At 69.9% G+C, this 115,343-nt stretch carries 92 protein-coding genes (1 of these 92 running past the window's edge); 54 read left to right on the top strand and 38 right to left on the bottom strand.

From position 1 onward, the window contains the following. Both VF584_06920 and VF584_06915 read left to right on the top strand, forming a co-directional pair. Positions 1–1,613: the 3' portion of a hypothetical protein gene (locus tag VF584_06920; protein HEX8209904.1), read on the top strand. The gene continues 151 nt to the left of window position 1, outside the view; the window shows 1,613 of its 1,764 coding nt (coding positions 152–1,764); its start codon lies beyond the left edge, outside the window; it ends in the stop codon at positions 1,611–1,613. A 444-nt stretch (positions 1,614–2,057) separates the two neighbouring features. Then, positions 2,058–3,644, top strand: a complete 1,587-nt coding sequence (locus tag VF584_06915; GenBank protein ID HEX8209903.1) for a peptide chain release factor 3 — start codon at positions 2,058–2,060, stop codon at positions 3,642–3,644. A gap of 441 nt (positions 3,645–4,085) precedes the next feature. Here the strand turns inward: VF584_06915 and VF584_06910 are convergent, their stop codons facing one another. The 7 genes from VF584_06910 to VF584_06880 all read right to left on the bottom strand — a co-directional run bounded on the left by VF584_06910 (position 4,086) and on the right by VF584_06880 (position 12,444). Beyond that, positions 4,086–5,111, bottom strand: coding sequence for a hypothetical protein (locus tag VF584_06910; protein ID HEX8209902.1), 1,026 nt, complete (start codon positions 5,109–5,111; stop codon positions 4,086–4,088). 83 nt (positions 5,112–5,194) lie between these two features. Then, positions 5,195–6,883 (bottom strand): family 10 glycosylhydrolase, encoded by a 1,689-nt coding sequence (locus VF584_06905; protein ID HEX8209901.1) that lies wholly within the window; start codon positions 6,881–6,883, stop codon positions 5,195–5,197. 75 nt (positions 6,884–6,958) lie between these two features. Further along, positions 6,959–8,248, bottom strand: a complete 1,290-nt coding sequence (locus VF584_06900) for a M12 family metallopeptidase (GenBank protein HEX8209900.1) — start codon at positions 8,246–8,248, stop codon at positions 6,959–6,961. A gap of 87 nt (positions 8,249–8,335) precedes the next feature. Then, positions 8,336–9,907, bottom strand: a complete 1,572-nt coding sequence (locus VF584_06895) for an N-acetylmuramoyl-L-alanine amidase (protein ID HEX8209899.1) — start codon at positions 9,905–9,907, stop codon at positions 8,336–8,338. A gap of 448 nt (positions 9,908–10,355) precedes the next feature. Then, complete coding sequence (locus tag VF584_06890; GenBank protein ID HEX8209898.1) at positions 10,356–10,955, bottom strand: outer membrane beta-barrel protein; 600 nt, start codon at positions 10,953–10,955, stop codon at positions 10,356–10,358. 50 nt (positions 10,956–11,005) lie between these two features. Next, positions 11,006–11,608 carry an outer membrane beta-barrel protein gene (locus VF584_06885; protein ID HEX8209897.1) on the bottom strand — a complete coding sequence of 201 codons (603 nt, stop codon included), beginning with the start codon at positions 11,606–11,608 and terminating at the stop codon, positions 11,006–11,008. Between the two features lie 203 nt (positions 11,609–11,811). Then, on the bottom strand, positions 11,812–12,444 hold the full coding sequence (locus tag VF584_06880) for a hypothetical protein (protein ID HEX8209896.1): 633 nt from the start codon (positions 12,442–12,444) through the stop codon (positions 11,812–11,814). Positions 12,445–12,649: 205 nt separating this feature from the next. Between VF584_06880 and VF584_06875 the strand changes: the two genes are divergently transcribed. Further along, positions 12,650–14,476, top strand: a complete 1,827-nt coding sequence (locus VF584_06875; protein ID HEX8209895.1) for a DegV family protein — start codon at positions 12,650–12,652, stop codon at positions 14,474–14,476. A 370-nt stretch (positions 14,477–14,846) separates the two neighbouring features. Here the strand turns inward: VF584_06875 and VF584_06870 are convergent, their stop codons facing one another. Beyond that, positions 14,847–16,502: a M56 family metallopeptidase gene (locus VF584_06870; protein ID HEX8209894.1), complete on the bottom strand. Its 1,656-nt coding sequence runs from the start codon at positions 16,500–16,502 to the stop codon at positions 14,847–14,849. A gap of 3 nt (positions 16,503–16,505) precedes the next feature. Beyond that, positions 16,506–16,898 (bottom strand): BlaI/MecI/CopY family transcriptional regulator, encoded by a 393-nt coding sequence (locus tag VF584_06865; protein HEX8209893.1) that lies wholly within the window; start codon positions 16,896–16,898, stop codon positions 16,506–16,508. Between the two features lie 671 nt (positions 16,899–17,569). Here VF584_06865 and VF584_06860 point away from each other — a divergent pair. The 16 genes from VF584_06860 (at position 17,570) to VF584_06785 (ending at position 39,297) form a co-directional block, all read left to right on the top strand. Further along, positions 17,570–20,491 (top strand): PAS domain S-box protein, encoded by a 2,922-nt coding sequence (locus tag VF584_06860; protein ID HEX8209892.1) that lies wholly within the window; start codon positions 17,570–17,572, stop codon positions 20,489–20,491. Positions 20,492–20,809: 318 nt separating this feature from the next. Next, positions 20,810–21,820, top strand: a complete 1,011-nt coding sequence (locus VF584_06855) for a LacI family DNA-binding transcriptional regulator (protein ID HEX8209891.1) — start codon at positions 20,810–20,812, stop codon at positions 21,818–21,820. Positions 21,821–22,066: 246 nt separating this feature from the next. Further along, positions 22,067–23,083, top strand: coding sequence for a ketoacyl-ACP synthase III (locus VF584_06850; GenBank protein HEX8209890.1), 1,017 nt, complete (start codon positions 22,067–22,069; stop codon positions 23,081–23,083). After that, positions 23,076–24,866 carry an AMP-binding protein gene (locus tag VF584_06845; GenBank protein ID HEX8209889.1) on the top strand — a complete coding sequence of 597 codons (1,791 nt, stop codon included), beginning with the start codon at positions 23,076–23,078 and terminating at the stop codon, positions 24,864–24,866. The genes VF584_06850 and VF584_06845 overlap by 8 nt, the downstream gene beginning before the upstream one ends. Positions 24,867–24,895: 29 nt before the next feature. Then, positions 24,896–25,357: a hypothetical protein gene (locus tag VF584_06840; protein ID HEX8209888.1), complete on the top strand. Its 462-nt coding sequence runs from the start codon at positions 24,896–24,898 to the stop codon at positions 25,355–25,357. Then, positions 25,354–26,859 (top strand): sodium/proline symporter, encoded by a 1,506-nt coding sequence (locus tag VF584_06835; GenBank protein ID HEX8209887.1) that lies wholly within the window; start codon positions 25,354–25,356, stop codon positions 26,857–26,859. Before VF584_06840 ends, VF584_06835 begins: the two co-directional genes overlap by 4 nt. Positions 26,860–27,190: 331 nt before the next feature. Beyond that, positions 27,191–27,610, top strand: a complete 420-nt coding sequence (locus VF584_06830) for a MaoC family dehydratase (GenBank protein HEX8209886.1) — start codon at positions 27,191–27,193, stop codon at positions 27,608–27,610. 64 nt (positions 27,611–27,674) lie between these two features. Continuing rightward, entirely contained in the window at positions 27,675–30,134 is a 2,460-nt protein-coding gene (locus tag VF584_06825; GenBank protein ID HEX8209885.1) for a TonB-dependent receptor, read from the top strand. Positions 30,135–30,538: 404 nt separating this feature from the next. Then, positions 30,539–31,876, top strand: a complete 1,338-nt coding sequence (locus tag VF584_06820) for a hypothetical protein (GenBank protein ID HEX8209884.1) — start codon at positions 30,539–30,541, stop codon at positions 31,874–31,876. Positions 31,877–32,010: 134 nt separating this feature from the next. Then, positions 32,011–32,904: a PHB depolymerase family esterase gene (locus VF584_06815; GenBank protein HEX8209883.1), complete on the top strand. Its 894-nt coding sequence runs from the start codon at positions 32,011–32,013 to the stop codon at positions 32,902–32,904. After that, complete coding sequence (locus VF584_06810; GenBank protein ID HEX8209882.1) at positions 32,901–34,409, top strand: AMP-binding protein; 1,509 nt, start codon at positions 32,901–32,903, stop codon at positions 34,407–34,409. Before VF584_06815 ends, VF584_06810 begins: the two co-directional genes overlap by 4 nt. Continuing rightward, positions 34,406–34,969: a hypothetical protein gene (locus VF584_06805; protein ID HEX8209881.1), complete on the top strand. Its 564-nt coding sequence runs from the start codon at positions 34,406–34,408 to the stop codon at positions 34,967–34,969. The genes VF584_06810 and VF584_06805 overlap by 4 nt, the downstream gene beginning before the upstream one ends. Before the next feature lie 103 nt (positions 34,970–35,072). Beyond that, positions 35,073–35,270 (top strand): hypothetical protein, encoded by a 198-nt coding sequence (locus tag VF584_06800; GenBank protein HEX8209880.1) that lies wholly within the window; start codon positions 35,073–35,075, stop codon positions 35,268–35,270. Then, the gene (locus VF584_06795; GenBank protein ID HEX8209879.1) at positions 35,267–35,932 is read left to right on the top strand and encodes a hypothetical protein; all 666 of its coding nucleotides are present in this window, start codon (positions 35,267–35,269) and stop codon (positions 35,930–35,932) included. Before VF584_06800 ends, VF584_06795 begins: the two co-directional genes overlap by 4 nt. A 124-nt stretch (positions 35,933–36,056) precedes the next feature. Continuing rightward, positions 36,057–37,628, top strand: a complete 1,572-nt coding sequence (locus VF584_06790) for a Ppx/GppA phosphatase family protein (GenBank protein HEX8209878.1) — start codon at positions 36,057–36,059, stop codon at positions 37,626–37,628. A 58-nt stretch (positions 37,629–37,686) separates the two neighbouring features. Beyond that, on the top strand, positions 37,687–39,297 hold the full coding sequence (locus VF584_06785; GenBank protein HEX8209877.1) for an FAD-dependent monooxygenase: 1,611 nt from the start codon (positions 37,687–37,689) through the stop codon (positions 39,295–39,297). A 73-nt stretch (positions 39,298–39,370) separates the two neighbouring features. Here VF584_06785 and VF584_06780 read toward each other — a convergent pair whose 3' ends face one another. The 6 genes from VF584_06780 to mnmG all read right to left on the bottom strand — a co-directional run bounded on the left by VF584_06780 (position 39,371) and on the right by mnmG (position 45,438). After that, positions 39,371–40,123 carry a Nif3-like dinuclear metal center hexameric protein gene (locus VF584_06780; GenBank protein ID HEX8209876.1) on the bottom strand — a complete coding sequence of 251 codons (753 nt, stop codon included), beginning with the start codon at positions 40,121–40,123 and terminating at the stop codon, positions 39,371–39,373. A 121-nt stretch (positions 40,124–40,244) separates the two neighbouring features. Further along, positions 40,245–40,634, bottom strand: a complete 390-nt coding sequence (locus VF584_06775) for a polymer-forming cytoskeletal protein (GenBank protein HEX8209875.1) — start codon at positions 40,632–40,634, stop codon at positions 40,245–40,247. 75 nt (positions 40,635–40,709) lie between these two features. Next, complete coding sequence (locus VF584_06770) at positions 40,710–41,471, bottom strand: peptidoglycan DD-metalloendopeptidase family protein (protein HEX8209874.1); 762 nt, start codon at positions 41,469–41,471, stop codon at positions 40,710–40,712. A gap of 115 nt (positions 41,472–41,586) precedes the next feature. Beyond that, on the bottom strand, positions 41,587–42,498 hold the full coding sequence (locus tag VF584_06765) for a ParB/RepB/Spo0J family partition protein (protein ID HEX8209873.1): 912 nt from the start codon (positions 42,496–42,498) through the stop codon (positions 41,587–41,589). Positions 42,499–42,507: 9 nt separating this feature from the next. Next, positions 42,508–43,323: an AAA family ATPase gene (locus VF584_06760; protein HEX8209872.1), complete on the bottom strand. Its 816-nt coding sequence runs from the start codon at positions 43,321–43,323 to the stop codon at positions 42,508–42,510. Between the two features lie 231 nt (positions 43,324–43,554). Then, positions 43,555–45,438 (bottom strand): tRNA uridine-5-carboxymethylaminomethyl(34) synthesis enzyme MnmG, encoded by a 1,884-nt coding sequence (gene mnmG / locus VF584_06755; GenBank protein HEX8209871.1) that lies wholly within the window; start codon positions 45,436–45,438, stop codon positions 43,555–43,557. Positions 45,439–45,687: 249 nt separating this feature from the next. Between mnmG and VF584_06750 the strand changes: the two genes are divergently transcribed. The 4 genes from VF584_06750 to VF584_06735 are packed head-to-tail and all read left to right on the top strand — an operon-like array spanning position 45,688 to position 47,837. Next, positions 45,688–46,371, top strand: coding sequence for a hypothetical protein (locus VF584_06750; GenBank protein HEX8209870.1), 684 nt, complete (start codon positions 45,688–45,690; stop codon positions 46,369–46,371). Between the two features lie 10 nt (positions 46,372–46,381). After that, on the top strand, positions 46,382–46,852 hold the full coding sequence (locus tag VF584_06745; protein HEX8209869.1) for a phage holin family protein: 471 nt from the start codon (positions 46,382–46,384) through the stop codon (positions 46,850–46,852). After that, positions 46,849–47,562 (top strand): hypothetical protein, encoded by a 714-nt coding sequence (locus VF584_06740; protein HEX8209868.1) that lies wholly within the window; start codon positions 46,849–46,851, stop codon positions 47,560–47,562. Before VF584_06745 ends, VF584_06740 begins: the two co-directional genes overlap by 4 nt. A gap of 2 nt (positions 47,563–47,564) precedes the next feature. Then, the gene (locus tag VF584_06735; protein ID HEX8209867.1) at positions 47,565–47,837 is read left to right on the top strand and encodes an acylphosphatase; all 273 of its coding nucleotides are present in this window, start codon (positions 47,565–47,567) and stop codon (positions 47,835–47,837) included. Positions 47,838–48,341: 504 nt separating this feature from the next. Here the strand turns inward: VF584_06735 and mnmE are convergent. After that, positions 48,342–49,718 (bottom strand): tRNA uridine-5-carboxymethylaminomethyl(34) synthesis GTPase MnmE, encoded by a 1,377-nt coding sequence (mnmE, locus tag VF584_06730; protein HEX8209866.1) that lies wholly within the window; start codon positions 49,716–49,718, stop codon positions 48,342–48,344. A 105-nt stretch (positions 49,719–49,823) separates the two neighbouring features. On the opposite strand from mnmE, the gene VF584_06725 reads away from it, so the two are divergent. From VF584_06725 to VF584_06715, 3 genes are all read left to right on the top strand, one after another. Then, a complete protein-coding gene (locus VF584_06725) occupies positions 49,824–50,798 on the top strand; it encodes a hypothetical protein (GenBank protein HEX8209865.1) in 975 nt (324 codons plus the stop codon). Next, positions 50,799–51,002 carry a hypothetical protein gene (locus tag VF584_06720; GenBank protein ID HEX8209864.1) on the top strand — a complete coding sequence of 68 codons (204 nt, stop codon included), beginning with the start codon at positions 50,799–50,801 and terminating at the stop codon, positions 51,000–51,002. It begins immediately after the preceding gene. A gap of 67 nt (positions 51,003–51,069) precedes the next feature. Beyond that, complete coding sequence (locus VF584_06715) at positions 51,070–51,849, top strand: hypothetical protein (GenBank protein HEX8209863.1); 780 nt, start codon at positions 51,070–51,072, stop codon at positions 51,847–51,849. A 78-nt stretch (positions 51,850–51,927) separates the two neighbouring features. On the opposite strand, the gene yidC is transcribed toward VF584_06715, so the two are convergent. The 4 genes from yidC to rpmH are packed head-to-tail and all read right to left on the bottom strand — an operon-like array spanning position 51,928 to position 54,477. Then, positions 51,928–53,676 carry a membrane protein insertase YidC gene (gene yidC, locus VF584_06710; GenBank protein ID HEX8209862.1) on the bottom strand — a complete coding sequence of 583 codons (1,749 nt, stop codon included), beginning with the start codon at positions 53,674–53,676 and terminating at the stop codon, positions 51,928–51,930. A 24-nt stretch (positions 53,677–53,700) separates the two neighbouring features. Then, entirely contained in the window at positions 53,701–53,898 is a 198-nt protein-coding gene (yidD, locus tag VF584_06705) for a membrane protein insertion efficiency factor YidD (protein HEX8209861.1), read from the bottom strand. Beyond that, entirely contained in the window at positions 53,895–54,281 is a 387-nt protein-coding gene (rnpA, locus tag VF584_06700) for a ribonuclease P protein component (protein HEX8209860.1), read from the bottom strand. Before rnpA ends, yidD begins: the two co-directional genes overlap by 4 nt. A gap of 43 nt (positions 54,282–54,324) precedes the next feature. Beyond that, positions 54,325–54,477, bottom strand: coding sequence for a 50S ribosomal protein L34 (gene rpmH, locus VF584_06695; protein HEX8209859.1), 153 nt, complete (start codon positions 54,475–54,477; stop codon positions 54,325–54,327). 312 nt (positions 54,478–54,789) lie between these two features. Here rpmH and dnaA point away from each other — a divergent pair, with 312 nt between their 5' ends. Both dnaA and dnaN read left to right on the top strand, forming a co-directional pair. Continuing rightward, positions 54,790–56,184 (top strand): chromosomal replication initiator protein DnaA, encoded by a 1,395-nt coding sequence (dnaA, locus tag VF584_06690; GenBank protein HEX8209858.1) that lies wholly within the window; start codon positions 54,790–54,792, stop codon positions 56,182–56,184. A gap of 352 nt (positions 56,185–56,536) precedes the next feature. Further along, positions 56,537–57,646 (top strand): DNA polymerase III subunit beta, encoded by a 1,110-nt coding sequence (gene dnaN / locus VF584_06685; protein ID HEX8209857.1) that lies wholly within the window; start codon positions 56,537–56,539, stop codon positions 57,644–57,646. 561 nt (positions 57,647–58,207) lie between these two features. Here dnaN and VF584_06680 read toward each other — a convergent pair. Further along, the gene (locus VF584_06680; GenBank protein ID HEX8209856.1) at positions 58,208–58,381 is read right to left on the bottom strand and encodes a hypothetical protein; all 174 of its coding nucleotides are present in this window, start codon (positions 58,379–58,381) and stop codon (positions 58,208–58,210) included. On the opposite strand from VF584_06680, the gene VF584_06675 reads away from it, so the two are divergent. Next, positions 58,373–60,130 (top strand): hypothetical protein, encoded by a 1,758-nt coding sequence (locus tag VF584_06675; protein ID HEX8209855.1) that lies wholly within the window; start codon positions 58,373–58,375, stop codon positions 60,128–60,130. The two genes, VF584_06680 and VF584_06675, sit on opposite strands and share 9 nt — an antisense overlap. Before the next feature lie 186 nt (positions 60,131–60,316). Here the strand turns inward: VF584_06675 and VF584_06670 are convergent, their stop codons facing one another. Next, positions 60,317–61,126 carry a LytTR family DNA-binding domain-containing protein gene (locus tag VF584_06670; GenBank protein ID HEX8209854.1) on the bottom strand — a complete coding sequence of 270 codons (810 nt, stop codon included), beginning with the start codon at positions 61,124–61,126 and terminating at the stop codon, positions 60,317–60,319. Then, entirely contained in the window at positions 61,123–62,286 is a 1,164-nt protein-coding gene (locus VF584_06665) for a histidine kinase (GenBank protein HEX8209853.1), read from the bottom strand. The genes VF584_06670 and VF584_06665 overlap by 4 nt, the downstream gene beginning before the upstream one ends. 731 nt (positions 62,287–63,017) lie before the next feature. Between VF584_06665 and VF584_06660 the strand changes: the two genes are divergently transcribed. The 3 genes from VF584_06660 (at position 63,018) to VF584_06650 (ending at position 68,047) form a co-directional block, all read left to right on the top strand. Then, complete coding sequence (locus VF584_06660) at positions 63,018–65,237, top strand: histidine kinase (GenBank protein HEX8209852.1); 2,220 nt, start codon at positions 63,018–63,020, stop codon at positions 65,235–65,237. After that, entirely contained in the window at positions 65,230–65,997 is a 768-nt protein-coding gene (locus VF584_06655) for a LytTR family DNA-binding domain-containing protein (protein HEX8209851.1), read from the top strand. The genes VF584_06660 and VF584_06655 overlap by 8 nt, the downstream gene beginning before the upstream one ends. Positions 65,998–66,268: 271 nt before the next feature. Next, positions 66,269–68,047 carry a hypothetical protein gene (locus tag VF584_06650; protein ID HEX8209850.1) on the top strand — a complete coding sequence of 593 codons (1,779 nt, stop codon included), beginning with the start codon at positions 66,269–66,271 and terminating at the stop codon, positions 68,045–68,047. A 133-nt stretch (positions 68,048–68,180) separates the two neighbouring features. On the opposite strand, the gene VF584_06645 is transcribed toward VF584_06650, so the two are convergent. Continuing rightward, a complete protein-coding gene (locus VF584_06645) occupies positions 68,181–70,892 on the bottom strand; it encodes a DUF5916 domain-containing protein (GenBank protein ID HEX8209849.1) in 2,712 nt (903 codons plus the stop codon). A 321-nt stretch (positions 70,893–71,213) separates the two neighbouring features. Between VF584_06645 and VF584_06640 the strand changes: the two genes are divergently transcribed. Beyond that, entirely contained in the window at positions 71,214–72,641 is a 1,428-nt protein-coding gene (locus VF584_06640; GenBank protein HEX8209848.1) for a carboxypeptidase regulatory-like domain-containing protein, read from the top strand. Positions 72,642–72,653: 12 nt separating this feature from the next. Here the strand turns inward: VF584_06640 and VF584_06635 are convergent, their stop codons facing one another. After that, a complete protein-coding gene (locus VF584_06635; GenBank protein HEX8209847.1) occupies positions 72,654–73,046 on the bottom strand; it encodes a nuclear transport factor 2 family protein in 393 nt (130 codons plus the stop codon). 207 nt (positions 73,047–73,253) lie between these two features. On the opposite strand from VF584_06635, the gene VF584_06630 reads away from it, so the two are divergent. The 12 genes from VF584_06630 (at position 73,254) to pdeM (ending at position 87,153) form a co-directional block, all read left to right on the top strand. Beyond that, entirely contained in the window at positions 73,254–74,300 is a 1,047-nt protein-coding gene (locus VF584_06630; protein HEX8209846.1) for a ligase-associated DNA damage response exonuclease, read from the top strand. A 168-nt stretch (positions 74,301–74,468) separates the two neighbouring features. Next, on the top strand, positions 74,469–75,530 hold the full coding sequence (locus tag VF584_06625; protein HEX8209845.1) for a sialidase family protein: 1,062 nt from the start codon (positions 74,469–74,471) through the stop codon (positions 75,528–75,530). Between the two features lie 155 nt (positions 75,531–75,685). Continuing rightward, the gene (locus VF584_06620; protein ID HEX8209844.1) at positions 75,686–77,284 is read left to right on the top strand and encodes an ATP-dependent DNA ligase; all 1,599 of its coding nucleotides are present in this window, start codon (positions 75,686–75,688) and stop codon (positions 77,282–77,284) included. Between the two features lie 198 nt (positions 77,285–77,482). Then, complete coding sequence (locus VF584_06615; protein ID HEX8209843.1) at positions 77,483–78,097, top strand: hypothetical protein; 615 nt, start codon at positions 77,483–77,485, stop codon at positions 78,095–78,097. A 31-nt stretch (positions 78,098–78,128) separates the two neighbouring features. Next, positions 78,129–78,989 carry a class I SAM-dependent methyltransferase gene (locus tag VF584_06610; GenBank protein ID HEX8209842.1) on the top strand — a complete coding sequence of 287 codons (861 nt, stop codon included), beginning with the start codon at positions 78,129–78,131 and terminating at the stop codon, positions 78,987–78,989. A gap of 41 nt (positions 78,990–79,030) precedes the next feature. Continuing rightward, entirely contained in the window at positions 79,031–79,450 is a 420-nt protein-coding gene (locus VF584_06605; protein HEX8209841.1) for a hypothetical protein, read from the top strand. A gap of 194 nt (positions 79,451–79,644) precedes the next feature. Further along, on the top strand, positions 79,645–82,098 hold the full coding sequence (locus VF584_06600) for a ligase-associated DNA damage response DEXH box helicase (protein HEX8209840.1): 2,454 nt from the start codon (positions 79,645–79,647) through the stop codon (positions 82,096–82,098). Positions 82,099–82,209: 111 nt separating this feature from the next. Continuing rightward, positions 82,210–83,157 carry a polysaccharide deacetylase family protein gene (locus tag VF584_06595; protein ID HEX8209839.1) on the top strand — a complete coding sequence of 316 codons (948 nt, stop codon included), beginning with the start codon at positions 82,210–82,212 and terminating at the stop codon, positions 83,155–83,157. Positions 83,158–83,181: 24 nt separating this feature from the next. Next, entirely contained in the window at positions 83,182–83,853 is a 672-nt protein-coding gene (locus VF584_06590) for a VWA domain-containing protein (GenBank protein HEX8209838.1), read from the top strand. Further along, complete coding sequence (locus VF584_06585) at positions 83,850–84,587, top strand: PP2C family serine/threonine-protein phosphatase (GenBank protein ID HEX8209837.1); 738 nt, start codon at positions 83,850–83,852, stop codon at positions 84,585–84,587. Before VF584_06590 ends, VF584_06585 begins: the two co-directional genes overlap by 4 nt. A 92-nt stretch (positions 84,588–84,679) precedes the next feature. Then, a complete protein-coding gene (locus VF584_06580) occupies positions 84,680–86,503 on the top strand; it encodes a TonB family protein (protein HEX8209836.1) in 1,824 nt (607 codons plus the stop codon). A 2-nt stretch (positions 86,504–86,505) separates the two neighbouring features. Next, positions 86,506–87,153, top strand: a complete 648-nt coding sequence (pdeM, locus tag VF584_06575) for a ligase-associated DNA damage response endonuclease PdeM (GenBank protein HEX8209835.1) — start codon at positions 86,506–86,508, stop codon at positions 87,151–87,153. 293 nt (positions 87,154–87,446) lie between these two features. Here the strand turns inward: pdeM and VF584_06570 are convergent, their stop codons facing one another. The 3 genes from VF584_06570 to VF584_06560 all read right to left on the bottom strand — a co-directional run bounded on the left by VF584_06570 (position 87,447) and on the right by VF584_06560 (position 92,948). Next, entirely contained in the window at positions 87,447–88,589 is a 1,143-nt protein-coding gene (locus VF584_06570; protein HEX8209834.1) for a right-handed parallel beta-helix repeat-containing protein, read from the bottom strand. A gap of 103 nt (positions 88,590–88,692) precedes the next feature. After that, positions 88,693–90,390 (bottom strand): vanadium-dependent haloperoxidase, encoded by a 1,698-nt coding sequence (locus VF584_06565; protein HEX8209833.1) that lies wholly within the window; start codon positions 90,388–90,390, stop codon positions 88,693–88,695. Positions 90,391–90,665: 275 nt separating this feature from the next. Next, complete coding sequence (locus tag VF584_06560; protein ID HEX8209832.1) at positions 90,666–92,948, bottom strand: vanadium-dependent haloperoxidase; 2,283 nt, start codon at positions 92,946–92,948, stop codon at positions 90,666–90,668. Between the two features lie 410 nt (positions 92,949–93,358). Between VF584_06560 and VF584_06555 the strand changes: the two genes are divergently transcribed. Further along, positions 93,359–93,925 (top strand): hypothetical protein, encoded by a 567-nt coding sequence (locus VF584_06555; GenBank protein HEX8209831.1) that lies wholly within the window; start codon positions 93,359–93,361, stop codon positions 93,923–93,925. A gap of 343 nt (positions 93,926–94,268) precedes the next feature. On the opposite strand, the gene VF584_06550 is transcribed toward VF584_06555, so the two are convergent. The 9 genes from VF584_06550 to VF584_06510 form a co-directional block, all read right to left on the bottom strand. Continuing rightward, entirely contained in the window at positions 94,269–95,615 is a 1,347-nt protein-coding gene (locus VF584_06550) for a RagB/SusD family nutrient uptake outer membrane protein (protein HEX8209830.1), read from the bottom strand. A gap of 7 nt (positions 95,616–95,622) precedes the next feature. After that, on the bottom strand, positions 95,623–98,697 hold the full coding sequence (locus tag VF584_06545; GenBank protein HEX8209829.1) for a SusC/RagA family TonB-linked outer membrane protein: 3,075 nt from the start codon (positions 98,695–98,697) through the stop codon (positions 95,623–95,625). A 138-nt stretch (positions 98,698–98,835) separates the two neighbouring features. Next, entirely contained in the window at positions 98,836–99,741 is a 906-nt protein-coding gene (locus VF584_06540; protein HEX8209828.1) for an N-acetylmuramoyl-L-alanine amidase-like domain-containing protein, read from the bottom strand. Positions 99,742–99,872: 131 nt separating this feature from the next. Further along, entirely contained in the window at positions 99,873–100,472 is a 600-nt protein-coding gene (locus VF584_06535; protein ID HEX8209827.1) for an LON peptidase substrate-binding domain-containing protein, read from the bottom strand. A gap of 58 nt (positions 100,473–100,530) precedes the next feature. Next, positions 100,531–101,187 (bottom strand): DUF1176 domain-containing protein, encoded by a 657-nt coding sequence (locus VF584_06530; GenBank protein HEX8209826.1) that lies wholly within the window; start codon positions 101,185–101,187, stop codon positions 100,531–100,533. Positions 101,188–101,249: 62 nt separating this feature from the next. Continuing rightward, on the bottom strand, positions 101,250–101,804 hold the full coding sequence (locus tag VF584_06525) for a Uma2 family endonuclease (GenBank protein ID HEX8209825.1): 555 nt from the start codon (positions 101,802–101,804) through the stop codon (positions 101,250–101,252). A 9-nt stretch (positions 101,805–101,813) separates the two neighbouring features. Next, on the bottom strand, positions 101,814–104,342 hold the full coding sequence (locus VF584_06520) for a xanthine dehydrogenase family protein molybdopterin-binding subunit (GenBank protein HEX8209824.1): 2,529 nt from the start codon (positions 104,340–104,342) through the stop codon (positions 101,814–101,816). Then, the gene (locus VF584_06515) at positions 104,339–104,830 is read right to left on the bottom strand and encodes a (2Fe-2S)-binding protein (protein HEX8209823.1); all 492 of its coding nucleotides are present in this window, start codon (positions 104,828–104,830) and stop codon (positions 104,339–104,341) included. Before VF584_06515 ends, VF584_06520 begins: the two co-directional genes overlap by 4 nt. 219 nt (positions 104,831–105,049) lie before the next feature. After that, positions 105,050–105,415 carry a response regulator gene (locus tag VF584_06510; protein ID HEX8209822.1) on the bottom strand — a complete coding sequence of 122 codons (366 nt, stop codon included), beginning with the start codon at positions 105,413–105,415 and terminating at the stop codon, positions 105,050–105,052. A gap of 107 nt (positions 105,416–105,522) precedes the next feature. Here VF584_06510 and VF584_06505 point away from each other — a divergent pair, with 107 nt between their 5' ends. Then, positions 105,523–105,894: an Hpt domain-containing protein gene (locus VF584_06505; protein ID HEX8209821.1), complete on the top strand. Its 372-nt coding sequence runs from the start codon at positions 105,523–105,525 to the stop codon at positions 105,892–105,894. Between the two features lie 90 nt (positions 105,895–105,984). On the opposite strand, the gene VF584_06500 is transcribed toward VF584_06505, so the two are convergent. Continuing rightward, on the bottom strand, positions 105,985–107,088 hold the full coding sequence (locus VF584_06500; protein HEX8209820.1) for a helix-turn-helix domain-containing protein: 1,104 nt from the start codon (positions 107,086–107,088) through the stop codon (positions 105,985–105,987). A 441-nt stretch (positions 107,089–107,529) separates the two neighbouring features. Here VF584_06500 and VF584_06495 point away from each other — a divergent pair, with 441 nt between their 5' ends. From VF584_06495 to VF584_06465, 7 genes are all read left to right on the top strand, one after another. Beyond that, a complete protein-coding gene (locus VF584_06495; GenBank protein ID HEX8209819.1) occupies positions 107,530–107,892 on the top strand; it encodes a response regulator in 363 nt (120 codons plus the stop codon). Beyond that, positions 107,882–111,589: a PAS domain S-box protein gene (locus tag VF584_06490; GenBank protein HEX8209818.1), complete on the top strand. Its 3,708-nt coding sequence runs from the start codon at positions 107,882–107,884 to the stop codon at positions 111,587–111,589. Before VF584_06495 ends, VF584_06490 begins: the two co-directional genes overlap by 11 nt. A 124-nt stretch (positions 111,590–111,713) precedes the next feature. Beyond that, positions 111,714–112,292 carry a nucleotidyltransferase family protein gene (locus tag VF584_06485; protein HEX8209817.1) on the top strand — a complete coding sequence of 193 codons (579 nt, stop codon included), beginning with the start codon at positions 111,714–111,716 and terminating at the stop codon, positions 112,290–112,292. Further along, the gene (locus VF584_06480) at positions 112,289–113,128 is read left to right on the top strand and encodes an XdhC family protein (protein HEX8209816.1); all 840 of its coding nucleotides are present in this window, start codon (positions 112,289–112,291) and stop codon (positions 113,126–113,128) included. Before VF584_06485 ends, VF584_06480 begins: the two co-directional genes overlap by 4 nt. Positions 113,129–113,260: 132 nt before the next feature. Further along, positions 113,261–114,277, top strand: coding sequence for a hypothetical protein (locus tag VF584_06475; GenBank protein ID HEX8209815.1), 1,017 nt, complete (start codon positions 113,261–113,263; stop codon positions 114,275–114,277). Continuing rightward, entirely contained in the window at positions 114,274–114,630 is a 357-nt protein-coding gene (locus VF584_06470) for an XdhC family protein (GenBank protein ID HEX8209814.1), read from the top strand. The genes VF584_06475 and VF584_06470 overlap by 4 nt, the downstream gene beginning before the upstream one ends. Positions 114,631–114,695: 65 nt before the next feature. Continuing rightward, positions 114,696–115,058, top strand: a complete 363-nt coding sequence (locus tag VF584_06465) for a TraR/DksA C4-type zinc finger protein (GenBank protein ID HEX8209813.1) — start codon at positions 114,696–114,698, stop codon at positions 115,056–115,058. Positions 115,059–115,343: the final 285 nt, after the last annotated feature.

The raw sequence follows: 115,343 nt of genomic DNA, 5'->3' as shown, positions 1-115,343 counted from the left end.
GCGCGCAGGCCGAGTTCGAGCGCATGCGCGCCCGGCACCTTCCCTGGACCAACCAGCGCTCGTCCGGCGCCGGGCGGTGCGACGAGGTGATCGGGCGCTTCTGCCTCTGGTACGACGAACCGGAGACGGAGTGGACGCCGCCTCCCGAGCCGGAAGGGCTGCTCCGCGCGCGCACCCGGGCCCTGGCGCGCCTGGCCGAAGCCGCCCGCCGCGCCCCCGGCGACGAGTGGATCGCGGGCCAGCGGGTGCGCTACCTGGTGGAGGCTGGGAAGAAGCAGGAAGCGCGCGACGCCGCCCGCGCCTGCCGCGCGGCCGGGTGGTGGTGCAGCGCGCTGCAGGGGTACGCCGCGCACGCCGCCGACGCCTACGCATCCTCCGACAGCGCGTTCGGCGCGGCACTGGCCGCGATGCCGCAGCGCGAGCGGCGCGAGTGGCTGGACCTGGAGCCGATCCTGGAGGCGGACGACACCCGCGCGCTCCGGCGCATGGACCCCGCCGCCCGCGACGCAGCCACCCGGCGCCTCTGGTGGCTTGCCGACCCGCTCTGGATGGAGCCGGGGAACGACCGCAAGACGGAGCACTTCGCCCGCCTGGTGCACGACCGCCTGCAGGACCGCGCCCGCACCACGGAGGGCCTCGCCTGGGGCGACGACCTGCGCGAGATCGTGCTGCGCTTCGGGCTGCCCATCGGCTACGAGAAGATACGCCCCGAGATGTGGCAGTCCACCACCCACGCGGGGATGGTGGTGCACTACGCCTCGCACGGGCGCGAGTTCCTCCCCCGTCTGGACGAGAAGCACCCCTTCGGCGCCACCCCGCCCGACGGCGAGCGGCTGCTGAGCAACCGGGCGCGATCCAGCTACGCCCCGCGCGGCATCTCGCGGCTCGACACGCTGGCGCACCAGGTGGCCGTCTTCCGCCGCGGCGACTCGGCGGTCGTGATCGCCGGGCTCGCGCTCGCCAAGGACAGCCTGCCGCCGTCGCCGCGCACCGAAGCGGGCATCGTCCTGGCCGAGAGCGACAGCGCGCCCGTGTGGATGAGCACGGCGCAGGTGGCCGGCTCCACCGCCTTCCTTCGAGTGACGGCCCCGCCGCGCACGGCGATGTTCAGCCTGGAGGCGCGCGAGCTGGCCAGCCGCCGCGCCGGCCGCGCCCGCTACTCGCTCCCCCTGGACCGGCCGCGGGCGGGCGGCGTGTCGCTCTCCGACGTCCTCCTGCTGGCCGACCCCATGGCGCACCCCGCCACGCTGGATGAGGCCGCGCCGCTGGTGCGCCCCGGCACGCGCTTCCGCGCGGGGGACCGGGTGGGGCTCTTCTGGGAGGTGTACCGCGATGCGCCCACGGCGGACACGCTGCGCGTTTCGCTGGCGCTGGCTCGCCGCGCGCCGGGCGGTGTGCGCCGCATCGCGGAGCGGATCGGCCTGGCCGCCACCGCCGCCCCCGTCCGCATGCGCTGGACGGAGGAGTCGGGCGGCGCCGCGCTCCTCCCCCGCTCCACCACCGTCGCCCTCCCCCAGCGGCTCCCCCCGGGCGAGTACCTGCTGGAGGTCACCGTGCACCCCGCCGCCGGCCCACCAGTCACCGCGACGCGGGTGTTGACGATCGAGCGGTGAGCATCCCGGGCCCTCGCCCCGCTCGTTCCTCGCTGCCCCTCTCCCAAACTGCTCAGAGAGGGGCGCACGCATAGGTTGTTGCGTGGCGCAGGGTTCGCCGCGGGGGCAGCCACGCGGGGCGGCCCCCCGGGTATTGTGCGGTTGGCGCGGATCGAGGTGGAGGCAAGGGTGGGCAGACACGCAGGTCTGCCCCTACCGGTTTTGGTGCGCCGGGCGGAGGTCGAGGTGGGGCCGAGGGTGGGCGCGATCAATCGCGCCCCTACGGATCGACGCGTTTCCAGATGCGGATACCCCGCGCGGATGGCCGCGATCTCCCCCCTCTCCCAGCACTTTGGGAGAGGGGGGCCGGGGGGGTGCGGGGTCCGTTCCCGTTTCCCATTCCCTCTCGTTCGCTTATATTCAGCCACTGAAAGCACATGCACCGCCCGTGACCGCGCAGCCAAAATGACCGCGATTGCAGACGAGGTCCGCCGCCGGCGGACCTTCGCCATTATCAGCCACCCGGACGCCGGGAAGACCACGCTCACGGAGAAGCTCCTCCTGTACGGCGGGGCCATTCACCTTGCCGGGAGCGTAAAGGCGCGCCGCGCGGCGCGGCACGCCACCTCGGACTGGATGAAGATGGAGCAGGAGCGCGGCATCTCCGTGACCTCCTCCGTCCTCCAGTTCGAGTACCTGGGGCGCGCGGTCAACCTGCTGGACACGCCGGGGCACGCGGACTTCTCCGAAGACACCTACCGCACGCTGATCGCGGCCGACAGCGCGGTGATGCTGCTGGACAACCGCAAGGGCGTGGAGGAGCGTACGCGGCAGCTATTCGAAGTCTGCCACCGCCGGCGCACCCCCATCTTCACCTTTGTCAACAAGTGCGACCGCCCCGGCGCCGACCCGCTCCAGCTTCTGGACGACGTGGAGCGCGACCTGGGGCTCAAGTGCTATCCGGTCACCTGGCCCATCACCTCGGGCGACCGCTTCGTGGGGGTGTACAACCGCGACACGCGCCGCATCCACCTCTTCGAAAAGGGGGAGGACCACGGATCCAGCCGCGTGGAGACGGACGTGGTGACGCTGGACGATCCGGACGTGCACGAGCGCATCGGCGACTCCGCGTACGAGCAGCTGATGAACGACGTGGAGCTGCTGGACATGGCGGGGGAGGAGTTCGACCCCGACGCCTTCATCCGCGGCGAGGTGTCGCCCACCTTCTTCGGGAGCGCGCTCACCAACTTCGGCGTGGAGCCGTTCCTGGCGAAGTTCCTGGAGCTCGCCCCCCCGCCCACCGCGCGCGAGGCCAGCACGGGGACGGTGGAGCCGGAGGACCCGCACTTCACCGGCTTCGTCTTCAAGATCCAGGCGAACATGGACCCGAAGCACCGCGACCGCATCGCCTTCGTGCGGGTGTGCAGCGGGCACTTCGAGGCGGGGATGCAGGTGAAGCACGTGCGCACCGGCAAGCCGATGCGGCTGTCCGCGCCCACGCAGTTCCTGGCGCGCGAGCGCACGCACATCGAGGAAGCGTGGCCCGGCGACGTGATCGGCATCCACGACCGCGGCAACCTGCGCATCGGCGACACGCTCTCGGCCAACGGCGACCTGGAGTTCGCGGGAATTCCGCGCTTCTCGCCGCAGCACTTCTCGCGCATCCTCATCGGCGATCCGATGAAGCGGAAGCAGCTGGACACGGGCCTCCAGCAGCTCTCCGAGGAGGGCGCCGCGCAGGTGTTCTACAGCGAGACGTACGCGGGCACCACGCCCATCGTGGGCGCCGTGGGGCAGCTGCAGTTCGACGTGCTGCTGCACCGGCTGGAGCACGAGTACGGCGTGCGGGCGCGCCTGGAGCCGATGTCGTACCGCTTCGCCCGCTGGGTGCAGGGCCCCGCCGACGCCATCCACGCGCTCTCGGGCGGCCACGGGCGCACCCTGGTGTACGATGCCAAGGAGGCCCCCCTCGTCCTCTTCGACAGCGAATGGACGCTGCGCACCACCGTGGAGCGCGAGAAGTCGCTGACCTTCCACGACGTGGCGCCCTAACCACGCTCGTTTGCAAACAACAGGCGAACGGGGCGGTCCGGCAGATGGCCGGGCCGCCCCGCATGCATTGCGTGCCCTCTCTCCGCTCCTTCCTCGCTGCCCTCCCCCAACACCACCCGGGGAGGGGCGACACGCAGTCATCGGTGCGTTGCGGCAGGCGCCGTCGCGAGGGATGGCACGGGCAGCCACGCGGGGCGGCCCCTACGGGTTTGGTTCCTTGGGGCGGGGGTCGAGGTGCAGGCAAGGGCGGGCAGACACCCAGGTCTGCCCCTACCGGTTTGGGTGCGTCGCGCGGAAATCGCGATGGGGGCAAGGGCGGGCGCGATGAATCGCGCCCCTACCGGACCGCCGCGTTCCCCGATGCGGAAACACCGCACAAATCGCCGCGATCTCCCCCCTCTCCCAGCAGTTTGGGAGAGGGGGGGCCGGGGGGGTGAGGGCCTACCGCACCCACCTCGGCAGCCAGTCCGCGCCGCGGGCGGTGGTCAGGCGCGTCACCTTCTTCCCGTCCGCGCGCATGCGGTACAGGTCCGTGTCGCCGCCGCGCTCGGAGGCGAAGGCGATCTGGCGGCCGTCAGGGGACCAGGCGGGCATCCAGTCCTTGCCCTTGGCGTCGGATATGCTGCGCCACTTTCCGGTGGCGGCGTCCGCGATGCGGATGGCGGAGCGGCCGTCGCGCGTGCGAAAGGTGTAGGCGATCTCGCGCCCGTCCGGCGACCAGGCGGGGTCCATCTCCTGCTCGTCCGGGCTGAGCTGGGCGTCCGTACGGTCGGCGAGGCGCCGGATGGCGGAGCCGTCCGCATCGATCACAAAGATGCGGTCGCTCCCGCCGCGGTTGCTCAGGAAGGCGATGCGGCTTCCGTCCGGCGACCAGCGGGGGCTCCAGTCGTCGCGGTGAAAGGCGGTCAGGCGCCGCGCAGGCCCGCCGCGCGCGGGGATCACGTACAGCTCCGCGTCGCCGTCGCGGCTGCTGACGAAGGCGATCCACTTGCCATCCGGGGAGACCTCGGGCTCGAAGTTCCCCTCGCGGTTGTCGGTCAGGCGGCGCACGTGCTTCCCGTCCGCCGTCATGCGGTAGATGTCGCGGAAGCTCTGCGTGCTGCTCTCGAACGCGATCCACTTCCCGTCCGGCGACCACGACGCGTTGCGCGCCCTCGCGGCCAGCGGGCCGATGGGGCGCGGCTGCCCGCCGGGCACCGGCACGATCATCAGCTGCTCCTCGGGCCCGGTCGGTGTGTCGACGACGCGGACGGCGAGGAGCGAGGGGTCTTGGGGCGCGAAGGCGATGGGGAACAGCCCCGCGCCCGCACCCGCCGAGGCGAGCGGCCGGTCGTCGCCGGAGCGGGTGAGGAGGCGGATCTCGTGCGTGCCGCCGCGCTCGGAGACGAACGCCATCTGGGGCTCGTCGCCGCGGCACCCGGCGGCGGCGGTGAGGATCAGCAGGCTCGTGAGGCGGGTGCGTCGCATCAGGATTCTGGAGAGTTGGGCCAACGGGTAAATCGCGCGGCGGATGCGGAGTACGGTACCGCACCCGCCACGCATCGGCCAGCTTACTGCACGCGGACGGCGTCGCCCACCACCATGTAGCCGGCCGTGGTCCAGCGCGAGAGCTGGATCTTGTTCCATCCCGCCGTGAACGTCCACGTCCCCAGCACGTTCCAGCGGCCGCCGTTCGCCTGCTGGTTCACGGACACCGTGGCCAGCTTGGTGCCGTTCGCGTCGAACGCGATGTACGGCGCCGTGGCGGAGCGGTTGCTCCCCGAGGTCCACCAGGCCGATATGGTGCGGCTGCCGCCGGTGGGGAGGTAGAACCAGAAGGTGGCCGCGTCGGCGATCGACTGCGTGCCCGCGTAGCGGTAGTCCACGCCGTAGTAGCCCGCCGTCGTGCTCGTGGTGGTCCAGTTGGACGATGCCTCCGCGTACGCCACCGCCGTGTTGTTGCGGGTGTTGTTGTTGTCCACGATGATGTCCGTGCAGCACGCCGTCTTCCAGTGCTGGGGCGGGATCGATGCCTTCTGCGCAAAGACGCCGGCCTTGAGCACGGGCCAGATGCCGCCGCTCTCCATCGTCCCGTACGAGTAGATCGACACGCCCTTGGCGCCCTGCTGCCGCGCCAGCTTGATCTGCCGCTCCACCTCCGCCGCCCCGTGCTTGGCGCCAATGCCGATGTAGGCGTGGCGGCCGCCGCTGGTCTGCAGCCGCTGCAGGTGGTCGTCCAGCAGGCAGGCCCAGTCGGTGAAGGCGCAGTAAGTGGAGGTGATCTGGTAGTACGTCATGGGCACGCCCACGTCGAAGTAGCCGCCCCTCGCCCAGGCGTACGGGTCCTGGTAGTACTGCGAGTACCCCTGCGACGAGTTCCACCCCCACTTGTCCTGGTAGATCTGCCAGATGGCTCCCGATATCGGGAGCTTCGGCTTGACCCTGCCCACGCTGTCGTGGACCTCCTTCACCGCCAGGTTGATGAGCGAGCGGCGGAAGTTGGCCCAGTCGGTCGGGTAGCTCGCGGGGCTCTTGCCGAAGGCGGCCAGGCTGGCCTTGTCGTGCGACCACTTCGTCCCCGGCAGGCGGATGCGGTCCAGGTGCACGCCGTCCACGTCGTAGCGGCGCGCCACGTCGGCGGCCACGAGCGCCAGGTGCGTGCGCGCCCCCGCCGAGCCGGGCGAAACGTAGACGTACTCCTCCGTGTTGGGGCACGGGTGCGTGACCCCCGCGTCGCTCACCACCTTCCAGTCCGGGTGCGCCAGCAGCATGTGGCGCGGGTTGCCGGCGTCCGACTCCTTGAGCAGTGCGCAGGTGGTGGAGCTCCCCGATCCCCATCCCGCGAAGGCGTTCAGCCAGGCGTGCAGCTGAAGCCCGCGCGAGTGCGCCTCCTGGATCGCCACCGCCAGCGGGTCCCAGCTCGGCGTGCCGCCCAGGTGGCCGCAGAGGCCCACCGAGCACGGCTCCAGCGACGACCGGTAGTAGGCGTCGCCCGAGCCGCGCACCTGGAAGTACACGATGTTGAAGTTGGCGTCCGCCGCCTTCTGCATGATGGTGGCGATCTTGGTGGGCGAGTCGTACTCGAAGCGCGACACCCACAGGGCGCGCGCCTCCGCCCACGCCGGGGTGGCGGCCAGGCGCGGCCCCTCGGCGGGAGGGGCGGGGCGCTGCACCACGGGGGAAATGGCGTCGTCCTGGCAGGCGGCCAGGGCCAGCAGGAGCGCCGGAAGCGCCGCGCGGCGTGCGAAAGAGCGAAGCATGCGCGTTAAAACCCTTGAGAGTAGAACGGGCCCCGGCGCGGAGTGCGCTGGAGCCCGATGCGTCACGCCAGGCGGCTACCGCACCCGGATGGCGTCCGCGATCACCACGTACCCCGCCGTCGTCCAGCGCGAGAGCTGCACCTTGTTCCATCCGGCGGTGAAGCTGTACGTCCCCAGCGCGACCCACTTGCCGCCGTTGAGCTGCTGGTTCGCGGAGGCGCGCCCAACCTCCGTCCCCGCCGCGTTGAAGGCGATGAAGGGCGCCGTCGAGGAGCGGTTGGTCCCCGCCACCCACCAGCCGTCGATCGTCTTGGTGGCCGCGGCGGGCAGGTAGAACCAGAAGGTCGCCGGGTCCGAGATCGCCTGCGTGGCGGCGAAGTTGTAGCCCGTGCCGTAGTAGCCCGCGCTGCTCCCCACCGACCAGTTGGCGGACACCTCGTACCGTGCCAGCGCCGAGTTGTTGTTGGCGTTGTTGCTGTCCACGATGATGGACGACGGCGCCGGGTACAGCTTGCGCCACTGCGTCACGTCGCCGGGCGACAGGTCGGTGCGGCACCAGTAGCCGCACACCTCCGCGCCGTTCCAGTCGGTGAAGTGCAGCCGCCCGAACTCGCGCGAGTTGTAGTGCATGATGGAGGTCAGATCGTACGCGCCCATCTGCACCCAGTCGCACGCGGTGGCGAACTGGTCCGGCACCGGGTTCGGGTCGATCATCTTGATGTAGCTGTTGCGGTCGCACCGCTTCTGCTCGTGCTGGTAGCCCAGCCCGTGCCCGAACTCGTGCATGATCAGCTGCTTGGATGCGCCCGCGCTGCCGATGTAGATCTCGCACGCGCCGTTGTAGCAGCCGTTGTAGTAGTTGGAGCCGTTGCCGTAGTAGACCACGATGTGGTGGTACTGCCCGTTGTACGGCACGAAGTCGATGCCGGGCACCTGCTTCTCGATCTGCGTGAGCGCGGCCCACAGGTTCGTGGGCGAGTACACCTCGCGCACCGCGATCACGCCCTTTGTATCGGCCCAGATGGAGGCGCCGCTGTAGTGCAGGGAGCGGGTGGGCCGCGTGTTGCCCGGACGCATGCCGCGCACGGCCTCCGCCGCCGTGGCCGCGATGCGGTCCGCGGGGCCCAGGCCCACGTCGCCGTCATGAATGGCGTGGCCGTTGGCCACCTGGTACTCGATCTTCACCGGCGTCTTTCCATCCTGGCCGATCACGAAGCCGGTGCGCACCGGCCCCTTGGCCGGGTCCACGATCCCCCGGTCCACCGCGGCGTCCCCCGCCGCGCTCGGGGCGACGACGCCGTCGCCGGTGCAGGCGGCGAGCATCGCCAGAACGGCGAGCGCCGTGGCGGAACGAAGGATACGCATAGTGGCCTCGGGGGGTAGCGGGGTGCGTAGAAAGCTCACGGCGCGCGGAACCCCTCCGCGCGCCGTGAAGCGTTGCCGTTCAGCCGCTCAGCGAATGCGGACGGCGTCCGCGATCACCACGTAGCCGGCCGTCGTCCAGCGGCTGAGCTGGACCTTGTTCCACCCCGCCGAGAAGTTCCACGTCCCCAGCGCGACCCACTGCCCGCCGTTCGCCTGCTGGTTCGCCGACGCGCGCCCGACTTCGGCGCCGCTGGCGTTGTACGCGATGAACGGCGCCGTCGTGGAGCGGTTGGTCCCCGCCACCCACCAGCCGTCGATCGTCTTGGTGGCCGCCGCCGGCAGGTAGAACCAGAAGGTCGCCGGGTCCGAGATGGCGTCCGTGCTGGCGAAGTTGTAGCCCGTGCCGTAGTAGCCGGCCGTGCTGCCGGTGGACCAGGTGGCCGACACCTCGTACTTGGCGACCGACGCGTTGTTGTTGGTGTTGTTGCTGTCCACGATGATGGACGTCGTGGTGGTGCCGCAGTGCGAGTTGATGCGGTTCATGTAGTCCGTCCAGGGCCAGTTGGCGCCCGGATCGGTGCGGTTGTACGGCTGAAGCTGGCCGTGGCCCACGAAGTGGTAGCGGTCGCGCGGGATCCCCTGGCTCTTGGAGATGTCGCACGAGAGCTTGGCCGACGCGTCGATCTGCCCCACCGGCCACGAGGTGGACGAAGCGTAGCCGCCGTGCTCGATGCCGATGGTGAGATTGTTTGCCTGGATGCCGTTGTTCTGGCAGTCGTGGCCGCCGTTGTTGGCGCAGTCGTAGTTGGCGCCGATGTGCCACGCCTTGCTCGCCTCGCGCACCAGCTGCGAGATCTCGGACCCGCTCTCGTTCACCACGTAGTGCGCCGACACCTGCGACGAGCTGTTGGTCAGCCAGCTCCAGCACCCGCTGTAGCCGCTCTCGCAGGTGTGGATGATGACGTAGTGGATCCCCGTGCTGCGCGTGCTGTAGTTGCGCGACGCGCGCCAGATGGTGCCCGAGACGCAGTAGTCCGGGGCGCACGCCATGGCCGAGGCGCTGGCGGACGGCTTGGTGAAGGCGGGCACCACGTTGCGCGCCGCCACCGACACCATGAGGTTGCCCGCCGGCGAGCGCGCCTCGATGCCGCTGCGCAGCGCCGAGTACACGTCGCTGTGCACGTACATCGCCTGGCCTTCCTGGCTCTGGATGCCGCTGAACGCAGCCACGGCCGGGGCCCAGGCGGCCAGGTCGGCGCGGTTCACCTTGAGCTCGCCGGCCAGCGCGCTGAGGAGCGCCGCGCCCGAGCGGATGTTGGCGGTCGCGTCGCTCTGCGCCGCTTCGATGGAGACGCGGGCCAGCGATGCGCCGCGGGTGAGGCGGTCGCCGCGCAGCGCCATGATGCCGAAGGCGGGGGCCATCCCCTCGAACTCCACCTCGCCGCGCACCATCTGGAAGCGGGTCTCCACATAGCCGATCGACTTCAGCAGCTCGGCGGGGACGTCGAACTCCTGGCCGGCGGAGGCGAAGATGGCGTTGAGCTGCCTCTCGGTCGGTGCCGAGGCGGGCTCGTCCACCCGGGGCGAGGTGGGCTCGCTGCCGCAGGCGGTGAGCAGTAATGCGGCGCCTGCAGCGAGCGCCAGTGAACGAAGACGCATGGGCGATCCTCCTCCTGCCAGATGGTGAGGGCCGGCACGAAAGGAGGGGTTCGTCCGCGCGGGCAACCTTCCCGCGCCACCATCCCACCCCGAGTGCCCGGGGGTGCGTCGATGCACCTCCCGCCCCGCAAGAGGGCACTTGTGAGACCACATCTCACCTGCCCGAATCCGCCTCCCCGGCGGCGAATCGCCGCCCTTTGCTGCCAACGAGTTAGGTCCCGAATAGAGCTAGGAACATCTGTGCACCCCCACCACCTCCCACCGCTCCAGAGTGGTGCACCACGCGCAAAAGGGTGCAACTTCGTACTCCGAACAAAAGAAACGGGGACGCTCCTCAGAGCGCCCCCGAACAGCCTCACACAGAGAACACGGAGGGAAACTACAAGCCGCGGAGGACCCCTTCTCCTTTCTTGCGGTACCCCTCCGTGTCTCTGTGTGAAGCGCCGTTCTACAGCCGCAGACGCAGCCCCACGTCCACCCGGATGTGGCTCACCGTGAAGTCGTCTTCATTCTCGCCATCGTACTTCGGCGCGTAGCTCGAGTACGTCACCTGCGGCGTGAACGACAGCTTCGGCCCCAGCCCGATGCCGACCCCGGCGCCGATCTCGAAGCCCAGCGAACGGTCGCTGTCGACGAAATCCTCGTCGTCCCCGTCAAAGGTGAAGCTGAGCTGGTTGTAGACCAGCCCGGCCTTCACGTACGGGTCGATGGGGATGAGCGGCGTGGGCACCGCGATGCGCACGCCGGCGTTGAAGCCCTGGTCCGTCAGCTCGAGCTCCTCCAGCCCTTCCACGCCGAACCGGTTGTGCGTGTAGCCGGCGTAGATCCCCAGCATCGGCATGAAGTGGAAGGTCACGTTGGCGCCGAAGGTGACCCCCGACTCCACCGACCCCACGTCGTCCTCGGTATCCTTGAGGTCGCCGGTGGGGAAGGCGAGGCCGCCGCGCACCTCGAAGGCGAACGGCGTCACGTTGGGAATCTGTGCCTGCACCGGAGCCGCGAACGCGGCCGCGGCTACCAGCGAAAGGAGCCCGAGCGTCTTCTTCATGGAGCCTCAGTCAAAGAAGTGTGGTAGTGCCCGCCCGCCGCGGAGGCGGCTCAGAAGCGGATGTTCAGTCCCACGTCGACGCGGAAGCTGGTGACGTTGTCCTCGTCCTCCTCCTCCTCCCCCTGGTAGTTCGGCTTGAAGGAGGTGTAGCTCACCGCGGGCGTAAAAGAGAGCCGCGGCCCCAGCGGAACCATCACCCCGCCACCCACCTCGAAGCCCAGCCCGAAGTCGGTGTCGTCGTCGTCGCCCAGGTCCAGCCCCTCGACGTCCAGCTCCAGCTTGTGGTACACCAGGCCGCCCTTTACGAAGGGGGTCACCGGCAGGGTGGGGCTGGCGAACATGGCCTTGACGCCGGCATCGAGCCCGTACGTGTTGATGCTGCCGTCCACGCCGAGCTCTTCGGCCTCATCCCCCAGCCCGAACGAGTTGTAGGTGAAGCCGGCGTACAGGCCGAGCATCGGGGTGAACATGTAGGTGCCGTTGGCGCCCACCGTGATCCCGCTCTCCGCCACGTCTTCCAGGTCACCGGTGGGGAATGCGAGCCCGCCGCGCACTTCCACGGAAAACGGGGAGACCGGGAGGGCCTGCGCCTGCGCGCTTCCGGCAAGGGTCACGGCGGCAAGCGCCAGCAGCCCCGTCGCAATCTTCTTCATCGTCCGTCCTTTTGGAAAGAGTATCGTTTTCCCGCGCCGCGCGGGAAGATGTGGTGCCGCCGGGAGCGCACGCCCGGTGCCGTGGCGCAAAGCCCCGTGCCGCAACGACATGGTGCCGGGGCCGCCCCTACGTTGTCCCCTGGCGTGGACGCCCGCCGTCGCCGGCGCGACACGGGCGCCAAACGAGGGAGCCGCCGCTGCGCCTAGAAGCGCACCCCGCCGCGGAGGCCGAACTGCATGTCCGATCCGGTGATGCTGAGGTCGCCGCCCGTGTAGTTGAGCTCGCCGCCCACGAAGAACTGCCCAAAGGTGAGCAGCGCCCCGCCCCGCACCCCGAACTCCGTCTCCGACTCTTCCAGGTCGTCCAGGCCCACGCGGGTGAACACGATCTGCGGGATCACGTAGGGCGAGATGGTGGGGCCCGAGGGCGAGGTGGCGACGGTGGCGCCCAGCCCGAGCCCGACCGGCACGCGCAGAAAGGTGAGCCCGTCGAAGTCGCCGTACTCCACGCGCACCTGCGGGCAGGCGGAGGCGCCCGGCCCCAGCATCGCGCCGATCTGCGGCGTCTCGAACGCGAGCCCGGCGAAGAACAGGTCCTCGCTCTCGGCGTCGTCGCCCTCGCCGGAGAGCACGTTCAGCCCGCCGAACACGGCGAGCGGGCCGCGCGCGTTGTACGATGCCTCCACGCCGAACGAGTCCAGGTCGTCCGGAAAGTCGATGCGGCCGCCCAGCGAGATCCCCCCGTCCACCGTGGGATAGCTCGCGCACACCTGGGCCTGCGCGCTCCCCGCCAGCGTGGCGGCGAGCGCCGCGATCGCCAGAGTCGTCTTCTTCATCCCCTCATCCCCCTTCGTTCGTGGATTGCCTTGCGCCGCCAAAGCTCGTGGCGCGTCGGAGGGGGGCGGCGAGAATCGTACCCGCGCGGCGGCAAGGGCGCCCTTGCGCAAGGTGGCGGCGCGCCTCAGTCTACACCTTCCGCTTCCACACGCGCAGCGAGCCCGCCCGGCGTTCCGCGGCTCTCCAGCCGGATATCTCCCCACGATGAGCGTAAGCCACCTCGACGGCGCCGGACTGCGCGGCGCACTGATCCAGGCGAACGAGTACGTCCAGCGCCACCGGGCGGACCTGAACCGCATCAACGTCTTTCCCGTGCCGGACGGCGACACGGGCACCAACCTGGCGCTCACCGTCGCCGCCGTGGCGGACCGGCTGCGCGCCAGCCGCGAGGGGTCGGTGGGCCTCGTGGCGCGCCAGGCCGCCGAGGCCGGCATACTGGGCGCGCGCGGCAACTGCGGGATGATCCTGTCGCACTTCCTGCTGGGGTTCAGCGAGTCCGTGGGCAACCGGGCATCGCTCTCGGTGACGGAGTTCGGCGAGTCGCTGCGCAGCGCCACCGAGCACGTCTACCGCGCGCTGGAGAAGCCGGTGGAGGGCACCATCATCACCATCATGAGCGCCATCGCGGACGAGTCTCGCCGCTGGGGCCACACCGATTTCGTGGTGCTCTTCGAGCGGCTGCTGGTGCGCGCCCGCGAGGCGCTCGCCAGCACCCCGGACCTGCTTCCCGTGCTCAAGAAGGCGGGGGTGGTGGACGCGGGCGCCAAGGGCTTCGTGCACCTGCTGGAGGGGATCTCGTCGTTCCTGGCCGGCGACCCGCTCGCCCCCCTGGAAGAGATCCCGGAGTACGACGCGGAGCCCACCTTTGCCGCGGGCGCCGCGGAGTACCCCACCGAGAGCGAGCGCTTCCGCTTCTGCACCGAGGCGCTGGTGCGCGGCCCCTCCATCCCCACGCAGGAAGAGGTAAAGGCGGTGCTGCGCGACCGCGGCGACTCGCTGGTCGTCATCCGCTCCGAGAACCTCCTCAAGATCCACGTCCACACGGACGAGCCTGAGGAGGTCTTCGCCTACCTGCGCACGCTGGGCGAGCTGGCCACGCACAAGGCGGAGGACATGCAGGCGCAGCACGCGGTGGCCGAGCGCGCCGCCGCGGGCGGCCACATGACGCTCGCCCGTCGCCCCATCTCCATCGTGGCCGACACCGCGTGCGACCTGCCTGACGAGGTGGTGAGGGCACACGGCATCCACCTGGTGCCGCTGAACCTGATCTTCGACACCAAGGCGTACCGCGACCGCTTCGACATCTCGCCCGAGGAGTTCGCCGTCCGCCTCAAGGACGGGGCGCACCCCAGCACCTCGCAGCCGGCGCCCGCCGCCTTCATGGAGGGCTTCCGCCGCGCCGGCGAAGAGGGCGAGGAGGTCGTCGCCATCCTCCTCTCCTCCGCCCTCTCCGGCACCTACGCCTCCGCCCAGGCCGCCGTAAAGCAGCGCGCCGACGGCGACACCCCGGTGCACCTGGTGGACTCGCTGGGCGGCTCGCTCCTGCAGGGCCTCCTCGCGCTCAAGGCGAGCGAGCTGGGGGAGCAGGGGTGGAGCGCGGAGCGCATCGTGGCCGAGCTGGCGCGCATCCGCTCCCGGAGCGGCTTCTTCATCGTCCTGGACACTTTCGAGCGCGCGCTGGCCTCGGGCCGGGTGGGCCGCGGGCGCGCCTGGCTCGGCAGCCTGCTTGACATCAAGCCCGTGCTGGACATCGACGCCACGGGGAAGCTGGTGCCGATCGAGCGTGTGCGCGGCCGCAACGCCATGCTTCCCAAGATGATGGAGGTCCTGGAGAGAAAGGTGCCGGTGGGCACCGGGCAGGTGCGCTTCGGCGTGATGCACGTCGCCTGTCCCGAGATCCTGGGCGAAGTGGTCCCCGAGATCCGCAAGCGCTACGGCAACGTGGAGGTCCTGACCGCTCCCGGCACCCCTATCCTCGCTACCCACGCCGGCGAAGGCGCCTGGGGGATCGCGTACCTGGTGGAGGAGTAGGCCCCCTCCCCCGCTCGTGAACTCGCGGCCCCTCCCCCAATAACTACCTGGGGGAGGGGCGTACGCATGAATCCTCGCGGGGTGCGCAATTGCTGTAGGGGCGCGATTTATCGCGCCCGTGCCCCGCGCCCGGTTGGCGCACTCAATAGGGTAGGGCGGATCTGCGTTTCCGCCTGCCCCTCGCCCCCTCCTCGACCACCGCCCCGCACCGCAACCGGTAGGGGCGGCCCCACGTGGCCGCCCGTGCCCTCCCCGGCGCCGCCACCCGTCTGATCCGCCGGCCCCTGCGCCCCAAAACGCAATCGGGCGGCTCCCCACCCGGAGAGCCGCCCGCCCTGCTGCATCTGCTGAACCCCCCGGCCCTACCGGCTCAAAACTCCGGCCCCTCAAAAGTAGTCTCCACGCCGGTGGTGCTGCCGGCTTGGCCGCCCAAAATCACGACGCCGCGCTGGTCTGCGCCGCCGATTGCGCCCAGGGCCCAGAGGGCGGTGTCGCGGACGCGCGGGTCCTCGTCGGCGAGGGAGACGCGCAGGGCTTCGGCGGCGCGGTCGGCGGCGGCGTCGCCCAGGCGCGATGCGCGGCGAGGCGCCTCTGCCAGGGTGGCCACCGGCTCCGCGTCGGGCGCGGGATGGCCGCCGGCCAGCTCGCCCAGCATGCGCGCCGCCAGCGAGCGCACCTCCGAGTCGCGGTCGCGGAGGGAGCGCACCAGCGGCGTCACCACCGCGTCGTCCTGAAGCTTGCCCAGGGCGCGGATGGCGGTGCGGCGGACGTCCGCCTCCGGATCGGTGGTGGCGCGGATCAGCGCGGCCAGCGCCCGGGCCGGTGCGTTGCGGTGCGCCGGCTGCCGCGCCGGCACCGCCTCGGCGGCAGGCTCAGACGCCGGTGCCGGCGCGATGGCGAGCGGCGCCGGCGCGCGCTTGGGTGCCGGAGCCGGGCTCACCCGCACCTCCATGTGCATCCCGTCCAGCTCCACGTGCTTCACTGGACCGGCCAGCGCAGGCGCCGAGGTCAACGTGAAGGCCGGGGCGCGCTCCCGCTCGGACGGCCCGACCACCGCGAGCGGCAGGAGCGCCGCCAGCACCGCGGCCGAGACCGCCATCCCCGCGCCGTGCGGCACGGCGCGCCGGTCGCGGCCGGCATCGAGCACGGCCAGGACGCGCGCCTGCAGTTGGCCTCCGCGCGCCATCGCCATCGCGGGCGCGGCGGGGCGGGGGACGCGAAAAGTGCGCGCCACCTCTACCAGGTGCCCGGCGTAGTCCGAAGCGCGGGCGCCGGCGGCCAGCACCCGGTCGTCGCACGCTTCCTCGCGCTCCACGCGCATGCGGCGGGCGGCCCACCACGCGCCGGGGTGGAACCAGTACGCGGCGCAGCACAGCGTCGCCAGCATCTGAGTGAGGCAGTCGCGGCGCGCCACGTGCGCCAGCTCGTGCAGCAGCACCACGCGCCGCCGTTCCGGCGCCCACTCGTCCGCCGCGGCGGGAAGGAGGATGGTGGGGCGGAAGACCCCCCAGGTGACCGGCATCGCGGCGCCCTCACCGCGCACCAGCCGCACGCTCCCGCGCACTCCCACCGACTCGCCCAGCATCCGCACCGTGTCCGTCCAGCGCAGGTCGTCCATGGGCACGGCGCCGCGCGCCATCCGCCGCACCGCGCGCCACCCGAACGCCATCCGCGCCAGCACCGCCGCCGCGCCCATCGCCCAAACCAGCGCCAGCAGGGCGCCCGCCGTGAGGAGCTCCGCCGGCGTGGCCGGACCCGCGACCTCGCCCATCTCCCGCACGGCGGGGTGGGTGACGATGCGCAGGAAGGGGAGCTTCCACGCGGGGAGCGCCAGCGCCAGGAGCGGGAGCACCAGGAGCGCGCCGAGCGCCAGCGTCCACGCCAGGTGGCGGCGAGCGGCGGAGCCGTGGCGCAGCGCCCGCGCGGCGAGGGCGGCGGCGCACAGCACCAGGGTAGACTTCACCAGGAGGAGGGCGAGGGCCCAGGCCCAGGTGTCGGTGAGGCCGGAGGGAAGGGGGGCGGACATGGGTTATTGCTCCTGTCCCCGGGCCTGCTCGATCAGCCGCGAAAGGCGGTCGAGCTCCGGCTCGGAAAGGGTTCCGTCGTCCAGGTCCAGCAGCGCGGCTACGGCGGCACCGGTGGAGCCCTGGAAGAAGGTCCTCACCAGGTGCGTGAGCGCCGAGCGCTGCGCCGTATCCGCGGGCACCGTGGGGAGGTACACGTAACGAGGGCCGTCCTGCTCGTGCGTCAGGTGGCCCTTCTCCTCCAGGATGCGCATCAGCGCGCGCACGGCCGAGTAGCTGGGCGGATCGGGGATGCGCTCCAGCACGTCGCCCACCGCGGCGCGGCCCAGGCGGTACACCACGTCCATGATCTGCCGCTCGCGGCGGCTCAGGTTCGCTAGCGGGGGAGACTTCGCCATGATCTGCATAGGAGGGGAAAGCGGTATGTGGGCTCTGCTAAAGAAATAGCACGTGTTCATGGTACCCGTGCGCGGGGTGGGGTGTCAAGGATCATCTTCCCGCTCTTCTTTGTCCAGTGTGCAACAAGGATCCTAATCTCACACAGAGCCACAGAGGAAAACGAGAGAACAGCAAAAGAGTTTCTTGGTTTCTTGCCGGTTCCTCTGTGCCTCTGTGTGAGGCTTTTCATGTTCTTTTCCAGGGGGTAGACAGATACCGTGGAAGGCGTTATCATAGGCGCGGTTACGGACCGCGCGCGTCGCGGTCGATCCGGGCCTGGAGAAGGCCCGGCGGGTTCGCGCCCGATGTCCAACGTGAACAAAGGAGGTGATCTTTTGTCCGAGAATTACGCTGCTTTCGATCTGGCACGGGCAAACGACCGCCGCGTGGGCGCTTAACCCCACGGCGAGCAGTACCCCGCCAAGGCGGGTGCCGCACGCGGCATCGGCCGGGTCGAGGCAGACCCAACGCGCCGCCGGACCTTCGGGTTCGGCGGCGCGTCCTTTCCTGGGCGTTCCGCACCGGGGCCCGCGCGTTGCAGCGCAGGCTGGGAAGGTCATTTTAAGCGTGGCGCGGGACCGCTCCATCCCGCGCGCGCGACGCACACCACCAGCGCACACCCGGAGCTTCCTTGCATCCATTGCTCGAGCGCATCGTTGGGCAGCTCTTCGGCGGCGCGGCGCGCCACCCGGAGAGCGAGGCGCTGCTGCGCGCACTGGACGCCGGGCTTTCCGCGCACGACGCCGACGCGCAAGCACTGCGCGCCGGCGACGAGCACTTCCGGGTGCTGGCCGAGACCATCCCGGCGGCGATCTTCATCTATCAGGGCGAGCGATTCCGCTACGTCAACGCCGCCGCCAGCGAGCTGACCGGCTACACGCGCGAGGAGCTCCTCTCGGTCCAGTTCTGGGACGTGGTGCACCCCGAGCACCGCGAGCTGGTGCGCGCTCGCGGGATGGCGCGCCAGCGCGGCGAATCCCTTCCGCAGCGCTACGCAGTGAAGCTGCTGCGCAAGGACGGCACGGAGCGCTGGGTGGTCCTGACGGCGGGGCGCATCGAGTTCCAGGGGGAGCAGGCGGGGCTGGGTACCGCTTTCGACATCACCGATCGCAAGCACGCCGAGGAGGCGCTCGCGCGGCAGGGGCTCGCCTTCGAGAACCTGTACGACGCCGTCCTCATCGCCGATCCCGAGGGGCGCATCACCGACTGGAACCGCGCCGCGGAGCGGATCTACGGGTGGGCCCGCGACGAGGTGCTGGGGTCCACGGTGGAGCTGTGGCTCCCCCCCGGCGAGGCGGCGGAGCTGAACCGGCGCATCCTGTACGCGCTGGACGCCGAGGGCCGCTGGTCCGGCAAGATCCGCTTCGTGCGCAAGGACGGGGGGCTGGGGCTCTCGGAGACGGTGTTCGTTCCGCTGCGGGATGCAGGGGGGCAGCGGGTGGGGGCGCTGGGGGTGAGCCGCGACGTCACCCAGAGCGAGCACGCCGCCGAAGCGCTGCGCGCCAGCGAAGAGCGCTACCGGCTGATGGTGGCCGGCAGCGAGCAGGTCTTCTTCTACCAGCACGACCTGAACGGGGTCTACGAGTCGGTCTCCCCCTCGGTGCACGAGGTGCTGGGGTACCGCATGGAGGAGCTGGTGGGGCGGCGCTACGGGTCGCTGCAGCCGGCAGGGTGGGACACCGCCGAGGTGGACGCGCAGACGGCCGTCACCCTTGGCTCCGCCGGGGCGCCGCACTCGTACCGCGTCATCGTCCGCCACCGCGACGGCCATCCCGTCACCCTGGAGCTGGTGGAGACGGCGGTGCGGCGCGGGGACGAGGTGGTGGGGGTGCAGGGCTTCGCGCGCGACATCACCGCGCGCACGCGTGCCGAGGAGGCGCTGCGCGAGAGCGAGGAGCGCTACCGCACCCTCTTTGAGGAGAGCCGCGACGCGGTGTACATCACGACGCTGGATGGGCGCTTCGTGGCGGTGAACCAGGCGCTGGTGGACCAATTCGGCTACTCGCGCCAGGAGCTGCTCTCCGGCCACGTGTCGCACCTGTACGCAGATCCGCAGGACCGCACCCGCTTCCGGGACGAGATCTTTCGCGCGGGGTACGTGCGCGAGTTCGAGGTGAGGTTCACCCGGCGTGACGGGGAGACGCTCCACTGCCTGGTGAGTGCCACCCTGCGCCGCGCCCCCGACGGAACCGTGCTCGGCTACCAGGGGATCATCCACGACATCACCGAGCGCAAACGGGCCGAGGAGCGCCTGGCGTACGGCGCCCTGCACGACGCCCTCACCGGGCTCCCCAACCGCGCCCTCTTCATGGACCGGCTGGAGCGGGCGGCCAGCGGGCGGCGCGAGGGAGCGGCGCTGGCGGTCTTCTTCATGGACCTGGACCGCTTCAAGGTCATCAACGACTCTCTGGGCCACGGCGTGGGCGACCGCATGCTGGTGGAGATCGCCCGCCGCCTGGCCGCCGCCATCCCCCCGGACGCCACGGTCGCGCGCTTCGGCGGCGACGAGTTCACCCTCCTGCTGCCTTCCACCAGCACGCGCCAGGCGACGCACATGGCCGAGCGCCTGCTGGAAGCGCTGGCCGTGCCCTTTGCTCTGGCGCCGGGCCACGACGTCTTCGCGTCGGCCAGCATGGGGATTGCCCTGGCCAGCGGCACGGCCGAACGGCCAGAGGAGCTGCTGCGCAACGCGGACGCGGCGCTCAGCCGGGCCAAGGCGCGCGGCAAGAACCGCTACGAGGTGTTCGACCGCGCCATGCACGCCGAGGCCGTCGAGCGGCTGCGGCTGGAGAGCGACCTGCGGCGCGCCCTGGAGCGCGGCGAGCTGCGCCTCCTCTTCCAGCCCATCATGTCGCTGGAGGACGGGCGGGTGGCGGGCTTCGAGGGGCTGCTGCGCTGGGAGCACCCGGAACGCGGCACCATCGCCCCCAACCTCTTCATCCCCCTGGCCGAGGAGACGGGGCTGATCTCGGCGGTGGGGCGATGGGTGCTGGAGGAGGGGTGCAGCCAGCTCGCCGAGTGGACGCGCCGCTACCCGGAGCGGCGGCTGATCGTGTCGCTCAACCTTTCCGCCCGCCAGTTCGGCGACGCGGACCTGGCGGACCACGTGGCGCGCGGCCTGGTGGCGTGCGGGGTGGATCCCTCGCGCCTCTGGCTGGAGATCACGGAGACGGTGATCCTGGAGAACGCCGAGCCCGCGCGCTCCACCCTGCGGACGCTGAAGGAGCTGGGGGTGCAGCTCTGCATGGACGACTTCGGCACCGGCTACTCGTCACTCGGCTACCTGCACCGCATGGAGCTGGACGAGCTGAAGATCGACCGCTCCTTCGTGAGCCGGATGGACCACGACCGGCGCAGCACGCAGCTGGTGCACGCCATCATCGCGCTGGCGCACAACCTGGGGGTGCGCGTGGTGGCCGAGGGGGTGGAGACGCCCGCCCAGCTCGCCTCCCTGCGCGCCCAGCGCTGCGACTACGCGCAGGGCTTCCTCTTCGCCCGCCCCCTCACCCCCGCCGCCGCCGCGGAGCTGCTGGACCGCGACGAGCGGTGGTAGGGGCAGGCCCCCACCCCCGCTCGTCACCTCGCGGCCCCTCCCCCAAAAACTACCTGGGGGAGGGGCGTACGCACCTATCTGCCCGTCGCGTCGGGTGCGGCTCCAATGCCGCGGCTCGCGAGCCGGCTTCAGCCGCCTTCCCGTAGTTCCAGCCGGGGGCTTTAGCCCCCGGCGACTGCCCCGGCGACTGCCCCCGGGCTTCCGGCCCGGCATCCGGCCCCCGGCCTCCGACGCCCCACCCGCCTATCCAACAAAACCCTTGACATCCACCCTGCTGATACGTATTAGCTAATACGTATCAGCAAAAGGACGAAGCGAGTGCCCTCACCCAACCGCTCCATCACAACCCACGACGTTGCGCGCCACGCGGGCGTATCCCAGGCCACGGTGTCGCTGGTGCTGGGGGGGAATCCGCGGGCGCGGGTGGCGGCGGCGACGCGGGAGCGGGTCCTTCGCTCGGCCGAGGCGCTGGGGTACCGGCCCAACATCCTGGCGCGCGGGCTGGTTCGCGGAAGGTCGTACGCGCTGGGTGTGCTGGTGCCCGACCTCTCCAACCCGTTCTACCTGGACGTGGTGACCGGCGTGCAGCGGGTGGCGGCCGAGGCCGGATACGTCGTCCTTCCCGGCGACACGCGGGAGGTGCCGGCGGCGCGGCACCTGGAGGCGCTGCGGGCGCGGCAGGTGGACGGGCTGATCCTGGACGGAGTCGGCGCCGCATCGCTCCCGGCCGATGCGCTCTCGGGCACCGAGGTGGTGCTGGTGGACGAGCCGCCCGAGCGGTGGCCAGGGGTCGCGAGCGGCGCGCTGGAGGCGGGGCGCCTGGCGGCGGAGCACCTCCTGGGGCTGGGGCACCGCCGGCTCGCCTTCATCGGCCCGGCTTCGGACGTACACGGCTTCCGCATGCGGGAGCGGGGGTTCTTCCGAGCGCTGCGCGATGCGGGGGTGGAGCCGCGGTCGGAGTGGGTGCGGCGCACTCCGCCTACCATCGCCGGGGGACAGCGGGCGATGCGCTCGCTGCTCGCCTCCCACGACCGCCCGACCGGGATCTTTTGCGCAAACGACCTGCTGGCGGCGGGCGCGCTGAAGACGGCGCTCACCGCCGGGCTCGCGGTTCCGGGCGAGCTGTCGCTGGTGGGGTGCGACGACGTGGAGCTGGCCCGCGTCCTCACCCCGGAGCTGACGACCGTCGCCATTCCGGCCCGCGAGCTGGGTGCCCGCGCCGCACGCCTCCTCCTTCGCCGCCTGGACGACCCGACGTACGCGCCGCGTTCCGACCGGCCGCTGCCGGTGAAGCTGGTGGTGCGGGGAACGACGGGCGTGGCGGGGTGAGGGGGGAAACGGAAGGGCCGGAACTGAGGTGTAGCGGGCGGCGGTGCAGGGACGGGCACGGGCAGCCACGCGGGGCGGCCCCTACGAGATGATGTGCGGGGAGCAGGGGACAGGCCGGTGCGACAACAGGTTATACGCCCCCTCTCTCGATAACAGAGGGCGCAGCCCTCTCCTGTTATCGGGAGAGGGGGCAGCGAGGAACGAGCGGGGGTGAGGGCCCCCCGCGCACCACCCAAACACCACACCATGCGCCACGCCACGATCGTCTCCACCGGGTCCGCGGTTCCCGAGCGCATCCTCACCAACGCCGACCTTTCGGTGATGGTGGGGGAGGACGTGGACGCGTTCGTGTCCGGGACGCTGGGGATACGGGAGCGGAGATGGTGCGGGCCGGACGAGTCGACGGCCGATCTTGCGGAGGCGGCGGCCCGCGCGGCGCTGGCGGATGCGCGGCTCGCCCCCGAGGACATCGACCTCCTCATCGTCTCCACCGACACGCCGGAGTACGTCTCGCCCGCCACGTCGTCCGTGCTGCACGGGAGGCTCGGGTTGCCGGGAGCGGCGGGGACGTTCGACATCAACTCCGCGTGCGCCGGGTTCGCCACCGCCCTCGATGCCGCGTGGAAGTACATCCGCGCGGACGAGCGGTACGAGCGCGTGCTGGTGGTAGCGGCCTACGCCATGTCCAAGTTCCTCGATACGGCTGACAAGAAAACGGCCACCATCTTCGCGGACGGCGCGGGGGCGGTGGTGGTGGCGCGCTCGGACGAGCCCGGCATCCTCGCCTCCGAGCTCTTTGCGGACGGGTCTCTGTCGGCGGGAATGGGCGTGTTCGCGGGCGGCGCGGCGGAGCCGATCACGGCCGAGGTGCTGCGCAGCGGATACCGCAACCGGCTCCGCTTCGTCACCAAGTATCCCAGAGAGGTCAACGAGGAGGGGTGGCCGCGCATCGTCCGCTCGGTGCTGGGGAGGACCGGGCACGGGGTGGAGGACGTGGACCTGTGGCTCTGGACGCAGGTCAACCGCTCCACCATCGAGGCGGTGATGGAGACGCTCGCCCAGCCGATGGAGCGCGCGCACACCGTGATGGAGAAGTGGGGATACACCGGCAACGCCTGCCTGGCGATGGCGCTCGACGATGCCGCCCGCGCCGGCCGCCTGCAGCCCGGTGACCTGGTGGTGATGACCGGCTCCGGCGCGGGGCTCTCAATGGGGTGCGTCGCGCTACGCTGGAACCCCCACACTGGCGCCGCCGATGAGTGAGACAGCGGTCTCCCGCTTCCTGGGTCGCACGGCGCTCCACCCGGACCGGCCGGCGCTGCGCACGCTTGCGTCCGGCGGTGCCCCGCACGACCGCGTCCTCACCTGGGGCGAGTGGGGCGATGCGGCGCGGCACTTCGCGGCGGCGCTGGTGGATGCCGGCGTCAGCCCGGGCGAGTCCGTGGCGGTGCTGGCGGGGAACGTCGAGGCGTGGCCCGTCGCGGACCTGGGGACGATGCTCGCGGGCGGCGTGTCGGTGGGCGTGTACCCGACCAGCGCGCCGGGTCAGGTGCGCCAGGTGCTCGCCGATTGCGGCGCGGCAGTGGTCATAGTGGACACTGCCGCGCAGCTCGCCAAGGTCGCCGCGGTGCGCGCGGAGCTCCCGGCGCTGCGCACGGTGATCGCCGTCGGAGGCGCGGGGGACGTCTCGTGGAGCGCGTGGATGGCGCGCGGGTCGGATGCGCTCGCTCGCGGCGCGGGTGCGGAGGTGGATGTCCGCAGCGCAGCCGCGCGGCCGGACGACGTCGCGCTCCTCATCTACACCTCCGGATCCACCGGCGAGCCCAAGGGCGCCGCCATCCCGCACCGCTATCTCACCGCCTCCGCTGACTCCATCCAGGACACGCTTGGGCTGTGCGCGGACGACACCTCTCTCTCCTTTCTCCCCTTCTGCCACGCCGCCGAGCGCGTCTTTGGACTGCACACGCGGATCGCCTGCGGGATGGAAGCGGCACTGGTTGGCGACGCCAACCATATGTGGGATGCGGCGCGCGAGTACGGTCCCACGGTGTTCGGCGGGCTGCCCAGGTTCTACGAGAAGGCGTACGAGGCGATGCGCTCGGAAGAGGGGCGCGCGACGGGTGGGGAGGCGGAGCGCTGGCGGCGTGCGCTGGAGCTGGGGCGCGCCCGCGCCGCCCTTCGCCGTGAGGGTGAGCCGGTGCCGGCCTGGCTGCAGGCGGAGTGGAGCCAGGTGGCGGCGCCGTACGCGGCCCAACTGCGCGGCCTCTTCGGCGGGCGGGTGCGGCTCGCGACCTCCGGCGGCGCGACGCTGCCGGGCGAGGTGGCGGAGTACCTGGACGCGCTGGGGCTCAGCATCCTGGGCGGCTACGGTCTCACCGAGCACCTGTGCGTCGCCTTCCACCGGCCGGAGGGCTACGGCTTCCAGACCGCCGGCCCGCCGATGTCCGGCACCGAGCTGCGCACCGCCGACGACGGCGAGATCCTGGTGCGCCGCGGCGCGATGACGTTCGCCGGCTACCACGGGCGGCCAGAGGAGACGCGCGCCACCTTCAGCGACGACGGCGCCTGGCTGCATACCGGCGACCTGGGCGAGGTCACCGCGCGCGGCGAGCTGCGCGTGACGGGGCGCAAGAAGGAGCTGATCGCCCTCTCCAACGGAAAGAAGGTGGCGCCGCTCCCCATCGAGGCGCGGCTGGCGCAGGAGCCGTGGATCGGGCAGGCGGTGCTATTCGGCGAGGGCGAGCGCTTCGTGTCCGCCCTCATCGCGCTGCGCCCTTCCGCGGTGGAGACCTGGGCCCGCGCGCGCGCCCTCCCGGCCGGCAACGCGGAAGTGCTCGCGCACCCCGAGCTGCTGGACGAGGTGCAGGCCGCGGTGGACCGCGTGAACGCGGGGCTCTCGCGCCCCGAGCAGGTCCGCCGCTTCGCGCTCCTGGAGCGTCCGCTCACCGCCGAGGCGGAAGAGCTGACCCCCACCCTCAAGCTGCGGCGCGCCGCCATCGCCGAGAAGTACGGCGAACGGCTGCGCGCCCTCTACCAGACCGCGTAATGGCCAAACGGAGCTCTATCGGAGCACTGGTGCTCTCCACACTCGCCATCGCGGCGGCGTACGGATCGGCCTTCCTTCCCGGCGATCCGCCGGCCTGGGGCGCGTGGCTGATGGCGCTGGGGATCGCGACGATGATGGTGGCGTGCATGGCGCTCGGCGCCAGCCGCACGAAGGGAGTGGGCAGTCTCAAGATCCCCTTTGCGCTCACCTTCCTGATCCTGGCCGGCGGCTTCTGCGCCGTGATGCTCCTTCCCGAAGAGGGTCCGGGTGCGCCGCTCTACTTCGGCCTGCCGCTGCGCGCCGCGGTGGTGCTGCTGGGCGTGGGGCTCCTTCCGCTGCTCGTGCTGCCGCTGGCGTACGCGCTGACCTTCGACGAGATGACGCTGAGCGACGAGGACCTGGAGCGGGTTCGCGCCGCCGCCCGCCAGCTCCGCGCCGCCCCGGCCTCCGTGCCCACCCTTCCCGCCGCCGCCGAGGTGGAGACCGTATGATGATCGTGCTGCAGACCGCCGGCCTGCCGAAGCTGGCGCAGCCCACCATCGTGGCCGTGGCGGTCGTGTACTTCGTCATCGTGGCGGCGATCGGGGTGTGGGCCACGCGCCGCACCCGCACCGCGAGCGACTTCTTCGTGGCGGGGGAGGGTATCGGCCTCATCGCGCTCACCCTCGCCGCGATGTCGGCGACGCTCTCGGGGTTCGCCTTCATCGGCGGGCCGGGGCTGGTGTACGCCACCGGGCTGGGCGCCATGTTCCTGATGCTCCCCGCCACCGTCACCGCGTCGATGACTTCGTGGGCGCTCGCCAAGCGGATGCGCCTGCTGGCCGAGGTGCGCGGCGTCATCACCGTGCCGGACGCGGTGGGCGCGCGCTACCGCTCGCCGGCGGCGCAGGGGCTCTCCGCGGTGGCGCTGCTGATCGCGGTCGTCGGCTACATGGCCACCAACCTCCTGGCGCTGGGGCTCGTCATCGATTCCATCTTCGGCACCGGGCTGGCTGCGGGGGTGTGGATCGGGATGGCGATCGTGCTGGCGTACTCGGTGGCGGGCGGCATCCTGGCCGGCGTCTACACGGACGTCTTCCAGGGGACGCTGATGGCGGTGGCGTCGGTTCTCGTCTTCCTCTTCACGCTCAAGGTGGGCGGGGGGATGTCTGGGATCTCGACCACCATCCTCGCCGCGGATCCGGCGTTCCTGGGGCCCTTCGGCAAGATGGGTCCGCTCGCCGCCCTCTCGCTCTTCTTCGTCTTTGGCGTGGGCTCGATGGGGCAGCCCCACGTGATCCACAAGTTCTACATGCTGCGCGACCCGCGCCGCCTCAAGTGGTATCCGCTGCTCGTGACGCTCGCGCTCGTGCTGAGCATGCTCCTCTACTTCGGCGTTGGCGTGGCGGTGAAGGCGCTGGTGGCGAGCGGGCAGCTCGCCCCCCTCACGCGTCCAGACGATGCGACGCCCTTCTTCCTGCTGCGCTACGTGCCGGTGTGGCTGGCGGCGCTGGTCTTCTCGGGCGTGGCGGCGGCCATCATGAGCACGGTCAACTCGTTCATGAGCGTGGGCGCCGCGGCCATCACGCACGACCTGCCGGTGTCGCTGGGCCGCAAGGTGAAGAACGAGCTCCTCTGGGGCCGTCTCTCCACCGTGGCGATCTCGCTGGCGGCGGCGGCGCTGGCGCTGCTGCCGGGTGCGGTGGTGGCGTTCCTGGGGATCTTTGGATGGGGCCTCTTCGCCTCCACCTTCGTCCCCGCGCTCGCCATCGGCCTCAACTGGGAGGGCGCCACCCGCGAGGGCGCGATCGCCTCCATCCTCACGGGGCTGGGGATCACGCTGACCTTTGAGACGCTCTCGTACTTCAAGGCGTACTCCTTCCCCACGGGCGTCTCCGTCTCGGGCCTCTCGCTGGTCCTCTCGATCCTGGTCTTCTTCGGCGTCTCGTGGCTCACCCGGGCGCGCGCGGTGGAGCAGATCGACGCCGACGTGCGGCTGGTGATGGCGGTGTGACGGCCGTGGCGAGTGAACTCGCTGCAACAACAGCACAAAGTCCGCCTTCGCGGACTGGGGCACGTGGATTTGTGCGGTGCGGCGGGAATGGGGATGGGCAGAAGGGTGGGCAGCCACGCAGGTCTGCCCCTGCGGGATGCGGCAGCGGGGCGGGGTTCGTGGTGGGGGATGGGGCGGGCGCGACGAATCGCGCCCCTACGATGATGATGGCGCTGGACGAAGTGCACCCTTTCCCCCGCTTGCGGGGGAGAGGGCCGGGGAGAGGGGGAATCCGCGTGCCTCGAAAACAGTCACAGCAAGCGCACTCACGCACTCACGCACTTTTCTTCCCGTGAAATTCGACCAGATCGCCGTCGCCATGACGGCGGAGTTCAGCAAGACGGTGACGGAGGCGGACGTCGTCATGTTCGCGGGGGTGACGGGAGACTTCAACCCGGCGCACCTCGACGCGGTGGCGGCGGAGAAGGGGCCGTTCGGAGGCCGGATCGCGCACGGGATGCTGTCGGCAGCGTTCATCTCCACCGTGCTCGCCATGCGCCTCCCGGGCCCGGGGACGATCTACCTGTCGCAGAGCCTCCGGTTCCTGCGCCCGGTGCGGATCGGCGACACGGTGACGGCGAGGGTGGAGGTGCTGGAGACGATGGCGGCAAAGCGGCGCGTGAGGCTCGCCACCTGGGTGCAGAACCAGGCGGGCGAAAAGGTGGTGGACGGAGAAGCTGTGGTGATGGTGCCGGAGCAGGACGGGCAGTGATGGACCAACCGCGCGGAAGCGGCCGCGGCCGCGCACACGTTCCCACAACAGGCGAGATCTTCTCATGAACGGCAGCACCCGGCGCCACCCCTGGCGCGCACTCCTGGCGGCGGCCTGCATGGCCGCCATGCCGGCCCTCGCCGCCGCCCAGAGCGGCACCGTGCGGGGGACCGTCGCCGGCCCCGACGGCGACGCCATCCGCGCCGCGCAGGTCACGGTGGTCGGCACCCGCTACGGGTCCACCACCAACGCCCTGGGGCAGTTCACCCTCACCGGCGTCCCTGCGGGGCCGCGCCAGCTGCGCGTGTCGCGCGCCGGCTTCCTGGCGAAGACCCACGACGTCACCGTCGCCGCGGGCGAGGAGGCGCTGGTCGCCGTCCGGCTGGAGAGCTCGCCCGTTGAGCTGGACGGGCTCGTCGTCTCCGCGTCGCGCCGCGCCGAGCGCCGGTCGGAGGCGCCGGTGACCGTGACGCGCGTGGGGCCCGAGGTGCTGGACAACCTGGCCGGGGGCTCGTTCGTGGGCGCGCTCAAGCAGGCCAACGGGCTGGACTTCGTGCAGGTGGGGGTGACCAGCGTGGGGATCAACGCGCGCGGCTTCAACTCCTCCTTCAACAACCGCATGCTGATGCTGGAGGACGGCCGCATCGCCGTGCTTCCCGAGAACGGGCTGCCGGTGGGCGCTTTCACCCCCATCCCCAAGATCGACCTGGCGGGGATCGAGGTGGTGGTGGGCCCCGGCTCCGCCCTGTACGGCGCCGACGCCTCCAACGGCGTGCTGACGCTGCAGTCCAAGGACCCGCGCGAGTACCCGGGCACGCAGGTGGAGGTGGCGGGCGGGAGCCGCCAGTACACCGACGTGCAGATGCGCCACGCCGCCGTGCGCGGCAGCTTCGGCTACAAGCTGGCGGGCGAGTACAACCAGTTCAACGACTGGTCCAACCGCATCCGCGCCACGGCCGCCGCCACCTCGCCCATGGAGACCTCGGTGGGCGACAGCACGGGGCTCAACTGGGACAGCGACGTGGCGCGCGCGTACGGCGCCGCCGTCTACTACCGCGGCGACGCGCAGTTCGAGCTGAACGGCGGGTGGAGCCGCACCAACGGCGTGGGGCAGACCAACGTCGGCCGCAACCAGCTGGTGGACTGGACGTACCAGACGCAGCAGTTCAAGGCCACCTTTCCGCGCTTCTACTTCACCGCGTACCACACCGAGTCGGACGCGGGGAAGAGCTACGCTGCCAACCGCTACACCACCTTCCGCGCCGCTCCGGCGCTCGCCTCGCAGACGGACGAGCAGATCCGCCAGATGTCGGACTGGCCGAGCAACGGGCAGATCTTCGCGGCGGAGTTCCAGAACAACTTCCGCGTCCGCCCGCTCCTCAACACCAGCGTGGTGTGGGGCGCGCAGGTGAGGCACGACGTGGTGAGCAGCGAGCGCCAGTGGCTCACCGACCGCCTGACCGGCGACGACCTGACCATCGACCAGCGCGGCGTGTACGCGCAGACGGAGACGCCGCTCCTTCCGCAGCTCAAGCTGCTGCTGGCGGGGCGCTACGACGACCACGAGAACTACGACGCGCAGTTCTCGCCCAAGGCCGGCCTCGTCTTCACCCCGGTGGAGGGGCACTCGGTGCGCGCCTTCTACAACCGCGCCTTCAAGAGCCCGTCCACGCTGCAGACCAACTTCTACATCCCCAACTTCGCGCCCACCTTCGGCGTGTTCGGCAACCCCTCCGGCTTCACCGTGCGCAACGCCGCGGGTGACTCCATCCATGGCTACCGCCCGATGGAGCCGGAGGAGAACCGCACTTGGGAGGTGGGCTACAAAGCGTTGATCAACGGGCGGCTGTTCGTGGACGTGGCCGCCTATTACAGCCGTTACAAGAACTTCATGAGCCCGCTGACGCTGATCGCCAACCCATTCGCTGCGGGCGGTGCGGCCACCACCGCGTTCGGCGCTGACGGGAAGCCGCTGGTGGACGAGCAGGGGAACCCGCAGCGCGTGCTCACCTACTTCAACCTTGGTGAGGCGACGATCCGGGGCACCGACGTCTCGGCGAACTACGTGCTGAGCCGAAACGTGGACTTTACCGGCACTGTGTCGCTGGTGGAGCTGGACGGCATCTCGGGGATCGACACCAAGGTCCCGGGCGAGGTTGAGGCGACCGCGCTCAACTCCCCGGGCACCAAGTGGACGCTGGGTACCCGCCTGCGGGATCTGGGCAACTGGCAGGGTGGCCTGACGGCGCGTTACGTGAACGGCTACCAGTTCAACTCGGGGATCAACAAGGGCCGCATCCCAACCTTCTCCACGCTGGACCTAAACGTCGGATATCGGGTGCCACGCTTCCGCTCGGCGATCAACCTGGGAGTCAACAACCTGTTCGGCTGCGCCAGCGACAATCCGGGGACGGCGGACACGGACGAGAGCGGGTGCGGCTTCGACCAGCGCCACATCGAGATGATCAACATGCCGGAGATCGGCACGATGGTCTTCCTCGGCCTGCGCTTTGACACGAAGTAGCTTGCTGAACGGGGCGCCGGCACTCGCCGACGCCCCTCGGGTCGTAACAGCAGGTGAGGTGTTCCGCAGGTCCCGTGCACGCGGCACCCCGACACGGCGCCTGTTGTGAGACACCCGCCGCACCGGTAACACGTGCGTCCGCTTTCCGCGGCGCGTGTCCTGTGGGGTTCCAACGGCCCCACAACAACTCCAAACGCAGGAGCTATCATGCCCCGCCTTACACGGAGTTGGACCCTCATCACCGGCCTTCTGCTCTCGTTGCAGGGGTGCTCGGACCAGCTGCCGACCCATCGCGCTGCAGCGCCGCTTTCGGCTACGGCCGCCCGCGGTGCAGATTCCGCCAGAGTGGACCAGCTGGCAAGGGGAATCGCCGTCGCTCTCGGGGATCCCGGTCGCGGCAGAAGGTGCTGGCGGATCTGCGTGACAGCCCCTTTCCGAAGCACAAGCTCCACCTGAACAGCTACCTGCGCGGACCCCACGGCCGCGATATCGCGGATGCGGCCGCGGTGGCTGTCGGGGTAAGGGTGACGGAGCTGTTGGCCGGTCTCGATGGCCCCTCTCCACTGGAGCTGTGGCTCCCGATCGCGCTGGACAGGGCGCGCTGGGGCGGGTCCGACTCCATGGTGGTAATCGGGAGCGCGCGGCCTCGCTCACAAGTACTCCGCACCTCGCTCGCACTGCGGGGTTACCGGACGAGCGGCGAAGTGGTATCGGTTCCCGTCCAGGAGCGCAACCCTTTCGCAATTCTCGCCATCTACCCCGCGGAACAGTCATTCGGCGCGGATCCAGAGGCGGCCCTGCGCGCAGCCGGGCGGAAGATGGGGAGGACCGTGAGCACCCGTGAAGCCGAGTTCGGGGTGCAGTACGTGGACCCCTGCGCGACCGACCCATACCTGTGCGATCCAAGTTGCACCCCGGAATGGACGGCCCAATGCCCCTATGGGCCGCCCCCGGCTCCGGCTGAGGGCGTGGCGGTGCCCAGCGGATACGACAGGCACTCCTGCTTCGTGAGCTCCGACCCCTCGCAGGACGCGGACAACGATGGGATAAATGATCAGTGCGAATACGAAGTCGCCAATACGTTTAGGCCGTTCCTAGCAGTCAGCCCGAACGACGACAACCTTGAGCGGGAGCCGTACTGGGCGGTGGCCAAGGTGCGCAACCCTCAGTCGGGGTACGAAAAGCACCTGCGGATCTTCTATGCCCTTTCGTATCATGAGGATGGGGGATCACCGTCGGGCGGCTTCAAGGCCCACCACGGCGACTCGGAGTTCATTATCATCCAGGTGGTGCCACCATCCGAACCGGGTGGCCGGTGGCTCCTCTTCCGCGCAACGCTCTCCGCGCACTGGGGTGCTTTGACCGACGCCACACAAACCGTGGAGGACTGGTGGCTGACTTATCCAGAGGGGACGCCTCGAGCCCGGCCGCTGGTATGGGTGGCCGAGGACAAGCACGCCAACTACGACAGCTGGATCTCGTGTGACGAGGGAGCATACTACTGGGATAACTGCGACGGGAATTACTACAACACGTACAACTCCTACTTCACGGTGGAAGTGCTTCCCAATGCCAACCTCGGCGACGGCTACTCGGGGTACCTGACTTACTGCGCATATAGCCGGAAAGGGAGACCCGGACGCGAGTGCTTCTGGGATTGGTCGAACTTCTACGGCTGGACGGAACGCAGCGGAGACTGGGCGGGACCGTACGCCGAGGCACTCTGGGCATTCGGATTCTGACGCGCCGGAGGTAATCCGTCGAAAGAGGCCTCCGGTGGACTCACGCGAGGCGTAGATGAGGAGCCTGATCCTCATCTGCGCCTCCATAGGAAGCCTGCCGTTCTGCACCTTTCGCAATCGAATTTACGCAACAGATGACCACCGCACCACTTCTTGCCATGACCGCCGCATCGATGCTGGCCGCAGCGCCCGCGGACACCTCCGGAAGCTGGGAGTGGCACACCCACACCAGCGATGCGGGAACGCGCCGCTACCGCCTATTCGTCCCCGCCGGCGTGGATGCATCGCGCCCGGCGCCGCTGGTGGTGATGCTGCACGGCTGCACGCAGGACCCCGACGACTTCGCGCGGGGCACCCGCTTCAACGAGGCCGCGGCGGAGGAGCGGGTCATCGTCGCGTATCCCGAGCAGACCGGCGCGCTGCACCCGCAGAAATGCTGGACGTGGTACGATCCCGCCCACCAGGCGCGCGGCGGCGAGCCCGCGCTGGTCGCCGGCATCGCGCGCGAGGTGATGGCGGCGCGTCCCGTAGATGCGAAGCGCGTGTACGTGGCCGGCATCTCGGCCGGCGCGGCGATGGCCATCAACACGGCGGCTGCGTACCCCGAGCTCTTTGCGGCCGCGGGCGCGCACTCTGGCATCGCGTACCGCGCCGCCACCGCGGTCCCGCAGGCGCTCGCGGTAATGCGGAACGGCTCGGCTGCACCCGACTCGCTACGTGTGGAACGGGCGGTGCCGCTGATCGTATTCCACGGCGCGTCGGACCCGGTGGTCGCGCCGATTAACGGGCGCCAGCTCGCGGCGCTGTGGGCACGCGCGGGCGGCCTCAAGGACTTCCAGCGTTCGGAGATGGAGACCGGCGGGTTGCGTGCGACCCGTGACGTGTACGGCCCATTCCTGGAGCTGTGGATGGTGGAAGGGCTCGGCCACGCCTGGTCCGGCGGCTCCGCTGAAGGCACCTACACGGACGTGCGCGGTCCGGATGCGACGCGCGAGATGCTCCGCTTCTTCCTGGCCCACACGCGATGAGCCGCACCGCCTTTCCCGTGCACCCCGATCCGCTGCGCTTCTGGCGGAGGCAGGCGCCCGCGCGGGTCGCGCTGGTCGACCGCACCCGCGGCGAGCGCCTCACCTACGCGGAGCTCGACGCGGCGGCGGACCGCTGGGCCGCCCTCCTGCGCGCCCGCGGCATCGGGCGCGGCGACCTGGTGGGGGTGCTCTCCGGGAACCGGCACGAAGTCCCGGCGCTCTTCTTCGCCTGCGGACGCGTGGGAGCGGCGCTGGTGCCGCTCAACTGGCGCCTCGCCGCGGCTGAGCTCGCGCCCATCCTGGCCGATGCGCGCCCCTCGATCCTCTTCGGCGAAGACCGCTTCCGCGCGCTCGCCGACGACGCGGAGTGGATCGACCTGGACCATGACGCACCGGCGCTCCTGGAGCGCGGCGGCCCCGCGGCGCCCGACGTCGAGATCGACGCGGAAGACGCGGCGCTCGTCCTCTACACCTCCGGGAGCACGGGGAAGCCCAAGGGCGCCGTCCTCCCCCACCGCCAGATCCTGTGGAACGCCGTCGCAACCGCCACCGCGTGGGAGCTTGACGCGGACGATGTCGTGCCGGTGTCGACGCCGCTCTTCCACACGGGCGGCTGGAACGTCTTCGCCACCCCCGCGTGGCATCGCGGCGCGACCGTTGTGCTCTTCGACGGCTTCGACGCCGACGGCTTCCTGCAGGCCGTCGAGGAAGAGGGAATCACCACCGCGCTCACCGTCCCCACGCAGCTGCTGATGCTCACCGAGAGCCCGCGCTGGGGGCGCCCGCTGCCGCGGCTCCGCTCCTTCGTCTCGGGCGGCGCGGCGTGCCCGCCCTCGCTGGCTGCGCGCGTGCGGGAGGCGGGCTACCGCTTCCGCGAAGGATACGGACTTACCGAGTGCGGCCCCAACTGCTTCTCCATCTCGGACGACGAGGCGCGCGCCCGGCCGGGGAGCGTCGGCTGGCCCGTCCCCTTCCTGGAGATGCGCCTGGAGACCGCCGATGGCCGCGAAGCCGAGCCCGGCGAGCCTGGCGAGCTCCTGCTGCGCGGCCCGCAGCTCTTCGCCGGCTACCTGCGCGCACCCGAGCGCACCGCCGAAGCGCTCGATGCGGACGGGTGGCTGCACACCGGCGACCTCGCCCGCCGCGACGCCGACGGCGCCTACACCATCTGCGGGCGCCGCAAGGAGATGTACATCTCGGGCGGCGAGAACGTCTTCCCCGCCGAGGTGGAGGCGGCGCTCGCAGACTGCCCCGGCATCGCCGAAGCCGTCGTCGTCGGCGTGCACGACGAACGCTGGGGTGAGGTGGGACGCGCCTTCGTCGTACTGCGCCCCGGCGAGTACGCGACGGGCGAGGCGCAGGTGGTGGCCTATGCGCGCACGCGGCTGGCCGGGTACAAGGTGCCGCGCACCGTCTTTATCCTCCCCGAGATCCCGCGCCTAGGCTCCGGCAAGCCCGATCGCGCCGCCCTCGCCCGCTGGACGCCCCAGGAGGTGGCCCGGTGACCGAAGGCGCCCGAGCCAAGGGATCCGCGCTCCGCTCCACCCTTGCCTTCGTCGCCGAGCGCGCCGGCGACGGAGGCGTCGACGACGTCCTCGGCCGCCTACGCCCTGAGGAGCGCCGCGCCATCGCCTCCGTCGCCCCCACCGACGAGGTGCCGATGGAGCTGATGAGGTCGCTCTGGCGCGCCACCGACGCCGTGCTCGGCCCAGCCGACCCGGGATGGCCGGAACGCTCGGGAGCGTACTCCATCGAGGGCGCCGGGGTGCAGCTCTACGGCGGTATCCTCCTCAAGCAATCGCCCCTTGAGTTCCTCACGCAGCGCGTTTCCCTCTTTCGGCTCTTCTACCAGCCGGGCAACATGGAAGTGGTCGAGATCGAGCCCGGCCGCGCCGTCCTGCGCCTGGTCGGCTTCGACCCTGGCGACACCACCTTCTGCCGCCGCCAGACCGGAGGTCTCCTCCGTTCCGTGGAGCTGGCGGGCGGCGCCACCCCCTCCGTCCGCCACGTCCGCTGCTCCGTCGAGGGCGACGCCTTCTGCGAATGGGAGCTCCGCTGGGACTGAAATCGCCACCATTCAGCCACCGCCCGGACCGGTTTGCGCTCGAAGTTTGCAGCCCCAAAAAAGCACGTATAGCTTCGAAACGAACGACAACGAGGAGGCTGATATGAAGGACGCCAAGATGCGCGAGCTCGTCCCACCAATGTGGCCGCCGGACAGCTTCACGATGGAGGAGGCCGAGGCTGCGGTGTTGAAGGTGAAAGCCGCAAGGGAGGCTCGGGAGAACGCGAAACGCAAGCGCTCCCGTGGCGCAAAGAAGTCCCGTAGGGGCGGCGGCGAAGTCAACGGCGGCGAGGATCCATGATCGCTCGAAGCTACGACCGGAACGTGTTCATCAACTGCCCTTTCGATCCAGCGTACCGCCCACTGTTCGAGGCGATCGCTTTCGCCACTTCCGACTGCGGGTACCATCCTCGCTGTTCTCTCGAGGTGGACGACAGCAGCCAGGTGCGTATCGAGAAGATCACCACGATCATCCGCGAGTCACGCCTGGCGGTGCACGACATCTCCCGAACGCAGCTCGACCGCGGCACGCGGCTACCACGCTTCAACATGCCGCTGGAGTTGGGTATCTTCCTGGGCGCGAAGTCGTTCGGCTCCGGAGAACACAAGGAGAAGGTGGCGATCATCCTGGACACCGACCGTTACCGCTACCAGAAGTTCATCTCCGATATTGCGGGTCAGGACATCCGCGCGCACGGCGGCAGAACGGACGAAGTGATCCGCGAGGTGCGCGATTTTCTCTCGACCCATCGCGAGCCGGGGGTAATCCTTCCGGGCGGAGAAAAGATCGTCGAACGCTACCGCCGGTTTCACGGCGATCTACCCGCTCTGTGCCGCGAGGTGCACCTGGAGTATGCGAGGCTGAACTTCCGCGACCTCTCGTTCCTGATCTTCTCCTGGCTTAAGAAGCACCCGGTGCAGCCGCGGCGGCCCGCGCTTGAAGAGATCGATCGAGGCGCTTAGATCAAGCTCTACAGGTAGACGACTCACCGCGTGAGATCGGCGTTCCGGCCCGATCCCTGCGCACAGATGCGGGCCGCCGGAGCCCGCTCGGGGCCGGCACGGTCCGTCTCTCGCGCGCCCGGTAATGCCGCAGCTTTCCGCACCCAAGAAGAACCCGAAGACGCTCCCGGCCTTTCCGCTGCGGGTGGCGGCGGTGGACGTGGGCTCCAACGCCATGCGCTTCATCGCCGCGGAGTTCCGCGGCGCCACGGAGTACGAGACGCTGGCCGAGCAGCGCATGCCCGTGCGGCTGGGGCACGACGTCTTCCTGACCGGCAAGCTGCCGCGCGAAGCGATGGACGCGGCCGTGGAGGCGATGAAGGGCTTCCGGCGGCAGATGGAGGCGCTGGGAATCGAGCACTACCGCGCCGTGGCCACCAGCGCCATGCGCGAGTCGCGCAACGGCGGCGAGCTGGTGCAGCGCATCCGCGACGAGGCGGGGCTGGAGTTGGAGGTCATCACCGGGTCCGAGGAGGCGCGGCTGGTCTACGAGGCGATCCGCGCCAGCGTTCCCCTCGAGAACCACAAGTGGATCCTGGTGGACCTGGGCGGCGGGAGCGTGGAGGTGTCGCTGGTGGACGCCAGCGGCATCCTTTGGAGCGAGAGCCACGTGATGGGCTCCGTGCGCCTCCTGGAAGAGCTCTCCGTCTCTGGCGAGGAGCCCGGGCGCTTCCAGCGGCTGCTGCGCGAGTACGCGGCCACGCTCCAAATTCCCGTCATCGCGCAGCAGTGGAACCCGCGCGGGGTGATCGCCACCGGCGGCAACATCGAGGCGCTGGCGAGGCTGGCGGGCGGCAAGGCGGCGCGGGGGAAGGTGACGCGCCTGTCGCTCACCGAGCTGCGCGGGCTCATCGAGATGCTCTCGCGTCTCTCGTACCGGCAGCGGGTGGACGAGCTGGGGCTGCGCGAGGACCGCGCGGACGTGATCCTCCCCGCCTCCATGGTCTACGAGCGCGTCATCTCCGTGTCCGGCGCGGAGGAGGTGTTCGTGCCGGCGGTCGGGCTCAAGGACGGCGTGCTGGTGGACCTGGTGGACGACCTGGTGACGCATCAGGAGCACGAGAACCGCAAGGACAGGCACGCGGTGGCCGGGGCGGTGTCGCTGGGGCGGCGCTACATGTTCGACGAGACGCACGCGCAGCACGTGGCGCGGCTCGCCGGCTCCCTCTTCGACCAGCTCCGCAAGGTGCACAAGCTGGAGCCCACCGACCGGCGCATCCTGCTGGCCGCGGGGGTGCTGCACGACATCGGCGTGTACGTGGGCTACAAGAAGCACCACAAGCACTCATTCTACCTGGTCTCCCAGAGCGAGATTCCGGAGTTCACGCAACGCGAGATCGACATCATCGCCAACCTTGCGCGATACCACCGCAAGGGAGTCCCGGCCGAGCACCACGACCACTTCACCCGGCTTCCGGAAGAGGACCGGGCGCGGGTGATCAAGCTCGCCTCGCTGCTGCGCGTAGCCGATGCGCTGGACCGCGAGCACATCCAGGCCGTCTCCAGCGTGCGCGCGCGCGTGGCGAAGGATCGCTGCACGCTGGAACTGGAGTGCACGGGCGACCTCCTCCTGGAACGCTGGGCACTGCGCCGCAAAGGCGGGCTCTTTGAGGACACCTTTGGCCTCAAAGTGGAGATCGCAGGCTCCGCGGAGTGAACCCGCGGCTGTTGGATGGTGAAGCCCACCCGATCCCGCCTTCGCTGATCAGGCTCACATGAACACGTCAGCGCACGACACGGAGGTGCTGGTGGCCGGCGGCGGCCCCACGGGGCTGATGCTGGCGCTGGGGCTGGCTTCGCGCGGGATCGCATGCCGCGTGGTCGACCGGACGCCCGTGCGCTCCGACCGCTCGCGCGCGCTGGTGGTGCACGCCCGCTCGCTCGAGCTGCTGCAGAAGCTGGGGATCGCGGACGAGCTGGTCGCGGCGGGGCGGAAAACGATGGCCGCGAAGGTCTTCATCAACGGCCGCCCCGCGGTGGACTTCGCGTTCGGCAAGGTCGCCAAGGTCACCGATACGCCCTTCCCATTCACCCTCCTGGTGTCGCAGGTGGAGACGGAGCGCGTGCTGGAAAGGCGGCTGGCCGCCCTGGGAATGAACGTGGAGCGGCCGCTGGAGCTGCTCGGCTTTGAGCAGGACGCGGACGCGGTGCGCGCGCGCCTGCGGCACGAGGATGGGCGTGAGGAAGAGGTCCGCGCCCGCTACATCGTGGGATGCGACGGCGCGCACAGCGTGGTGCGCAAGGGGGCGGGGCTGAGCTTCGATGGCGGGGCGTATCCGCAGGACTTCGTGCTCGCGGACGTCACCGTAGAGTGGGAAAACGATGATGATTCGCTGTACATCTTCGTCTCGCGCGCGGGGCTCCTGGCCGTCTTTCCGTTCGCCGAGCCGGGGTCCTACCGGCTGATCGCGACGCGCCCCGAGTCTGCGCCCGATGACGCGGGCGACCCATCGCTCGACGAGATGCGGGAGATCGTCCGCCAGACCTCACCGATTCCCATGGAGCTCCGGGATCCGCGCTGGCTCGCGCGCTTCCGCCTCCATCATCGCGCCGCGAACCACTACCGCGCGGGCCGGGCGTTCGTGGCGGGCGATGCGGCGCACATCCACAGCCCGGCGGGAGGGCAGGGGATGAACACGGGGCTCCAGGACGCGGCCAACCTGGCGTGGAAGCTGGCGCTCGTGCTTCGCGGGCATGCGCCGGAAGGGTTCCTGGACAGCTACGAGGCCGAGCGGCTCCCCGTGGGACGGCGCCTGCTGCGCACCACGGACCGGCTCTTCGCGGGCACCGCGTCGCGCGGCCCGGTCAGTTTGGCGCTCGCCGGCTTCGTCCTGCCGCGCATCGGCAGGATCGCGCTCGGCCGGCCGGGGCTCGCGGTACGTGGCTTCCGCTTCATCTCGCAACTGGAGATCGCGTATCCTTCCAGCCCAGTCGTCGACGAGGCGCGGCCACGCTTCCGCGGCGGCCCTCGGGCGGGGCACCGCGCGCCGGACGCCAAGGTGCGCCGCGACGGTAGCGAAACCACGCTGTTCTCGCTCTGCGCCGGCGCCGCGCACCACCTCCTCGTCTTCGGCGGCGATACGGTGGATGCGCTCCGCACCCTGGCCACCGAGCACCTGGGCGACGTACGGGCGCACCACATCGCCCGCAGCCCCGGCGTGGCGGGCGCGTGGTTCGACGAGTCAGGCGAGGCGCACCAGCGCTATGGGATCACGGAATCTGGCTATTACCTGATCCGTCCTGACGGCTACATCGCGTTCAGAGCGGCTGGACTGAACACGGAACCGCTTGCCCCGTACTTCCTCCGTATCTTCCCGGCTCAATAGTTGGTCTCGCCAACCATCGTTCAGGACTGTTCTCTCCCGCGCCTCTGCGCCTCCGCGTGAGACCAGCTGTTTGCTACAACCCGGTCGGATGGTCGATGAAGAACCATTTGATGCCGAACTTCCGCTCCAGGTGCTCAGCGAGGGCACGAACACCCCAGACCTCAGTGGCGTAGTGGCCGCCAAGGTAGAGGTTGATCCCGCCCTCCTCGGCGTCAAAGAAGTTGTGGTGCGCTCCCTCGCCGGTGACAAAGGCGTCGAGCCCCGCCGCCACCGCATCTGCCACCCTCCCGCCAGCGCCACCCGTAACGACGCCAACCCGCCGCACGTGCTCCGGCCCGCCCGGGATCATCTTCACGCGCGTGCCAAGAACCTCGTCGAGCCGCGCGCAGAGCGCCTCACGGCGCAGATCCACCTCACCCCACACGCCGAGCGGCAGCCCCTTGAAATCTCCAAAGGTTCCCTGCGGCTCCGCGCCGAGCGCCCGCAGCAGGACAGCGTTGTTGCCGACCTCCGGATGTGCATCGAGCGGCAGGTGCGCGGAGTAGACGGCGACACCCGCGTCCAGCAGCGGCTTGATGCGACGATAGCGCCGGCCGGTCAGGGGACGGTTTCCATCCCAGAAAAGCCCGTGGTGCACCAGGAGGAGATCCGCATCCCCTGCGATCGCCTGGTCCACCGTCGCCTGCGCCCCGTCCACCGCCACGGCGATGCGGCGGATGGGACGCGTGCCCTCCACCTGCAGCCCGTTTACCGCGTCCGGATAGTCGGGCGTAGTGCCGATATGGAGGTAGTTGTCCAGATAGCGGACCAGCTCGTCGAGCTTCACGAGAATGCCGGTGGGAAGAGACGCGCGTTTTCCCCGATCTGTGGATAACGGGAGTGGAGAACCAGGGGCAGCCGGTGTGGAAAACGTGCAAACCGTTATTGCATATGGATTTGCGCGCTGTTCACGCCGTTGTGGAAAACATCCCGGCGTGCGTGGAGTTTTCCCCCGACCCTGCGGGGAGGGCGCGGACAGCCTCGGCATCCAGCATCTGAACCTGGCCGTTGAAGCGCGCGCCTTCCTCCAGGTGAAGGTGCTGGGCCCGGGCATGGACGACGCCCTCGATGTCGCAGGTGGCCTGGAGCTCCAGCCGGCTCTCGGCCACGACGCTGCCACGGATCCGGCCGCCGATCACCGCGTCCTGGGTGAAGATGTCGCCCTCCACCAGGCCCTCGCGGCCGACCACCACCGCCTTCGTGGCGCGGATCGTCCCGCGGATCTCGCCCTCGATGCGCACCGTGCCGTCGGTGACCAGGTCGCCCACGATCCGCATCCCGGGGCCGATGATCGACATCGACGCCTCGCCTGCGTTTCCGCGCGAAGGTGCGGACGTATCACCGATGTTCTTTGCTTTTCCGAACGCCATCCTCTACTCCGGTAAGTGAACGAGTGACACCGGATCGACCGGCGTCCCGTTCCTGCGAATCTCGAAATGAAGGTGCGGAGCCGTGGAGACTCCCGTGCTTCCGCTCAGCGCGATGGTCTGGCGGGAGCGCACCCGCTGCCGTGCCTTCACCAACACGCGGGAGGCGTGCCCGTACAGCGACTCGTACCCGCCCCCGTGCGCGATGCGCACGAAGAGGCCGTACACGCTGTCGCGCCCCGCCTCCGTCACCGTGCCATCCCCGGCGGCTACGATGGGCGTGCCGAGCGCCACCGCGATGTCCATCCCCGGGTGGCGCTCGCCATCGCCGCGGCCGCGCTGCCCGCGCGTGACGAACCCGCGCGCCGCCAGCGGCCACGCGCGCGGAAGAAGTGCCTGGTCCGCCGAGTCCGCCTCCGCGGTGTCACGCGCCACCGGCGGCGGGGCCGCGGCCTTGGCGGGCTCGCGCCGGCGAACGCCGCCCAGCAGTCGGGTGATCTGCGCGTACCGCGCCTCCATCTCCACGAGCCTGCGGCGGAGCTGGTCCACCTCTGCCACCTCTCCCTCCAGCCGCCGCACGTCGCGCTGCAGCACCTGCGCCCGGGTGGCCTGCGCCGCCAGGTAGAACCACGACCCGATCATCAGCACCAGCGCCACACCCAGCCCGATCGCCGCGAATTTGAGAAGCCGCAGCCTGCGGTACGAAAGCTCGTAGGTGCGCGTGGTGAGATCCGTGCCGCCGCCATGCGGCACGACGATGAAGGTCATCCGGCGATCTTCGGCGGCGCGCAAGCGGGGGCCTCGGTGCTGGGACATAACGAGAGTGCGTTAGTGCGTGAGTGCGTAAGCGCGTTTTGTGCAGCGCACTTACGCACCGGCGCACTCACGCACTTTCCTCCCCGAGAAGCAGCTCCAGCACCCGGTCGAAATCGTCCGCGTTGTAGAACGGGATCTCGATGCGGCCGCTCTTTCCGCTCGCGCCCACGCGGATGCGCACGGCGGTGCCCATGGCGCGCTGGAGCTCCGTTTCCAGGTGGCGGACGTGCGGGTCGGCCGGGGGAGCGGCGGGGGCGGGCGAGGGCGGGGCAGGGGAGCGCTCGCCGCCCTCGCGCCGTTGCCGCACGCGCTCTTCAACCGTGCGCACGGAGAGGGAGCCCTCCGCGGCCTCGCGCGCCATCTCCGCCATGGCGCGCTCGTCGTCCAATCCCAGGATCGCGCGGGCGTGGCCCATGGAGAGGGTGCCCTCGTTGACCATCCGCTGCACGGAGGCGGGAAGCTGCAGCAGGCGGAGGAGGTTGGCGACGGTGGAGCGCTCGCGGCCCACGCTCTCGGCCACTTCGGCCTGCGTGAAGCCGAACTCGTCGATCAGCTGCTGGTACCCGGCCGCCTCTTCCAGCGGGGAGAGCTCGGCGCGCTGCACGTTCTCCACGATGGCCAGCACGAGCATGGCGCGGTCGTCCGGCTCCTTTACGATGGCGGGCACCTCGGCCCACCCCAGCCGCCGCACCGCACGCCAGCGCCGCTCGCCCGCCACCAGCTCCCACTCCGCACCCTCGGGGGCGCCGGCGGGCGCGGGGCGCACCACCAGCGCCTGTAACAGGCCATTCTGGCGGATGGAGGCTTCCAGTTCGGCGAGCTGCGCCTCGGCGAACTCGCGGCGGGGCTGGAATGGGTTCGGCGCAATGCGCGCCACGGGGACCATCCGAATCCCATCCGCGGGCGCGGTTTCGCCCTGGGGCTGCGAGTACTCGCCGAGGAGGGCGCTGAGGCCTTTGCCCAGGCGGGCCTTCTTCACGGCGGACACTTAGCGCGCCCCCGCGCCGACGGGCTCGGCCAGCGCCTCGGAAGCACGGCTCCCGTTGCGGGCGATCACCTCGTTGGCCAGCGAGAGGTAGCTCTTCGCGCCCACCGACAGGACGTCGTAGAGTACGATCGGCTTCCCAAAGGAGGGTGCCTCGGCGATGCGGACGTTCCGCGGGATGGTGGTGCGGTACACCTTGGGGCCGAAGTACTCCTTGGCCTCGTCCGCCACCTGGCGCGACAGGTTCAGGCGCCCATCGTACATCGTCATAAGCACCCCCTCTATCTGCAAGCGCGGGTTGAGGTTACCCTGCACGAGGGTGATCGTGTTCAGGAGCTGCGACAGCCCCTCAAGTGCGTAGAACTCGCACTGGATTGGGATCAGCACCGAGTCGGCCGCCGCCATCGTGTTCAGGGTCAGGAGACCGAGCGAGGGCGGGCAGTCGATCACGATGTACTCGTAGCTGTCGCGGATGGAGGCGAGCGCGTTACGCAGCACCCCTTCGCGCCCGCGCCGGCTCACCAGTTCCACCTCCACCCCCACCAGGTCGCGCGTCGCGGGGACCACGTCCAGGAAGGGAAAGTGGACGTTCTTCACCACCGCCTCAGCGATCGGGAGGTCGTCGGAGAGGATGTCGTAGATGGAGCGCTCGAGCGAGTCCTTGTTGATCCCGAGCCCGCTGGTGGCATTCCCCTGCGGATCTGTGTCGATGACGAGCGTTTTCTTTTCCGCGACCGCCAGGCAGGCAGCCAGGTTGATCGCGGTGGTCGTCTTTCCGACGCCGCCCTTCTGGTTCGCGATGGCGATGATGCGAGACAAGCGTCCTTCTCAGTGCTGCGCGGGAGGGGTGGGGTGAGCCGTGGCCGAAATATACGACCCCCGCGGGGGTGAGTCTAGCGACCGCCAGTGTTCCGCCAACTGAGGCACCGGGTGCGATGCGGGTGGGGCCCTCGGATGCGGGAGCAGTGTTCCACGTGGAACAAGTGACGGCGACTGAGAATAATGGCAGGAGCAAGGGTAACTACGGCCTCTGCCCGTAGCCGTATGGCCCTACTCCCGCGCTGCCATCTGCTCCCCGCGCTTGCGAAGCTCCATCACAAGGTTCTGAAGGTCGCTCGGGGAGACGCCAGGAATGCGCGATGCCTGCGCCAGCGTGGCGGGGCGGATGCGGTCAAGCTTCTGGCGCGCCTCAAAGGAGAGCGAGTGGAGCTCAATCCAGGGGAGGTCGGCGGGGAGCGCGATGTCCGCGTGCCGCTGGAGCGCGGCGGATCGTGCGCGCTCCTTGATCAGGTAGCCGTCGTACTTCATCTCCATCTCGACCGCCGCAAGCGTCTCCAGCAGGACCGCACGTTCCGCGTTCGGCGCGCCGCCGACTGCATCCAGCAGCGCCTCACCCCCAACTTTCGGACGGCGGATCAAGACGGAGAGGCGCGTCGGCTCGCGCAGTGGAGAGGACTCGACCGCTTCCAGGAGCGGGTTCACGGCGCCGGGCGGGGCGTTCGTATCGCGCAGCCATGCGCTCACTTGATCGGCGAGTTCCTGGCGGTCCTCCATTACCTCGCGCTGCGCGTCACTCAGCATCCCGCGTGCGGCGGCGATGGGGCCCAGCCTCTGGAGCGCGTTGTCCTGGCGAAGGGTGAGCCGGAACTCCGCGCGCGAGGTGAAGAGGCGGTACGGCTCGTCCGTGCCCTTGGTCACCAGGTCGTCCACCAGCACGCCGATGAAGGCCTGGTCGCGCTCGAGGATGAGCGGCTCGCGGCCAAGCGCCGCGAACGCCGCGTTCGCGCCGGCGACAATGCCCTGGCCCGCGGCCTCCTCGTAGCCGGTGGTCCCGTTCACCTGGCCTGCGAGGAAGAGCCCCGCCAGCGCCTTCGACTCCAGCGTGGGATGGAGCTGGTGTGGAGGGTAGTAGTCGTACTCGATCGCGTACCCCACCTTCGTCATCCGCACCTGTTCCAGCCCCGGGATGCTGCGCAGCATCCGCTCCTGCACACCGGCGGGCAGGGAGGTGGAGAGACCGTTGACGTACATCTCGCACGTATCCAGCCCCTCCGGCTCCAGGAAGATCTGGTGGCGCGGCGCGTCGGGGAACTTGACGATCTTGTCTTCGATGGATGGACAGTAGCGTGGCCCCCGCCCCGAGATCTCGCCGCCGTACAGTGCGGACTCGCCGAGGTGCCCGTGAACGAGGTCGGCGAGCTCGGCGCCCGTCCATGTGATCCAACACGGGAGTTGGGGAAGGAGCGGGGCGCGCTCCCAGACGGAGAGGCGATAGTCGGGACTCTCTCCCGGCTGCTCCTCTACACGCGAGTAGTCGACGCTGCGCCCGTCGATGCGGGGCGGCGTTCCAGTCTTGAAGCGCGCCACCTCCAGCCCAAGCGCCTCCATCTGCTCGGCGAGGCGGATGGAGGGCGGGTCACCGGCGCGGCCGGCCGGCACACCCTCGGCGCGTCCCACGTGGATTCGTCCACGCAGAAAGGTCCCCGCGGTTAGGACGACGGAGCGCGCCCGGAACTCGAAGCCGTTCTCCGTCTTCACCCCCGCGACGCGCCCCCTGTCTAGGAGGAGCGAGCCGACCATCCCCTGAAAGAACTCCAGACCCTCGTGGCGCTCCAGGAGCGCCCGCGCAGCACGCGGGTAAAGGCCGCGATCGCACTGCATGCGCGGCGCCCACACGGCCGGGCCCTTGGAGCGGTTCAGCATCCGGAACTGGATGCGGGCGCGGTCCGTCGCCATCCCCATCACCCCACCGAGCGCATCCACCTCGCGCACGACGGTTCCCTTTGCAACGCCGCCGATCGCCGGGTTGCAGCTCATCTGGCCGATGGCTTCCAGGTTGGCGGTGACCATCAGCGTGCGTGCGCCCGCCCGCGCCGCGGCCGAGGCCGCTTCGACCCCGGCGTGCCCTCCGCCGACCACGATGACGTCGTGCATCTGGAATGGGAACAGTGAAGAGGAACGTAGGTGAGCACACGGCGGGTTCACCGCCGAGGAACTCTGTACCTTGCAGGTGCAGTGCTGTTCCACGTGGAACACTGCTGAAGCAGCCCCACGGAGCGACAGCAGAGGGCATCCGCGAAACCGTTACCGAATCACGATTCACCGCCACCCCGGTACATGGCACATGTGTTGCACCCCCGCCCCGGCCCACGGCAGGGAATACCAGATTCAGCGGAGGCTTGCATGGCGGACCAGAACAACTACGGCGCTGGCGGGACCGGCGGCTCGGGCGGCGCGGGTGGTCTGGGGAGCACCGGGTCGGCGGGGAGCGGATCGACGGGCGGCTCCTCCGGCGCGGGGAGCTCCTCGGGCAGCACGGGTGGCTCCGGAGGTGGACCCGGTTCCACGGGCGGGACCGGTAGCGGCACCGGATACGGCTCCACCGGCTCGGGCAGCACCGGCGGGTCCACGGGCGGCACGACTGGCTCGGGCAGCACCGGCGGGTCGTCCGGAGGCGGCGCGACGGGCTCGAGCAGCGGTGGATCGACGGGCGGTGAGTCCGGCGGCGGCGTGACGGGCGGCTCCACCGGCGGCGAGGGTGAGGGCGGCGGCGGGCTCAAGGACACCCTGAGCCAGGTGCAGAACCGCGCGGACGAGATGCTCGACCAAGCGGCCGAGCGGCTGGAGCAGGTGGCGGAGCAGATCGACAGCATGGCCGATCGCGTTCCCAATCGCGGCGTGGGCGCGCGCGCGGGGACGCTGGGGCACAGCGCGGCGGATACTATCGAGGCGCTCGCCCGCTTCTTCCGCGACAACGACGTCGAAACCCTCGAGCGCGACCTGGGCCGCATCGTCGCGGCGCGGCCGGTCTCGACGCTGGTGGCGGCATGCGTCGCCGGGTTCGTGGTCGGAAAGGTCCTTCGCTGAGGAGGCGGACATGGCGGACGAAATCAACGTGACGCGCACCACCACCACCGGGGCTGACGGCGCTCCCGGACGAGCGGACGACGAGCCGGGGTTGGGGGAGTTGTTCCGGCAGCTCGCCCAGGACAGCGCCACGCTGGTCCGCCAGGAGATGGCGCTGGCGAAGGCGGAGATGACCCAGAACCTCAAGGCCGCCGCGCGCGACGCCACCATGGTGGCCGTCGGAGGCGGGGTGGCGCTGCTCGGGATGCTGGTGCTGATCCTCTTCCTGGTGCTCGTTATCGGCGACGCGCTGAACGAATACTGGGCTGGCGCGCTTATCGTAGGGCTGCTCTTCCTGATCATTGGCGGGGTGCTGGCCATGGGAGCCCTCAAGCGGCTCAAGCATGACAGCCTGACCCCAGCGCGGACCATCGACACTCTCAAGGAGGACAAGCAATGGGCGCAGAGCGAGATCAAGCAGGTTCGCAGGGACCTGGCATGAGCGGCGCCGGCTATGGGAGCACGGGCGGCTCCAACGCGGGATCCACCGGCTCGAACGCGATGGGCGACCGCTCTGGCACCGGGGAGGTGCACAGCGGCCTCCACAGCGGCGGCCAGCGCGACGACTACTCCGGGATCGGCTTCGCCGGCTCGGGCGGCGCGCAGGGCGGTGTGCGCGACAAGGTGAGCGGTGCGGCACGCGGCGCGGCCGACACGGTGCGCGATCAGGCCGGCGGCGCTGCCTCGGCGGCGCGCGGGCGGCTGGGCGCGCTCAGCGAGCGGGCCAACAGCGCGCTCGAAGGGCGCGGCGTCATCGCTCGGCTCCAGGAGAACCCGCTTCCGGCGCTCGGCGTCGCATTCGCGGTCGGCTTCCTGGTGGCGGGCGGCACGAACGTCAGCACGCGGCCCAACTCGCCGGCGGCGCGCGCCCGGCAGGAGCTGCGCGGGGCGCTGATGGCCGGCCTCAGCTCCGGTGTGTCGCAGGGCGCCCGCGGCTTCCTGGACACGGCGGGGCGGCCGGAAGGCTTCGCCAACTCCTTCCTGCGGAACGTGCTGAGCAGCGTGCTCAGCGGCGCCGGGGGCGGGGGGCAGGGGGGTGGCGGCCAGCAGGGCGGTGGCCAGCAGCGGTCGCAGGGCGGGGGCCAGGGTGGCCAGCGCTCCTCCGGCGGCGGCTCGGGCGGCGGTCGCCCGGGCGGGCAGTCGCAGTACTGAGGATGCCGGAGGCCGCGTTCCGGGTAAGCGGGCGGGTGCAGGGGGTCGGGTTCCGCTGGTGGACCCGGCTCCAGGCCCGGCAGCTCGACCTGCAGGGTACGGTGAGGAACGCGGCCGACGGTTCTGTGGAGGTCCACGCACGCGGAGAGGCGGCGGCGCTCGATGAGCTTCGCCGCCGCCTCTCGTCCGGCCCCCCTGGCGCACACGTCGACGCAGTGGAGTCCATACAGGTCGATCTCGCCTCCGCGGGCGAAGGGTTCCAGATCCTCCGCTGACTTCCCGAACAGTTCCCGAATAAACTCACCTCCAGAATTGCGCTCTGCCGCACGATCTGCCCTGGATCGCCCCACCGGGACGTTTGCGGCTGCTCACGCGCGGCAGAACGCGATTCTACGCGTTTCACGTTTGCATATGCGCCGAAACGATCCCGAAGGGCAGGGCTCGGTGGTTGAAATCGCTGCAACAACCGCGGGAAGCCTGCCTTCGCAGGCTGGCGGTGGCGGATCAGCTCGCGAGGCGGGCACCGGGGCGCATCTGGACGCGGCGCTGCGGCGGGAAGCGGGCACCCGGATGGCCGCATCACCCGATGGGATTGGACCCGGGCATCGGTGCCGCGTCACCAGGGAATAAATAAATCCCCCGGCTGGAACGACGGGAAGGCGGCTGAAGCCGGCTCGAGAAACGCGGCATTGGACCCGGAGTCCGCGCAGGCGGACTTTGTGCTGTTGTTGCCGCGAGTTCACTCGCCACATGCCCAGCCAACCCCCAGGCTTCGGCACCTACTTCCCCACGCAGAAGTCGCCGAACACACGCCCGAGCACGTCGTCGATGGTGACGGCGCCGACGAGGTCCTCCAGGGCGGCCGCGGCGGCCTGGAGGTGCGTGGCGGCGTACTCCATAGGGACGCCGTTCGCCTGCGCGTCGAGGAAACCCCGTACCTCGTCGCGGGCGGCGCGGAGGGCGCGGGCGTGGCGCTCGCGCGTGACCAGCGGCGCCTCGCCGGGCTCGCCCAGGATGCCGCCGAACGCGCGGTGTAGAAGCACCTGCCGAAGCTCCTCCAACCCCGTGCCCTCTGCCGCGGAGACAAGCACCCCTTCCGCAGTCTCGCTTCCCAGTCCCCGCCCGCCATCCCCCACACGATCCGCCTTGGTCCGCACCAGCACCGTCCGCTCGGGATCCACGGTGGCCAGGAAGGCGGCCTCATCGGGCTCGAGAGTGCGGCCGGCTTCGACGCAGAAGAGCACCAGGTCGGCGGCGGCGAGGTAGCGGCGCGCCACCTCGATCCCGATCCCCTCCACCAGGTCGGCCGTTTCGCGCAGGCCCGCGGTGTCGACAAGGCGGAAGGGGTACCCGTTGACGGAGAGGGTCGCTTCCAGGGCGTCGCGCGTGGTGCCGGGGACCTCGGTGACGATGGCGCGCTCCGTCCCGAGCAGCGCGTTGAAGAGCGACGATTTGCCCGAGTTCGGACGCCCGGCGAGCACGGTCAGCGCGCCATCGCGCAGGAGCTCGCCCTCGGGGGCGGTGGCGAGGAGATGGCTGATGCGCGCGAGCACGTCCTCCGCGGCTGCGCGGATCCGGGCGGGGGGGACGGGGGGCTCGTCCTCTTCGGGGAAGTCGATCGAGTAGACGATCAGTGCCTCCGCGCCGATGATGGCCCTGCGCAGCTCCTCGACGTGACGGGAGAGGCCGCGCTCCATCTGATGGATCGCGGCGCGGTGCAGGGCACGGGAGCGGCCGTCGATCAGGTCCAGCACCGCCTCGGCCTGCAGCAGGTCCAGCTTGCCGTTGAGGTAGGCGCGGCGGCTGAACTCCCCCGGCTCGGCGGGGCGGCAGCCGGCGGCCAGAAGCGCATCCAACACCAGCTGCGGCGTCAGCACGCCCCCGTGCGTGGTGATCTCCACCGTGTCCTCACCCGTGTAGCTTCCCGGGGCGGGGAAGAAGGCGACCAGGCCGCGGTCCAGCAGCTCCGCCGTCTCAGGATGACGCAACGCTGCAAGACGCTGCACCCGCGGCACCGGTCCGTCACCAAGCGCGGGGGCCACGCGGCGGAGTACGTCGAGTGCGCCGGGGCCGGAGACGCGCAGGAGCGCCACCGCGCCGCGTCCTTGCGCAGTCGCGATCGCCGCGACGGTGTCGGCGAACGGGAGGCTGGTCACAGGTGAAGAGGCTTGACGCGCCATAAACGGCGGTTACTGTGGTAGGCGCAAGCTGCCCGCTCTGAATGGCCCGCCATCGCTTCCGGAATGACGAACATACTTTCCATGATCTCGGGCTCGTTTAGCCGGGTCCTGATGCTGGGCACGCTCTTCCCCGTCACCGTATTCGCGCTCCTCTTCTATCGGATCGTCGTTCCGTTTCTTCCCGCGGATCTCGCCTTATTCCAGATCCTTGGGACGCTCGACACCGCGTGGACCACCGCGCTGATCTCTTTGCTTCTCTTGCTGATCAGCGGGATCCTGTACAACCTGAACATCCCCATCATCCGCCTCTACGAAGGGTACCCCTGGCAGGACTCCTGGTTGGGCGGCTGGGCGCAGAAGCGCCAACTGGCGCAGCTGGAATGGACCATCGCCAAGCGAACGGAACTCGAAGGCCTGGTTGAGGAGCTTGAGGACGCGGACCCTAAAGACCCAGCGATCGCCGAACTGACGAATCTGATTACCCTGTTGACGCAGCGCGAGACCAACGAGTACCCCAAAGCCCCTTACGTGCTGCCCACTCGGTTGGGCAACGTGATCAGGAGCTTCGAAGAATACCCACGCAACGTATACGGTATCTCCGCAATTACCGTGTGGCCCCGGCTCGTAGGAGTGGTGAACAAGGAATACGCCGCCACGCTGGACGAGAGCAAGGCGACATTCGACTTCATGATCAACGCCTCGTTTCTAGGCGGGGTGCTTGCCGCCAGCACCCTCGTCGCGGGGCTCCTGGTACCGCATCAGATAGAGCTGTGGACGTGGGTGGCGCAGCTCGCGACTTCCGCCATTACCGCGTACCTCTTTTACCGCGGCTCGGTAGGCGCGGCCGCAGCGTGGGGGGCGCACGTGTCAAGCGCGTTTGACCTGTTCCGTTGGGATCTCCTGAAGAAGCTCGGCTATGCGCGTCCGTCCATGAGCCCGGCCGAGGAGCAGGCGCTATGGATCGAGATCTCCACGCGCATGCTCTACGGCCCGCCACCCGCAGACACCAGCCTTCAGCCGTATTACAGTGCCGCCAAGAAATTATTCGAGGACTGAATGACAGCCATCATCGCACCCACTCTCAGGACCGGCCGGCCCGGCGACGCCGACGATCGAAGCCAGGTCAAGAATCCAGAGCCCGACCGCGGCAATCACCGTGGCGGCGGCGAGCGCGACATCCTACCCGGGCCCGACCCAACTCCGCCCTGGAAAAAGGATCGTCCAGAGCGGGACAAAGATCCGAATCGAGAATCCTCCTGATGCGAAAGGGCGCTCGCCTCGCGGGCTCATCATCGCGGGCTGACCCACAGTTCCCGGACGGGACTCCATGAACACGGACGTGCCCCCCGACGCCCTGCCATCCACATTCGCAAGCGGAGAAACGGCGGCGGGAGAGAACGGACACAGGGCCCGCCTCAAGGTACGTGTTGAGACAGCACGGCAGGAAGCCGAGCGCGGCCTCAACTCACGGCTGACCCGCCACTGGCCGGACGTCCTCGCCGTCACGGCGGTGGTGGCTCTGGTGGCAAGAGTCGCGTACGTGCTCATGACAGGAGCAGGCCGCGAGAAGCCCGCGCACCTACCTCTCGCGTACGCCGACCTCCCGGCGTTCACGGTGCTCCAGCTGGGCCACATGGCTCCGCTGGAGGGGAAGGCGGATTTGCTGCGCAAGAAGCTGGCGGGGCGCTTCCTGCTGCGGCCGGTCAGAAAGGGCTCACCGGTTCGGGAAGCCGTCCTGGCACCCGCCTCACTGGCTGCCTCGCTCCTCCAGGGAAGGCACGTCCTGCCGCTGCAGCTGCCCGCCGGCGCCGCGCCGGACTCTCTGCGCGCGGGCGACCTCGCCAACCTCCTGCTCTCCCCCGCGACGCCGGCACCGGGTGCGTCCCCGGTGTTCGTGCAGCGGGTGCCGGTGCTGGCCGTCTCAGCGGCGGGGGACGGGATGCGCGTGGTGGTCGCCGTGGACCGTGGGCAGCTCGACGCGCTGGCTCCACGGCTCGGAACGTCGCGTGTCTTCGTGCTGGCGGGCGGCGGAGCGGAGCCGGCCGCACCCACGACCGCTCGCGACTCGGTTCGGACACCCGCGGACAGCACGGCCGGCGGAGGATGAGGCGGCTGATCCCCACGATAAACGAGCGCCCGCCCCGGATGCCGGGGCGGGCGCTCTCGCTATCGACCAACAGCGTGGTCAGCGGCGCCTGGCGCGGGCGGCCGGCTTTGCGGCGGCCTTGGCCTTGGCGGCTTCCTCCGCCTTTTGGGCCTCCGTAGCGCGGCGGCGCTCGCGGGCGATCAGGAGCTGCTGCGGGAGCGAGGCCACGTTGGTGCTCGCGTAGTACAGGTTCAGCCCGGACGGCATGAAGAGGAAGAAGCCGCCCATCATCACCGGCATCGTATACATCATCATCTTCGTCTGCGCGTTCTGCTCCATCCCGCTCATCTTGGTGCTCACGTACTGGAGCGCGAACATCGACACCACCAGGAAGACCGGAAGGAGGTAGAACGGGTCGCGCAGCGACAGGTCCGGGAGCCATCCCCACGAGGTGCCGCGGAACTCGATGGCGCTCTGGAAGACGAAGAAGAGGGTGATCAGCACCGGAAAGGGGATCAGCAGGGGAAGGCACCCGCTCAGCATCGACAGCGGGTTCACCCCCAACTCCTTGTACATCTTCATCATCTCCTGCTGCTGCTCGCGCGGGTCGTCCGCGTAGCGCGTCTGGATCTCCTTCATCCGCGCCTGCATCAGCGGCTGCACGGCCATGTTCTTCATCTGGGCGCGCATGGCCTTGGCGTTCAGCGGCCAGGTCACCAGGCGCACCAGCACGCCGAACAGGATCAGCACCCATCCGAACGAGAGCCCCAGCGCATGGAGCTCGTGCAGCGTCCAGAGGACTACCTCCGAGATCGGGCGCACGATGGGGCGCAGCCAGCGGTAGCCGTACGGGTTCACCTCCTCCAGCCCGTGCCCGATGGCCACCAGGCGGTCGTGCTCCAGCGGGCCCATGTAGGCGTCGAAGGCAAAGCGCCCGCCCGCCGCCAGCGGCAGCACGGTGGTAATCTGCGCGCGCGGCGCAACGCGCGGCTTCCCCTCGCTGGGGTAGCGCTCGTCGGGAAGGTCGCGCACCAGCACGCGCTCAAAGGCGCTCCGCCCACCGGCAACGGTGCCCAGAAGGAAGTAGCGGTCCTTGAGCCCCACCCACTTCGCCGCCCCGGGGAGCGTGTCCAGGCCCTCCACCTTTTGCAGGTGGAGGCGCTCCACGTCTTCGCCGATCCAGGCGGCCACCTGCATCTCGCGCTCGGTGGCGTGCTCGCGGTCATCGTTGAGGGCCAGCCCGGTGCCGAGCCCCGTGATCAGCCGCGCCCCGCCGGGGACGCCCGTGATCTGCCCGGCCACGTTCACCAGGTAGTCGTTGGGGCGAAAGGTGTAGCGCACCTGCACCTGCGCGCCGTTGGGCGCCGCCGCGGTGAAGGTGAGGTGCTGTGCCGGGCCGCCGGCGCGCAGCTCGAGGCGATCCGCGCTGGGGCGGAACTCGAGAGAGCGCAGGTCCAGCGTGTCGCGGCCGGCGGCCACGCGGTGCGCCAGCACGTCGCTGGCGCCGCGCGGCACCAGCTGCACCTTCCCGGGGTCCACGTACGACGCGAAGCGCAGGAGCTGCGCCCCCGTGAGCGCGCCGCCGCGGGTGGAGAAGCGGTATTCGTACAGCGGCGACCTCACCGTGACGGTGCGGGGCGCATAGGGCTGCGCCACGCCCCCCGGAGCCAGCGCGGCCGGAGCCGTCACCGCCGCGGGGGCGGTCGCGGTCGCGGCCGCGGCGGGACGCGGGGCGGGCTCTTCCACCGGGCGCGCCGGAGGGAAGAGGTAGTTGGTCAGCGCCAGCACCAGGAGCGCCAGCGTGACCGCCAGGAACACGTTCTTACGGGACTCGTTCAGATCGTTCAAAACGGCTCGGTCGGGTTCGGGGCGTCAGGGAACGGGGTCCCAGCCGCCGCGGCAGAACGGTTGGCAACGTGCCAGGCGCTTCACCAGCAGCCAGCCTCCGCGCGCCGCGCCGTAGCGCTCGATGGCTTCGGCGCCGTACTGCGAGCAGGTGGGCATGAAGCGGCACACGGGAGGCTTGAGCGGCGAGATCCCCTTCTGGTAGAAGCGGATGGCCGCGATCATCGCGCGCGCGAGCAAAGTTCCTCCACCAGGGTGGCGAGCTCGTCCCGGAGCTGGGCGAATGAGGCGGCGTACGCATCCGGGCGGGCACGGACCAGTACGTCCAGAGCCGCTCCAGAGTTGCGAAGCGCCGGAAGCACGACGGTGCGCCCGATCTCGCGGAGCCGCCGGCGCACCAGGTTGCGCTCCACGATGGTGTGCTTGTGCTTGGGGACCACCACCGCCAGACGCGGAAACGCCGCGGGGGAAGGGGAGACGAACGCATCCAGGTGACGCGTCTTCCTCCTCTTCCCCCGTTGGAACAACAGCCGGATCTCGGCGGAGCGCGCGATTCGTGACTCCCGGGGGAGCCCAAACCCCTGCCGCCCTTCTCCTTCGTCGCTCACGGCCGCGGCGGACCCGATGGGGCTGGGTTTGCCAGGCGCGCGGCTAGTACTTGCCGGCGATCTCGACGACCAGCTTGTGGCGCCCCTTGCGGCGGCGGGCGTTCAGTACGGCGCGGCCGCCCTTGGTGGCCATGCGGGCGCGGAACCCGTGCTTGTTGGTCCGCTTGCGGTTGCGCGGACGATAGGTCGGCTTCATCTCGGAAAACCCCTTCGGGTGCTGCTTCGGTGGACAAGTTCGGGTGCGGCAAAGACCGTCAAGATAGCGGTGGGGGCGGGGTTCGTCAACTGCGGGGAGTGGGGAATGGGGAGTGGGGAATGGGGAATGGGGAATCGTACTCCGGTGGTTGCCGGGCGCGACGCGGATCGGCAGTTCCGCGTGTCGTTCTGGGCAGTTCAACCATTCCCCCATTCCCCATTCCCCATTCCCCGCTTTCTTGACTTTTCCACATCCCCCGCCTACGTTGCCCGTCCTTCCGTCACCCCGGTCCGCGTGCGCTGTATAGAGGTCATGGAGCTTTCCGCGGGAGAAGTCTGGACACGGATCCTGGACGGGGCCCAGCAGGCTCTCCCCGAGCAGGCCTTCCGCACCTGGCTGCAGCCCACCCAGGCAGTCGCCATCTCTCAGGATCTGCTGGTGGTCTCCACTCCCAACCCGTTCGCGGTGGACTGGGTGGAAGACAAGTACGCCGAGCTCCTCACGGGGATCGGCGAGCACCTGTTCGGCCGCCGCTTTCAGCTCAGCGTGCAGTACAACGGCGGAGGCCGCCCGGGCCACGTGCCGCCGCCGGCCGTGATGGCCCCCGCCGCGCCCGCCCCCGCGGCGCGACCGGCCGAAGCGCCCGCCGCCCCCAGCGGCCGCCCCTCCGCGCCGCTGAACCCGCGCTACACCTTTGACCGCTTCGTGGTCGGCAGCAACAACCAGCTCTCGGCCGCGGCGGCGCACGCGGTGGCCGAGGCGCCGGCGCGCACCTACAACCCGCTCTTCATCTACGGCGGGGTGGGGCTGGGCAAGACGCACCTGATGCACGCCATCGGCTTCGCCATGCTGGAGCGCGACCCCAGCAAGAAGGTGATGTACCTCTCCAGCGAGCGCTTCACCAACGAGCTGGTGAGCGCCATCCAGGAGGGGTCGATGGCCGAGTTCCGGCGCCAGTACCGGCAGATCGACCTGCTGCTCGTGGACGACATCCAGTTCCTGGAAGGGAAGGAGCGCACGCAGGAGGAGTTCTTCCACACCTTCAACGCGCTCTACGAGGCGCAGCGCCAGATCGTCCTGACCTCCGACCGGCCTCCCAAGGAGATCGGGCTGGAGGACCGGCTGATCTCGCGCTTCGAGTGGGGGCTGGTGACCGACATCAAGCCGCCCGACTTCGAGACGCGCATGGCGATCCTGCGCAAGAAGGTGGAGGAGGACCACCTCCAGATCAGCAACCTGGACGACGTCCTCACCCTGATCGCGCGCAACCGCACCTCGTCCGTGCGCGAGATCGAGGGGGCGGTCATCAAGCTGCTCGCCTACTCGTCGCTCACGGGGCGGCAGATCGACCTGGAGCTGGCCCAGGAGGCGCTGGGAGGCGGCATCGTGCGCCCGGGCGGGGCGGGGTTCGCCATGGACGCCGGCGCCACGCCTGACCGGGTGCGCCAGGCCGTGGCCCGCGCCTTCAACACCTCCCCCGAGGCGCTGCAGTCCAAGAAGCGCACCAAGGACCTGACGGTGCCGCGCCAGGTGGCGATGTTCCTGATCAAGGACCTCTTCGACATCTCGCTGGTGGAGATCGGCAGGATGTTCGGCGGGCGCGACCACTCCACCGTCATCCACTCCATCGCCAAGGTGGAAGAGGAGATGACGACGGACCCCGCCTTCCGCCAGCGGGTGGAGGAGCTGCGCACCTCGTTCCGCTAAGGAGCGGCGCCCTTGACACTCCACCCCCAACGGCTGTATTTGCGGGGGGCGAGTACCCCATTCCATTGTGGATGGAGGGCGTGGAAAGCGGGTGTGGAAAGGGTGTGGAAGGACCGCGGGTTATCCCCGGCGCCCGGGGAAACGTGGACGGCGTGGAGAATCCGGACGATCTCCACATCTCCATCCACAGCGCGGCGAGCGGGTCCAACGGGTTGCGGGCGAACCGGTTGCGAGGGGCGAGGGGAGGGTTTCCCACGAATCTACGCCCTCTACTGTTGTTACTAGTTCTATAAAATACCGGGTGGAAGTACTTCCTCCCCGTGGAGAACACACCACCGCCGGCGGAAAGCGTATGCGATTCACCATCACGCGCGAGAACCTGCAGCAGGGGCTAGGGAACGTAGCCGGGAGCATCCCGACGCGAACCACCCTCCCCGTCCTCAGCAACATCCTGATGGAGGCGGAGGACGGGTTCGTGCGGATGAGCGGCACCGACCTGGACACCTCGGTCGCCGTGCGCGTTCCCGCCGAGGTGGCCGAGCCGGGCGCCATCACCGCCCCCGCCAAGAAGCTCCAGGAGATCGCGCGCGAGCTGCCCGGCACCGTGGAGCTCTCCACGCAGGGCGACACCATCTCGATCAGCAGCGGCCGCACGCGCTTCAAGCTGAACGGCCTGCCGCGCGACGAGTTCCCCGCCTTCCCCAAGGTGGACTTCGCGGAGAGCTGGCGGGTGACGGGCGCCGAGCTGCAGCGCCTGATCTCCCACGTCTCCTTCGCGGCGTCGACGGAAGAGACGCGCCCCATCCTGAACGGCGTCCTCTGGCAGCTCAGCGGCGAGGAGATGCGGATGGTGGCCACCAACGGCCACCGGCTCGCCAAGATGACGATGCCGGTGGAGGCGAACTCCCCCGTCCCCGCGGCCGACCTGATCGTGCATCCCAAGGCGCTGGGGCAGGTGCAGCGCCTCTTCACCGGCGAGGGGCAGGTGGAGGTGGGCCGCAGCGAGAACCACCTTGGCTTCCGCAGCGAGGGGGTGCAGGTGTACACGCGGCTGATCGAAGGGCCGTACCCCAACTACGAGCAGGTCATCCCCAAGGACAACGACAAGTTCATGGTGGCGGGGAAGGAGGAGCTGACCCGCGCCGTGCGCCGCATGGCCATCGTGGCGAGCGACCAGACGCACCGCATCCGCATGTCGCTGGGCGGTCCGTCGCTCAAGTTCTCGGTGGAGACTCCCGACCTGGGCGCCGCCAACGAGGAGCTGAACGTGGAGTACGACGGCGACCCGCTGGAGATCGGCTTCAACGCCCAGTACCTGCTGGAGCTGCTGCGGTACATGCCCACCGACGAGGTGCGCATGACCTTCAAGGCCCCGGAACGCGCCGCCACCATGCAGCCCATCGGCAACGAGGACACGCCCGACTACATGTGCCTGGTGATGCCGCTGCGGCTACTGAGCTAAAGAGAACAGCGGCCTCACAGAGACGCAGAGGGAACTACAAGGGTAAAGTAAAACGGGGAGCGCCGATGCCGGCGCTCCCCGTTCTACTTTGTTCGGAGCAGCAGGCACGTCAGCTACAGCGCCTCGTCGATCAGTGCTGGAGGCGCCCGGAGGTAGCCGCGGGAGAGGTTGAGGCGGGTGCCGTCGTGCAGCCAGTACGTCGTAATCCCGGAAGGGTGGCGCAACTCACGGATGCAGGTCCACAGCTGTTCCACGCCATCTACTATGAAACGTTGACAGCAACGTTGCGAAAGTTTTATACTGTGCAGTAGAAACGTTGTTGAAGACAATTCATTGGAGGGTCTGATGGTGGAGCCAATCGCTGGACCGCTCGAGGTGGGACGACACCTGTCCCTCATTCGTGAGCAGGCGGGGATCAAGCAAGCTGAGTTGGCGAGACGGATTACGTGGAGCCCTGCCGTCCTCTCACGCGTGGAGAGCGGAGAGCGTGAGTTGGCTCGGGATGAACTCGACTCTCTTCTGCAAGCGATCGGGACACCTGATGCTGAACGCTTCCGAGAATCAGTCCAGCGCGAGTGGCGGATTCTCCCACGTCCGAGTCTTGATCACCCAGATCAGGATCTGCTCTGGGATGCGGAGCTGGTCGCGCGAGAGCTTGTCGAGCGACGTGATGACCCGGAGGTGCGAAACGCTGTTGAGCGACGGCTTGCGGCACTGGTCGCGGAGATGGAGCACACGACCGGACTCCTACATAAGCGGGATTATCAGATTGCATTCATCGGGAGCATCGGCATCGGCAAATCCACCGCGATCTGCCGCGTCACCAGTCTAGAGATCCCAAATCAGGACGGCGGTGCGGCATCACCCGTATTGGAGGCGGGCGCCGGTGGAATCACCATCTGCGAGGTGCATCTTCGATCAGGTCCAGGGTATGGGCTGCTCATTGAAGCACGCGCCGAAGAGGAGATTCGATCGTACGTCAGCGATTTCGCCGACTATCTCGGCAATGGTCAACTGGACAGGGTGGACGATAGTGACAAGGAGCAGCAGGGAATCTCGAAGGAGATAGAGCGCGCGATCCGGAATATGAGCGGGTTGAGAATCCGGCGAGAGAAAGGCCCTGACGGGAAGACTGTTCGTCGCGACTCCGCGAAGGAACTCGCAGGTGAAGTCGCGAACGTCCGCGAACTCGTCGTGGAAATCCTCTCGCTGATGGAACTGCACCGGCGTGACCGGCGCGACGTCTGGTATGATCCGGCATCCGGGAAGCTCCCTCTCGAATGGCTCAAGGACACCTTTGAGGAGGTAAACAACGGGCGACACGCTGAGTTCACCCTTCCTCGGCGGATTGAGGTTGTAGTGCCGCACTCATTGCTGGGCATGTCCGATCTCTCAATCCGCATCTTGGACACGAAGGGGATCGACCGAACTGTGGCGCGCGCTGATCTCGAAGGGCACTTGGACGATTCGCACACTCTCGCCGTGCTGTGCTCCGCGTTCAACAGCGCTCCGTCTACAGATGCCAGGCTGCTGTTGGAGCGCGCCCGTGAGACGGGAGTACGAGAACTGGACAAGCGTGCGGCCCTGTTGGTCCTGCCTCGTACGGGTGAGGCCCTCGCTGTAAAGGATGAGTCCGGCCTCCGGGTGGAATCAGTCGAGGAAGGTTACGATCTGAAGTCCGAGCAGGTGACCATGGCTCTCCAGCCATTGAGTTTGGACAGTCTCGCTGTCGGTTTCTTCAATTCCCACCAGGACTCGCCAGATCGCCTTGTCGATTTCCTGCTGCGCAATTTGACCGTAATGCGAGAGAGCGTGCGCTCCCGCCTCGGGGACGTCACAGCAAATGCACGCTCAATCCTGGCGAATTACGAGCAGGAGCAGGTGCAGGAGGTAGTGCGTCACGCTGGGCGGATGCTGCAATCTTGGATCGACGGGCACCGTTCGCTCCAACCGCTTCGCGTTCATGTGCACGACAGCCTGATGGAACAACTCAATCGTGCATACGCGAGCACAATACGCGCTACCGTGCGACGGGAAGGCGAGTGGCCGAACCTCAGCTACTCGCACCACTTGGGATTTGGTGCGCGCCGTATCGCTGCGCTTTCGCTCGGACAGTTGGTTGGTGGGTTCTCCGAAGTGTGCCGTACGATGCTCGGCACCGAGGACTACACGGAAGCTCAGGACCTGATCAGCCAAGCAGATCGCGTCCTCACCTCTGCGTATGAGGAGTTGCTGCGGAAGGTTCAGATCATGGGGCAGACCGCATTCCGGGGGGAGTTGAAGCAGGACATCACCTTCTGGGTCGAATGCGGTAGTGAGTGGGGGCAGGGTCCTGGATATCGTGACCGCATCAAAACACGGAATGCGCAGTGGTTCGGAGCTGAATCACGTCAAGCGCTGGAGAGGGAACTCCACGCCTTGATAGAGAGAGAATGGCACGCGGCCTTGCGTAATGTGAGCTCACTCTTCGACGCCGAAGGGTGAATCGCGCGCGTTGAAAGACCCTGGATTGGTGCTCAGCAGGAGTCCGAGGACCTGCTTTGTTGCCTGTTATGACTCTGCTGAGCACCACAACTTCCGAGGTGCCGGTGTGGCCCATCGGCACTGCGAAAAAGGTTTCCACGCGAACGATCTGCCGGCTTAGCGTGGGATCCAGGCGACAGGAGGCGGCTACAGCGCCTCGTCGATCAGGTGCTGGAGGCGATGGCGGTAGCCGCGGGAGAGGTTGAGGCGGGTGCCGTCGTGCAGCAGCACGGCGTATTCGCCGCGGAAGGAGGGGCGCAGCTCGCGGATGCGGTCCACGGCCACGATGGCCGAGCGGTGGATGCGGACGAAGCGCGCCGGATCCAGCCGCGCCTCCATCTGCGCCATGGTGCGGCGGATCAGGTGCTGCCGCGCCCCGCAGAAGAGGCGCACGTAGTCGCCCTCGGCCTCCACGCGGTCCAGCTCCGCCACGGGGACGAAGGCGATGCGGGCGCCGTCGCGCACCACCAGCCGCTCGGCGAAGACCCGCTCTCCCGCGTCCTCCCCGCCCGCCGCAGGGGCCCCGCTCCCCAACCCCAGCTCGGCCAGGATGCCGGAGAGGCGATCGCCCATGCGGCCGGCGTGGCGCTCGGCCACGCGCTCGCGTACGCGGCGCAGGGTGGCGGCGAAGCGTTCGTCGTCGAAGGGCTTGAGGACGTAGTCCAGCGCGTGCACCTCGAAGGCACGCAGGGCATACTCGTCGTACGCGGTGACGAAGACCACCACCGGCGCCTGCCGCGGGTCCACCTCCTCCAGCACCTCGAAGCCGTTCAGCCCCGGCATCTGCACGTCAAGAAAGACCAGGTCGGGGGCGTGGTCGTGGATCGCCTCCACGGCCTCCACCCCGTTGGCACACTCCCCCACCACCTCGAAGCCCTCCTCGCGCTCCAGCCGCAGCCGAATCCCCTCGCGGGCCAGCGGCTCGTCGTCCACCACCAGCGTGCGCACCGCCCTCACCGCCCCATCTCCGCCGGCACGCCTGGCCCCGGCTCCACGGCGGCAATGCGGAACGGCACCTCCACCGTGACCACGGCGCCGCCTTCCGGGGCGTTCTCCTGGGTGAAGCGGCCCTCGTCGCCGTACAGGCACTCTAGCCGGGCACGCACGTTGGCCAGCCCGATCCCCTCGCGCTGCACCCCGGCGGGGGGAAAGCCGGGGCCCGTGTCGCGCACCTCCATCCACAGCCGCTCTCCGTGGCGCTCCGCACGCACGTGCACCCGCCCCGCGCCCACCGTCTGCGCGATGCCGTGGCGGATGGCGTTCTCCACCAGCGGCTGCAGGAGGAGGGCGGGGACAAGGGCGTCGTGCGTCTCGGGGGCGGCGTCCACGCGCACCTCCAAGCGATCGGGGAAGCGCACGCGCTCGATTTCCACGTAGCGTTCCAGCACCGCCAGCTCGCGCCGCAGCGACACCTCCTGCCCCGGCGCACCATCGAGCGTCAGGCGCAACAGCTCCGAAAGGCGCGACAGCATGCGCACCACGGCCTGCGTCTCGCCCTTGAGCGCCAGCACGGAGACGGCGTTCAGGGTGTTGAAGAGGAAGTGCGGCTGGAGCTGCGTGCGCAGCGACTGGAGCTGCGCCTGGGCCAGACGGGTGCGCAGCTCGGCGGCGGCGGCTTCGCGCTCCTGGAGCCGGCGGTGGTACTCCAGCGCGTGGTGCACCCCCACCAGCGCGGCGTAGATCAGCAGGTTCAGGTGCAGCCGCCTTCCCAGGTACCTCCACAGCATCGTCTCCCAGGTGCGGCCCTCTTCAGTGGGCCACCCCAGCCCCATGGCGACGGCGGTGGCGGCCAGCGCCCCCGCCGAAAAAAGCGCCAGCGCCACCGCCAGGTGCACGGGGAGGACGCGGCGCAGGCCGCCCCGGTCCAGGGGAAAGCGCGCGGCCGCCGCGAAGACCAGCGGCGTGAGCAGCGCCCAGATGGCCCACACGGGCACGACGCGCTCCACCGCGCCGGTCCACCCCAGGTGGGGCTCGTGGTCGCGGATGTAGAAGCCGGCCTGCGTGGTGTCGATCACGGCGACCAGCGCCCACGCCCCCAACACCACCGCCCAGCGAAGGTGGCTGGTGCCGGACGGGGCGGGGACCGGCTCCGCGGTGGAGTGGGGGATTGGGGCCATGGGCGCGGCCGGGGAGATGGGGGACAGCTCAGACCCCGGAAATATGCGTGAGCCGCTCGCGTCGGAGTAGGCCCGAGCGACGCGCGATCGACGGGAGGCGACGAACGGGTGGTCTGGCGCGGCGGATGGAGCCCGGCGCCATGCATGACGCGCGCGGGATGACCCGGTGCGGATCACCGCCTGAGTCGAATCGGTTTTACCTGAGTTCGGCAATGGGCATCTATTTACCCCGCTTTCCATACCCTTGGACATCAATCTTAGGCGTTTCACCCCGTTCGCGTTGCTGCAGCCCTCAGGGTCCTACAGGCTTAGTTCCGTTCTACGGGTGCAGGATCACGTCATCGATTCGGATCCTGGAACAACCAAGGGGGGCCGCCTCGCGGCCCAGGGGGTTGTCTGCAACGGGACAGCGTACCCGGTGTATCGATCAGCCGTGAAAACACGCGTGCCCAACTGCCTCCCGCGGGGCCCTACAGTCCCTTCTCCAGCCGGGGATGCGGTTGTAGGCGGCAATCGCATCTCACAAACGATTGTGGCTGAGCATGTCCTCTGTGGACCGTCGCAAGTCAAACCACTCCCGTTTCGAGCATAGCCAGGATGGCGGGCTCCTCGGGCCAGCGGGAGTAGCTCGTCTCGGGGCGCAGGGGGTAATCCCTCCGATGTCGCGGCATGGCTGGGCCGTGATAGCCGCACTTGTCGGAGCTTCTCTAGCGTTTTGGACGGTCGCGTACGTGTTCTTCTTCGCGAACGATCCGTCTGCGCCCCCCCGGCTTGCGCTCGGCCACGCCTTTGTGATGGCGCTCGGGCACGAGGCCTCTTTCGTATCCATGGCGTGTGCCGGCGTGTTTGTGGGATGGAGACTGCCGGATCACTCCAAGCGGCCTCTTCTCCATGCGCTGACTGCAGTCGGCGTTACGCTCCTGGCGGTCGGGTGCGCCGTGGCCGCGCGGTATCTGACGCGGGCGGTGATCGGTATGCCAATCGGTCATGTGAATGAATATATGGCGGGGCAGTTTCCCGCATACTTCAACTCTTATCTCGCATTCACCGGTCTCGGGTATGGAATGCGCCGTATCGCGCAGTTCCATGAAGCGAGGGAGCTGGCTGCACGGACCCAGGCGTCACTCGCGGCGGTTCAGTTTCGCACGAGCCGTGACGTGCTCCGCCCGGAGTATCTGATCGAGCGGTTGGACGAGATCGCGAAGCATGTTGAGCATAGTCCGCGCACGGTGGACCACGCGATCATCCAGTTCGCGGATCTTCTCCGCTTGAGCTTGCAACGGAGCCATTCGGATTACGTTTCGGTGCATTCCGAAGTCAGTTTCATCCGCGCGCATGTCGCTCTCGAATGCGTGAGCGGACGGCAGATAAGCGTTTCGGCCGCTCTGAGTCCGCACCTCGAACGTACACACGTCCCGCGCTCGATTCTGACCGGCCTTGCCGAACTCGCAATTCAGTTGAACCCTGCAGGCGCACTGCGTATCGAGATCGCTGGGGAAATCGATTCCGAGATGATCCGTCTAGCCGTGCTCGACGACGGGACAAGGCGAGTCGCAGAGCGCGAAGCACACGCTGCCTGGGAACGGGTACACGAGTACCGGCAGGTGCTGGACTACTGGTACGGACCCGTAGCGGGATTCGATACGATAGACCTCCCTTCCGGAGGTGTCCGGGCCACCGTCAGGATTCCGCGCGTCCTGCCCGAAAACCACGCGTTCCCGGGCAGGGGCAATGCTGATGCCGTGGATGAGCCGATGGTCCTCCAGCCGGAGGAGGGTGCGCCTCTAGCCCGGTGGAACGCAACCAGCTTTCCCGCAGGCGCAGGACGCCGCTCCGTCACTCTCCTCTGGTTCTGGATGGCCTCTCTCGCGCCGTTCGCTATCGCCAGCCCCGTAACGCTGGCGGCGGCTCCGGAGAAGGGGCTACTCCTTGAGCTGCTCTCCGGCGCGATCCTGGCCACGGTTTTCACGGCAAGCTGGGTTGCGGCCGTTGGCTTGCCCTACCCCGCGCGATCGAGCTCCGTGGCCGCGCTCGCAGTCACCGGCGCCCTTTCGTTTGCCGCAATGAACGTCCTGTTCACCCTCGCCGATTTTTTCATCTGGAACCTCTACGACATCTGTTGCGTGTTCGACACTCGGTGGCTGGCCGATCGCCTGATTTCAGCCCCATGGATCTTCTTCTTCATCGGCTCCGCCCTGGTCTTCCGCCAGGGACTGGCTGGCACGGAAGAAGCGAGAGAGGCGCGTATTCGCAGTGCCCGGCTCTCGGCGGATCTGGCGCGGCTGAGGCTGGAACTCCTCGACAACCAGCTGCGTCCGCATTTCCTCTTCAACACTCTGCAATCGATTGCGACGCTGGTGCATCGGGATCGCGCAGGAGCCGCTGCGATGCTGCGCCAGCTCACGACACTGCTGCGGAACGCCGTTGCGCAGAGCGTTCGTAGCGAGATCACGCTGGACGAGGAGGTGGAAACGCTCAAGTTGTACGCGGCCATCGAAGCGGTCCGGTTTCCGAACCTGCAGGTGGTATTTCACATCCCTGACGACACGCGGTGGGCCTTCGTGCCGAACCTGCTGCTTCAGCCTCTCGTGGAGAATTCCATCCGCCACAGCGTGGCGAAAAGCAACGGTGGCCGGGTAGAAGTCCGCTCGGCCCTGGTGGAGGGCGGGACCATGCTCGCCTTGTCGGTCATCGATGATGGAGCTGGAATGCAGACTACGCCTGACCGCACCAGTACCCAGGTGGGATTCGCCAATGTGCGAAGTCGCCTGGCAGTGCTGTACGGCGCAAACGCACAGCTTGAGAGTCGCAGCGCCGCGGACCGTGGATTCGAAGTGCTAATCCGCATCCCGTTTCATCAGACGGTCTCCGGCTCGATCGATGGGCGCACCCAGCAGACCAGGCCAACCGAGAGCCGGCTCGGGCATACGAGAGAAGCCACGAATGGATGAGTTTAGAGTTCTGATCGTTGACGATGAGAGCCTCGCACGCGAGCGCCTTCGTGTCTTGCTCGAGTCAGAACCTGGGATCACGGTTGTGGGTGAAGCGTGTGATGGCGCCTCTGCCATCGAGTTGATCGAGTGCACGCAGCCGGACCTCGTGCTGCTCGACGTGCAGATGCCGAACTGCAGTGGGATCGACGTCATCACCACGGTCGGTGCCGACCGGATGCCGGCGGTGATCTTTGCGACCGCGTTCGACGAGTACGCGATGAAGGCCTTCGAGGTTCATGCAATAGACTACCTTTTAAAGCCCATCAGCGCGGAGCGGCTGAGCGCCGCCGTCACGCGCGCACGGCAGTGGATCGGGAAACCCAGGGGTCAGCAGATTTCCGAGCAGGTATTGGCGTCCCTCGCGGAACCGGCCGCAACGACACGAGGATACCGGGAGCGCATCGCGGTGCGCCAGGGAACCAGGTACACGCTTGTGAGAGTCGCAGAGATCAACTCCGTGGAAGCTGACAACAACAATGTACTTCTTAGGACCAACCACGGCGTGTACTCCATGCGCTCGACGATGCGCGAGATGGAGGACATGCTCGATCCGCAGCGATTCATTCGCATCCACCGGTCAATCATCCTGAACGTCGACCGTGTGACAGGCATTGAATCCTGGGGTATGGGCGAATTCCTGTTCATGCTGGTGGATGGTTCCAAACTGACGTCGAGCCGACGCTACCGCACCGTGATCCAGCAAGCGTTCGGCTGCTGACCTGGCGCTCTGCCGGCAATCCGTCACTCGGTGCCGAGTACCCCGTTCGGCGATGCCCACCCCCGCTTCGAGAGATTCCGCCACGGAATCAACGCCACTCACCTCAACGTAGTTGAAGAAACGGTGTGACCCCACGAGCTTTTTCCTCAGGGGTCGCCATCAAGGCGGAGCTGTAGGCGCCTGCGCAGCCAAGTCACCGATCTACGGTCCGCGGGCAAAAAGGATGCAGCGGCGACTCCTGATTCCCGCGACTTACATCCAGGAGTGTCTCGTGAAAGTTTTTCGATCCGTGCCCATTGTTGCAGCGTCTATCCTCTGGAGTAGTGTCGCCCCCGCGCAGGTTGTTGATCCTTCGCCAATCTACGACCCCTACTCGGGGCAATCTCCGTTCGTGTTGCTGCACACGCCAAAGGATGGAGTCGCCTACTACGACGCGCGAACGCGTGCGCAGGCATTACACGCCGCCAAGAACTGGCAAGAAGCAGAGCCCCTGCTGGAGACGCTCGTGCGAGATTATGCGCGAGATCCCTTCACATGGCGGTTGCTCGCTCAGGTAAAGAGCAACTTGGGGAAGCACCTAGAGGCAGCAGCGGCCTACGAACGAACGGGAGCACTGACGGGCTGGGACTCGGAATTCAACAACGGGTACCAGGCCGCGGCCAGCTACTACGCCGCGGGCGATCGAACAAAAGCCTTCGCGAAGCTACGGGAGATGCTTTTCGAGCGCCACGCCATCTGGCGTGAGGAGCTCTTCAACCGCGAGGGTCTCTTCAACCCTGTGATCGCGGCCAAACTCCGAGAAGATCCGGAGTTCCTGGAGCTGATCGGGCGGAGGGACGCGAGTGGCTGGAGCAGAGACGAAGGCTGGGTCCGTGACATCGAGCACCTCTACACCGAGGTTAAACGGGTCAACCCGGATTATCGACAGAGGCCATTCCCCGCCGAGTTCGAACGCCGTTATGCGGAGCTGAAGCGAAGCGTGCCCCGCCTGTCTGACGAGGAGATATTCATCGGCATGGGCCGGATGCTGGCGATTCTTCATCAAGGCCACACGACGCTCTTTGCCGGCGACGACGCACGCACCCCCACCAGACTGCTACCGGTCCGCCTTTACGCTTTTCCCGAAGGGATCCACATTGTTGATGCAGACGACGGCTTCAAGCACCACATCGGGTCGCGCGTCGTGTCGATTGGCTCGCTTTCGGCCGAAGAAGCTCTGCGGCGGGTCAATCAGGCGACCAGCATCGACGGCGATATGGAGCACCTGACGTCGGTAGGCCGGCTGGTTGCGACCTTTATCCTGAAAGGCATCGGGGCGATTAGAACCGCCGACAGTGTTGCCGTCCGAATCCAGGGGCAGAACGGCGCAGCGCAGACTCTGAACCTGCCGACGACGCCCAGTCGCAATTTCGGCGGCACACTTCCGGCTCCTCCCCGCGTACCCGCGCCGCTTTTTCTTGGAAAGATCCAGCAGAAGCATTGGGAGCAGTTGCTACCCGAACGGGAGGCTCTGTATGTCCAGGTAAATGGGCTGCAGCCTGATCAGGACGAAACTCTGCCGCAATTCGGAGAGCGACTCTGGTCAGTGCTGGAAGAGAGTGCCCCCAAGAACCTGATCCTGGATCTGCGTCACAATGGGGGAGGCACTACCCAGTCCTATCCACAGCTGTTGCGGACGCTGGTGGCGTTCAGTCGGAAATCCGGCAATCAGATGTACGTGCTGATCGGCCGGCAAACCTATTCGGCGGCGGGGAACCTGATCACCGATCTCGAGCGGCTGGCCGATCCGATCTTCGTCGGCGAGGCGAGCAGCGAGTGCTGTAATCTGTATGGTGATGCCACCGGTGTGCTTCTACCCTACAGCCGCGTGCGGGGGCGGGTCACTGCGCTCAAATGGCAACTCAGCACCCCCGCAGACCGCCGGCGCGAAATGAGCCCCGAGGTGCCAGTGCAGCTCACTGCCAGAGCCTACTTCGCGGGCGAAGATCCTGCACTCGAAGCGGTTTTCCGCCTCATCAGCGCGAGGCAGGGAAGTGTGCCAGCTCGATGAGACGATCTTCATTCCCCTGTCGCTTCGGCAACCGAAACCGCTCGTGTTCCGATGATCGAAGAGCCCTCCTCCGATGCGGCGGAGGGGGGCTCTTTCGGCGCTTCGCGATCGTTTCCCCGAGCGGAGCCGGAAGCTACAGTGACAGCCAGTAGTTCGCCTTGATGACGAAGATGTTGGTGGAACGGTCGCGGAAGAGGTCCGCCGCCTCGCCTCCCACGTCGAAGTTCGCGGCCTCCAGGTCCCGGAAGGCGCGGCGCTGCTGCCAGACCAGGAAGAGCGTCGATCCGGGGCGATACTCCCAGCGCAGAACGGCGTTGCCGCGCAGCGAGCGGATTCGGAAGTCCTGCTCCTGGAAGGTGAAGTCCACCCGTCCGTCCGCATCGAAGTCCGCCAGGCGCCGATTGCCGCTGAGGCAGGTGCGCCCGTTCACGCACGACGCGCCCGTCGTATCGGACACGGTGGTGCCCTCCTCGAAGCGGTCGAACTCGAACGTCCTGGCCCCGGCGAGCTGCTTGTACGTGGTGAAGTCGCCGACCGACAGCAGCGGCTGGGCGAACAACTGCAGCGTCAGCTCTCGCGAAAAGGTGAGGTTGAGCCGGGTGGCCAGCGTAAAGGTGCGGCGGTCCAGCTCCCCGAACAGGTAACGGCGCCCGTAGGTCGGCGCGTACCCCACGTCACCCGTGGTGGCCACGTACTGCGCGGCGTCGGGCTGCGCCTGGTAAGCCGGTTCCGCCTCGATCTGCACCCGGGACGATGGCCGGTACGAGACCCGCGTCGCGCCCCGCCAGCCCCAGCCGAGGGCACCGTTGTTGTCCATGCTGAACGAGGGCTCGAAGCTGAGCTTCTCCCGGCGGTCCGTGCTGACCCGAAGACCGACGGCCACGGCCGCGGGATCGAGCATCAGCGGCCCTCCGCGGGTCATCTCGTCGTCGTAGTTCTCCGGATCGTACTGGGAGGTGAGGCTGATCCCCCAGTAGTTGAGGAACGTGCCTTCAAAAATCCCCGCGAAGACACCGCGCTTGTGCGCATCCCCCCACGAGCTCCAGGAGGCCGGGTCCCGAAGCACCTCGTGGCGAAAGTTGTGAAAGGTGGTGCCGGTTACGCGGTAGTTCCGGAACAGCGCCCCGGGCTTGATCTCCTGGTAGGAGAGGTTTGCTCCCACGTCGAAGCGCTCGCCGTAGCGGAACTGGCCGAGATCGTTGGCGTCGAACCCCTGCGTGCGCTCTGCCGCGTGGACCGCGCCGGTCCAGCGGCCGCTGCGGCGGGCCAGCTGCAGGCGCCACTCGGCCCCCGTCATGGAGGTGGCCGACGAGTCGACGCCCAGGCGGTACGCATCCGGCCGCTGGAAGTAGTGGTTGAGCGACCGCTGCAGCCGGGTTATCGCCTCCCGCGAGCCACGCACGTGCGTCCCGGCAAGGAAGCCCGACAGCGCCCATGCGCGGCTGCTCCAGCTGTGCTCGAAGTCGACGCCGGCCGTCGTCGCCAGAGACGGGAGGAAGTCGAAGGAGCCGTCGGAGGGGAGCTCGCGGTGCGCCGCCGTGGCGATCGCGCCCAGCAGCGTCCTGCCACCCAGGAGCTCCTGCCGTGCCCGGAGGACGCCGAAGCCGGAGCGAGGCTCGGCCACGAAGCCCGCCACGCTGTCGCGACCCGCGAAGTACGCGCTGGCGTCCTCGCGTCCCGTGACCGCCGCCAGCATCCCCACGGAGAGTCCGCCGTTGGTGCGCCCGGTCAGCTTCGCGGCACCCAGGATGGAGGTCTCGTCGGCCACGTCGACGTGGGTCGCGCCCGACAGGGAGGGCTTCTGCGGCTGCCGGCCAATCCGGCGGCTGTAGAAGAGGCTGCCGGCGGAGATGCCGAAGTCGAAGATGCGGGCGTCCTCCACGAAGAATGGCCGCTGCTCCGGGTAGATCGTCTCGGCCGCGGAAAGGTTGATGACAGCCGGGTCCACCTCCACCTGGCCGAAGTCGGGGTTGAAGGTTGCGTCGAGCGTGAAGCTGGGGCCGATGCCGTAGCGAAGGTCGAGCCCCGCGCCGGCGCGCTGCTCACGACCGTCGAAGAACGGGTTCCCCGCCTCCGCGGGCCCGGCGAGGCCGCGCGCCAGCAGATAGGGCCGTGCCTCCAGCCTGCGGACCGACCGCGGGAGGAGGAGCCCGGTGACGGTCCGGAAGACGCTGACGCGGCCATGCGCGCGGCGCGACTCCAGCGCGAAGAAGCTCAGCTCGTTGCTCGACAGCCGCCGCCTTCCGAAGTTGATCCCCCACTCCTGCGGGCTGGCGGAGGGATGGAAGCGCACCTGGGACAGCGGGATGCGGATCTCCGCCGTCCACCCCTGCGCGTCGATCTGCACGTCCGACTCCCACACCGCGTCCCAGGCGCGGTCTTCGTTCACGTCGTTGAACAGGTAGTCGTCCACCTGCACACCGGCCGCGGAGACGCGGAAGCGGTAGCCTGTCCGCCGGTTCATGCTGGGATCGAGTGACACCTCGAAGTAGTCGTACTGCCCCGACTCGTCGCGGCGGACGAGCTGCCGCGCGATGGAGCCGGGAGTGGAGTCGTGCATGCGCGCACCGATGTAGATCGCCTCCTCGTCGAACAGGACGCGCACCTCCGTGGGCTGTTGCACGGCTGCACCTTCCAACGGCTCGGCCTGCACGAACGCTGAGACCGGCTGCGCCGCGCTCCAGGCCGTATCATCCAGCCGGCCGTCGACGCGAACCGGAGAGCTTCGCGCGGCGGCCACCGCTGGCATCGCAGTCACTGTCTGCTGGGCAGCGGCCGGGGCGGCGGAGGCCAGCGCGAGGAGCGCGGTGGCCAGGACGGGGCGAGACGAGACGGGGAGGGGCATGCGGGTGAGCCTCTCTGGATGTGGACGCGTCAGGCCGTGGAGCGGCCGGCGTCGCACAAGCTGAGAGCTCTCCCGCGGAGATGCGGCAGGGGCGCGGTGAAACGGCGGTCCGGTGCGGCGGGTGGTGCGCCGCGCGCGACGAACGTGCAGCCGTATCGGCCAGCCGGCCTCGGGCTGCTCGCCTCAATTGCGGCAAGGACGAGGTGTGCCGTTCGTGGAGCGCCCCGCCGCCGCAGAGCTCAACGTCATTGCCACCTCACCTCCACGGCCCCAGAATAGGAACTGCTTGCCCGCCCACCCCGCCGAACCCGCCGCCTCCCCATGCGAATTTTCCGTTACCTGGCGCCCGTGCTCGGGCTGCTGTGCGCTAAGCCTCTGGCCGCTCAACAGACGGCCGCAACTACCGGCGCCACGATCCGGGGGGTGGTGACCGACAGCGTGGCGGGGGCGCCGCTGGCGGAGGCCACGGTGCAGCTGGTGCAGACCGGGGTGGCGGCGCCGAATGCGCGGACGGCCACGACGGACGCGGCGGGGAGGTTCTCGTTCGCGGGGGTGCCGGCGGGGAGATACGCGCTGGGCTTCCTGCACCCGGTGCTGGACTCGCTGGGGCTGGAGCCGATCGCCCGCCAGGTGCAGGTGGCGGGGCAGGGGGAGGTGCGCGCGGACCTCGCCATTCCGGCGCCGGCGCGGCTCAGGAGCGCGTTCTGCGGCGCGGAGGGGAGCACGGGGGGGATGGTGATGGGGTTCGTGCGGGCGGCGGAGGGCGGGGCGCCGGTGCCGGGCGCCACCGTGGTCGGCGAGTGGATGGAGCTCTCCATCGGCACCGGGGGGATGTCGCGGCAGACGGCGAGGCGCACGGCGACCACCGGGGCCAACGGAGGATTCCTGCTCTGCGACGTGCCCACGCCCGGCACGGTGATGCTGGTGGTGAGCCGCGGCGGCGAGGGCACCGACCGCATCGACGCGGAGGTCCCCGGGTCGGGGTTCCTGCGGCGCGACCTGTTCCTGGGCGAGGCGCGGATGGCCGCGCGCGCCGACACCGCCCGCGCGGCGGGCGACACGGTGCCGCCGCTCCCCCGCACGCGCACGGGGCCGGGCCGGCTGACCGGCACGGTGGTGACCACGGATGGGGGGCGGCCGCTGCCGGGCGCACAGGTGAGCGTGGTGAACGGCGTGCCCACGCGCGCGAACGCCAACGGTGAGTGGACGCTGACCGGCGCCCCCTCGGGGACGCGGATGCTGGAGGTGCGCGCGCCCGGCTACTACCCCGTGCTCCGCGTGGTGGACATCGCGGATGGCGCGCGCCCCGTGCGCGTGGCGCTGTCGAGGCTCGCGGCGATGCTGGACACGGTCCGGGTCACGGCGCGGTCCGGGGGGAAGGCCGCCCGCGCCGGCTTCGACGAGCGGCGGCGCTCCTGGGGGACGGGGCGCTTCTTTACCGCGGACGACCTGCAGAGGCGGCTGCTGGTGGAAACTTCGGACCTGTTCAAGAACATGCCGGGCGTCTCGAGCATCCGCGGTGTGGATGGCGGCGAATCCCTCCTGATGCGCAACGCGTTCGGCGATGCGTGCGCGCCGACGTTGTATTTCAACGGACTCATGATGAGGAACCTGACCGGCACCGACCTGGATTCGCTCGTGCAGCCCCAGGAGATCGCGGCGATCGAGGTGTACGCCGAGAGCCAGGTGCCCCCGCAGTTCCAGGACGCCCTCAGCGGCTGCGGGAGCATCGTGGTGTGGACGAAGTGAAGCCCCGGCGTCCTACGCCGCCGGGGCGATCTGCTGGCTGAGGTGGCGCGGGTCGAAGTAGGTGCGAAACGCGCGGATGCGGTCGCCGCTCCATTCGACCACGCTGACACCGCGGTAGCTGAAGTCGCGCCCCTGCGTAGTGCGCCCGGTGCTGGTCCACTCCAGGAACGACGCGTCGCCGGCGTCTTCGGTGTGATGGAATTCGGAGCGCACGCTGTCGAACGTCCCGCGGTACGATTCCCAGAACTCGCGCGCACCCTCCGGCCCCGTGTGCCGGTGCGGCGCCAGCGGGTTGGAGATGTCCGCGTCGTCGCCATGGAGCGTGACCAGCGGCTCCACGTCCCGCCCGTCTTCGAGCGCGTACAGCGCGTCCACGAAGCGCTCCGCTCTGCTTGCTGCCGTCATCTTCCGATCCCTCGTCGAATGTTTGTGTAGGGATCGGGGCGCTTCGCAATGACCGAACCGCGCATCCGCACAGGGGCGATCACGGACGAAGACAGCGGCACGGAGAAGAGCATCTCTCCGTGCCCGCGTTTTTGAGTGCGGTTCGGCCCGCGTCGTGCGCCATGGGAGGCCGCTTGCGCCTGTGCCGCCACTCTCGCCACCACGCCCATGCTGCTGCGCGTTACTGACCGGGGGATGTACTGCGAAGCAGGTGACTTCTTCATCGACCCCTGGCTACCGGTGGACCGGGCGGTGATCACGCACGCGCACGGCGACCACGCGCGATGGGGGTGCCGGCGCTATCTGGGCTCGCGCGAGGGGGAGCGGGTGATGAGGACGCGCCTGGGCGCCGATGCCCGCATTGACACGCTGGAGTGGGGCGAGGTGAGAGACGTGCGCGGGGTGAAGGTGTCGCTGCACCCCGCGGGGCACATCCTGGGCTCGGCGCAGGTGAGGGTGGAGCGCGGCGGAGAGGTTTGGGTCGTGTCGGGCGACTACAAGACGGAGCCGGACCCCACCTGTACGCCATTCGAGCCGGTGCGCTGCCACACCTTCGTCACCGAGAGCACCTTTGGCCTCCCCATCTACCGCTGGCGGCCGCAGGCGGAGGTCTTCGCGCAGATCGATGCGTGGTGGCGCGGCAACCAGGAGGCGGGGCGCGCGTCGCTCCTCTTCGGCTATGGGCTGGGCAAGGCGCAGCGGATGCTGGCCGGTGTCGATCCGTCCATCGGCCCCATCTTCGCGCACGGCGCGGCGCTGAAGCTGAACCAGGACTACCGCGACGGCGGCATCCCCCTTCCCCCCGCCGACAACCCGATGGGCGCGCCCAAGGGCTTCGATTGGAGCCGCGCCCTGGTCATCGCCCCGCCCTCGGCGAACGGGACGCCGTGGATGCGCCGCTTCGGCCCCGTGTCGGCGGCGTTCGCGTCGGGGTGGATGAGCATCCGCGGCGCGCGCCGGCGTCGGGGCGTGGACCGAGGCTTCGTCCTCTCCGACCACGTCGACTGGCCATCGCTGCTCTCCTCCATCGAGGCGACCGGCGCCGAGTGCGTCTGGGTCACGCACGGCTATCGCGAGCCAGTCGTTCGGTGGCTGCGCGAGCACGGCATCCAGGCGCTGGCCGTCGCCAGCCGCTGGGAGGGCGGGAGCGACGATGTGGCTGTGGACGCGCCGGCGGAAGAGGGGGCTGAGGTGGAGCAGCAAGAAAGTGCGTGAGTGCGGTAGTGCGTTAGTGCGCGGGGGAATGGCTGAGATGTTGAGGAAGGCACAACTTGTTTTACCGCAGGCGTTTAGATAAAATTTAGGCGTCTGCGGCACGGTCTCCAGATCCTTCCTCGTACTGGGCCGTTCGCTTCCTCTCCTTCTCCGCCGGAGCTCTTCCACATGGTTCGCATCCACAAGCCCACGCTGGGCCTCGTTGTGCTTGCCCTGGCCGCCTGCACGGCTGATTCGACCGGATTTACCGTTCCCGCGACGGGGCAGCGGGTGATCTCGGCCACGGAGACGGGCGCCGTGTACGCCGGGCCCGAGACCGACTACCAGCCGTCGCTGATCCGTACGCGGGCGGGGACGCTGATGATGGTGATCGAGCGCCTCAACTCCAGCAACTCGGGCGACCTGTTCATCAGCAACTCCGCGGACGAGGGCGCCACGTGGAGTGTGCCGCGCGCGATTGTGGCGGCCACGAACAGCGAGCGCCATCCCGCGCTGGTGGAGCTGGCGACGGGCGGGTTCGCGCTCTTCTACCTATACAACGAGGGGAACAAGGGCGGCAACCGCATCCACCGCTCCACCTCGCCGGACGGGGCAACGTGGACGGCACGCGGGCGCATTGGGCTCGGGTGGAACACTGGCGGCGAGATCAATCCTGCGGTGATCGTGGAGCCGGACGGCTCACTGACAATGACGTACCACCGCCTGAACGGCGCCGCCTACATCGCGCGCTCCACCGACGGCGGCGCCACGTGGGACACCCGCAAGACCGCCATCACCACGACGGCGGCCGCGCTCCCCCGCATCGCCAAGCGCGCCAGCGACGGTCTGTACCTGGTGACGTACCAATCCGCCGGAAGCGACGGCAAGATGGACCTGTTCGCGGAGACTTCGGCCGATCCGTACAACTGGACCGCCGCCGCCACGCCCCTCGCGCAGGCGGACGACAACCACGACTCGGCGCCCATCGTGATGCCGAACGGGAGCTTCTTCCTGCCGTACGTCACCGCGCAGGGGACGGCCCACTACAACGTCGTCTACCGCACCAGCCCGGACGGCCGCACCTGGAGCGCCGCGACCGCCCTGACCACCGACGCGGACCTTGCCGACGTGGAGCCTCACGCGATCCTCGGGACCACGGCGGGGGAGGTGATCCTGGCCTGGGGTCATCAGGTAGTTGGCGGAGCCAACAACTATGACATCTGGCTGAAGCGCGACCTGATCGTGCAGTAGAAGATCCAGACAAAGGGCCTCACACAGAGCCACAGAGGGAAGCGGCAAGAAAGGCAGGAGGGAGATACAGCACCCTTTCCTGTCCTCTCCGTTTCCCTCCGTGTCTCTGTGTGAGATTGCTGTTTCGGGTGTGGATCGTGCGGAGGGTCGCTGCGATGAGAGCGTTCGCCGAGCTGTACGCCGAGCTGGACGAAACCACGCGCACCGGCGAAAAAGTGGACGCGCTGGCGCGCTACTTCGCGTCCGCGGCGCCGGAGGACGCGGCGTGGGCGGTGCACTTCCTGATCGGAAGGCGGCCCAAGCGGCTGGTGCCCGCGCGCAGGCTGGCCGAGTGGGCGATGGAGATGGGCGGCGTGCCGGAGTGGATGTTCGCCGAGTGCCACGAGGCCGTGGGCGACCTGGCGGAGACCATCACCCTGCTCCTTCCGCCGCCATCCGAGGAGCGCGAGGACCTGCCGCTGCACCGCTGGGTGGAGGAGCGCCTTCTCCCCATGCGCCACGAGGACGAGGCCGGCCAGCGCGCGGCGATGCGGGGCGCGTGGGCCGAGCTCAGCGGCCCCGAGGCGTACGTGTGGAACAAGCTGATCACCGGCGCCTTTCGCGTGGGCGTGTCGCAGAACCTGGTGGTGCGCGCCCTGGCCCGTGTGGGCGGGGTGGACGAGCCCACGGTGGCGCACCGACTGATGGGCACCTGGGACCCCACGCCCGGCTTCTACACCCGCCTCTTCGGCGCAGACACCAGCGACGCCGACGCCAGCCGCCCCTACCCCTTCTACCTTGCGTACGCGCTGGACGGCGGCCCCGAATCGCTGGGCGACGCCGGCGAGTGGCAGGCGGAGTGGAAGTGGGACGGCATCCGCGCGCAGATGATCCGCCGGCGCGGCAGCGTGTACCTCTGGTCGCGCGGCGAGGAGCTGATCACGGAGCGCTTCCCCGAACTGGCGCGCGCCGCCGGCCTCTTGCCCGACGGTACCGTGCTCGACGGCGAGATCCTGCCGTGGAAGGAGGGCGGCCCGCTCCCCTTTGCGCAGCTCCAGCGGCGCATCGGGCGCAAGGTGCTGGGCCCCAAGATCCTGGCCGAGGTCCCCGTCGTCCTCCTCGCCTACGACCTGCTGGAGATCGACGGCCGCGACGTGCGCGAGGAGCCGCTGCGCTGGCGTCGCGCGCGGCTGGAGGAGCTGATCGCCTCCCTCCCCACCGGCGCCACGGACCGCATCCCGCTCTCCCCCATCGTCCCGGCAGGCGACTGGGACGCGGTGATCGAGGCGTACCGCGGCGCCCGCGAGCGCGCTTCGGAGGGGCTGATGCTGAAGCGCCTTGACTCGCCCTACCGCACCGGCCGGCGCCGCGGCGACTGGTGGAAGTGGAAGGTGGAGCCCTTTACCCTCGACGCGGTGATGGTGTACGCGCAGCGGGGGCACGGGCGGCGCGCATCGCTCTACACCGACTACACCTTTGCGGTGTGGAAGGAGGGCGAGCTGGTGCCCTTTGCCAAGGCGTACAGCGGCCTCACCGACGCCGAGATCCGCCAGGTGGATGCGTGGGTGCGGCGCAACTCGCTGCAGAAGTTCGGTCCGGTGCGCACGGTGAAGCCGGAGCTGGTGTTCGAACTGGCCTTTGAGGGAATCCAGCGCTCGCCGCGCCACAAGAGCGGCGTGGCGGTGCGCTTCCCCCGCATTCTGCGCTGGCGCACCGACAAGAAGCCCGAGGACGCGGATTCGCTGGAGACGATCATCGGGCTGCTGGAGGGGTGAACAGCCTCACACAGAGACGCAGAGGGAACGAAAAGAACAGCGGAAGGGGTTCTCCGCGGCTTGCAGTTCCCTCTGTAGAGGTTCCTAAGAAGGGTTCATCGACCCTAAACGTCGAGAGGGTCCCGGTACATGCTTCAACATATTCCCCGATCAAACAAAGTCGCTGGGCTGCTGCTCCTTCTGGGGGTTGCGACGTGGGTGGCCACTGCGCCCGTCCGCCCGCTGAGCCTGCCTTACCTCGCGTGGGCCGCGGTGCTCGGGGGGGTTACGACCCTGCTCACGCGCCGCCTGAGCGCGGTTTGGCGGTCGTTCTGGTCAACCCTGGTGGTCGTGGGGGTCCTCGACGAGATCGCTGAATACTATTATGCCGCCGAGTTCGGCTCCGAGGCTCCGTTCCCAAATGCTGGAGCTATCCAGGCTATCGTGGTGGGGTGCACCACTTTTATCCTGGGTTCCCTGGTCGTGGAGGCGGTCCTCGGCCGCACGGCCCAACCCGGCATCGTGCCCGACGTTCAGCCAGCCAGCAGTCCCGTTGGATCGGCGACGCTCCACCCGGAGGTTCCCGCGTTGATCGCGGACCTGACAAGGCTCCGGGAACTTATACGAGGCGACGTGAGCCTGGAGCTGAACGATGAGCTCGCGCGAGCCGAGCGCGAGCTACGCAACAGCGACACGCACGGCTTGCAGCGCATCCTCGAATGCTACGGCGGTATTGGCAGTCTTACCGACGGCACCTTCTCGCCCAACGCGGACGCCCTCTGCTCTCGCGTATACGAACGGGCGCTCCAGCTCCAACGGGGAGTCGAGCGTTGAGGCTCTTCGCCGATCCTTCTTCTGGGTACAGATGCGACACGACCTCCACGAGCAGAACCGGCTTTCCTGGAACGCCGCCACGGCCGCGCACAACAGCCACAAGGGCGACCAGGCGGCGTTCTTGCGCGCCGGCGGCGATACCCTTTTTCCCGAGGAGCTGGAGCTGCTGGGCGATGTGAAGGGATTGGAACTGCTGCACCTGCAGTGCAACGCGGGGCAGGACACGCTGTCCCTGGCCCGCCGCGGCGCCCGCGCGACGGGGGTGGACATCAGCGACGAGGCGATCCGCTTCGCGCGCGAGCTTTCGGCGGCGAGCGGGATCGCGGCGGAGTTCGAGCGCGCGGACGTGTACGACTGGTTGCGCGAGGCGGCAGAGGCGGGGCGCACCTTCGACCGGGTCTTCTCGTCGTACGGCGCGGTGGGGTGGCTCTCGGACCTGGAGGCGTGGGGGCGCGGGATCGCGGGGGTGCTGCGCCCGGGAGGAAGGTTCGTGCTGGTGGAGTTCCACCCCGCGGCCATGATGCAGGGCGGGGACCTGCGGCCCCTCTACCCGTACCGTTCGTACGGCACGCCGATCCATGAGCCAGAGGGGATCGGCGACTACGTGGCCGCCTCGGGCGAGGGGCTGCTGCACGGCGCGCGGGCCGAGCCGGGAGTGCAGGACTTCCGCAACCCGCACCCCACCTGGGAGTTCGCCTGGGGGATCTCCGACGTGGTGACGGCGCTGCTGGACGCCGGGCTCACCCTGGAGGCGCTGCGCGAGTGGCCGTACAGCAACGGCTGCCTGCTCCACCCCGGCATGCGCGCCGACGAGCACCGCCGCTTCCATCCGCCCCCCGGCGTCCCCGATCTGCCGCTGATGTTCGGCGTGGCGGCGCGGAAGGCGCCGTAGGAGCCCGGCCCGCCGCCACCCGCCGTGAGCAGAACCCGCAAATGGCCGAACAAACTCGCACGATCCAGATGCTTCTCCCCGGCGGCACCGTGGAAGAGGCGCGAGTGTCGCTCGCCGCCGCCGACGGCGCGTGCAGGCTCAGCCTGACGCACCAGGGCCGGACACTCCATGCGGAGGCGAGCGACTACTTCGAAGCGTTGTGCCACATTCGCGAGGTGCTGGAGCAGGACGGAACGCGGCTGCTCTGTTACGGCGCGAGCCGAAACGTGTACCCATCCGGAATGGCGCGTGACATGGGGGCCGGACTTCGCGCCTACCGCCTCACGCCAGGGCGCCACTCAAGCGGAGCGGAGCTGCAGGATATTTTCGCCACCGGGCCTGACGTGCTGCCGGCGACGGTGGAGGAGCAGCGCCGGTATCGTGACGAATGGCTGGTGAGCATCGGCGTGTTGGACGCGTGACGCGCGGCAGAAACCAGCACCCCCGCGGCCGTTCACTGGACGTTCAGTGGACGGCCGGCCTGTTTTCCCGGGTGCGATAGCGCGCGGAACGGCTGGATTTCGCGCGGGCGCGGTCGTTGCCTCGTGTGGCGGGGGTCCGTCGCATCCACCCGCACCGGGGCAGGATCTTGGCCCGCACCGCACCCGCCGCTCCGATGGCCGCACGCGACGCCGCGCTCGAACGGGTGGAGGCGTGGTTCGCGTCGCGCGGATGGGCGCCGTTCGGGTTTCAGCGCGAGGTGTGGGATGCGTACCGCGATGGCGAGAGCGGGCTTGTGCACGCCGCCACCGGCACGGGAAAGACGTACGCGGCGTGGATGGGGCCGCTGCTGGAGTGGATGGAGGAGCATCCGCAGGGCGGCAAGGCGCCGGGGCTGCGCGTGCTCTGGATCACCCCGCTGCGCGCCCTGGCGGCCGATACCGAGGTCGCGCTCGGCAACGCGCTGGAGGCGCTCGGGATCGGCTGGACGCTCGAGTCCAGGACGGGCGACACCTCGCAGGCGACGAGGGCGAGGCAGCGGCGGCGGCTTCCGAGCGCGCTGCTCACCACGCCGGAGTCGCTGTCGCTGTTCCTGACGCGGCCGGATGCGCCGGAGCTCTTTCGCGACCTGCGCGCGGTGGTGGTGGACGAGTGGCACGAGCTGATGGGGAGCAAGCGCGGCGTGCAGACCGAGCTGGCGCTGGCGAGGCTGCGCGGGTGGAGGCCGGGGCTGCGCACCTGGGCGCTCTCGGCCACCATCGGCAACCTGGGCGAGGCGCTGGACACGCTGCTGGGCGCGGCCGGCCCGGGGCGCATCGTCCGCGGCGAGGAGCCGAAGCCGGTGCGCATCGACGCGCTGATCCCCGGCACCATTGAGCGCTTCCCGTGGGCCGGGCACCTGGGAACGCAGATGCTGCCGCAGGTCGTCGCGGCGGTGGAGGAGGGGCAGACGGCCATCGTCTTCACCAACACGCGCTCGCAGACGGAGATCTGGTTTCAGGCGATCCTCGCCGCGCGGCCGGAGTGGGCGGGGGTGATCGCGTTGCATCATGGTTCGCTGGATCGTTCCACACGCGACTTCGTGGAGGAGGGGCTGCGCACCGGCCGCCTGCGCTGCGTGGTCGCCACATCGTCGCTGGATCTGGGGGTCGACTTCTCGCCCGTGGACCGCGTGCTCCAGGTGGGGAGCCCCAAGGGGGTGGCGCGCCTCCTCCAGCGGGCGGGCCGCAGCGGCCACCGCCCGGGCGTGGAGAGCCGCGTCACCTGCGTGCCCACCAACGCGCTGGAGCTGGTGGAGGTGGCCGCCGCGCGCGACGCCGTGAAGGCGGGCGCCATCGAGAGCCGCCTCCCCGTGGAGCGTCCGCTGGACGTCCTGGCCCAGCACGTGGTGACGGTGGCGCTGGGCGGCGGCTTCCGGCCGGACGACCTTCGTGACGAAGTGCGCTCCACCCGCGCCTACGCCGGGCTTCGCGACGACGAGTGGGAGTGGACGCTGGACTTCGTCTCGCGCGGGGGCGAGGCGCTGCGCGCGTATCCCGAGTACTCCCGCGTCGTCCCTGGCGAGGACGGCTGGTGGCGCGTGGAGGACGGTGGCGTGGCGCGGCGGCACCGGCAGGCGGTGGGCACCATCGTGAGCGACGCGTCCGTCAGCGTGAAGTACCTCAAGGGCGCGCGGCTGGGATCGGTGGAGGAGTCGTTCATCGCGCGCCTGCGCCCCGGCGACCGCTTCATCTTCTCGGGCAAGCCGGTGGAGTTCGTGCGCGTGCGCGAGATGACGGCGTGGGTGCGCAAGGCGGGGAGCATCAAGGGCTTCATCCCCCGCTGGATGGGAGCGCGCATGCCGCTCTCCACCGAGCTGGCGGCGGCGCTGCGGCGGAGGCTGGAGGAGGCGCGTGAGGGGGTCTTCCGCGACCCGGAGATGGAGGCGGTGCGCCCCATCCTGGAGATCCAGGCGCGCTGGAGCCGCATCCCCGCGGCGGACGAGCTGCTGGTGGAGCGGGTGAAGACGCGCGAGGGGTTCCACCTCTTCTTCTTCCCCTTTGAAGGGCGCCTGGTGCACGAGGGGCTGGCCGCGCTCCTCGCGTACCGCATCTCGCGGATGCGCCCGATCTCGTTCACGCTGGCCGCCAACGACTACGGCGTGGAGCTCCTCTCGGCCGACGAGGCGCCGCTGGACGAGGCGCTTGCGGCCGGCCTGCTGAGCCCGCGCGACCTGGTGGACGACATCCCCGCGTCGCTCAACGCCACCGAGATGGCGAAGCGGCAGTTCCGCGAGATCGCGCGGGTGGCGGGGCTCGTCTTCCCCGGCCTTCCGCACGCGGGAAAGACGGCGCGCCAGCTCCAGGCCTCCAGCGGCCTCTTCTTCGACGTCTTCCAGCGCTTCGATCCGCAGAACCTGCTGCTGAGCCAGGCGCACCGCGAGGTGCTGGAACGCCAGCTGGAGAGCAGCCGCCTGGGCCGCACGCTGGAGCGCCTCGCCGCCAGCCGGGTAATCGTGACGAACCCGGAACGCACGCCGCCGCTGGCCTTTCCGCTGCTGGTGGACCGCGCGCGCAACCGCGTCTCCAGCGAGTCGCTGGGCGACCGGGTGAGGAAGATGCAGGTGCGGCTGGAGAGGGCGGCTGGGTAGGGGAAGGGCAGGGATGAGGGATAAGGGATGAGGGATGAGGGATGAGGGATGAGGGATGAGGGAGCGCGGCGGAGCCCCGCCCATGGATTACCCACACACAACGGAATGGCGATGCACCCTCGTGGCCGGATGATCCTGGTGCTGGCGCTCGCCGGCTGCGCGCAGCCGGCGCCGGCTCCCGAGAGCGCGCTGCACGCGCGGGCCGTGGCGGTCACCTTTGACGACCTGCCGTGGGCGCGCGTCAGCGCCGGCACGGCGCCCGAGATCGCGGAGTGGACCACGCGTCTGGTGGGGCGGGTGAAGGCCGCGGGGGTGCCAGCCGTCGGGTTCGTGAACGAGGGGAAGCTGGCGGGCCCTTCCACGCCGGCCGCGCTCCTGGAGGTGTGGACCGACGCGGGGCTGGAGCTGGGGAACCACACCTACTCCCACCGCTCGTTCTACACGACCCCGCTGGACACCTTTCAGGCCGACGTGCTGCGCGGCGAGGTGGTGACGCGGCGCCTGATGGCCGGAAAGCGCCCGCGCTTCTTCCGCCACCCGTTCCTGAACACGGGCCCCGACCTGGCCACAAAGGCCGTTTTCGAGCGCTTCCTGGCCCGCAACGGCTACCAGGTGGCGCCGGTGACGGTGGATACTGAAGACTTTCGCTTCGCCGTGGCGTACGACCACGCGGCGGCTCGTGGCGACAGCGCGTCGCTGCGCCGCATCGCCGCCGAGTACCTGCGGCACTCGGACACCACGTTCGCGTACTACGAGGGGCTGGGGCGGCGCCTGGAGCGGCGCGAACCCGCGCAGATCCTGCTGCTGCACGCGAACCGGCTGAACGCGGACTACTTCGGCGAGCTGGTGGCGCTCCTTCGCCGCCGCGGATACACCTTTGTTCCGCTGGACCGGGCGCTGCGTGACCCCGCGTACCGCCAGCCGGACCGGTACGCGGGGCGTGCGGGGATGTCGTGGCTGCAGCGCTGGGCCATCACGCGCCGCGTGCCGCTGGAGCCCGAGCCGGCCGTGCCCGCCTGGATCGAGGAGGCGGGGCGGCCCCCCGCTGACCGCCGTTAGGCCCACTCGCAACCGAGGGCGAAGATGCTGTCGCGTCTGGACGAAGCCGTGGAATTCGCCGAGAACCCGGAGCCGCGCTGCCCGTGCGTCCTCCTGCTGGACACCTCCGGCTCCATGGCCGGGGAGCCGCTGGAGGCGATGCTGGACGGGCTGGAGACCTTTCGCTTCGACCTGGCCGTCGATCCGCTGGCGGCGCGGCGTGTGGAGGTGGCGGTGGTGACGTTTGACAACGCCGTGCGCGTGGTGCAGGACTTCGCGCCGCCCGACCAGTGGGAGGTCCCCGCCCTGCGCGCCGAGGGGCAGACGCGCATGGCCGCCGCCATCGGACGGGCGCTCCAGCTCGTGGAGGAGCGCAAGGCGGCGTACCGTGCGTACGACATCGGGTACTACCGGCCGTGGATCTTCATGGTGACCGACGGCGAGCCGCAGGGGGAGCCGCCCGAGGCCGTCGCCGCGGCGGCGAAGGAGCTGCGCGAGGCGGAGGCGGCGAAGCGCGTGGCCTTCTTCGCCGTGGGGGTGGAGGGCGCGAACCTGCACCGGCTGGCCAAGATCTCGGTGCGCGCGCCGCTGCGGCTGAAGGGGCTCAACTTCCGCGAGATGTTCGTGTGGCTGTCGCGGAGCATGCAGGGGATCGCGCACTCGCGCCCCGGCGACGAGATCGCGCTTCCGCCGCCCAGCGGCTGGGCTGAGCTGTGACCTGGCGCGTCCTGGGCGCGTCCGTCCGCGGCACCCGCCACGTGCGCGAGGGTACGCCGTGCCAGGATGCGCACGCCTGGCGCGTTCTACCCTGCGGCTCGGTCGCGCTGGCGGTGGCGGATGGCGCCGGATCCGCCCCGCACGCCGCCGCGGGAGCCGCCGCCGCCGCCCGCGCCGCCATCGATGCGCTGGCCGATGGCGGCGACGCGGGCCCGGCGCTGGACCGCGCGCTGATCGCCGCGCTCGCCGCCGTCGAGCAGGAGGCATCGCGCCGCAACGCCGCTCCTCGCGAGCTGGCGACCACCCTGATCCTCGCCCTGGCCGGCGACGATGACGTGTCCGCGGCGCAGGTGGGCGACGGTGCGCTGGTGGTGGAAGGTGCCGATGGAATGCACTCGATCACGGTGCCGATGGGGGGCGAGTTCGTGAACGAGACGGTCTTCCTCACCTCGCCGGGCGCGCTGGACGCGGTGCAGCGGAGCACCTGGAGCGGCACCCCGCTGCACCTGGCCGCGTTCAGCGACGGGCTGCAGGGCCTGGCGCTGCGCCGTCCGGACCATGCGCCGCACGCGCCCTTCTTCGCCCCGCTCTTCCGCTTCGCTGGCGAGACCGACGATGCGAGGGCGGGCGAGGCCGAGCTGGCCGCCTTTCTCGCCGGCCCGCGCGTCACCGCCCGCGCGGACGACGACCTGACGCTGGTGATCGCGGCACGAACTGGAAGTGCTAAGTGCTAAGTCCTGAGTGCTAACCGTGTGTAGTTCAGCACTTAGCACTTAGCACTTAGCACTCACGCACTCACGCACTCACGCACTCACGCACTTTCTCAATGTCTGACCCCCCCATCCCCCTCCTTCGCGCACGCGGCGTCACGCTGCGGCTGGATCCGTCGCTGGAGTTGGGCGCCGGCGGGGAGGCGCGCGTCTTTGCGCTGCCGGGCGATGCGGAGCGGGTGGTCAAGCTCTTCCGCCAACCCACGCCCGAGCGCGCCCGCAAGATCGCGCGCATGATCGCCGCGCCGCCGCTGCTGGGGCCCGATCCGGAGGGCGCGGTGCGGCTCGCGTGGCCGCAGGAGGGGGTCGTGGACGAGGAAGGGCGGCCCGTCGGGTTCCTGATGCCGCGCGCGGAAGGGCCGCGCATCTTCGAGTTCTACAACCCGGTGACGCGCCGCACGCGTGCGCCGCTCTTCCACTACGGGCTGCTGCACCGCGCGGGGGCCAACCTCGCCGCCGCCTTCGCCGCGCTGCACGAGCGCGGCTACGTGGTGGGCGACGTCAACGAGTCCAACATCCTGGTGGCCCCCGACGGCGCGGTCACGCTGGTGGACACGGACGGCTTCCAGGTCCCCGACCCCGCAACCGGCGCCGTCTACCGTTCGCGCGTCGGACGGCCGGAGTTCACCGCGCCCGAGCTCCAGGGCGTCCCCTTCGGCGCGGTGGACCGCACTCCGGAGCACGACCGTTTCGGCCTGGCCGTCCTCCTCTTCCTCCTGCTGATGGAGGGAACGCACCCCTTCGCCGTGCGCACGCAGGGCGGCGCGGAGCCGGAACCGCTGGAGGGGCGGCTGCGCGCGGGGATGTTCCCGTACGCCAGCGACCGCCCCGGGCGCACGGCCACGCCGCCGCGGCTGGCGCTCTCCTTCGAGGTCCTGCATCCCAAAGTCCGCGAGCTGTTCGTGCGCTGCTTCGTGGACGGGCACCAGGACCCCGCCGCCCGCCCCACCGCGGAGAGCTGGCGCGACGCGCTGAAGGAGGCGGAGGGGGAGCTGCGCCGCTGTGACCTGAACCCGCAGCACCGCTTTGGCGCGCACCTGGGAATCTGCCCGTGGTGCGAGCGCGCCCGCCTGCTGCGCGGCCGCGACCCCTTCCCGGCCACCGCCGAGGCCGCGAGCCGCGTGGATACGCGCATGCGGCGCCCCGCGCCACCGCCCGTACCCGCACCGGCGGCTGCCACGGCGCCCGCCCCCCGCCCGCGCCGGCCTGCTCCCCCCGCGGCCCCGCTCCCCGCGCGTGCGCTGGCGGCGGTGCAGAGCTCCGTCGCGGACCCGGCCGTCTGGGTCTTTCCGCTCCTCCTGCTGGCGATGATGCCGCTGGGTCTGGGGCAGCTCTTCGCCGGCATCCTGGCGCTCGTCGCGGCGCTGGCGGCGCTGCAGCCGCGCAGCAACCCGCGCAACTGGAGCCAGCTCGCGGCCGTCATGCTCCTCCTGACCGTCGCCGCCGGCCTGACGGCGGATGCGGTAAGCGGAGGCCCCGATCCGGTCCCCTACCAGGAAGACGAAGACGTCGTGATGCCTCCGCCTCCGCCCCGCTTCCCTCCGCCGATGGGCGACGGGCGGACGTACGGAATCGAAGACATCGACGTGACGCCACAGCTGAACAACTACGCGGCCGTCCAGCGGGCGCTGGAGCGTGCCTACCCTCCGCTCCTGCGCGATGCCGGGGTCGGTGGAACGGTGCTGCTGAGCTTCACGGTCGTGGAGGATGGATCGGTGGATCCGGCCAGCGTGGAGGTGCTGGAAAGCAGCAACGGGGAGTTCTCGACGGCGGCCATCAGCGTGGCCAACCGGATGCGCTTCACCCCCGCCATCGTGAACGACCGCACGGTCCGGGTCCGCGTGCAGCTTCCGATCACCTTCCAGCCCGAGCCGGTCTGAGCGTGATCGAGACGGAGGTCGCGGGGGAGCGCGTGGTGCTGCTGCCGGAGCGGGCGCTCTTCCGGCCGGCGACGGGGGAGCTGCTGGTGGCGGATGCGCATTGGGGGAAGGCGGCCACCTTTCGCGCCGCCGGCATCGCGGTGCCCGGCGGGACCACCGCCGAGGGGCTCGCCCGGTTGGACGCGGCACTGGAGCACACCGGCGCGGAGGAGATCGTCTTCCTGGGCGACCTCTTCCATGCGCGGCAGGGGAAGTCCGCGGCGGTGCTGGCGGAGGTGCGCGGATGGCGGGCGCGGCACCCGGCGTTGCGGCTGACGCTGGTGCGCGGCAACCACGACCGCGGCGCCGGCGATCCCCCGGCCGACCTCGGCTTCCGCGTGGCGGACCCGCCGCTCGCGTCCGCGCCCTTTGTCTACGCGCACCACCCCGAGCCCGACGCGCGCGGCTACGTGCTGGCCGGCCACGTGCACCCCGCCGCCATCCTGCGCGGGCGCGGCCGGGCGAGGGAGCGCCTCCCCTGCTTCCACTTCGGCGCTGCGGTGGGGATTCTCCCCGCCTTCGGCGCCTTCACCGGCGCCGCCACCGTCGCGCCGCTCCCCGGCGACCACGTGTTCGTCGTGGCGGGCGACGAGGTGCTGCGGGCGGGGTAGTGGCCGCGGCGCAACCTACCGTCGTGGCGATACGTCCGTTACGACGCCGCTTCCGCCGCCGCCGCGCCTCACCCCGGCGGAGATCAAAAAGGTCGAGGACTGGGCCGCCCGGTACGGGGCCGCGCCAATCCGCAAGTTCAGGTGAAACGGCCCCGCCATCTGGCGGGGCCGTATTCGCGCGCGGCGATCTACTGTTCGCGCGGAGCACGCCCGCGGAACTCCGTTGCTCAGAGCGCCACGTCCGCGGCGGATGGGTGGCGGCGGGCCCCGTGGGGAGCCCGCCGCCGGTTCCGTCAGAGCGCGGCGAAGTTGCCGCCGGAGTTGATGCGCGCGAGCGCGAAATCGTGCTGGATGAACACCACGCGCCCCCCCGCCGCCGCCACGTCCACGTCGAACGCGGCAGAGGTGGATCCGCGGTGATGGATGCTGTTGATCATCACCCCCTTCGCGCCCGTGTCCACCAGCACGTACGGGGTGCTGCTGGTGGACATCTCCGCGTAGAAGCCGTTCACCGCGATGCCGAAGCCGTTGAACGTCCCCCCGCGCACCGTGAGCGAGGTGCCGCTGCCGTGCACCGTGCCGCACCCGTTCAGCGAGACGGCGGCGCAGTTGCGGATCAGCAACCCGGTGGTGCACCCCGCCGCCTCCACCCCCGAGAGCTCCGCGAGGCTGCTGGTGTCCACCGTCACTCCGTTCCCACTGTTGAGCACGCGCGAGCCACCGATGAAGATGCCGTGCGAGCCCGTGACGTAGATCCCCGTGGTGCTGGACGCCACGCGCACGCCGGTGCAGGTGAGCGCCGTGGCCCGGTCGAAGAAGAGCGCGTTCCCCGCGATGCCGTCCACGTCCACGTCGGACACGGTGATCCCGTTCCCCCAGGTCGCTTCGATCCCCACCGTCCCGGTGAGGGTGACGATGGTGCGGGAGACGTGCAGGTTGGAGCCCTTGAGCACGATCCCCCGCTGCACGTCGCGGATCTTGAGGCCGCTCAGGGCGACGTTGTTGATCAGCCCCCCCGGCGCGGTGGCCACGTTGGCCACCGCCACGCTCCCCGCCACCGCCTCGCCGGGCCCCTGCACCGTCAGGTCCTCGATCTTCACCTGGTCCCCCGCCAGCTCGAACACGGGGCCGGCGTGCGTGGCGAGGATCACCGTGGCGTCCGCTCCGCGACCCGCCACCACGCGGTTGGCGGGAACCGAGATGGGGCCGTTCACCTTGAAGGTCCCGGGCCCCAGCCGCAGGGGGAAGCTGGTGCTGGCGATGGCGGCGCGGAGCCCCACGGTGTCGTCGCCGCCGGAGGGAATCAGCTCGCCCACCAGCTCGGGGAGGCCGCCCGGCGTGGTGTGGATCGGCACGCCCCGGCCCAGCACCAGGGAGTTGGCGAAGCGCGGGCCGTCGGCCGTACGGATGATGAAGTTGTCCACTCGCGTGTTCATGTCGCTCCTGGTTCGTGGGGCCGCCGCGCCGCCCCGTGCGGGGCAGGGCGCGGCGGCCGAAAAGTGGTGTGCCGTCCCGGCGGGGCCGGCGTTGCGCCTGGACCTAGACCAGGTCCACCAGTCCGTTCTGGATGCGGATCCGCTGCCCCTGGAGCGTGGTGAGCTCAAAGAAGGCGCTGTCCTCGTTGAAGGTGAGCGTCAGCTCCTGCAGGAGCCGGATGCCGATCCGCTCGCCGAAGAGGCGCGACTGCGTGTCGTCGCTCCGCCAGTGCACGCCCGCCGCGTTGCGGAAGAGCGAGATGTTGCCGGACAGCTTGTTGAGCTCCGTCCCCACCGTCATCGTGGTGGCGCCGGGGCCGCCGTACGCCAGCAGCGTGAGTCCGTCCGCGCTGGGCACCACCGGGCTCTCGATCGTCTTGGTGTCGTCGAAGAACGCCTTCAGGATGGTGATGCACGCGCCGGACACGGTGGCGTGCCCCGCCCCGTACGCGGGGTGGGTGGGCGCCCCTTCCGGAAAGGCCTGCGGCAGGAGGTACGAATACGGGAAGCGCTCCCCCGCCTGGCCGTAGTAGGGGGCCAGCCCGCCGGCCGTCAGGGAGTTGAGGAGGGCGGTCCACCCGATTCCGGTGTAGGTGCGCCGGGCGCTGAGGTGGTTGTCCACGCGCCCGCCGTACTCCTCCGGGCGCAGGCGGCGGTGCACGAACCACTTCTGCCACCACACCGCGCGCAGCGCGTGGCCGATCACCTCGGACAGCACCTCCAGCACGTGCGGGTCGCCAAAGGTGGCGAACCCCGACTGCGTGGGCGACACGGTGCCGGACGGGGAGTACGGGTTCCCCTGGTCGAACGGGAACTCGCGGTTGCGCATGGGGATGGCGCCGGCGTTCGCGGTCTGCTGCGTGCCCGTGGGCTCCGAAAGGAGGATCCACGCCGCGTTGTAGTACGAGTCGATCACCTGGTCGAAGTGGACGTAGTTGGCGCCGTCGCGCAGGCTGCGGATGAAGCGGCGCTGCGAGAAGTCGAAGACGTCCAGGCCGCGCTTGTCCACGCCGTTCTGCACGTCCAGCCACCAGGGGAAGTCGAGCAGGTAGTCCTGGCCGGGCACCACCGTCTGCTGCCGCTGGTCGATCACCCGCGACCCGTAGGCGATGTACCCGTCGGTGGCGTTGCGCCCGCCGCCCGGCATCTTGCGCGGGTCGCTGTTCCCCTTGAGGAGGAACTGGCTGACGTACGGCCCCGTCTGCTCGCCCTGGAAGATGCCGCGAAAGACGTTGTCCACCGTCACCGGCGCCGGCCCGCCGTACCAGGGAAACTCGGTGTTCAGCGAGCTGACCGCCGCGGCGATGTCGGGGTTCCCGGCGTAGTCCACGAAGGCGACGTCGCGCGCCACCGCCATCCAGTACAGCTCGCCCATCTCCGCCGCCGCCACGTCGCTGGCGAACGCGGGCGCGGCCGGCATGGCCAGCTCCTGCGCGTCCGGCCCTTCCAGGTCGAAGGCCAGGCCGGCCTGGGGGTTGGTGAGCTTGGAGCCGCCGGGGCCCAGCAGGATCTGGTCGAAGTCGCGCGGGTCGCGGCTCTCCAGCGCGCGCAGCAGCGATCCGTACGACACCGGCTCCGGGTCGCCCACGGTGTCGTGGCGTAGCCCCTTGGAGTAGTTGCCGATGAAGCGAGGTTGGGTGATCTCGTCACCGTTGTTGTCGTCGATCTCGTGCGGACGCTCGGCGGCGACTTCGGCGCCCTGCTGCCGGATGCCGAGTGCCGCGAGGCGGCGCTGCTCTTCGCGCCTGGGGAGTTGTGGCATGGTGGGGCTCCTCTGTGGGTATGATGGGCGCGACAGCCGCGCCCGTTGGCCCGCTTTCCCCGTCATGGCGGGGTCGCCCCACGGCCGCACGGCCGCCGAAGCGTGGAGGATGCCCTCCCTTCCTTCTCCCTGGGGGAGCCCTGTCGTACGGACGAAAAAGCCCCGCCCGGCGCTATGCCGGGCGGAGCTCTGGGCCCCTGTCTGGTTTCGGTAAATCTTCGGAGGTAAGGATAGCGGAGCTCCGCGGGCCGGTCAAGTGCCGCCGCATCGTGCCGTCACACCAGCGCCACCACCTTGCCGTCGAAGATGCGGATGGTCTGGCCGTCGAACCGGGTGAGCTGGAAGTAGGCGTCGTCCTCGTTGAAGCCCAGCGACATCTCCTGGAGCATGCGGATGGCGATGGCCTCGCCAAAGGGGAGCGACTCCGTGTAGTCGCTGCGCCAGTGCACCCCCGCCGCGTTGCGGAAGATGGCGATGTTCCCGGCCAGCTTGTTCAGCTCGCCGCCCACCGTCATCTGCCCCGCGTCGCCGCCCGTGTACGCGACCAGCGACAGGCCGTCGGTGCTGGCCAGGAGCGGGTTCTCGATGACGGCCGTCTCGTCGAAGAACGCCTTGAGCATGGTGGCGAGCGCCCCGCTGCCGGTGGCGTGCCCCGCGCCGTACGCCGGGTGCGTGGGTGCGCCCTCGGAGTACGCCTGGGGCAGCAGGTACGAGGAGGGGGAGAGCTCCCCCGGCTGCCCGAAGTACGGAGCCAGCCCGCCGCCCAGCAGCGACGTGGTGATGCTGGTGTGAAGGGGGTAGGCGCGCCCCTGCGTGCCCGCGCTCTGGTTGAACATCATCTGGTTGTGCACGCGCCCGCCGTACTCCTCTGGACGCAGCCGGCGGTGCACTCCCCACTTCTGCCACCACACGGCCCGCAGCGCGCGGCCCAGCACCTCGCCGAGCACCTGCAGCAGGTGGATGGGCCCAAAGGTGGCGAACCCCACCTGCTTGCGCGCGTCCATCAGCACGCCGGGGGGGTCGTACGGGTTGCCCGCGTTCTTGGCGAACTCCGCGTCGATCTGCGGCCGCTTGGTGACGCCGGACTGGAAGCTGAGCTGGTTGCCCGTGGGCTCCGACATGAGGAGCCACGCCGCGTTGTAGAAGGCGTCGAGCACCTGGTCGAAGTGCACAAAGGTGGCACCATCGCGCAGGTTGCGGATGAAGACGCGGGTGCTCTCGAACAGGTCCATGCCGCGCCGGTCCATCCCGTTCTGCACGTCGAGCCACACCGGGAACCCTCCCAGATAGTTCTTACCGGCGAGCGCGGGAACCAGGCGCTGGTCGATGACGCGGGCGCCGTAGGAGATGAAGCCGTCCAAGGCGTCGCGCCCGAACCCGGCAGGCTTGCGGGGATCGGTGTTGCCCTTGAGCAGGAACTGGCTGACGTACGGCCCCGTCTGCTCGCCCGGGTAGATCCCCCGGAAGACGTTCTGCGCCGTTACGGGCGTGGTGCCGCCGAACCACGGAAACTCGCCGTTCATCGACGTGATGGCGGCGGCGATGGTGGCGTTGCTGCCGTATGCCGCGAAGTGGACGTCGCGCGCCGCCGCCATCCAGTACAGCTCCCCCGCCTCGTGCGCCGTCTGCTCGCTGTCGAAGCGCGGCGCCGGCGCCATGGTCAGCTCCTGCGCATCCGGCCCCTCCACGTCGAACGCCAGCCCCGACTGCGGGTTGGTCAGCTTGAGCGCGTCGGTGGAGGCCAGCACGATCTCCTCGAAGTCGCCGGGGTCCTCGCTCTGCAGCGCCCGCAGCAGCGACGCGTACGAGTAGCCCACCGGGTCGCCCAGCGAGTCGTGCTTGAGGCTCTTGGAGTAGTTACCGGCCAGCGGCGTGGCGTGGTAGTCGACCTCGTCGTTGTTGTTGGCGTGCTCCTCGTGGGGACGGCGCGCCGCCAGCTCGGCAGCCTGCTCGCGGACTTCGCGCGCGGAGAGGCGGCGCTGGTCCACGCGGCGCGAGAGGCTCGTCTCCCGCACGTTCAGGTTGTCGAACACCACCAGCCCCGGCGCGGGCGCCGCCTGGTACGTGCCGCTGAACAGCCCCGGCTTGATGCCGGTGAGCGCAAAGGGGGCGGGGTTGCTGAACAGCGTCGTCCACTCCCACCCGTCCCGCGAGACCTCCCAGAACACCGTGCCGTGCTGCTCGCGGATCTGGAGCCAGCGGTGCGCCTGGAAGTCGTATGGCACCGTGAGGAACACCAGGTACGCGCCCCCGGTCTGCTGCTCGCAGCGGAGGAGCCCGTTGACGAGCCCGATGGCGATCTCGTTCCCCTCGCTGACGTACGCGCGCAGCTGCGCCTGCCCGGTGCGCGGCGCCCGCACCAGCTCCACCCAGATGCGGGAGGCGGTGAGGTCGTACGCGTCCTTGGCGGTGTAGCCCGCGTAGCTGTCCGCCTTGCTGCTGAGATTCCAGAGCTCCAGCCTCCGGTTCACCTCCCGCGCGTCGCCGAACACCCACCACCGCGTGTTGTCGGGGGCGTTGTCGTTGAAGTCCTCCACCAGCGTGTGCGCCTTTGCCATGCTCCCCTCCGGGCCGGGTCCGCCGCACGAGTGGCGGACGGTTTCCGTACCCGCCGCGGACATTCGCCGCGGCGGGTCTGCAACCGGTCCCGGATCGCTCTGCCGGGGGGCCTGGAGTCGGCCCTTCTCTGTTCCGTCAGCCTTTGGGGACGCAAAAAGGCCCCGCCCGGTCGCTGTGCCGGACGGGGCGATGTGCCCCGCTTCAAATTTCGATACGTCTGAATGGCACAATAAAGGCGGCATGCGATTGTGTCAAGCTCGGAGAGCCCTGCGACTCGGCGGCGAATGTCGGATCGGGAGCGGAGGGTCGCCCCATCGCGGAAGCACGCGGCGAGCCCCTCTCCCTTGCCCGGGCTCGTTTCGTGCGCCACCATACGGGCTCGCACGCTGCTCAACCCGCCGCTCTCCCGATGACGAAGACAATCTCGAACCGCCTTCTTGCAGTCCTTCTCCTCCTGGCCGCCGTGCCGGGCGCGGCCCACGCGCAGCACAGCCGCATCCGCGCGCTGGGAGTGGGCGACACCGTGCGCGTCGTCACGCCGGACCAGGGGGAGGGCCCGTTCATGGGCGTGCTGACCGCCTACGAGTGGCAGGGGCTCACCGTCCGCCAGCGCGGCACCGGGGTGGAGCGCACGATCCCCTTCGCCGACGTGCGCGGGCTGGCGCGAAGCCTGGGAGTGCGCCGCCAGCACACCGCCTGGCGCGGCGCCCGCATGGGGGCCATCTCCCTGGGCGCCGCGGGGCTGGTGAGCGGCCCCCTCCTCGCCACCTCCGAATCGGGCGACCGCTGGGAGATTCCCGGCACCACGGCTCTTGCCGCGGCGAGCGGGGCGGTGCTTGGGGGTGCCATCGGCGGGGCGCTGGGCTGGGCGCTGGCGCGGGAGGAGTGGCAGGAGTTCCAGCCCCCCGCCGCCGCCCGCGTCAGCGTGGACCCCGGCGGCGCCACCACCGTCGGCGTCTCCGTCCGCACCCGCTGACCCTCGTTCCGCCTCACGCCCCTACGACCCCCATCGTAGGGGCGTGATTCATCACGCCCTCCCTCCGCCTTCCTCGACCCCCGCCCCGCACACGAATTCGGTAGGGGCCGCCCCACGTGGCTGCCCGTGCCATCCGCTTCTCCGCAGCCCGCTTTCGGGTGCGACTGAAGGCCGGCGCGCTCATAAACGTCGGTGCACGAGACCGCTTCAGCGGTCTTCCCGTCGTTCCAGGCGGGGGATTCATTTCATCCCCCGCCGCTCCCCCGCCGCACGCCGCCGAATACGCGCGAAAAAGAGGGGCGCCCACCCGGACGCCCCTCTTCACATCACTCGCCCCGGCCCATCAGCAGCCGGAGTTCGGGTTCCTCTCGCACTCCGACTGCGGGTACGGCAGGAACTCGATCGACGGGCGCTCGGACGTGTACGCCCGCAGCCGCCGCAGGTCCTCCCAGCGCAGCCCCTGCCCGAACAGCTCGTAGCGCCGCTCGTACAGGATCTGCGCGAACACCTCGGCCTCCGTGTCCAGCGCGCTCGCCGGGAGCGGCGGAAGGCACCCGCGCGGCTCGGGAAGCGCCGTCGTGGGCTGCGCCGGGCACAGGCCGTTTACGTCCCGCCCCTCCGAGCGCACCTGGTTGATCAGCGCCGCGGCAAGATCCAGCCGCCCCAGCCGCGCCTGCGCCTCCGCCTGGATCAGGCGCATTTCGTCCGGCAGGTACAGCGGGTACGCATCCGTGCGGGCGCCGCCGTACGCGCGGAAGGTGAAGATGGAGTCCGGGTTGCCCAGCGTGGCGCCGGGGCTGCGGTTCGCCCAGAACGCCGGACGCGCGTCGCCCGGCTGCGCCTCGAGGAAGAACTCCCTGCGCGCGCCCACGTAGTTCAGGCTCAGCCCGTACTGCCAGATCGGGTTCTGCCCCGGGAGCGGGTACTGGAGGTGCGACACCACCGTGCGGTTCACCCGCCCCGCCGCCGCCAGCGCCTCCGGGTAGCGCGCGTCGAACAGGTAGTAGCGCGCCAGCATCGCGTCCACCGTGTTGCGCAGGTCGATGCCGGCGCCCGAGCTGGGCACCAGCACCCGCGTGCGGAAGGGGGCGAGCTCGTCGTCGGTTACCGTCGCCAGCTCGGCGCGCGCGCTTTCCAGCGTCGCGATCACCGAGTCGCGCACCTCGGCACGCGGGCGCGGCGGGGCGCCCAGCGTGTCGTACGTCAGCGGCATCTGCTCGTACTGCGTCGTCAGGTGCCCGATCGCCATGGAGCGCAGCAGCTTCGACAGCACCGAGATCCCCACCACCTGCCCGCGGCTCAGCCCCACCCCCGGAGCGCTGCGCGTGAGCACGTCGGCCGTGCGCGCGATGCGGTACGCCGCCGCGAAGGGGTCGCCCACCACCCCGAACGTCGGGTCGGGCGTGCCCGTTACCAGCGATTGGTCGGCGGGCAGCGCCAGGAAGCGGGCCCCCCACTGGTCCGTCACCAGCTCCGGCGCGCGGACGAAGACGAGAATGCTGTCCGCGTACTGCTTCTGGATCCCCACCGCCGTGGTCAGGACGAGCTCGGGGTCGGTGAGCACGTCCTCTTCCAGGGGGGCGTTCGGGTTGGTCAGGTCCAGGTCGCACCCCGCGGTGGCGGCGAGCGCCGCCATCAGCAGCGCCACCCCCGCGCGCCCTGCGCCCCGCCCGTGGTTCAAGAAGTTCATGCGTGCCTTAGAAGTTGAAGTCGAGGCTCACCACGACGGTGCGCGGGATGGGGGTGGTGGCGAAGTCCACACCGCGCGCCACCGTGCTGGCGGCGAACAGGTTGATCTCCGGGTCCAGGCCGCTGTAACTGGTCCAGGTGTGCAGGTTGCGGCCGGCCACGCGCAGCCCCACCTCGTTGGCGCCAAAGCGGCGCACCCACGGGGCGTCGAAGCGGTAGCCCAGCGCCACCTCGCGCAGCTTCACGAAGGAGCCGTCCTCGATGAACTCCTCCCACAGGAGGTTGCGCTCCGTGTTGCGGCTGAAGGTGCCCGAGATCGTGTCGCCGCGCGCCTCCATCCCGGCCGTGGGGGCCGAGCCAAAGAACTCCGAGCTGCGGCGCGTGAAGTTGGCCACCTCGTTGCCGAAGCGCCCGTCCACGAGCAGCGCCAGCTCCACCCCGCGGATGTTGAAGGAGTTCTGCAGCGAAGCGGTGAAGTCCGGGTTCGGATCGCCCAGGATGCGGCGGCGGAAGACGTTCGCCGGCGTGCCGTCCGCGTTGCGGATGATGTTGCCGCTCGCGTCGCGCAGGGTGTCGCGCGCGTTCACCGGCACGCCGCCCGCGCCCAGGTGCAGCTTGTTGCCCTCGGAGTCGCGCGGGTACACGCGGCCCAGGAAGACGCCCAGCGGCTGCCCCTCGATCACCGCGTTCAGGTACTCGAAGGTCAGCGTGTCCGAAGCCGCGCTCAGACGCTCGATCTTGTTGCGGTTGCGCGCGAAGAGGAAGCGGCTGTTCCAGGTGAAGTCGGGACGCTGCACGTTCACGCTGCTCAGCGACAGCTCTATGCCGCGGTTGCTAAGCTCGCCGATGTTGCGGAACTCGTTGGCGAAGCCGCTGGTTAGCGCCAGCGGCACCGAGAGCACCAGGTCGGTGGTCACCTTGTCGTAGTAGGTGAACTCGGCCGCGATGCGGTCCCTGAAGAAGCCAGCGTCCGCGCCGAACTCGTACTCGCGCTGCCTCTCCGGCTTCAGCTCGGGGTTGGCGGCCCGGGTGTCCGGGCGCAGCCCCACGCGGCCGCCGTACAGCACGTTGGTGTACGTCACCTGGTTGAGGTACTCGCTCGGCGGCTGGCCGCCCGTCTGCCCGTAGGCGGCGCGCAGGCGCAGCCCGCTGAACACGCGTCCCAGCGGCCCCGTGGAAAAGCCCGGCTCGTCCTGCACGTCGTACGACGCGCTCAGGCGCGGAAACATCTGCCAGCGCTGGCCCGCGCCGAACGCCGACGACGCCTCGGCGTTGATGCCGGCCGTAAGGAAGAGGCGGTCCGCGATGGCCACCCGCTCCTGCAGGAAGCCGCCCATGGTGCGCAGCTCCACCAGCGACTGCGAAGCCGTCTGCACCGCCCCGATCGCCAGCTGCTGGTCGGGAAGGATGTCCGAGACGGCCGAGCGGATGGTGTTGGTGCGGTCGTTGGTGTAGCGGAAGCCGGCCGTGCTGGTGAGCCCCAGCCCCGGGCGGAGCTGCGACTCCAGCGTGGCGGTCAGGTCGTTGTTGAAGCGCCGGATGGAGCGCACCGGCGTCTGCAGCGACCCCGTAAAGGTTGCCCCGGTGGAGGCGCGCGGCTGCAGGTAGGTGTTCTCCTCGCGCCCGTCGTCGATCCCGGCCAGGTAGGTGATGGTCAGGTTCGGCAGCGGCGTGGCCGTGGCCTGCGCGCTCCCCAGGAAGCGCGTCACGTCGTTGCGCGCCTCCCAGTTCTCCACCACGTCCAGCACGTTGGCGCCCACGATGGGGTTGTAGACGTAGCGCCCGGTGAGCGTGTCGCGCGCCGCCGCGTTGAAGTGCGTGGGGGTGAAGATGATCCCGGTCAGGATTCCCTGCGTCTGCTCGCCCTCGGGCACCAGGTTGGTCTGGGTGCGCAGGAAGCTCCCGTTCGCCCCCACCTCCAGCCAGTCGGAGATGCGCTGCGTGATGCGCCCGCGCCCGCCGAAGCGCTCGTAGCCGGTGGAGCGCACGATCCCTTCCTCGTCGTTCCAGTTGCCGGAGAGGTAGTACGTCGTCCCCTCGCCCCCGCCCGATACGGAGAGCTGGTTGCTGGTGCCGACGCCGGTCTGGAAGACCTGGTCCTGGAAGTCGTAGCGCACCGTGTCCGCGCCCGTGCGCGACGCCGGGATGCCGGAGAGCACCTCGGCGCGGCCGATCTTCGTCTCGCGGTTCAGCCGCAGGAAGCCGGGGGTGCGCGACGCCTGCATCTCCGTGCGGAAGCTGACCTGTGGACGCCCCTGACGGCCGCGGCGCGTGAAGATCTGGATGACGCCGCTGTTGGCGCGCGAGCCGTACAGCGCGGCCGCCGCGGCGCCCTTGAGCACCTCCACCCGCTCGATGTCTTCCGGCGCGATGTCGGACAGTCGGTTGGTGAGCGCGGTGTTGGTGCGGGTTGCGTTGGCGCCCAGCCCCACCAGCGCCTCGTTGTTGTTGTCCACGATCACGCCGTCCACAACGATCAGCGGCTCGGCGTTCCCCAGGATGGTGTTGGTGCCGCGCAGGCGGATGCTGACGCCGCCGCCCGGCTGCCCCGAGGTCTCGCTGATCTCGGCGCCGGCGATCTTCCCCTGGAGCGCCTGGTCCACCGAGGTGGCGCCCGGGGCCTCGGCCACGGCCTCGCCGGTCACGCTGGCCACGGTGTTCCCCAGCTGCCGGCGCTCGGCCGGCGCGCCGGTGCCGGTCACCACCAGCTCCTGCAGTTCCAGGGCGGCGGCGGTCAGCGCCACCGCGTCCATCGTCACCTCGCGGGCGGCGGCGAGCGTCACCGGGCGGGTGGTGGTCTGCCGGCCGATCAGCGAGTACTGGATCGTATAGCTGCCGGGGTTCACCTGGGCCCGCAGCCGGTAGCGGCCAGCCGCGTCGGTCAGGGTGCGCAGCACGGTCGCGGTCGACCCGCCGCGGATCTGGACCGCCGCGTTCGGGAGCGGCGCCCGGCTCTGGGCGTCGACCACGGTGCCGGTGATCACGTACGCGGGGTCCTGCGCCGCCGCGGGAAGGGCCGTGAGCCCTCCGGCGGCGGCGAGCAGGGCCGCTCCGAGACACCGGCGCAGACTGGGTAGGCGCATCAACGGTCTCCAGCGTGTGGGTTCGCCCGCGTGCGGGCGTGTGCCGGCCCGCGGAGCGGTGCCGGGTGAAACGGATGTCTACTTTCTAGACTGTCGGCGCGGAGCGCGCAAGAGCCTTCCAGCATTGCTCATCCACGCTTAAGCCCGCAGCGGCCGCGCCACCATGATGCCGGTGGCGTTGCGGATGGCGGCCACGTACTCCGGCAGGGTGCGGCGGCTCACCTCCACCGCGCCGCCGGAGAGCGGGGCGTGCAGCACGCGCATCACCCCCGCCCGGTCGCGGTACGCGAACCCCGTGTGCGTCGCGTCCAGCCCCGCGATGCGGGTGGCGAATGCGAGCACGTCGCCGGTCTGGATGCGGTTCTGCACCGCCGCGATCCGGTCGGTGGGGATCACGACGCGGCGCATGGCGTCCAGCGCACGCTCGCGCTCGGCGATGGCCTGGAAGGTGGCGCCGTCGCGCAGGGCGGGGTAGGCAGAACGGTGCTCGGTCATGAAGCGCAGCGGGCGCTCGTCGCGGGTGCCTCCCAGCTCCGTGCCCAGGTCGCGCAGCAGGCCGCGGCGGGCGTTGTCCTCGATCCACTCGCTGAAGTAGTGGAGGCGGCTGGCGTAGCCGTTCCTCACCCCGCCGCGGTAGCGCATCCGCTCCACCTCCCGGGCGAAGTCGCTCCACCGCCCCTGTCCGTGGGCGGCGCGCGCCACCGCCAGGCACCCCTCCACCAGCAGCACGCAGTCGAAGCGCGAAAGGTCCAGCGTGAGCGGCTCGCTGCGCGGGTCGCCGCCCTCCTTGGCGTACGCGTCCAGCATCCCCGCCACGTACGGCGACCCCAGCGACAGCTCTCCCACGCGGGCCACGGCGCGCCCCAGCGGCACGCGCGTCGTCATGAGCCGCTCCGCGCGCAGGGTGCGCACCCAGCTCGCCAGCCGCGCGCGGTCGTCCGCGGGCGCCGTCGCGGAGCCGAGCAGCGGGTGGGCCACCAGCGCCCCGGCCGCCATCATCGCGCGCCGCAGCATCTCGCGGCGGCCGATCAGGTCATCATTCATCGTTGTCCCGCTTGGGAAAAGGGCTCAACTGCGCCTCACACAGAGACACAGAGGGTACCGCGAGAACGGCAGAAGGGGTTCTCTGCGGCTTTGTGGTTCCCTCTGTGCCCTCTGTGTGATGCTCTTGTTGTTTATTCGTCGTCCGGGCCGGCGTCGAGCACGGAGCGCAGCAGGTGGTCCAGGTGATCCAGCCGCTCGCGCTCGGAGCGGAGCTCCAGGAGGCGCTGCTGCCACGCGGGATCCACGCGGATCGCCCGCGCAAGCTGGAACGCCGTCTCCTCCTCCGCGTCGATCTCCGGGAATGGCCGCGGATGGCGGACGACCTGCTCCAGCACCTCGTAAAAGAGCTCGATGGAGCGCAGCCGGTGCTCCATCAGCCCGAACTCCGCCGCGTCCTCGTCCGCGTACGGCGCGGCGACGCACTCCCAGTACAGGTGGGGCGACTCGATGCCGTCCTCCACCTCGAACCGCTCTCCGCCGCGCACCAGCACCAGCGAGCGGCCGTCGGGAAGCGGCTGGTAGTTGAGGATCTTTGCCGTGCACCCCACGTGGCCGGGCTCCACGGTGTACGGCCCCGCACAGTCCGGATCGTGGTACAGCAGCCCGAACGTGCGGTCCCCCTCCACGCAGTGCGCCATCATCTGCCGGTAGCGCGGCTCAAAGATGTGCAGCGGCATCGGCCCGCCCGGAAAGAGCACCACCGGCAGCGGAAAGAGAGGAAGGCGGCGCATGCGGGCTCCAGGGTGCTCGTAAGTCTTGCTGCACTCCGCGCGGAGTGCCTCCGCATCCTCAACGAACCGCCGTTCCTCCAACTCCCGGCGATGCGCTCGTGTCGGCTGGGATGAACGGCCACCGGTGCGGCTCCATGATGGGCGGTTCCGCGTCCCCGCACTCCTGGCCGCGCTGCCACTTCACCGTGGGAACCCCCCGCGGGAAGGCGAAGCGGACGAGCTTGCCGCAGTCGCCCACTCCGCGCGACTTCGACAGTACCTCCAGCTCGCGCGTGGCGCGGTCGAATTCGGTGATGCCGTTCACGTACGGAATGGAGTCTTCGGGGGAGCCGCCCTCGTCGCCCCCCGGAAGGCGCAGCGGGGCGGACGCGCGCCCCGGCCCCTGGACGAACACGAGCTTCCCCGGCTGATATGCGCCCGGATAGCACAGCACCTGCACGAGGTAGCGCCCCTCGCCGAGCGTATCCACCTCGATTCCGGCACCCATTTCGGCGGCAGCCGTTGCGCGGCGGCGCTCCTCGCAGTCCTCTCCCCAGCCGAGGATCTCACGCCACCCCGCCCGATCCTCCGTGCCGGGAAGCACCGCAACCTCCGTCGCCGGGGTGGAGCTTTGCGCCGCTCCCGGGGAGCCCTGGGCAGCCTCCTCTCGCTCCGGCGCCTCGGCCGCGCAGGCGGAGAGTGCGGCCAGCGCCGCTGCCAGTACGAGTGCTCGCATGGTCTTGTCCGGAGGTGGGAAGCGGCACGATCGGGAGGCGGCGTTTGCGGCCCGGGTCAGCGTCACAGCCACAAATTATCGACGAGAAACCGCCAGCCGGGCACCGCCGGCTCCGCTTCCGCCGTCTCGCCGCGATGGTAAATGACGGGCGTGTCCGGCTCCGTTGCCCTGTATACGCGAATCACCTCGTCGCGCAGCACGTCCACGTCCCACACTACCTGCGCTCCGGCGGCGAAGTAGTCGGCGCGCTTCGCCATCATCTCGCGCTCGGCCCGCAGTCCGTAATCACCCTGGCTGCGCACTTCCACGGCTAACGCAGGAGGCCCCTGCATGAACCTTCCCTCCGTAGGAGCACCTGTGTACCAGGCTGCGTCTGGACTGAACGACTGCCGGTGCGGAAGGTTGACGACGAACACTGCGCCATCCGTGAGCGCGTACCCACCGCCACGGTTTACTTCGTGGTCGTCGAGGCTCCGGTAGATCCGCCCCGCGGCACGATTGGGCTTGAACCCCGTGCCCCCCCTTAGTACGATCTGACCATTGACGATCTCCGCCTTATCGTCCAGTTCGTAGAGGTCTTCCACCGTCGCCTCGCGCGGAAGCTTCAGAATGTTCATGGGGTCTCCTCAGTCCGCGGCGATGCGCTCGGGCTCCTGCGCTTGCGCGGCCTTCTGCTGCAGGGCGCGCCAGACGCGGGGGGGCGAGAAGGGAAGCGAGTCCATGCGCACGCCGACCGCGTCGTAGATGGCGTTGGCGATGGCGGGGATGGTGGAGTGCAGCGGACCCTCGCCCGCCTCCTTGGCGCCGTATGGGCCCTCGGGGTCGATCGACTCCACGATCAGCGCCGTCATCTCCGGCGTGTCCAGCGAGGTGGGGACGCGGTAGTCCAGGAGCGAGGGCGCGTTGTGCAGCCCCGCGCGCCCGTGGTCCGCGTCCTTGAAGACGTGCTCCTCCATCAGCGCCTCGCCGAAGCCCATGTACGCCGAGCCCTCGATCTGTCCCTCGACGATGGTGGGGTTCAGCGCGCGCCCGCAGTCGTGCGCGATCCAGATCGACTTCACGTCCACGAAGCCCGTCTCCACGTCGACCTCCACCTCCGCCACGTGCGCGGTGAAGGAGTAGGCGGGCGATGCGCCGATGGTGCCGCCGCGGTACTCGCCGTGCACGTCGCGCGGAGTGTTGTAGGAGCCAACTGATCCCAGCGTGCCGTGCTTCGCCTCGGCCAGGTTGAAGGCCTCCACGATGGAGATGTTGCGCCCCGTGTCGCGCGCGTCCATCGCGCGGCCGCCGGCCAGGAGGACGCGCTTGGGCGATACGCCCCACTCCTCGCCCACCGCCTCCTGCACCTGCGCCTTGAGCTTGCGGGCGGCGTCGATGCACGCGTTCCCCAGCATAAAGGTCACGCGCGACGAGTAGCTTCCCAGGTCCACCGGAGTGAAGTCCGTGTCCGAGGGGAGGACGCGCACGTGGTCCAGCGGCACACCCAGCTCCTCGCAGACGATATACGCCACCAGCGAGGTGGAGCCCTGCCCGATGTCCGACGCGCCGCTGAAGACGGCCACCCGCCCCGAGCGGTCCACCTGCAGCTGCACGGCGGACTGCGGCATCCGGTTGGGGTAGATGGGGTAGTTGGTGCCGCTGATGTAGCACGAGCCCGCCACCCCCAGCCCGCGCCCGAAGCCCAGCTTCCCGCGCCGCTCCCTCCACCCGCTTGCCGCCTCCACGGAGTCCAGGCACTCCATGAAGCCATTGGAGGTCACGCGCAGCTCGTTGACCGTCCGCCGGAAGCTCCCCATGAAGTTGCGGCGGCGCAGCTCGATGGGATCGATGCGCAGCCGTTCGGCCAGCTTGTCGAGCGTGACCTCAAAGGCGAAGCGCGGCTGCACGCTGCCGTGGCCGCGCTTGGGGCCGCACGCCGGCTTGTTGGTGAAGACGCGCGTGCTGTCGAAGCGGTACGCCGGGATCTCGTACGGCGCGGCGAGCAGCTGGCCGCTGTAGTACGTCGTCACCAGCCCGAACGACGAGTACGCGCCGCCGTCCAGCAGCGTCTTGGCGTCCACCGCCTTGAGCTTGCCGTCGGCGGTGGCGCCCACGCGGTACTTCATGTGGAAGGGGTGCCGGCCGCGGTGGGCCAGGAACACCTCTTCCCGCGTGTACAGGATCTTGACGGGGCGCCCCGTCTTCATCGCCAGCTTGGCGACGCAGAACTCCAGGTCGAACGGCTCGCTCTTGCCGCCGAAGCCGCCGCCCACGTGCGGCTGCACCACGCGCACCTTGGCGGGGTGCAGCTCCAGCACCTTGGCCAGCTCGCGGTGCAGGTAGTGCGGCACCTGCGTGGACGACCACACCGTCAGCCGCCCGCCGGGCGCGCCGCCCTCCTCCCACTGCCCGATCGCGCAGTGGGGCTCGATGGGGGTGTGCGTGGTTCCCTCGAAGAAGTATTCGCCCTCGATCACCACGTCGCTCTCGGCCAGACCGCGGTCCACCTCGCCGAAGTCCAGCTTGACGATCTTGGAGATGTTGCCGTTGTGGCCCGCCTTCTTGGCATCGTGGATCTGCACGTCGGTGCGGCGCGCGGACTCGAAGGGGTCGAGGATCGCCTCCAGCACTTCGTACTCCACGCGGATGAGGCCCAGCGCGCGGTTGGCCGTGTCCTCGTCCACGGCCGCCACCGCCGCTACCGCGTCGCCGATGTAGCGCACCTTTTCGGTGGCGAGCGCCTGCTCGTCCGGGGTCCACACGATGATGCCGAAGGGGATCGGCATCTCGTCGCCCGTGACCACCGCGTGCACGCCAGGGAGCGCCAGCGCCTCCGACGCGTCGATGCTCACGATGCGGGCATGCGGGTGCGGCGAGCGCAGGATCTTGCCGTGCAGCATCCCCGGGAGCGTCAGGTCGTCCGTGTAGCGAGCGCGGCCGGTGGACTTCTCCAGCCCATCCGTCTTGCGCTGCCGGCTGCCGATGACGTTCAGCGGCGCGGTCTCCTCCCCCTCGTCCACGTCGTCCACCGGCTCGCCGGCGTGCGAGGGGGCGTGGTCGATCACCGGGGTGCCGCGCTCGGCGACCTCGGGCTCGTCCAGCGGAACGCCGCCGCGGGCGCTCTCGAACTCCTGCGCGGCGCCGGGGTTCAGCGGGTCTCTCGGCTCGGTGCTCATCGCGTCGTCTCCTGCATGCGCCCGGCCGCCATCTCCACCGCGTCCAGGATCTTGGTGTAGCCGGTGCACCGGCACAGGTTGCCGGAGAGCGCCTCGCGGATCTCGTCGCGCGTGGGCGCCGTGTTCTCCTCCAGGAGGGCGGCCGCGCTCATCAGGATCCCCGGGGTGCAGAAGCCGCACTGCGCGGCGCCGCACAGGTCGAAGGCGTCCTGCAGCGGGTGCGGCGTCCCCGGCGCCGTGCGGAAGCCGGCCAGCCCCTCCACCGTCCGCACCTCGTGCCCCACCCCCTCGTACACCGGCGTGATGCACGAGAGCGTCGGCACGCCGTCTACCCACACGGTGCACGCGCCGCAGTCGCCCTTGTCGCACCCCTGCTTGCTGCCGGTGAGCCCCACGGCGTAGCGCAGCGCTTCCAGGAGCGTCCAGTGCGTGGGGACGGCCACCTCGTGGACGTCGCCGTTTACGCGTAGGGTGAGCAGGTCCTTCATCGGTGCGCGCGCGGAGTTCAGGGGAGTGGACGGGCCCCGGAATCGTACCCCGTACCCGCTTGAGTGTCAACGTCTTCCGAGCGCCGGACGCGACCTGGAGAACGTGTGCTGAGGAACGAAAAAAGCGTCTCACGCAGAGGCGCGGAGACGCGGAGAGAAAACGGCAGGGGCTCACATGACCTTCGGTTCCCTCCGTGGCCTTTGTGAGCTTCGCTTTTGTCAGCCCGTGCCCAGCAGCTCGTTGAGGACCCGCACCACCTCGTCCAGGTCCACGGGCTTGGGCAGAAAGGTCTGCGCGCCCATCTCGCGCACGGTGTCGGGGATCTGGGGGTCGGTGGTGCCGCTCAGCACGACGACGGGGATGTGCGCGGTCTTCACCGACTGCTTGAGGCGCTTGAGGGCCGTGACCCCCGTGCCGCCGGGCATGTTGATGTCCAGCAGGATCGCGTCCGGGGCCGCGTTCATGGCGAACATCGACACCTGCATGGCGTCCGCGGCCACGACCACGTCCCAGCCCTGGGCACGCAGCCCCGCGCGGAGGATCTGTACGATCAGCGGATCGTCGTCCGCAACCAGAATCTTCATCGTCTCGCCAAGGGGTACCTTCCCCGATAATTTTCCCCGCACGCGGCGGGAGAGCCGAGCACGTTCGTCACCCGCCCCCGCATTGTCAAGCCAGAACGCAGGAATCTATGACCGAAGACCCATTCCGCGCGCAACCGCCGGGAGACCCCGCCGCGCTGGAGCGGCTCCACCGCTGGGGGGGCGACGCGCTCCGCACGCAGATCGTGGAGATGTTCCTGGCCCGCGCTCCTGACCAGATCGCCGCCGCCCTCGCCGCCGCCGAGCGCGGCGACGCGGAGGAGGTGCGCAAGGTCGCCCACACCCTCAAGTCCAGCGCCGGCCAGCTCGGCGCCGTCACCCTGCAGCGCTTCTGCCAGGACGCCGAGCGCCGCGCCGAAGCCGGCGAGGGTTCGTCGCTCGTCCCCCTGGCGCACGCCCTGGCGGCCGAGCTGGAGCGATTCCGCGCGTGGCTGTACGATCCGGAGGGGGGCGGGATGTGAGGGGGAGCACCGCGGTCCGCGCCGCACAGATCCGGTAGGGGCGCTATTTATGGCGCCCGTGTCCGGCGCTGCTCCGCCGCACGCTCCGTGTCATTCGCCCAGCGGCGGCGCGGTGAGACCCAGATCCGGAAACACGAACACCTGCACCCAGCGCCGGAAGAACGGGTCGTCGAACTCGTACGCGGCTCCCACGCGCGCGAGGAGCTCCGCCTCGACGAGCGCTTCGAGGGCGCTGCTGACCGTACTTTTGGGGCCCAGGCCGAACCGCCGCGAGGCGTCCGCGCTCATGGCCTGCAGCCCGGGCTCGGCCGCCAGTGCACGCATCACCTTGGCTTGCGCTGTAGATAGTCCTCGCCACACCGTCTCGCGCAGAGCGGCCTGCTCGCGCACCAGCCGCTCCATCGAGGCCGCCGCGGCTCCATCCGGCGCTTCTCCGGTGCGGCCGTAGTCGTCCCACACGGCGCGCGCCAGCTGGACGACGTCGCGCGTGCGGGGGCCCGCGTACCGTACGATCGCATCCGCTTCGGCGAGCGGGATCCGGACTCCGGTGCGGCCCGAGTGGGCAGCGATCCACGCGGCGAGCTCGTCCGCGGCGATGGGCCCGAACGCGAGCAGGTCCACCTGCTTCCAGAGGGCGCGTCCTTTCTTCGTGACCATCGCTTCGATCTGGTGGCGCTTGGAGCCCGCCAGGACGTAGCCGATCCTGCGGTGGCGCTCGAAGACGTCCTTCAGCGCCCACTCCGCGTCCTCTCCGCCCCACTCGTAGATCCGCTGGAACTCGTCCAGCCCGATCCCGAGGGTGGTGCCGCGCCGCTCGAGAAGTGTGTTGACCGCGTCGAGCGCTTTCGAAAGGAGCCGGTGCTCGGAGCCGCGGTCGCGCGCGCCAAAGCCGAACGCTACGGAGGGCAGGGATCCGGGCTCGGACGATGGCTTGATCTCGACCGTTGCGTTCAGGCTGGCGGCGATCTGTTCCATGGCCTCGCGCCACCCTTTCCCCACCGCTGCACGCACCGCCGCGAGAACCCGCTGCGCCGCGTCCGCTGAGTCTTTGGCCGTGGCAAGCGAGGCGATCGCCACCGGCACACCCTGTTTCCGGGCATCCTCGGCGGCGCGGTCCAGGGCGGACGACTTTCCGAGCCGCCGGTCTCCGTAGACGACGAGCTTGGAACCGGGCTCCGTAAATGCCCGCGTCATCCGCGCGGTCTCCACTTCGCGATCGGCGAAGTGCTGTCCCGATGCGCGGAGACCGATCTCAAAAGGATTGCGCTTCGGTGTAGTGCGATTCGGCATACACTTTCCTGAGTACGACTTTCCCCGGTCCGGAAATTCCCGGACCGGAATTCACCGTACTCTGCCATACGAAGCAATATCACGCATGCTCGGCTCAGATCCGCCCACCCTGACGCCGTACGAAAGCTGAACACCCGCCCCGCACCCCGCCTCCCGCCGCCGTTTTCCGCGCGCCCAGCTCCCGCAGCCGTACAGATCGTAAACGCTCCCCCGGCACCGCGCCCCGCGTGCGGTTACAGGCAACTGCAATCAGCACATCGACTTAGCAAAACGGGCCGGAATGGCGCGGAGATCGCCTTGGGGGAAGCGCCACGAACCACTCCCCCGCAGAAGCGCAGCCCCGCCATGAAGAACATCGCCCTGGTCGAAGACAATCCGGACAACCGCATGCTCGTGCAGGCGCTCCTCGACGGGGAGTACTGCGTGACCGAGTACCCGGACGGCCCCGAGGCGCTGGACGGGATGCGGCGCGCGCACCCGGACCTCGTGCTCCTCGACATCTCCCTTCCCGGGCTGGATGGCGTGGAAGTGCTCCGCATCCTGCGCACGGACGAGGCGCTGCGCGCCCTTCCCGTCATCGCGCTGACGGCGCACGCCATGAGCGGCGACCGCGACCGCTTTCTGGACGCCGGCTTCGACGACTACGTCACCAAGCCCATCATCGACGAGGAGCTCCTCCTGGGAGCGATCAAGCGCCATGTCGCATGAAGTGAACGCGGTACTCGACCCCGCGCGCCTCGCCGAGCTGCACGCCACCGGGCTGCTGGACTCGCCCGCCGAGGAAGCCTTCGACCGCCTCACCCGCCTGGCCGCGCGCCTGCTGGACACGCCGATCGCGCTGGTGTCGCTGGTGGAGGCCGACCGGCAGTTCTTCAAGAGCCAGGTGGGGCTGACCGCGCCGCTCTCGGAGACGCGCGAGACGCCCGTCAGCACCTCGTACTGCCGGCACACGGTGGCGGCTGGGGAGACGCTGGCCATCGACGACGCGCGCATCCACCCACTGACGGCGGCGTACTACGACGCGATCGCGTACCTGGGCGCCCCCCTGCGCACCCACGACGGGCACGTGCTGGGCACGTTGTGCGTGGTGGACCAGCGCCCCCGCGCCTGGACCACCGAGCACGCGGAGACGCTGGAGGCGCTCGCCGCCTCCGTCGTCGCCGAGATCCGGCTGCGGCGCGACCTGCAGGAGCGGCGCGCCGCCGAGCAGGCGCTGGGCCGCCGCAACGGCCTGCTGGAGCTGCTGCGCGCGGTGGCCGACGACGCCAACCAGGCCGCCACCGTGGAGGAGGCGGTCGCGGCGTGCCTGGAGCGGGTCTGCTCGTACACCGGGTGGCCGGTGGGGCACGCATGCTTCGTGGACGGCGCGGGCGGGCTGGTGTCGGGGCACATCTGGCACCTGGACGAGGCGGAGCGCTACGCGTCGTTCCGCCAGGCGTCGGAAGCGGCGCGCTTCGCCGCCGGCGAGGGGCTGCCGGGGCGCGTGCTGGCCACCGGCGAGCCGGCGTGGGGGGTGGACGTGGCCAGCGACCCCGGCTTCATTCGCGCCAGCGCCGCGGCGGAGTGCGGGCTGCACGGCGCATTCGCCTTTCCGGTGCAGGCGCGCGGAAAGGTGGCGGCCGTGCTGGAGTTCTTTACCGAGTCCAGCCGCGAGCCGGACGCCGCGGTGCTGGACGTGATGCGCCACGTGGGCACGCAGATGGGGCGCGTGGCCGAGCGCGCGCACGCCCAGGAAGGGCTGCGACAGAGCGAGGAACGCACCCGCCGCATCGTGGAGTCCGCCCACGACGCCTTCGTGGCGATGGACGCGGAGGGGCGGGTGACGGATTGGAACGCCCGCGCCGAGCAGATCTTCGGGTGGACGCGCGCGGAGGCGTACGGCCGCTCCCTCGCCGAGCTGATCATTCCCCCGGAGCATGGCGCCCGGGTGGAGCGGCTCTTCCGCGAAGACGCGAAGCCCATCGTCAACCAGCGCGTGGAGGTCCCCGCCATCCACCGCGCCGGCTGCACCTTCCCGGTGGAGATGACGGTGACGCCGATCCGCGTGGGCGGGTCACAGATCTACACCGCCTTCCTGCACGACATCAGCGAGCGCAAGCGCGGCCAGGAGGAGCTGCGGCGCAAGGAGGAGTACTTCCGCGCCCTCATCGAGAAGGCTTCGGACCTCATCACCATCCTCGACGTCCAGGGGATGTTCCGCTACGAGAGCCCGGCGGTGTACGAGCTGTTCGGCTACGAGGGCGAGGAGCTGCGGGGGCGCAACGCCTTCGAGCTGATCCACCCCGACGACGTGCAGTCGGTGCTCGCCATCTTCGGCCAGATCCTCAGCCAGCCGGGTACGAGCGGCGAGGTGCCGTTCCGCTTCCTGCACAAGGATGGTTCGTGGCGCTGGCTGGGCGCGCGCGGCACCAACCTGCTGGAGCACCCGGCGGTGGGCGGCGTGGTGGTCAACTCGCGCGACATCACCGCCAGCCGCGCCGCCAAGGAAGCGCTCGGCGAGAGCCAGCGCATGCTCGCCACCCTCATGCGCAACCTTCCCGGGATGGCCTACCGCCGCCGCAACGAGGGCGCGGGGTGGCCGATGGAGTTCGTGAGCGGCGGCGCCACCGCGCTCACCGGCTACACCCCGGCCGATCTGGTGCCGGGCGGAACCGTCTCCTACGCATCGCTGGTGCACCCCGGCGACGCGGAGTACGTGCGCCGCCAGGTGGAGGCGGCGCTGGCCGAGGGGCGTCCGTTCGAGCTGGAGTACCGCATCCTCACCGCGTCGGGCGAGGCGCGCTGGGTGTGGGAGCAGGGGCTGGGCGTGCGCTCGGCCGATGGCGAGCTGGTCGCGCTGGAGGGCTTCATCGCGGACGTCACCGAGCGCAAGCAGGCGGAGGCGGAGCTGGTGCGCGCCAAGGAGAGCGCCGAGGCCGCCAACCGCGCCAAGAGCGAGTTCCTCTCGCAGATGAGCCACGAGCTGCGCACCCCGCTCAATTCGGTGATCGGCTTCACCAACGTGCTGCGCAAGAACAAGCGGGGCGCGCTGGGCGACCAGGAGCTCGGCTTCCTGGACCGCATCGCAAGCAACGGGGTGCACCTGCTGGGGCTGATCAACGACATCCTGGACCTTTCCAAGGTGGAGGCCGGCAAGGTGGAGGTGGAGCTGGCGCCGGTGGCGCTGGACGAGACGGTGAAGTCCATCATGACCGAGCTGCAGGGCGCGGTGCGCGACCGTCCCATCGAGCTGCGCGCGATGGTGCCCACCTCGCTCGCCACGCTGCAGGCGGACCAGGTGAAGCTCAAGCAGGTGCTGATCAACCTGGTGGGGAACGCGCTCAAGTTCACCGAGCGCGGCAGCGTGACGCTGGCGGTGACGACGGACGCGGCGGGGCGGGCGGTGCGCATAGACGTGGCGGACACGGGCGTCGGCATCCCGCGCGACCGGCTGACGGCGATCTTTCAGCCCTTTGAGCAGGCCGAGGTGGGGACGGCGCGCAGGTTCGGGGGCACGGGGCTGGGGCTGGCCATCTCCGCTTCGCTCTGCGAGCTGATGGGCTACCGGCTCCAGGTGCGGAGCGAGGAGGGGGTGGGGTCGGTGTTCAGCGTGATCCTGGCGCCGCACGCCCCGCAGCCCGACTTGGTGCCGTCGCTCGTGGCACCGGCGGTCGCGGTGGCGCACGCCGCCCCCGCCGAGCCGGTGGAGACGTCGTTCCTGGACGAGGGCGCCGCCGACTTCGGCGGGCGGCTGGTGCTGGTGATCGACGACGAGGCCGACTCGCGCATCCTCCTGGCCCATCACACGGAGGAGATGGGGTGCCGCACCGTCACCGCGGCGTCGGGCGAGGAGGGGCTGCGGCTGGCCCGCGAGCTTCGCCCCGACCTCATCACGCTGGACCTGCTGATGCCGGGGATGAACGGCTGGAACACGCTGCGCGAGCTGCAGGCGGACGCGGAGCTGCGCCACATCCCGGTGGTGGTGGTGAGCGTGCTGGCGGAGGAGAGCCGCCGCGACCTGGATGGCGCCGCCGAGCTGGTGGACAAGCCGGTGGGCCGCGGTCCGCTCCTCGCCGCGCTGCGCCGGGCGCTCGCCCGGGGCGTGCAGCGGGCGCTGGTGGTGGATGGTGACCCCGCCGCCCGCACCGCCGCCGCCGACCTGCTGCGCGCCGACGGGGTGGAGGTGCGGATGGCCGCCCACCCCCGCGCCGCCATGCGCATGCTGGACAGCTTCGCCCCGGACCTCGTCCTGCTGGACACCCCCGTGTCGGTGCCGGACGGGCGCGAGCTGATCCGCGCCCTGCACGACCGCTCGCGCCGCGGCGGGGTGGCGCCGCCGGTGGTGGTGGCCGCCATGCACCGCCGCGAGCAGGAGGCGGTGCACGCCGGGGCGGGACTGGACGCCTGCATGGTCCCCGCCGGATAGCGCTTGACGAAACGGCGGTTATGGTGCGATACTCGAAACGACGTCCCGTACGGACGTTCCAACCATTCCCGCCGGGGCCATCCCCCCGGCGGGCTTTCTTTCGGTCTTGCCGCGCCTGCCGCCCATGATCGCCGGGATCGTGCTCGCCGCGGGGCGCTCGCGGCGCATGGGGGAGCCCAAGCCCTTCCTCCGCCTGGGCGGGGTCACCTTTCTGGAGCGCGCCGTCCACGCCCTGCGCGACGGCGGCTGCGATCCGGTGTGGGTGGTCGCCGCCGCCGGCGACGAGCGGGTGGCCGAGGCCGCGTCCGCGCTGGGCGCCCGCGTCGCGCTCAACCCGGACGCGGATTCGGAGCAGCTCGACTCGCTGCGCATCGGCCTGCGCGCGCTCCCCGCGGAGGCAGAGGCGGCGGCGGTGCTCCCGGTGGACATTCCCGAGGCGGATGCCGTGCGCGCGGTGGTGGATGCGTTCCGCGCCACCCGTGCGTCCGTGGTCGTACCCGCGAGGGAGGGGAAGCACGGCCACCCGGTGCTCTTTGCGCGCGCCGCGTGGCCCGAGCTGCTCGATGCGGAGCTGCCAGATGGCGCCCGCACGGTCGTCCACGCCCACGCGCACGACCGGGTGGAGGTCCCCGTGGCCGTGCTCCCTGACGACGTGGACACGCCCGACGACCTGCGCCGCCTGCGCGAGCGGACGCGCACGTGAGTGGACGGCTGGAGGTGGCCGACGCGCTCCACCACGCGCGGCGGGCCGTGGCGGCGGGCCCGCCCGCGGTGAGCGTCGTCGTGCTGGAGTCGTCCGATGGAGGCCCCGCCGCGGGCGAGCGGATGGTGGTGTGGGCGGCCGAACACGCCGGCACCCTGTGCTCCGCCGCGCTGGACGCCATCGCCGTCCAGGCCGCGCGCTCGCGCCTCCCCCCCTCCGCGCCCGCGGGGACGGAGGTGCTGGAGGCGGAGGGGGTGCGCTGCACCGTCTACCTGGAGCCGCACCGCCCGCGGCCGGAGCTGGTGATCGTGGGTGCGGGGCACATCGCGCGGCCGCTGTGCAGGGTGGGGGCGCTGCTGGGCTTTCGCGTGGTGGTGCTGGACGACCGCCCGGAGTTCGCCACCCGCGAGCGCTTTCCCGAGGCCGCCGAGGTCCTGCGCGCCGACTTCGCGGACCCGTTCCGCGGCGTGCCCATCCACGCCGGCACGCACCTGGTGCTGGTGACGCGCGGCCACAAGTACGACTTCGAAGCGCTGCGCGGCCTCCTGCTGGGCCCCGAGGTGCCGGCCTACGTGGGAATGGTGGGAAGCCGCCGCCGCGTGCGCGCCGCGCTGGAGCAGCTCATTCGCGAGGGGATCCCGCACGAGCGCCTCGCCGCCGTCCACGCCCCCATCGGCCTCGACGTCCACGCCGAGACCCCCGAGGAGATCGCCATCTCCATCGCCGCCGAGATGATCCTCGTGCGCCGCGGGGGGACGGGCATTCCGCTGCGGGATCGGGAGCGGGTGGCGGAGCGGTGGGTGGGGAAGGGGCCGCCACTGGACACCGGGGGCTGAAGCCCCCGGCTGGAACCACGGGAAGCTCACTAAAGTGGGCTCGAGAAACGCGAAATTGGACCCGGAGTCCGCGCAGGCGGACTTTGTGCCGTTGTTGCAGCGAGTTCACTCGCCCGGTTGCTTGAGGCCCCGATGTACCAGAGCTGCATCTACTGCTCGGCGGACATGGGCGCCAACCAGGCGCTCGAGAGCTTCCCCATCGGCCGCACGGTCGCGTTCGATGCGGGGAAGGGGCGGCTGTGGGCGGTGTGCGGCAAGTGCGGGCGGTGGAACCTGGCGCCCATCGAGGAGCGCTGGGAGCCGGTGGAGGATGCGGAGCGGCTCTTCCGCGACTGCCGCACGCGGGTGCAGGCCGAGAACGTCGGGCTGGCGAAGCTGCGCGACGGCACGCGGCTGATCCGCGTGGGCGCCGCGCTCCAGGGCGAGCTGGCGGCCTGGCGCTACGGCAGCACGCTGGAGCAGCGGCGAAAGAAGTACGTCGTCGCGACGGGGGCGGTGGCGCTCGGAGTGACGGCGGTGTTCGGCGGACTGGTGTGGGCGGGGATCGGGGGCCTGTTTACCCACACGATACTCGCCTGGCACGGGCAACTTACCCAGCGCGAGCTGCACCGCGCGCCGGCCGAGGCCTCGCCGGACGGCAAGCCGCGCATCATCCGCCGCTGGCACGTGGAGGGAGCGCGGCTGGGCGAGGATGCGTCGGGGGACATCGCCCTCCGCATTCCCGGCATCGGACACGTGGCGCCGAAGTCGATGTTTTCCTCCGATTCGCGCGATGACGAGAGAGATGTGCTGGTGCTCTCCGGCCAGCATGCGCGGCGCGCTCTGGAGCGCTCGATGGTGCGGGTGAACGCAAAGGGCGGCAAGCGCCGCCAGCTCGCCGACGCGGTGGCCCTCATCAAAGCCAACTCGCCGGAGGAGTACATCCGCCAGGCGGCGCGCGGCGGCTGGTACCTGGGCAAGGTGCCGGGAAAGGAAGATCAGCGCCTCAAGACCGTCGGGGCGCTGGCGCTGGAGATGGCGCTGCACGAGGAGCAGGAGCGGCGGGCGCTGCAGGGCGAGCTCTCCATTCTGCAAGCGGCCTGGCGCGACGCCGAGCAGATCGCCGACATCGCGGACCGGCTGGCCATCGCACCCACGCAAACGGAATGACCGAAGACCTGGCGGTGTTCGAAGCGGCGGAAGAGGCGGCGCGCGCGGGGCGGGCGGTGGTGCTGGCGACCATCGTCCATTGCCGCGGCTCCGTTCCGCGCGGCGCGGGGAGCAAGATGCTCGTGGACCCCCAGCGCGGGCTCACCGGCACCGTGGGCGGCGGGTGCGGCGAGGCGCAGGTGATCGAGGCCGCCGCCGTGGTGCTGGAGTCCGGCGCCCCGCGGCTCCTGCGCATCGACCTCACCGAGGACCTCTTCTCGTGGAGCCCCGCCGTGTGCGGCGGCGTGTTCGACGTCTTCATCGAGCGGGTGACCCCCGCGCGGCTGGACCCGGTGGCGGCCGGCGCACCTTGACCAAACCCGCCCCTGCTACATTAGTTTCGCAAATCTGCCCATCCCCCGAAACGCGAAGGACGCGCATGACCGCAGTGCAGAGCCCGCTCCGCCCGGAGCAGGTGGATACCATTCGTACGGAGCTCCTCCGCACGCTCACCAAGCTGGAGCGGAGCCTCAAGATCAGCGGCGAGAGCGCGCGCCCGCGCGACCTGGAGCAGGACACGGTGGGGCGCCTGTCGCGCATCGACGCGCTGCAGACGCAGGGGCTCACCAAGACGCTGGCCGAGCGCGAGCGCGCGCAGCTCTCGCACGTGGTGGACGCGCTGCGCCGCATCGAGGAAGGCACCTACGGCGCGTGCAACGCGTGCGGCGGCGCCATCCCCTTCGAGCGGCTGCTGGTGTTCCCCGAGACGCGCGCCTGCACCACCTGCGCACGCGCGGCCTGACCGATCCCGCTCCACAGATTTCGCGATCCCGCGGTGGCCCCCGATGGCCGCCGCGGTGCCTGCGCGTAAACTGCAACAGCCTCACACAGAGGCCACAGAAGGAACAGAAAGCCACAGAGAAAGCTTTTGCGGTTCTCTCTGTGGCTCTGTGTCTCTGTTAGGAGTTACGCAGTTGGTTGTAAGCAGGTAGCTTACAGCTATGAACGCATCCAAGGTGATTGATAGCCACTACATACAGTTCCTGATCGCCAGTCCGCGCATGGTGAGTGGCACGGAAGCCGCCCG

Source organism: Longimicrobium sp., from assembly GCA_036389135.1.
Lineage (GTDB): Bacteria > Gemmatimonadota > Gemmatimonadetes > Longimicrobiales > Longimicrobiaceae > Longimicrobium.
Note: the sequence above shows the minus strand (reverse complement) of the source record. Positions and strands in the feature narration are given on the sequence as shown.

Excerpts from the sequence above, each read along its gene's own strand:
- VF584_06915 (HEX8209903.1), top strand. The coding sequence starts at position 2,058 with ATGACCGCGATTGCAGACGAGGTCCGCCGCCGGCGGACCTTCGCCATT.
- VF584_06910 (HEX8209902.1), bottom strand. The coding sequence starts at position 5,111 with ATGCGACGCACCCGCCTCACGAGCCTGCTGATCCTCACCGCCGCCGCC.
- VF584_06905 (HEX8209901.1), bottom strand. The coding sequence starts at position 6,883 with ATGCTTCGCTCTTTCGCACGCCGCGCGGCGCTTCCGGCGCTCCTGCTG.
- VF584_06900 (HEX8209900.1), bottom strand. The coding sequence starts at position 8,248 with ATGCGTATCCTTCGTTCCGCCACGGCGCTCGCCGTTCTGGCGATGCTC.
- VF584_06895 (HEX8209899.1), bottom strand. The coding sequence starts at position 9,907 with ATGCGTCTTCGTTCACTGGCGCTCGCTGCAGGCGCCGCATTACTGCTC.
- VF584_06890 (HEX8209898.1), bottom strand. The coding sequence starts at position 10,955 with ATGAAGAAGACGCTCGGGCTCCTTTCGCTGGTAGCCGCGGCCGCGTTC.
- VF584_06885 (HEX8209897.1), bottom strand. The coding sequence starts at position 11,608 with ATGAAGAAGATTGCGACGGGGCTGCTGGCGCTTGCCGCCGTGACCCTT.
- VF584_06880 (HEX8209896.1), bottom strand. The coding sequence starts at position 12,444 with ATGAAGAAGACGACTCTGGCGATCGCGGCGCTCGCCGCCACGCTGGCG.
- VF584_06875 (HEX8209895.1), top strand. The coding sequence starts at position 12,650 with ATGAGCGTAAGCCACCTCGACGGCGCCGGACTGCGCGGCGCACTGATC.
- VF584_06870 (HEX8209894.1), bottom strand. The coding sequence starts at position 16,502 with ATGTCCGCCCCCCTTCCCTCCGGCCTCACCGACACCTGGGCCTGGGCC.
- VF584_06865 (HEX8209893.1), bottom strand. The coding sequence starts at position 16,898 with ATGGCGAAGTCTCCCCCGCTAGCGAACCTGAGCCGCCGCGAGCGGCAG.
- VF584_06850 (HEX8209890.1), top strand. The coding sequence starts at position 22,067 with ATGCGCCACGCCACGATCGTCTCCACCGGGTCCGCGGTTCCCGAGCGC.
- VF584_06845 (HEX8209889.1), top strand. The coding sequence starts at position 23,076 with ATGAGTGAGACAGCGGTCTCCCGCTTCCTGGGTCGCACGGCGCTCCAC.
- VF584_06835 (HEX8209887.1), top strand. The coding sequence starts at position 25,354 with ATGATGATCGTGCTGCAGACCGCCGGCCTGCCGAAGCTGGCGCAGCCC.
- VF584_06825 (HEX8209885.1), top strand. The coding sequence starts at position 27,675 with ATGAACGGCAGCACCCGGCGCCACCCCTGGCGCGCACTCCTGGCGGCG.
- VF584_06815 (HEX8209883.1), top strand. The coding sequence starts at position 32,011 with ATGACCACCGCACCACTTCTTGCCATGACCGCCGCATCGATGCTGGCC.
- VF584_06810 (HEX8209882.1), top strand. The coding sequence starts at position 32,901 with ATGAGCCGCACCGCCTTTCCCGTGCACCCCGATCCGCTGCGCTTCTGG.
- VF584_06800 (HEX8209880.1), top strand. The coding sequence starts at position 35,073 with ATGAAGGACGCCAAGATGCGCGAGCTCGTCCCACCAATGTGGCCGCCG.
- VF584_06795 (HEX8209879.1), top strand. The coding sequence starts at position 35,267 with ATGATCGCTCGAAGCTACGACCGGAACGTGTTCATCAACTGCCCTTTC.
- VF584_06790 (HEX8209878.1), top strand. The coding sequence starts at position 36,057 with ATGCCGCAGCTTTCCGCACCCAAGAAGAACCCGAAGACGCTCCCGGCC.
- VF584_06785 (HEX8209877.1), top strand. The coding sequence starts at position 37,687 with ATGAACACGTCAGCGCACGACACGGAGGTGCTGGTGGCCGGCGGCGGC.
- VF584_06775 (HEX8209875.1), bottom strand. The coding sequence starts at position 40,634 with ATGTCGATCATCGGCCCCGGGATGCGGATCGTGGGCGACCTGGTCACC.
- VF584_06770 (HEX8209874.1), bottom strand. The coding sequence starts at position 41,471 with ATGACCTTCATCGTCGTGCCGCATGGCGGCGGCACGGATCTCACCACG.
- mnmG (HEX8209871.1), bottom strand. The coding sequence starts at position 45,438 with ATGCACGACGTCATCGTGGTCGGCGGAGGGCACGCCGGGGTCGAAGCG.
- VF584_06750 (HEX8209870.1), top strand. The coding sequence starts at position 45,688 with ATGGCGGACCAGAACAACTACGGCGCTGGCGGGACCGGCGGCTCGGGC.
- VF584_06745 (HEX8209869.1), top strand. The coding sequence starts at position 46,382 with ATGGCGGACGAAATCAACGTGACGCGCACCACCACCACCGGGGCTGAC.
- VF584_06740 (HEX8209868.1), top strand. The coding sequence starts at position 46,849 with ATGAGCGGCGCCGGCTATGGGAGCACGGGCGGCTCCAACGCGGGATCC.
- VF584_06735 (HEX8209867.1), top strand. The coding sequence starts at position 47,565 with ATGCCGGAGGCCGCGTTCCGGGTAAGCGGGCGGGTGCAGGGGGTCGGG.
- VF584_06725 (HEX8209865.1), top strand. The coding sequence starts at position 49,824 with ATGATCTCGGGCTCGTTTAGCCGGGTCCTGATGCTGGGCACGCTCTTC.
- VF584_06720 (HEX8209864.1), top strand. The coding sequence starts at position 50,799 with ATGACAGCCATCATCGCACCCACTCTCAGGACCGGCCGGCCCGGCGAC.
- VF584_06715 (HEX8209863.1), top strand. The coding sequence starts at position 51,070 with ATGAACACGGACGTGCCCCCCGACGCCCTGCCATCCACATTCGCAAGC.
- yidD (HEX8209861.1), bottom strand. The coding sequence starts at position 53,898 with ATGATCGCGGCCATCCGCTTCTACCAGAAGGGGATCTCGCCGCTCAAG.
- rpmH (HEX8209859.1), bottom strand. The coding sequence starts at position 54,477 with ATGAAGCCGACCTATCGTCCGCGCAACCGCAAGCGGACCAACAAGCAC.
- dnaA (HEX8209858.1), top strand. The coding sequence starts at position 54,790 with ATGGAGCTTTCCGCGGGAGAAGTCTGGACACGGATCCTGGACGGGGCC.
- dnaN (HEX8209857.1), top strand. The coding sequence starts at position 56,537 with ATGCGATTCACCATCACGCGCGAGAACCTGCAGCAGGGGCTAGGGAAC.
- VF584_06675 (HEX8209855.1), top strand. The coding sequence starts at position 58,373 with ATGGAGCACACGACCGGACTCCTACATAAGCGGGATTATCAGATTGCA.
- VF584_06665 (HEX8209853.1), bottom strand. The coding sequence starts at position 62,286 with ATGGCCCCAATCCCCCACTCCACCGCGGAGCCGGTCCCCGCCCCGTCC.
- VF584_06655 (HEX8209851.1), top strand. The coding sequence starts at position 65,230 with ATGGATGAGTTTAGAGTTCTGATCGTTGACGATGAGAGCCTCGCACGC.
- VF584_06645 (HEX8209849.1), bottom strand. The coding sequence starts at position 70,892 with ATGCCCCTCCCCGTCTCGTCTCGCCCCGTCCTGGCCACCGCGCTCCTC.
- VF584_06640 (HEX8209848.1), top strand. The coding sequence starts at position 71,214 with ATGCGAATTTTCCGTTACCTGGCGCCCGTGCTCGGGCTGCTGTGCGCT.
- VF584_06635 (HEX8209847.1), bottom strand. The coding sequence starts at position 73,046 with ATGACGGCAGCAAGCAGAGCGGAGCGCTTCGTGGACGCGCTGTACGCG.
- VF584_06630 (HEX8209846.1), top strand. The coding sequence starts at position 73,254 with ATGCTGCTGCGCGTTACTGACCGGGGGATGTACTGCGAAGCAGGTGAC.
- VF584_06625 (HEX8209845.1), top strand. The coding sequence starts at position 74,469 with ATGGTTCGCATCCACAAGCCCACGCTGGGCCTCGTTGTGCTTGCCCTG.
- VF584_06620 (HEX8209844.1), top strand. The coding sequence starts at position 75,686 with ATGAGAGCGTTCGCCGAGCTGTACGCCGAGCTGGACGAAACCACGCGC.
- VF584_06610 (HEX8209842.1), top strand. The coding sequence starts at position 78,129 with ATGCGACACGACCTCCACGAGCAGAACCGGCTTTCCTGGAACGCCGCC.
- VF584_06605 (HEX8209841.1), top strand. The coding sequence starts at position 79,031 with ATGGCCGAACAAACTCGCACGATCCAGATGCTTCTCCCCGGCGGCACC.
- VF584_06600 (HEX8209840.1), top strand. The coding sequence starts at position 79,645 with ATGGCCGCACGCGACGCCGCGCTCGAACGGGTGGAGGCGTGGTTCGCG.
- VF584_06595 (HEX8209839.1), top strand. The coding sequence starts at position 82,210 with ATGCACCCTCGTGGCCGGATGATCCTGGTGCTGGCGCTCGCCGGCTGC.
- VF584_06590 (HEX8209838.1), top strand. The coding sequence starts at position 83,182 with ATGCTGTCGCGTCTGGACGAAGCCGTGGAATTCGCCGAGAACCCGGAG.
- VF584_06580 (HEX8209836.1), top strand. The coding sequence starts at position 84,680 with ATGTCTGACCCCCCCATCCCCCTCCTTCGCGCACGCGGCGTCACGCTG.
- VF584_06570 (HEX8209834.1), bottom strand. The coding sequence starts at position 88,589 with ATGAACACGCGAGTGGACAACTTCATCATCCGTACGGCCGACGGCCCG.
- VF584_06565 (HEX8209833.1), bottom strand. The coding sequence starts at position 90,390 with ATGCCACAACTCCCCAGGCGCGAAGAGCAGCGCCGCCTCGCGGCACTC.
- VF584_06560 (HEX8209832.1), bottom strand. The coding sequence starts at position 92,948 with ATGGCAAAGGCGCACACGCTGGTGGAGGACTTCAACGACAACGCCCCC.
- VF584_06555 (HEX8209831.1), top strand. The coding sequence starts at position 93,359 with ATGACGAAGACAATCTCGAACCGCCTTCTTGCAGTCCTTCTCCTCCTG.
- VF584_06550 (HEX8209830.1), bottom strand. The coding sequence starts at position 95,615 with ATGAACTTCTTGAACCACGGGCGGGGCGCAGGGCGCGCGGGGGTGGCG.
- VF584_06545 (HEX8209829.1), bottom strand. The coding sequence starts at position 98,697 with ATGCGCCTACCCAGTCTGCGCCGGTGTCTCGGAGCGGCCCTGCTCGCC.
- VF584_06540 (HEX8209828.1), bottom strand. The coding sequence starts at position 99,741 with ATGAATGATGACCTGATCGGCCGCCGCGAGATGCTGCGGCGCGCGATG.
- VF584_06535 (HEX8209827.1), bottom strand. The coding sequence starts at position 100,472 with ATGCGCCGCCTTCCTCTCTTTCCGCTGCCGGTGGTGCTCTTTCCGGGC.
- VF584_06530 (HEX8209826.1), bottom strand. The coding sequence starts at position 101,187 with ATGCGAGCACTCGTACTGGCAGCGGCGCTGGCCGCACTCTCCGCCTGC.
- VF584_06525 (HEX8209825.1), bottom strand. The coding sequence starts at position 101,804 with ATGAACATTCTGAAGCTTCCGCGCGAGGCGACGGTGGAAGACCTCTAC.
- VF584_06520 (HEX8209824.1), bottom strand. The coding sequence starts at position 104,342 with ATGAGCACCGAGCCGAGAGACCCGCTGAACCCCGGCGCCGCGCAGGAG.
- VF584_06515 (HEX8209823.1), bottom strand. The coding sequence starts at position 104,830 with ATGAAGGACCTGCTCACCCTACGCGTAAACGGCGACGTCCACGAGGTG.
- VF584_06510 (HEX8209822.1), bottom strand. The coding sequence starts at position 105,415 with ATGAAGATTCTGGTTGCGGACGACGATCCGCTGATCGTACAGATCCTC.
- VF584_06505 (HEX8209821.1), top strand. The coding sequence starts at position 105,523 with ATGACCGAAGACCCATTCCGCGCGCAACCGCCGGGAGACCCCGCCGCG.
- VF584_06500 (HEX8209820.1), bottom strand. The coding sequence starts at position 107,088 with ATGACGCGGGCATTTACGGAGCCCGGTTCCAAGCTCGTCGTCTACGGA.
- VF584_06495 (HEX8209819.1), top strand. The coding sequence starts at position 107,530 with ATGAAGAACATCGCCCTGGTCGAAGACAATCCGGACAACCGCATGCTC.
- VF584_06490 (HEX8209818.1), top strand. The coding sequence starts at position 107,882 with ATGTCGCATGAAGTGAACGCGGTACTCGACCCCGCGCGCCTCGCCGAG.
- VF584_06485 (HEX8209817.1), top strand. The coding sequence starts at position 111,714 with ATGATCGCCGGGATCGTGCTCGCCGCGGGGCGCTCGCGGCGCATGGGG.
- VF584_06475 (HEX8209815.1), top strand. The coding sequence starts at position 113,261 with ATGTACCAGAGCTGCATCTACTGCTCGGCGGACATGGGCGCCAACCAG.
- VF584_06470 (HEX8209814.1), top strand. The coding sequence starts at position 114,274 with ATGACCGAAGACCTGGCGGTGTTCGAAGCGGCGGAAGAGGCGGCGCGC.
- VF584_06465 (HEX8209813.1), top strand. The coding sequence starts at position 114,696 with ATGACCGCAGTGCAGAGCCCGCTCCGCCCGGAGCAGGTGGATACCATT.